At 52.0% G+C, this 94,005-nt stretch carries 78 protein-coding genes, 3 tRNA genes and 1 other RNA gene (1 of these 82 cut by a window edge); 27 read left to right on the top strand and 55 right to left on the bottom strand.

The genetic code is table 11. The annotated features are described in order from the left end of the window. Positions 1–149 precede the first annotated feature (149 nt). The 22 genes from GO013_RS08045 to GO013_RS07940 form a co-directional block, all read right to left on the bottom strand. Positions 150–1,547, bottom strand: a complete 1,398-nt coding sequence (locus tag GO013_RS08045; RefSeq protein ID WP_163809958.1) for an SH3 domain-containing protein — start codon at positions 1,545–1,547, stop codon at positions 150–152. A 13-nt stretch (positions 1,548–1,560) separates the two neighbouring features. Further along, entirely contained in the window at positions 1,561–2,070 is a 510-nt protein-coding gene (locus GO013_RS08040; RefSeq protein WP_163809956.1) for an OmpH family outer membrane protein, read from the bottom strand. Positions 2,071–2,138: 68 nt separating this feature from the next. Continuing rightward, complete coding sequence (gene priA, locus GO013_RS08035; RefSeq protein WP_163809953.1) at positions 2,139–4,505, bottom strand: primosomal protein N'; 2,367 nt, start codon at positions 4,503–4,505, stop codon at positions 2,139–2,141. Positions 4,506–4,514: 9 nt separating this feature from the next. Further along, positions 4,515–5,255, bottom strand: coding sequence for a hypothetical protein (locus GO013_RS08030; RefSeq protein ID WP_239057788.1), 741 nt, complete (start codon positions 5,253–5,255; stop codon positions 4,515–4,517). Then, on the bottom strand, positions 5,252–6,133 hold the full coding sequence (galU, locus tag GO013_RS08025) for a UTP--glucose-1-phosphate uridylyltransferase GalU (protein WP_163809952.1): 882 nt from the start codon (positions 6,131–6,133) through the stop codon (positions 5,252–5,254). Before galU ends, GO013_RS08030 begins: the two co-directional genes overlap by 4 nt. Positions 6,134–6,152: 19 nt before the next feature. After that, positions 6,153–7,505 carry a phosphoglucosamine mutase gene (gene glmM, locus GO013_RS08020; protein WP_163809950.1) on the bottom strand — a complete coding sequence of 451 codons (1,353 nt, stop codon included), beginning with the start codon at positions 7,503–7,505 and terminating at the stop codon, positions 6,153–6,155. A gap of 32 nt (positions 7,506–7,537) precedes the next feature. Continuing rightward, complete coding sequence (locus GO013_RS08015; protein ID WP_163809948.1) at positions 7,538–8,440, bottom strand: CdaR family protein; 903 nt, start codon at positions 8,438–8,440, stop codon at positions 7,538–7,540. A gap of 1 nt (position 8,441) precedes the next feature. Further along, positions 8,442–9,191, bottom strand: a complete 750-nt coding sequence (gene cdaA / locus GO013_RS08010; protein WP_163809946.1) for a diadenylate cyclase CdaA — start codon at positions 9,189–9,191, stop codon at positions 8,442–8,444. 8 nt (positions 9,192–9,199) lie between these two features. Continuing rightward, the gene (folP, locus tag GO013_RS08005) at positions 9,200–10,039 is read right to left on the bottom strand and encodes a dihydropteroate synthase (RefSeq protein WP_163809944.1); all 840 of its coding nucleotides are present in this window, start codon (positions 10,037–10,039) and stop codon (positions 9,200–9,202) included. A 16-nt stretch (positions 10,040–10,055) separates the two neighbouring features. Then, entirely contained in the window at positions 10,056–12,074 is a 2,019-nt protein-coding gene (ftsH, locus tag GO013_RS08000; protein WP_163809943.1) for an ATP-dependent zinc metalloprotease FtsH, read from the bottom strand. A gap of 141 nt (positions 12,075–12,215) precedes the next feature. Continuing rightward, on the bottom strand, positions 12,216–13,601 hold the full coding sequence (gene argH, locus GO013_RS07995; protein ID WP_163809941.1) for an argininosuccinate lyase: 1,386 nt from the start codon (positions 13,599–13,601) through the stop codon (positions 12,216–12,218). A gap of 5 nt (positions 13,602–13,606) precedes the next feature. Then, on the bottom strand, positions 13,607–14,839 hold the full coding sequence (locus GO013_RS07990; protein WP_163809939.1) for an argininosuccinate synthase: 1,233 nt from the start codon (positions 14,837–14,839) through the stop codon (positions 13,607–13,609). 23 nt (positions 14,840–14,862) lie between these two features. After that, positions 14,863–15,762 carry an ornithine carbamoyltransferase gene (gene argF, locus GO013_RS07985; RefSeq protein ID WP_163809937.1) on the bottom strand — a complete coding sequence of 300 codons (900 nt, stop codon included), beginning with the start codon at positions 15,760–15,762 and terminating at the stop codon, positions 14,863–14,865. 324 nt (positions 15,763–16,086) lie between these two features. Continuing rightward, a complete protein-coding gene (locus GO013_RS07980; protein ID WP_163809935.1) occupies positions 16,087–17,661 on the bottom strand; it encodes an ATP-binding protein in 1,575 nt (524 codons plus the stop codon). A 2-nt stretch (positions 17,662–17,663) separates the two neighbouring features. Further along, positions 17,664–18,134 carry an rRNA maturation RNase YbeY gene (ybeY, locus tag GO013_RS07975; RefSeq protein ID WP_163809933.1) on the bottom strand — a complete coding sequence of 157 codons (471 nt, stop codon included), beginning with the start codon at positions 18,132–18,134 and terminating at the stop codon, positions 17,664–17,666. Positions 18,135–18,136: 2 nt separating this feature from the next. Next, the gene (locus GO013_RS07970; protein WP_163809931.1) at positions 18,137–19,069 is read right to left on the bottom strand and encodes a PhoH family protein; all 933 of its coding nucleotides are present in this window, start codon (positions 19,067–19,069) and stop codon (positions 18,137–18,139) included. 51 nt (positions 19,070–19,120) lie between these two features. Next, a complete protein-coding gene (locus GO013_RS07965) occupies positions 19,121–19,885 on the bottom strand; it encodes an ABC transporter permease subunit (protein WP_163809929.1) in 765 nt (254 codons plus the stop codon). Beyond that, positions 19,879–20,613: an ABC transporter ATP-binding protein gene (locus GO013_RS07960; RefSeq protein WP_163809927.1), complete on the bottom strand. Its 735-nt coding sequence runs from the start codon at positions 20,611–20,613 to the stop codon at positions 19,879–19,881. Before GO013_RS07960 ends, GO013_RS07965 begins: the two co-directional genes overlap by 7 nt. Before the next feature lie 3 nt (positions 20,614–20,616). Continuing rightward, positions 20,617–21,543: an ABC transporter substrate-binding protein gene (locus GO013_RS07955; RefSeq protein WP_163809925.1), complete on the bottom strand. Its 927-nt coding sequence runs from the start codon at positions 21,541–21,543 to the stop codon at positions 20,617–20,619. A 200-nt stretch (positions 21,544–21,743) separates the two neighbouring features. After that, positions 21,744–22,841 carry an SO_0444 family Cu/Zn efflux transporter gene (locus GO013_RS07950; RefSeq protein WP_163809923.1) on the bottom strand — a complete coding sequence of 366 codons (1,098 nt, stop codon included), beginning with the start codon at positions 22,839–22,841 and terminating at the stop codon, positions 21,744–21,746. Positions 22,842–22,923: 82 nt separating this feature from the next. Continuing rightward, on the bottom strand, positions 22,924–23,280 hold the full coding sequence (locus GO013_RS07945; RefSeq protein WP_163809921.1) for a metalloregulator ArsR/SmtB family transcription factor: 357 nt from the start codon (positions 23,278–23,280) through the stop codon (positions 22,924–22,926). A gap of 145 nt (positions 23,281–23,425) precedes the next feature. Continuing rightward, positions 23,426–26,383 carry an NAD-glutamate dehydrogenase domain-containing protein gene (locus GO013_RS07940; RefSeq protein ID WP_163809919.1) on the bottom strand — a complete coding sequence of 986 codons (2,958 nt, stop codon included), beginning with the start codon at positions 26,381–26,383 and terminating at the stop codon, positions 23,426–23,428. 241 nt (positions 26,384–26,624) lie between these two features. On the opposite strand from GO013_RS07940, the gene GO013_RS07935 reads away from it, so the two are divergent. Together GO013_RS07935 and GO013_RS07930 are read left to right on the top strand one after the other, a co-directional pair. Further along, positions 26,625–27,569 carry a chemotaxis protein gene (locus tag GO013_RS07935; protein WP_163809916.1) on the top strand — a complete coding sequence of 315 codons (945 nt, stop codon included), beginning with the start codon at positions 26,625–26,627 and terminating at the stop codon, positions 27,567–27,569. Then, a complete protein-coding gene (locus GO013_RS07930; RefSeq protein WP_203529458.1) occupies positions 27,566–27,967 on the top strand; it encodes an Hpt domain-containing protein in 402 nt (133 codons plus the stop codon). The genes GO013_RS07935 and GO013_RS07930 overlap by 4 nt, the downstream gene beginning before the upstream one ends. A 601-nt stretch (positions 27,968–28,568) precedes the next feature. On the opposite strand, the gene GO013_RS07925 is transcribed toward GO013_RS07930, so the two are convergent. After that, a complete protein-coding gene (locus tag GO013_RS07925; RefSeq protein WP_163809915.1) occupies positions 28,569–29,078 on the bottom strand; it encodes a hypothetical protein in 510 nt (169 codons plus the stop codon). Positions 29,079–29,092: 14 nt separating this feature from the next. After that, on the bottom strand, positions 29,093–30,937 hold the full coding sequence (locus GO013_RS07920) for a UbiD family decarboxylase (protein WP_163809913.1): 1,845 nt from the start codon (positions 30,935–30,937) through the stop codon (positions 29,093–29,095). A gap of 792 nt (positions 30,938–31,729) precedes the next feature. Here GO013_RS07920 and GO013_RS07915 point away from each other — a divergent pair. Both GO013_RS07915 and GO013_RS07910 read left to right on the top strand, forming a co-directional pair. Further along, positions 31,730–32,596: an ABC transporter substrate-binding protein gene (locus GO013_RS07915; RefSeq protein ID WP_163809911.1), complete on the top strand. Its 867-nt coding sequence runs from the start codon at positions 31,730–31,732 to the stop codon at positions 32,594–32,596. Between the two features lie 2 nt (positions 32,597–32,598). After that, positions 32,599–33,939, top strand: coding sequence for a sensor histidine kinase (locus tag GO013_RS07910; protein ID WP_163809909.1), 1,341 nt, complete (start codon positions 32,599–32,601; stop codon positions 33,937–33,939). Between the two features lie 184 nt (positions 33,940–34,123). On the opposite strand, the gene GO013_RS07905 is transcribed toward GO013_RS07910, so the two are convergent. Continuing rightward, positions 34,124–34,200: transfer RNA gene (locus GO013_RS07905), tRNA-Arg, on the bottom strand. A 162-nt stretch (positions 34,201–34,362) separates the two neighbouring features. Here GO013_RS07905 and GO013_RS07900 point away from each other — a divergent pair. Next, on the top strand, positions 34,363–34,938 hold the full coding sequence (locus GO013_RS07900; protein ID WP_163809908.1) for a UbiX family flavin prenyltransferase: 576 nt from the start codon (positions 34,363–34,365) through the stop codon (positions 34,936–34,938). Position 34,939: 1 nt separating this feature from the next. Then, complete coding sequence (locus GO013_RS07895; RefSeq protein ID WP_163809906.1) at positions 34,940–35,617, top strand: metal-dependent hydrolase; 678 nt, start codon at positions 34,940–34,942, stop codon at positions 35,615–35,617. Here GO013_RS07895 and uvrC read toward each other — a convergent pair. Beyond that, positions 35,614–37,452: an excinuclease ABC subunit UvrC gene (gene uvrC, locus GO013_RS07890; protein WP_275406341.1), complete on the bottom strand. Its 1,839-nt coding sequence runs from the start codon at positions 37,450–37,452 to the stop codon at positions 35,614–35,616. The two genes, GO013_RS07895 and uvrC, sit on opposite strands and share 4 nt — an antisense overlap. Positions 37,453–37,708: 256 nt before the next feature. Between uvrC and GO013_RS07885 the strand changes: the two genes are divergently transcribed. From GO013_RS07885 to GO013_RS07840, 10 genes are all read left to right on the top strand, one after another. After that, positions 37,709–39,106, top strand: coding sequence for an outer membrane homotrimeric porin (locus GO013_RS07885; RefSeq protein ID WP_163809903.1), 1,398 nt, complete (start codon positions 37,709–37,711; stop codon positions 39,104–39,106). Positions 39,107–39,945: 839 nt separating this feature from the next. Then, positions 39,946–41,310, top strand: a complete 1,365-nt coding sequence (locus GO013_RS07880) for an outer membrane homotrimeric porin (protein WP_163809901.1) — start codon at positions 39,946–39,948, stop codon at positions 41,308–41,310. Between the two features lie 229 nt (positions 41,311–41,539). Then, entirely contained in the window at positions 41,540–42,844 is a 1,305-nt protein-coding gene (hisD, locus tag GO013_RS07875; RefSeq protein WP_163809899.1) for a histidinol dehydrogenase, read from the top strand. 37 nt (positions 42,845–42,881) lie between these two features. Beyond that, positions 42,882–43,778 (top strand): phosphoribosylaminoimidazolesuccinocarboxamide synthase, encoded by an 897-nt coding sequence (locus GO013_RS07870; RefSeq protein ID WP_163809897.1) that lies wholly within the window; start codon positions 42,882–42,884, stop codon positions 43,776–43,778. Positions 43,779–44,059: 281 nt separating this feature from the next. Continuing rightward, positions 44,060–44,350 (top strand): 30S ribosomal protein S6, encoded by a 291-nt coding sequence (rpsF, locus tag GO013_RS07865; RefSeq protein ID WP_163809895.1) that lies wholly within the window; start codon positions 44,060–44,062, stop codon positions 44,348–44,350. Positions 44,351–44,361: 11 nt separating this feature from the next. Next, a complete protein-coding gene (gene rpsR / locus GO013_RS07860; RefSeq protein ID WP_128327797.1) occupies positions 44,362–44,625 on the top strand; it encodes a 30S ribosomal protein S18 in 264 nt (87 codons plus the stop codon). Between the two features lie 12 nt (positions 44,626–44,637). Beyond that, the gene (rplI, locus tag GO013_RS07855) at positions 44,638–45,183 is read left to right on the top strand and encodes a 50S ribosomal protein L9 (protein ID WP_163809893.1); all 546 of its coding nucleotides are present in this window, start codon (positions 44,638–44,640) and stop codon (positions 45,181–45,183) included. Then, entirely contained in the window at positions 45,152–46,606 is a 1,455-nt protein-coding gene (gene dnaB, locus GO013_RS07850) for a replicative DNA helicase (protein ID WP_163809891.1), read from the top strand. Before rplI ends, dnaB begins: the two co-directional genes overlap by 32 nt. Positions 46,607–46,627: 21 nt before the next feature. Beyond that, positions 46,628–47,917 carry a phenylacetate--CoA ligase gene (locus tag GO013_RS07845; RefSeq protein WP_163809889.1) on the top strand — a complete coding sequence of 430 codons (1,290 nt, stop codon included), beginning with the start codon at positions 46,628–46,630 and terminating at the stop codon, positions 47,915–47,917. A gap of 8 nt (positions 47,918–47,925) precedes the next feature. Further along, positions 47,926–48,423 (top strand): DUF456 domain-containing protein, encoded by a 498-nt coding sequence (locus tag GO013_RS07840; RefSeq protein ID WP_163809887.1) that lies wholly within the window; start codon positions 47,926–47,928, stop codon positions 48,421–48,423. Positions 48,424–48,520: 97 nt separating this feature from the next. Here the strand turns inward: GO013_RS07840 and GO013_RS07835 are convergent, their stop codons facing one another. Continuing rightward, positions 48,521–49,393 (bottom strand): patatin-like phospholipase family protein, encoded by an 873-nt coding sequence (locus GO013_RS07835; protein ID WP_163809885.1) that lies wholly within the window; start codon positions 49,391–49,393, stop codon positions 48,521–48,523. A 186-nt stretch (positions 49,394–49,579) separates the two neighbouring features. On the opposite strand from GO013_RS07835, the gene thrC reads away from it, so the two are divergent. The 3 genes from thrC to GO013_RS07820 are packed head-to-tail and all read left to right on the top strand — an operon-like array spanning position 49,580 to position 52,709. Then, a complete protein-coding gene (gene thrC / locus GO013_RS07830; RefSeq protein ID WP_163809884.1) occupies positions 49,580–51,028 on the top strand; it encodes a threonine synthase in 1,449 nt (482 codons plus the stop codon). A 12-nt stretch (positions 51,029–51,040) separates the two neighbouring features. After that, positions 51,041–51,787 carry a TlyA family RNA methyltransferase gene (locus tag GO013_RS07825; RefSeq protein ID WP_163809882.1) on the top strand — a complete coding sequence of 249 codons (747 nt, stop codon included), beginning with the start codon at positions 51,041–51,043 and terminating at the stop codon, positions 51,785–51,787. A gap of 4 nt (positions 51,788–51,791) precedes the next feature. After that, the gene (locus tag GO013_RS07820) at positions 51,792–52,709 is read left to right on the top strand and encodes a DMT family transporter (protein WP_163809880.1); all 918 of its coding nucleotides are present in this window, start codon (positions 51,792–51,794) and stop codon (positions 52,707–52,709) included. An 8-nt stretch (positions 52,710–52,717) separates the two neighbouring features. Here GO013_RS07820 and GO013_RS07815 read toward each other — a convergent pair whose 3' ends face one another. The 5 genes from GO013_RS07815 to GO013_RS17400 all read right to left on the bottom strand — a co-directional run bounded on the left by GO013_RS07815 (position 52,718) and on the right by GO013_RS17400 (position 56,393). Further along, entirely contained in the window at positions 52,718–53,542 is an 825-nt protein-coding gene (locus tag GO013_RS07815; protein WP_163809878.1) for a rhodanese-like domain-containing protein, read from the bottom strand. An 82-nt stretch (positions 53,543–53,624) separates the two neighbouring features. Beyond that, entirely contained in the window at positions 53,625–54,335 is a 711-nt protein-coding gene (locus tag GO013_RS07810; RefSeq protein ID WP_163809876.1) for a cobalt transporter, read from the bottom strand. Next, positions 54,335–55,075, bottom strand: a complete 741-nt coding sequence (locus GO013_RS07805) for an ABC transporter ATP-binding protein (RefSeq protein WP_163809874.1) — start codon at positions 55,073–55,075, stop codon at positions 54,335–54,337. Before GO013_RS07805 ends, GO013_RS07810 begins: the two co-directional genes overlap by 1 nt. Before the next feature lie 102 nt (positions 55,076–55,177). Continuing rightward, positions 55,178–55,687 carry an outer membrane protein transport protein gene (locus GO013_RS17405; protein WP_163809872.1) on the bottom strand — a complete coding sequence of 170 codons (510 nt, stop codon included), beginning with the start codon at positions 55,685–55,687 and terminating at the stop codon, positions 55,178–55,180. Then, positions 55,653–56,393, bottom strand: a complete 741-nt coding sequence (locus tag GO013_RS17400; protein WP_163809870.1) for an outer membrane protein transport protein — start codon at positions 56,391–56,393, stop codon at positions 55,653–55,655. The genes GO013_RS17405 and GO013_RS17400 overlap by 35 nt, the downstream gene beginning before the upstream one ends. Positions 56,394–56,691: 298 nt before the next feature. Here GO013_RS17400 and GO013_RS07790 point away from each other — a divergent pair, with 298 nt between their 5' ends. Then, complete coding sequence (locus GO013_RS07790) at positions 56,692–57,138, top strand: hypothetical protein (RefSeq protein ID WP_239057787.1); 447 nt, start codon at positions 56,692–56,694, stop codon at positions 57,136–57,138. An 18-nt stretch (positions 57,139–57,156) separates the two neighbouring features. Here GO013_RS07790 and GO013_RS07785 read toward each other — a convergent pair whose 3' ends face one another. After that, positions 57,157–57,900, bottom strand: a complete 744-nt coding sequence (locus GO013_RS07785; protein WP_163809866.1) for a DUF4198 domain-containing protein — start codon at positions 57,898–57,900, stop codon at positions 57,157–57,159. Positions 57,901–58,022: 122 nt separating this feature from the next. Beyond that, the gene (locus tag GO013_RS07780) at positions 58,023–58,952 is read right to left on the bottom strand and encodes a bile acid:sodium symporter family protein (RefSeq protein ID WP_163809864.1); all 930 of its coding nucleotides are present in this window, start codon (positions 58,950–58,952) and stop codon (positions 58,023–58,025) included. Positions 58,953–59,090: 138 nt separating this feature from the next. On the opposite strand from GO013_RS07780, the gene ffs reads away from it, so the two are divergent. Continuing rightward, positions 59,091–59,186, top strand: an RNA gene (ffs, locus tag GO013_RS07775) — signal recognition particle sRNA small type. A 51-nt stretch (positions 59,187–59,237) separates the two neighbouring features. Here the strand turns inward: ffs and GO013_RS07770 are convergent. The 4 genes from GO013_RS07770 to GO013_RS07755 all read right to left on the bottom strand — a co-directional run bounded on the left by GO013_RS07770 (position 59,238) and on the right by GO013_RS07755 (position 64,730). After that, positions 59,238–62,636 carry a response regulator gene (locus GO013_RS07770; protein ID WP_163809862.1) on the bottom strand — a complete coding sequence of 1,133 codons (3,399 nt, stop codon included), beginning with the start codon at positions 62,634–62,636 and terminating at the stop codon, positions 59,238–59,240. Between the two features lie 224 nt (positions 62,637–62,860). Continuing rightward, a tRNA-Ser gene (locus tag GO013_RS07765) sits at positions 62,861–62,952 on the bottom strand. 62 nt (positions 62,953–63,014) lie between these two features. Continuing rightward, positions 63,015–63,932: a dihydroorotate dehydrogenase gene (locus GO013_RS07760; RefSeq protein ID WP_163809860.1), complete on the bottom strand. Its 918-nt coding sequence runs from the start codon at positions 63,930–63,932 to the stop codon at positions 63,015–63,017. 12 nt (positions 63,933–63,944) lie between these two features. After that, positions 63,945–64,730 (bottom strand): dihydroorotate dehydrogenase electron transfer subunit, encoded by a 786-nt coding sequence (locus tag GO013_RS07755; RefSeq protein WP_163809858.1) that lies wholly within the window; start codon positions 64,728–64,730, stop codon positions 63,945–63,947. Positions 64,731–64,741: 11 nt separating this feature from the next. Here GO013_RS07755 and GO013_RS07750 point away from each other — a divergent pair, with 11 nt between their 5' ends. Beyond that, a complete protein-coding gene (locus GO013_RS07750; RefSeq protein ID WP_163809856.1) occupies positions 64,742–66,730 on the top strand; it encodes a peptidase U32 family protein in 1,989 nt (662 codons plus the stop codon). A 73-nt stretch (positions 66,731–66,803) separates the two neighbouring features. Here GO013_RS07750 and GO013_RS07745 read toward each other — a convergent pair whose 3' ends face one another. Genes GO013_RS07745 through carB form a run of 6 tightly spaced genes read right to left on the bottom strand, consistent with a single transcriptional unit; the run spans position 66,804 to position 76,246 of the window. Beyond that, on the bottom strand, positions 66,804–67,586 hold the full coding sequence (locus tag GO013_RS07745) for a PhzF family phenazine biosynthesis protein (RefSeq protein WP_163809855.1): 783 nt from the start codon (positions 67,584–67,586) through the stop codon (positions 66,804–66,806). A gap of 13 nt (positions 67,587–67,599) precedes the next feature. After that, the gene (locus tag GO013_RS07740) at positions 67,600–69,951 is read right to left on the bottom strand and encodes a PBP1A family penicillin-binding protein (protein ID WP_163809853.1); all 2,352 of its coding nucleotides are present in this window, start codon (positions 69,949–69,951) and stop codon (positions 67,600–67,602) included. Between the two features lie 11 nt (positions 69,952–69,962). Next, positions 69,963–70,526 carry a zinc/iron-chelating domain-containing protein gene (locus tag GO013_RS07735; protein ID WP_163809851.1) on the bottom strand — a complete coding sequence of 188 codons (564 nt, stop codon included), beginning with the start codon at positions 70,524–70,526 and terminating at the stop codon, positions 69,963–69,965. Between the two features lie 17 nt (positions 70,527–70,543). Beyond that, positions 70,544–71,557 carry a KpsF/GutQ family sugar-phosphate isomerase gene (locus GO013_RS07730; RefSeq protein WP_163809850.1) on the bottom strand — a complete coding sequence of 338 codons (1,014 nt, stop codon included), beginning with the start codon at positions 71,555–71,557 and terminating at the stop codon, positions 70,544–70,546. 15 nt (positions 71,558–71,572) lie between these two features. After that, positions 71,573–72,985, bottom strand: coding sequence for an amidophosphoribosyltransferase (purF, locus tag GO013_RS07725; RefSeq protein ID WP_163809848.1), 1,413 nt, complete (start codon positions 72,983–72,985; stop codon positions 71,573–71,575). Positions 72,986–73,012: 27 nt separating this feature from the next. Further along, positions 73,013–76,246 (bottom strand): carbamoyl-phosphate synthase large subunit, encoded by a 3,234-nt coding sequence (gene carB / locus GO013_RS07720; RefSeq protein ID WP_163809846.1) that lies wholly within the window; start codon positions 76,244–76,246, stop codon positions 73,013–73,015. A 411-nt stretch (positions 76,247–76,657) separates the two neighbouring features. On the opposite strand from carB, the gene GO013_RS07715 reads away from it, so the two are divergent. Both GO013_RS07715 and GO013_RS07710 read left to right on the top strand, forming a co-directional pair. Next, positions 76,658–76,939, top strand: a complete 282-nt coding sequence (locus GO013_RS07715) for a FeoA family protein (RefSeq protein WP_163809844.1) — start codon at positions 76,658–76,660, stop codon at positions 76,937–76,939. A gap of 129 nt (positions 76,940–77,068) precedes the next feature. Continuing rightward, positions 77,069–78,019, top strand: a complete 951-nt coding sequence (locus tag GO013_RS07710; RefSeq protein ID WP_163809842.1) for a DUF523 and DUF1722 domain-containing protein — start codon at positions 77,069–77,071, stop codon at positions 78,017–78,019. Here GO013_RS07710 and GO013_RS07705 read toward each other — a convergent pair. The 7 genes from GO013_RS07705 to murA all read right to left on the bottom strand — a co-directional run bounded on the left by GO013_RS07705 (position 78,007) and on the right by murA (position 87,671). Then, positions 78,007–78,801, bottom strand: a complete 795-nt coding sequence (locus GO013_RS07705; protein ID WP_163809840.1) for a hypothetical protein — start codon at positions 78,799–78,801, stop codon at positions 78,007–78,009. The two genes, GO013_RS07710 and GO013_RS07705, sit on opposite strands and share 13 nt — an antisense overlap. A gap of 169 nt (positions 78,802–78,970) precedes the next feature. Next, complete coding sequence (gene metG / locus GO013_RS07700) at positions 78,971–80,914, bottom strand: methionine--tRNA ligase (protein ID WP_163809838.1); 1,944 nt, start codon at positions 80,912–80,914, stop codon at positions 78,971–78,973. A 45-nt stretch (positions 80,915–80,959) separates the two neighbouring features. Continuing rightward, positions 80,960–82,120 carry a regulatory iron-sulfur-containing complex subunit RicT gene (gene ricT / locus GO013_RS07695; RefSeq protein ID WP_163809836.1) on the bottom strand — a complete coding sequence of 387 codons (1,161 nt, stop codon included), beginning with the start codon at positions 82,118–82,120 and terminating at the stop codon, positions 80,960–80,962. 168 nt (positions 82,121–82,288) lie between these two features. Continuing rightward, positions 82,289–82,684 carry a response regulator gene (locus GO013_RS07690; protein WP_163809834.1) on the bottom strand — a complete coding sequence of 132 codons (396 nt, stop codon included), beginning with the start codon at positions 82,682–82,684 and terminating at the stop codon, positions 82,289–82,291. A gap of 150 nt (positions 82,685–82,834) precedes the next feature. Beyond that, a complete protein-coding gene (locus GO013_RS07685; RefSeq protein WP_163809832.1) occupies positions 82,835–83,692 on the bottom strand; it encodes an HDOD domain-containing protein in 858 nt (285 codons plus the stop codon). Between the two features lie 115 nt (positions 83,693–83,807). Beyond that, on the bottom strand, positions 83,808–86,213 hold the full coding sequence (locus tag GO013_RS07680) for a DNA internalization-related competence protein ComEC/Rec2 (protein ID WP_163809830.1): 2,406 nt from the start codon (positions 86,211–86,213) through the stop codon (positions 83,808–83,810). A 201-nt stretch (positions 86,214–86,414) separates the two neighbouring features. Beyond that, complete coding sequence (gene murA / locus GO013_RS07675; RefSeq protein WP_163809828.1) at positions 86,415–87,671, bottom strand: UDP-N-acetylglucosamine 1-carboxyvinyltransferase; 1,257 nt, start codon at positions 87,669–87,671, stop codon at positions 86,415–86,417. Positions 87,672–87,740: 69 nt separating this feature from the next. Here murA and GO013_RS07670 point away from each other — a divergent pair. Further along, a tRNA-His gene (locus tag GO013_RS07670) sits at positions 87,741–87,816 on the top strand. On the opposite strand, the gene GO013_RS07665 is transcribed toward GO013_RS07670, so the two are convergent. Together GO013_RS07665 and selB are read right to left on the bottom strand one after the other, a co-directional pair. Continuing rightward, positions 87,805–88,599, bottom strand: a complete 795-nt coding sequence (locus GO013_RS07665; protein WP_163809826.1) for a lipid-binding SYLF domain-containing protein — start codon at positions 88,597–88,599, stop codon at positions 87,805–87,807. The genes GO013_RS07670 and GO013_RS07665 overlap by 12 nt on opposite strands. A 31-nt stretch (positions 88,600–88,630) precedes the next feature. After that, complete coding sequence (gene selB / locus GO013_RS07660) at positions 88,631–90,538, bottom strand: selenocysteine-specific translation elongation factor (protein ID WP_163809824.1); 1,908 nt, start codon at positions 90,536–90,538, stop codon at positions 88,631–88,633. 213 nt (positions 90,539–90,751) lie between these two features. Here selB and GO013_RS07655 point away from each other — a divergent pair, with 213 nt between their 5' ends. Further along, positions 90,752–91,702 carry a FecR domain-containing protein gene (locus GO013_RS07655; protein ID WP_163809822.1) on the top strand — a complete coding sequence of 317 codons (951 nt, stop codon included), beginning with the start codon at positions 90,752–90,754 and terminating at the stop codon, positions 91,700–91,702. A gap of 48 nt (positions 91,703–91,750) precedes the next feature. Next, entirely contained in the window at positions 91,751–92,302 is a 552-nt protein-coding gene (locus tag GO013_RS07650) for a tetratricopeptide repeat protein (protein ID WP_163809820.1), read from the top strand. Between the two features lie 73 nt (positions 92,303–92,375). Here the strand turns inward: GO013_RS07650 and GO013_RS07645 are convergent, their stop codons facing one another. Then, on the bottom strand, positions 92,376–93,761 hold the full coding sequence (locus tag GO013_RS07645; RefSeq protein WP_163809818.1) for an aminopeptidase: 1,386 nt from the start codon (positions 93,759–93,761) through the stop codon (positions 92,376–92,378). A 9-nt stretch (positions 93,762–93,770) separates the two neighbouring features. Continuing rightward, a protein-coding gene (gene selA, locus GO013_RS07640) for an L-seryl-tRNA(Sec) selenium transferase (protein WP_163809816.1) crosses the window boundary here: on the bottom strand, positions 93,771–94,005 show its 3' end. 1,175 nt of this gene lie beyond the right edge of the window; only the last 235 of its 1,410 coding nucleotides appear in the window; its start codon lies beyond the right edge, outside the window; its stop codon occupies positions 93,771–93,773.

Genomic DNA, 94,005 nt, shown 5'->3' with positions numbered 1-94,005 from the left:
AATACATTACTAATACGCCATAAGGCGAGGGTGAAGCCTGGCCTAATTAAAGAGAAAACAACGAAGAAAGGGAGTTCTTGACATGGTGCCGCATAAGAAAAAGCCCTTGCTCGAAACATCGAACAAGGGCTGTACACACGTTTTTTTTCTTAAAGGAATTTGGTCCCGAAAAGCGTGGCTTCCCGAACCCAGACCTCAAGCAATTTCGAATCATCAAACTTGACCACTCCATAGGCCAAATCTTCGACATCCATACCGGGCAGATACATCAGCACAACGACATTCTTTGTCACGCGTCGATGCTCTTTCCACAAGGTTGTCGCAAAATCCTTGAGCGCATCACGCGTGGGTTTTTTGGTCGTGGACACAAAGACTTTCAGGGTGATCCAGGGTTCACCCGCTTGTCTGGTCTCATTTTTTTCCAAAAGACGATATTGATACCCATGCGCCGTCTTGTTCGGCGTGGGGTCCGGTTTTTTTGTCCGGGTGAACTTTGTCCGATCAATGGTGATGGTCTTTGCGGCACCGCCAGATGCGACCGGAGGCGTTGACGATGATGCTGTTGTCTTCCGAGGTGTTGCCACACTGCTCGAAGGAGTTTTTTTCGTCTGAGAGGGAAGAGAAACAGGGCCAACGGACAAGGCCAATTCCTTTGACTGATCTGATGCGACACGCGTCTTCGTCTCCACACGAGATTGCAAAGCAAATCCGATTTCACGTCCTTTGGCAAGAACGAGTTCATTACGCTTGAACACCGCATACCACCCATGTTGCAACAGCCCAACCTGGACGGTTTCGCCCGGCTGCACAGTTCGAGTCACGGACGCCCCGGTGGTCCGGCTGCTGTACACAGTGACAGCGGAAGTTGCGGTCACGAATTTCGATGTCCGACCAGCAACAGGAGCTGACGCGGTCGGACGTTCTTGTTTTCGTGGTGTTTTCAGCGAATCTCCTGCCGAAGAATTGTGCATGACCACCACCGCATCATCTTCAGCAATGGATGGCACGGCCGAAGCCAACGACTGCTTGGTGGCCGGCTTGAAATATTTGGCACTGCTGTAGCCGAGACCATTCAAATTGGAGCGAATCGTTGCATCAGCCGGAAAAACGCGTATCCACTCATCCTCCGGGAAATCGATACGAACATGTGTCCCGGGTTTGAGTGTCGTGACTTTCCTGCTGGATATTTTGGGTTCAACCCGAACATTCAAGGTCCGATCCGTATACACCAACTCGCCCAGGTCCTTGGGTTCATATCGCGTCCGCGTTTTCCGCAGATATTTAACATTGGAATACCCGATAGCGGCCCCTTCGCTTCCATCTGCCGCATTCGGTTCATACACGGCAACCCAACCATGCTGAAGATGCGCAATCCGCACCTTTTGTCCGGGATACAAATTGCCCACCCAAGTCGCCTTGGGCGAACGGGCATCCCGCAAATTCAACGGGCGGTCCGTGTACCGAATTTCACCAAAGGCGTACCCTTGATTCGCCGTCACACAGCACAGGCTCACAAGAGCCAACACCAATATCGTCAATTTTCGCATTGATTCTTCCCTGTTACATCGTCGCATTGAGTTCGCGAATAACCCGATCTGTCAAATCCATAGAGTCAGCCACATACCCGATAATTTCCGGGTCGGTGAGAATCATGGTAAACCCCATTTCCGCAGCAACGGTCCGTAAAAAGGAATCCGCTCGTCGCATGACGAATTGAATAAGGCGTCTTTCCTCACTCTGAATTTCCAAATTACTGTTTTTCACCAGTCGTTCATAGTCACGAACCGCCAAACGCATAGCTTCTTCCATGGACTGCTGTTGTGCCATGGACACCGCTTCTGCCTTCAACTTGTCCTGCAAAGATTCGACGACAGCCAAAGCGTCACGGACACGCCGATCCTTTTCACGCCCCAGTCGGGCCAGATCTTCCTGAGCGATACGGCCGATTTTGGATTCATTGATAATTCGTTGCGGATTGACAAACCCCACTTTGGACGTTTGCGCCAGAGCGGCCCCGCAGACAAGGAGACTCAACCCGAGCACCGCCACGAATACCTTCAAAATTTTCATATGGATCGCTCCCTTGTTAGCTCATATAATAGGATAATATATCCGACAACAGGTGACCTGTCGATCCTTTACAATGTCGTCAACGGATCAAGGTCCAGACTCGTTCGAACGAATCGCACATTCGGATTGGCCGATGTCATCTGTCCGTACAAAGTCCGCACCTTGGCCCAATCATCAGATTTCAACAAACAATTGAAACGCTTGCGACCTCGAAGCATGGACAAAGGAGCCGGAGCCGGTCCCAGGACATCAATGCCCAACTTTCGACTCTGTTCCCGCAAGATGTCACCGAACAACGTCACGGCAGCTGCCCCATCCGAATAGTCGGCAGGGAAATTGATGCGGACCAAGGCCATTCTGGAAAACGGTGGATATTTGAACATGGATCGCCGGGCAATCTCACGATCGAAGAAGCCGGCGTAATCCCCTGTCACCACCTCAGTCCACAAGGGATGTCCGGGATTGCGCGTCTGAATCAGCACCCTGCCGGGATTCTCGCCACGCCCGGCACGGCCTGCGACCTGAACCAACAACTGAAAAGTCCGTTCCGAAGAACGATAGTCCGGCAGATTCAGCCCAAGGTCGCCGTCAGCGACCACAACCAACGTCACTCCCGGGAAATGGTGGCCCTTGGAAATCATTTGTGTCCCCACAAGGACCTGTGCTTCCCGACGGCCAAACGCGCCCAGAATTTCTTCCAGCCGTTCCTGTCGCCTGGTTGCGTCCCGATCAAGCCGCAACACCGTGGTGCCCTCGGGCAATTTTTCCTGCAAGACCTCTTCAAGGCGTTCCGTACCTTCGCCCATGGGGATAAAACTGGTGCCGCCGCACTTTTTGCACGTCAGCGGATAGGAATAGGTCAAGCCACAATAGTGACACACAACCCGTTGCCGATTCTTGTGATAGGTCATCCCCACTTCACATTCGGGACAACGCACGGTTTCGGCACAGTCCACGCAATACATCAGGGGTGCGTAACCTCGACGATTGAGCATGACAATAACCTGATTGCCCGCCTCGACCGTCTCGCGAATAGCGTCTACCGTCTCCGGAGCCAGCAACTTGCCGCCCCCTTTCATATCCGTAATATCAACCAACTCGACACCGGGCAGCACACTGTTACCCACGCGTTCCTTGAGCGTGGACACAGGGATCACCCCCTGACGGGCGGCGTGAAATGTCTTGACGTCCGGCGTGGCTGAACCAAGCAGCAACAAGGCCTTGCTCAAACCGGCCCTGAACCAGGCAACTTCCTTGGCATGATAGGCCAATCGCTCTTCCTGCTTGTAAGACTCATCATGTTCTTCATCCAATACGATCAGACCAAGATTGGAAATCGGTAAAAACAGGGAAGACCGGGTTCCGACCACGAGGACCGGACCCTGTTCACGAGAGACGCTCTTGAATGTCCGCTCCCGTTTCTTGGGACTCTGATATCCGTGATAGAAAAAAACCTGCGCATCCGGGAACCGTTTTTTCACCGTCCGGTAGAGGTGACACGCCAGAGCGACCTCCGGGGCGAGCAACATGACAGAACGGCCATTGGCCAGACTTTGCCGAGCCATTTCAAGATACAAGACCGTCTTGCCACTGCCGGTCACACCGTGGACCAGATGCGGTCCGCCACCGTTTTGCATGGTCGCAGTCATGGAATCCATGGCGATCTGTTGTTCGTCAGTCAAAGTATATTCACAGACATCACCGCACGGATCACCCGCCCCGCCCTCATCCACTTCGGCCAAGGTATCAGCGGTCAATTCTCCAGTGCGGACAATGGACACGCTCTCCAATTTGGCGACCGTGGCCGCAGTCCAATCACCCAAAGCATAGCGCAAGGCGTACAAACTCTGCGGTCCATGTTCCAAAAGATATTCCAGCAACCGAATCTGTCGTTTGGCATTGGGACGCACCGCCCACGGCGGATCTGATTCCAGGGAAACGAACCGCTCTTCGGCTTCCCGTTTGGCATTGACGCGCACCCGCATCCGCCCGGCACACCACAATTCCATAAGCGCCTTTTTATCGGCTTCAGGCATCCGCCCGATTTCCGCAGGTCGCACAGAACCGGGCAACGTGCGCTCAGCCATATGTTTATCAACCCGAAAGGTCACGGCAGCCGTCCGCAGTCCACGAGGCAAGGCAATTTCCAAAATTCGTCCCACATTGACCATTTGCCGGGCCGCAAGATTCACGGCCATATCCACATACTCTTCATTGAAAAGCGGTGTGCGTTCCAACGGCCAGATCATCGATTTGATCGCAACCCCTTTGGGGGCCGCGTCAGCGGGACCAACAACAATGCCCACACGGTGCGATTTGCCAAAAGGAATAATCACCCGCTGCCCAGCAGATAACTCAGGGAAAAAGGAAGGTCGCTCGTAGGTCCACGCTTCATACGGTGGACTGACGAGCGTTACCTGCCATAAATCGGCCATGAATGCCGCCTATCGTCTTGAAGGAATGCGGAAGGAATCCCGCAGAAAATCAAAGGGTGCCGGAGGTTCCGCGCAGGGAATGGGACTCACGGACTCCTTGACATACAGGGCCTTGTCACCCGCGCCATTGACCGCTTTCCATGTGATATTCACTGTAAGAGTCGTCCCGTCCACGGTCACGACACACTGTTGTGGGACACTGTACCCCGCCAGAACCTTATACTTGGAAAAAACCACGGAGGTCAGCCCGACTTCGGTCATATACCGAATCAAAAGCGGCGCACGCGTTTCATTATGCAAATAGATCACTGAGCTGGAAGGATCAGCCGGTTCGGCGCCAAGGATGAAACACGGCGCACCATCATAAAAACCATACCCACGGTCATCAACAGCCACGCCCCACTCTTTCCATGTTTCCACGGGATTGGGGACCAGCCATACAAAAAGCGGAGACAAAGCAAATCCACCGGGAGTACATGCTCCAATGACCTTTTCCCCAAAGCCGACGGCTTCGACAGTGGTTTCAGCCTGCCACTTTTGCCGCCATTGACCACTGGCATACGCAATCTCCACGCGCACCCCAGGGTAGTCGGGAAAGGACATTTCCGCTTCCCAGGAACGCAACGGTCCGTATTTCGCGGTCAACGACGCGCTCAATTCCTCATCGTCCGGAGTAAACGCGGCTCCGGGCACAGCGATCAAAAGGACCAGCAAACAGACAACAACAGCAGCACTCAGTCGGTTCATCATAATTCGGTCCCGGCACAGGGCAACAACTCAAGCAATCGCTTGACCAAATCATCCCTGAGTTCTTCGTCATGCAGTGCAAAATAAATATTCGCGGTCAGGTACTCTACCCAGTCTCCGGCATCGAACCGCTGACCACCCAATTTCACGGCAATGAGCTTGTCCTGATCCGCCAGCCCCTGCAAAGCATCCGTCAACTGGATTTCTCCACCGACACCGGCCTTCTGACTTTCGAGAATATCAAAAATTTCAGGGAGTAAAACGTACCGACCAATGATCGCCAGATTAGACGGCGCATCTTCACGCGCAGGTTTTTCAACCAAATTCGTCACCCGATACGTGCCGTCGTCCAGTTCTTCACCTTTAATGACGCCATATCGACTGACCTTGTCCTCAGGCACTTCGATCACACCGACCACAGCCTTGCCCGTAGCGGACGCAGCACGCAACAATTCACCGATGCCCGTATCCACACCGAACATGAGATCATCGCCCAACATGACGGCGAATGGTTCATTTTGACAAATTTCCCGAGCAGACAAAACAGCGTGGCCGAGTCCAAGCTGTTCCTTCTGGCGCACACCAATGACATTGACAAGCGAAGCAACCCGTTTGACCTCATCAAGCATTTCCTGTTTACCAGCGCGTTCAAGCAACTGTTCCAACAGGAAATTTCGGTCAAAATGGTCTTCGATAATCGTCTTGTTCTGATTGGTAATGAAAACAACATCGGTCAAACCGGCCTCAATCCCTTCTTCAACAATATATTGAACGATGGGTTTACGAAAAATCGGCAACATTTCCTTGGGAACGTTCTTCGTGGCCGGAAGAGATCGCGTGCCCCATCCGGCGACCGGAATGACTGCTTTCTTGATTTTCATGAGACTTTCCTTGAAAAAATTATTTCAAATACTTTTCGCAGGCTTCAGCAATATCACCAGCATACAATTCCACGGTATCGCTATCCGGTCCTTCAACCATGACACGACAGACCGCTTCCGTCCCGGAGTAGCGAAGCAAGACCCGCCCTTTGCCTTTAAGCGCATCTTCGACTTTCCGAACCGCCTTTTGCACTTCGGGCGCGTCACAAAACGAAATTTTCCGGTTCACATGCACATTGCGCAAAATCTGCGGAAACGGTTCGAGCAACCCGGCCAACTCTGACAAGGGTTGCTCCTTTTCCCGCATGAGCCGCAACAATTGCAATGCGGCCAGCAATCCATCGCCAGTGGTGGAATGCTCCATAAAAATCAAATGACCGGATTGTTCACCACCGAGCATGGCCCCTTCGCGACGCATGGCTTCCACCACATACCGATCGCCAACGTCGGTGCGCAACAGCGTGCCGCCATGGTCTTTCATGAACAGCTCAAGCGCCATATTACTCATGACCGTGGACACCAGCATATTCTTGGGCAAGGTCCCTTTTTCCAAAAGCTCCAAGGCCGACAAAGCCATGATCTGGTCACCATCCAGAATACGCCCTTTTTCATCGCACACGATCAGCCGATCCGCATCGCCATCCAAAGCAATACCCATATCGGCCCTTTCCTCGATGACAGCACTGGAAATGACTTCCGGATAGAGCGAACCACATTTCTGATTGATATTCAACCCGTTCGGCTTCACGCCAATCCGAACAACGTCCGCACCCAGCTCTTCCAAAACCTTGGGTGCAACACCATAGGCCGCTCCATGCGCGCAATCCAAAACAATCTTCATGCCGTCCAGGGTCAATCGCTGTGAAAAACTATTTTTCAAATACACGATATATCGACCCGGTGCATCGGTAATCCGTTTCGCACGACCAACGTCTTCGGCAGCGGGATAATCCCATTGTGTGTCCTGATTGAGCACCAATTCGCTGATCTCGTCTTCAACCTCATCTGGAAGCTTGAAACCGTGCCGATCAAAAAATTTGATCCCATTATCCATGAACGGATTATGTGACGCGGAAATGACCACACCCAAATCGGCCCGCATATTCCGGGTCAAAAAAGAAATGGCGGGAGTCGGCATGGGGCCGACCAGAAAAACATCCATTCCATTGGCGCATAGTCCACTGGTCAAAGCCGTCTCAAAGACATAGCCGGACAGCCGGGTATCCTTACCGATAACCACACGATGACGCTTGGAACCATTTCGAAAATATTGTCCGGCGGCCAGACCAAGCCTCAACGCAATTTCCGGTGTCATGGGAAATATATTGCCCTGCCCTCGCAGGCCATCAGTCCCGAAAAGCCTCTGCTTCATGGAGAACTCCAAACCGTTGCCCAACCGGCAACTTATTGCTTTTTCATATGAGTTTTCACGGTTTCCGGATTCTTTTTGACAATCCGGCAACCGTCAGGAAGTAGAACATCGTACTCCAAATTCAAGGAGCCGGGTGCGACTTCGCTCCCGAACAACAAATTGACAACGATATCCTTGCGATATTCATCATCACGGAAAAGGAAAATCGGTCCTTCGATTAATAACCGAACAAATTTCTGTGAAACCGAGACCTTATACCCTTCAGGGGCCTGCACTTCAAGCGGAACCTTGACCCATATTTGACGGGTTTGCGGACCAAAAAACGCTTCGACACGAACTTGGCCCGGGGATGCTTCTATCTCTGGAGCAAGTTCGATTCCCACATCTTCGGCCCACGACGACGGGACATCATCGGGAAAATCCTCTTTCATGACCGCTCGGGCCTTGGTGAGCTTACGCAATATGGTTTCCGGCCCTCGAACAACCACACGATTGGGGACCGCGACCACTTCCTGCAAGCTGTAATCAGAATTGAGATCGCCCGACCAGACCGCTTCCACTTCAATATCCTTGGTAATCCGCCGATCAACCTTCAAATTCAATCGATTGGGTTTGACCTCAATGATCTCATAGGTACTCGGCAAAGGAATATTGGACGCATCGATATCCACGACCTGCGCCCCGATTTTCAAGGTGCTGACATCCACATGGTATTGAATATTCTGATTCGCCAGGTTGCCGACAAGCCCCTTGGGACCCCGCAGTCGCACCTGAATCTTGTCAACAAGCCCATCTTCAATAATAAGCCCTTCTGGAGGATTCGTCATCACAACTGGCATATCAACCCACGATTCAACGACTTCCCGGCCTGTCACCAGAAACCAGGTAAACAGAGCCAATGCAAGAGCAAGTATCGCGGTTTGCCAGTTCTTCATATTACCGTCCAAGTGCATTTCTCAGCACACGCATCAGTCGAACTTCGTCCAGACTGGTTGTCAAACGCCCATTCATGGCCACCGAGACTTCGCCCCGTTCTTCGGACACGACCACAGTGATGGCGTCTGACCCCTCACTGATGCCGAGCGCGGCCCGATGTCGCGTCCCGTACATGGGCTGCCCTCGCAGCTTGCTAGACAATGGCAAAATACATGCGGCAGCAACAATTCGATCCCGCCGCACGATAACTGCCCCATCATGCAACGGTGTATCCGGCACAAAAATGGTTTCTATCAATTCCGTATTCACCTTGGCATCCAGCTCGATTCCCCGTTCGATGATATCACCCAACGGCATATTCTTCTCGATGACAATAATCGCCCCGGTACTCCGATGGGACATACTCATCACCGCACGAACCAATTGCTCCAGCGTATCATCCCGAACCTGAGATTTGGTCCAGAACCGCCTGGTGCCAACACTGGCAAGGGCCTTGCGAATATCCGTCTTGAACAAAATAACAACGACAAGAAAGATGGAGGTAAGAAATTCCCCAAGCAGGGCATTCAAAGTGTACAGATTAAATAAATCAGACACATAATAGACCACCAAGACAACAACCAGACCGTACAGCACAGCAGCGGCTCTCGTCCCGCGAACAAGCACGATAAGATTGTAATAGATAAAAGCGACCAGCCCAATATCGAGCATGACGCGCCAGGTGATTTGAATGCCGAAAAGTTCAAACATATCTTTAACTACGCTAATTCTCGAACAATGGTCAATGTTTGATGTGTCTGCGCAACTTCATGCACACGGTGAATGGGAACACCCTTGGCCGCAAGCATGGCCGTGGCCGCCTGTGTGGCGTTCTGTCGCTCCCCGACCGGCAATCCGAGCAAACCTTGCCACAAAGATTTGTTGGATAACCCCATATACACGGGAAATCCCATGTCCATTATACGATCGATCTCACGCAAAATCGTCAGGTTATGCTCCAAATTCTTGCCAAAACCAATACCGGGATCAAGCGTCACCCGATCCATGGGTAGCCCGGCTTTATCGAGCAAGTTCAACCGTTCTTCAAAAAAAGCGATCAGTTCACCGACCACATCCGAATACCGTGGTTCATCCTGCATATCTTCGGGTTTGCCAAGAGAGTGCATCAGCACATACCCGGGCTTATATTCTCCGATGACATCAAGCAATTCCGGCTCAAACCGAAAGGCTGAAACGTCATTGAGAATATCTGCTCCGGCCTCCAAAGCCTTGGCAGCAACCGTGGCCTTGTAGGTATCCACGGAAATCACTGTCTCGGGAAGTGCTTCGGCCAACCCTCGAATCACCGGAATGACCCGGTTCAGTTCCTCGGCCTCCGAAACCTTATCAGCATACGGACGGGTGGATTCTCCCCCCACGTCCAGCATGTCCGCTCCTTGCCGAGCCAATTCAAGGCCGTGTGTCACACCGGCCAAGGTATCACTATGCGTCCTGCCATCATAAAAGGAATCAGGCGTTACGTTGACTATACCCGCAATAAAAAAGGGGGCAGGTCCCAAGACCTTGCCCCCCTTCAATGTCCATGTCGTATCACTCATCGTCACTTCAAATCGATTATTGGACGTTTTTGTCTCCGCCATTTTTACCGGGTTCATCGGCGGAATCATCATCTTCAAGAATGAAATCATCACCCTTGTCCTCAGGCTCTTCACTGACAGGACGGTACCCGGGACCGCCTGCATCTGTTCCACGGCCTTCAGCAGTATACCCATCGGCTGTACTGGATGATGCCGAATTCCGAGACGAACCATTGGACTCTTCCATGGGCGGCAACTCCTTGCCATCCATCAACAGATCAATGTCAGCCCCGGTAATAGTTTCACGTTCCAACAGGGCCATGGCAATAGCTTCCAAGGCTTCCCCGTTGTTCTTGAGCAGCTCGGTCGCATTTTCATAGGCTTCGTCCACAAACCGTCGAACTTCGGAATCAATCAACTTGGCGGTGTCTTCACCGTATTCCTTGTTATGAATCAATTCCTTGCCTAAAAAAACCTGTTCCTGATTGTCACCAAAACTCATGGGACCAAGCTTTTCGGACATACCCCACATGCAGACCATATTCCGAGCCGTTTTTGTCGCCCGTTCAATGTCGTTGCTCGCACCCGTGGTCAACTGATCGAGCACCAGCTCTTCAGCGACACGGCCACCCATGAGAACAGCCATCGTATTCCGCAGGAATCCTTTGGAATAGTTATGCCGATCTTCACCAGGCAACTGCATGGTCACACCAAGCGCGCGACCTCGTGGAATAATGGATACCTTGTGAACCGGATCGGTCCCGGGCAACAGTTTTGCCACCAGAGCATGACCCGCCTCATGATAGGCAGTAGTCCGTTTTTCCTCGTCAGAGAGGATCATGGACCGACGTTCACGTCCGCCCATCATGACCTTGTCCTTGGCTTCCTCGAAATCATCCATGTCCACCCGGTCTTTGCCGAGCTTGGCCGCACCAAGGGCCGCCTCGTTCACCAGGTTTTCAAGGTCGGCACCGGAAAAACCGGGCGTTCCTCGGGCAATGATTTCCAGATCAACCTCTGAAGACAACGGCGTCTTGCGGCTATGAACCTTGAGAATCCGTTCGCGTCCTCGAAGATCGGGATTGGGCACGACCACCTGACGGTCAAAACGTCCGGGCCGCAGCAAAGCGGGGTCCAGTACGTCGGGACGGTTGGTCGCCGCGACCAGAATAACGCCTTCGTTGGATTCAAAGCCGTCCATTTCAACGAGCAACTGGTTCAAGGTTTGCTCACGTTCATCGTGACCACCACCAAGACCCGCGCCACGTTGACGACCAACGGCATCGATTTCATCAATAAAAATCAAGCAGGGAGCGTTCTTCTTGCCTTGTGCAAACAAATCACGCACTCGGCTGGCACCAACACCCACGAACATTTCCACAAAATCCGAACCGGAAATGGAAAAGAATGGGACTCCGGCTTCACCGGCAACGGCACGCGCTAGCAGGGTTTTACCCGTACCAGGACCACCCACCAGCAACACCCCTTTGGGAATACGCCCACCAAGACGAGTGAATTTGCGAGGTTCACGCAAAAAATCCACAATCTCAGACAGCTCTTCCTTGGCCTCGTCCACGCCAGCCACGTCTTCAAAGGTGACCTTGGCGGTCTCCTCATTGATAAGACGGGCCTTGGAACGGCCAAAACTCATGGCTCCACGGCCACCGCCTCCGCCGCCCTGCATCTGGCGCATAAAGAAAATCCAGACGCCAATGAGCAAAAGCATGGGGAACCAGGACAAAAGCATCGTCAAATACCAGGGGGACTCCTCGGGCGGCTCCGCGTTGACCTCAACACCCTTTCCTATGAGTGTATCAATCATCTTGGGATCATCCGGGGCATAGGTCTGGAACTTTTCGCCGGATGTCTTGGTGCCAACGATCTTGGGTCCCTGGATTTTGACTGTTGCAACGCTTCCACTGTCAACCATTGCCAGGAATTCGCTATAGGACGGCACATCCTTAGGCACGGGCGGTTGATTGAAAAGGTTAAACAGGACAACCATCAACACAAAGATGATAGCCCAAATAACAAGATTTTTCATATGGTTGTTCAAAGGAGATTCCTCCGTATAGTCTCAGATACAATCCGCTAAGAGTGCGGACTCATTATCACTGTCACTACGATGCAGGATTAAGAATAATGTTCCTGCATGAAAAATCAAGAGATACAGGGAAAATTCCCTTCATTTCATCTGTTACACCGATTTGGTCCACGCTTTCAAGGCCTTAATCTGCACCGCCACGGACGCGGGACCAGTTCCGCCTGGAGACGTTCGCCGTTCGATGGCAGTCGCATAATCCAACACGCCAAAGACATCCTCTCCGATATCCTTGGAAAAATGATGCAAATCCGAAAGAGCCAAATCCTCGATACCACATCCTTCCTGCTCCGCATGAGCGACCACAGCACCGGTAATGTGATGCGCCTCGCGAAAAGGAATACCTTTGGCAGCCAAATAATCAGCCAACTCGGTAGCGTTCAAAAAGCCACGTTTGACGGTGGCCGCCATGTTTTCCGGCACGAATTCGATCTGCTTGAACATATCGGCCATAATCGCCAACGATGCCGAAACAGTCTTGTCCGCGTCAAAAAACGGCTCCTTGTCCTCCTGCATGTCCCGATTATACGTCATGGGCAAGCCCTTGATAAGCACGAGCAGCCCCATCAGGGAGCCGACAACACGCCCGGTCTTGCCACGCATGATTTCACAGGCGTCAGGATTCTTTTTCTGAGGCATGATGGACGAACCAGTGGAATACTGATCCGGTAACTTCACATACCCGAAATTCGGATTGGCCCAGATGATGATTTCTTCACACATCCTGGAAAGATGCGTCATGACAAGGCTCCCGGCAAACACGGCCTCAAGCACAAAGTCACGATCGGACACTGCATCCATGGAATTGGCAAAAATGGTGTCGATTCCCAAATCATCAGCCACGGCCTGCGGATTCACCGGATGCGTGGTCCCGGCCAAAGCTGCGGCCCCCAGCGGCATCACACGGACACGCTTGAGGCAGTCGGTCACCCGCTCATGATCACGCTTGAACATCTGGCAATAGGCCAACAGATGATGCGCCAGACTCACAGGTTGAGCGGGTTGGAAATGGGTACACCCGGGAAGCATGGTCTCCCGATGCTCCTCGGCGCGTGCGACAAAGACCTCGACCAGCGCGGCCAATGCCTGCTGCCATTCAGCCAGACGCGTCGCCACATGAAGCCTGAAATCAAGGGCCACCTGATCGTTCCGGCTCCGTGCGGTGTGCAATTTACCGCCCAATGGACCGATGATTTCGGTCAGCCGGGATTCGATGTTCATGTGGACATCTTCCATCTCGGTCTTCCAGACAAAATCACCGGATTCGATCTCGGCCTTGACCTGATCCAGACCATCACACAAGATTTTGGCCTCGTCTTCGGTCAAGAAACCCTGTTTGGCCAACACGCGAGCATGGGCCTGCGATCCTCGGATATCCTCGGCATAGAGGCGACGGTCATAGGACACGGATTCGGAATATGCTTCCATGGAAGCGGCGGTTCCTTCTGCGAACCGCCCGCCCCACATTTTTTTATCTGCCATATAATTTACTCGCAGGATTCTTCGGACTCTTTGCCGCCCCATTTGAACTGCTGCATCCGACCCTTGAGCCTGAGGCCAACCAGCTTGATAAAGCCTTCGGCATCGGCCTGATCGTACACATAATCCTCCTCGAACGTCGCCAGTTCCGGACTGTACAGGGAGAACGGAGACTTACGACCCAACGGAACGCAATTGCCTTTGTACAATTTAACCCGAACGGTTCCGGTGACTTTCTCTTGAGACTTGTCGATCATGGCCTGCAAGGCTTCGCGCTCAGGCGAGAACCAATATCCATAATACACCATTTCGGCATATTTTGGAATCAGGCTGTCACGCAGATGCATCATTTCACGATCCATGCACAACCCTTCAAGGTCGCGATGAGCAGCGGCCAGAATGGTGCCACCCGGGGTTTCATACACGCCACGGGACTTCATGCCCACGAAACGGTTTTCCACCATATCGACACGGCCAATACCATGCTTGCCACCCAACTGATTGAGTTTGGCCAGCAAGGCTGCCGGAGAATATTTCACGTTATTGATGGCAATGGGATCACCGGCTTCGAAATCAATGGAGATCTCTTCCGGTTCATCCGGGCACATCTCAGGCGGCGTGATATTCCGATAACAGTCCGGGCCGGGAGCGTTCCACGGATCTTCCAACTCGCCACCTTCAAACGAGGTATGCAGCAGGTTGGCATCGATGGACCAGGGTTTCTTCCGGCTAACCGGAATGGAAATCCCGTTTTCCCGCGCAAAATTCATGAGATCGGTCCGCGACTTCAGGTCCCATTCACGCCATGGGGCAATGGTCTGCAACCGGGGATTCAAGGCCATGGTGGCCAGTTCGAAACGGACCTGGTCGTTGCCCTTGCCAGTCGCACCATGCGACACGGCCTGCGCACCTTCCATTTCCGCAATTTCGACCATGCGTTTGGAAATCAACGGACGGGCAATGGCGGTACCAAGCAGATACCGGCCTTCATACAAAGCATTGGCACGGAACATGGGGAAGACGTAATCCCGCACGAACTCTTCGCGCATATCTTCCACGTATGCCTTGACCGCACCCGTAGAAAGCGCCTTTTCTTCAATGCCGTCCATTTCTTCGCCCTGACCAAGGTCGGCGGTCATGGTAACGACTTCGCAATCATAGTTGGTTTTGATCCATTTCAGAATAATGGAGGTATCCAACCCTCCGGAGTAGGCCAGAACGACCTTTTCTATCTTGTTCATTCTCTTAATCTCTCTTCTCTCAATTATGAATAAATCCATTCAAGAATGGCTTTTTGCATGTGCAATCTGTTTTCGGCCTGGTCCCAGACAATGGATGCCGGGCTTTCAAAAACAGTTTCCGAAACTTCCTCACCCCGATGGGCTGGCAGGCAATGCATGAACTTGGCGTCATCAGCGGCTTTGGCCATCAAATCTGTGGTCACTTCAAATCCGGCAAATGCGGCTTCCCGCTTTTTCTGTTCGTCTTCCTGCCCCATGGAGGCCCAGACGTCCGTATTCACATAGTGCGCACCACGCACGGCTTCGGCCGGGTCACGCACCAGCGTCACCTTGGCCCCTGCATTCACACCCACGTCCAGCAACGCCGGATCAGGCTCGTATCCTTCAGGACAGGCAACAACCAATTCATAGCCAAATGTCGCAGACCCATTAATAAAGGAATGCACCATGTTATTGCCATCTCCGACCCAGGCGACCTTGAGGTCTTCCAACTTCGGAGTCCGCTCATACATCGTCAACATATCCGCCATGATCTGACACGGATGGTACTCGTCTGTCAGGGCGTTAACTACCGGGATATCACCATATTCGACCAGGGTTTCCAACTTCTCCTGGCCGAATGTTCGCACGATGAGACCGTCCGCAAATCGGGAAAGAACCCGTGCGGTATCTTTCAATGGTTCGCTGCGTCCCAGCTGTGAGTCCCTGGCTGTAATAAACACGGGGTCACCACCGAGTTGACGCACGCCCACCTCAAAGGACACGCGGGTCCTGGTGGATGCTTTTTCGAAAACCAAAAGCACGGTCTTGCCGGCCAAGAGATCGGTACGAACGTTGTTGTCCTTCATCTCTTTTGCCCGAAGCAACACCTGCTTGGCCTCATCCCTGGGGATGTCCAGAATAGTCAAAAAATGTTTGGGCATCGTACATTTTCTCCATCTCGATTGCCATTTATAGTGAAAGAGTCGGAGTGTGTCCCATATCATTATGAATGTAAAGGAATTTGGGGGAACGATATTAGACAGAAAATGGCGTGACACCACGGTCTGCGGCCCATGATGTCATCACAATACATTTCTTTTCGTCACCGGATCAAACCACCCTCATCCACCCTGACGACACGACTGGCGACACGAACCACAGTTCAGCCATTCTCCAGGCCAAGGAAAGAGGCCTCAGAACGGTCATCCTCTGAATGAAAAAAACGCGCTCAATACATAATTTCTGCCAGCGAAAGAAGAAAAAACTCAATGTTCCTTGAGCCATTCATAGAATTGGCTGAGGCTCAGACTCCGGCTTGCAGGACCGCTTCGGACGTAGAATTCTTCACCCTTTTTCATATCCAACAACGCTGGCGTCGGGGCTGGGACACAGTGAATCCGCAAGATATCCACTCCGTGCACCTGAATAATCGCCGTATCAATGTACCGAGTGAATTCAGGACCGACATGCTGATTGACCAAATTGTTAAAATGGAGCAAGGCGTGATCCGACGTCCCGAACTTGTCTTCCTCGAATCCGGCGATAGTCCCGTCATCGGCCACCCCGACCAAGAGAGTTCCGCCATCGGAGTTCATGAAAGCAGACACGGTTTTCAGACTGGCATGTTCTATTTCACGTCCATTTTTCCCGGACTTCAAATTGAATCGCAATGTCTGTTTGAATTCCAACCGTCCACTCTCCCCGGACGCGACCAAATCAAGCACATCCGCCTCGGTTACCGCTGCTTCCCGCCGCAATCCGAGCGCCTCGATCCGGCTGCGATTTCGATGCAAAATAAACAGCATCAAAGCCGCGATAAGAATCAAGGCAGTCGCTCCGCCCTGCAAGAATGAATCACTGGTCAAGGTTGAAACCACGTTGGCCCGAGGGACAACCACCCCGAGGGACATGGTATCTCCAAAGATGGACAGCGGCAGTGCGTAGGTCCACCAGACCTCACGCTCATAAACAAACGAAAGCGGGGTTTCCGGCACCGTTCCCAAAGCCGCCAAATCAGAAACGGCTCTGGCAATAACCGGATCAGCAATTTCCGAAGCAGACAGGGAGCGAGTTGTGGGGTCGACAGCTCGTCCTTCGACACCCAATCCAGCCACAGGGAGGGCAGTCCCATCATTCCAATACAAAAAGACCCGTTCGGCTCCGCCTCGTTCTGCGCCCCCGAGCTGAGAGACCACCCCGGACACGGGAAAGGCAAAGGACACCATAACTTTGCTGCCCTGCTCGGTCTCCATCAACGAAGAGGCGGACACCAATGATTCCCGAGCGTTAAACGCTTGGCTGGCACTACGCCAATTCACTTCACCGGGTTTGAGATAAGCGAATTCATCGGCCAAGACCTGATCGACGGCGGCCCTGTCGATATTCCATCCGCTAAAGGCTGTATCTGTTGACCCGTCACTCTTGAAAAGCGTCCATGTCATGGGGGTCGAATGGTCTTCGCCCGAAAGGACTTCAACAATCCCCTGACCATGTCGGGCAAGCATGTATCGCATCCCCTGACCATCACTGACCAACACCGCTTTCACCGATGAATGTTTCTCGAAAAGATCTCGAAATTCCTTGCGTAACGCCTTTGGCTTCAGACTGGACAGGGTGCCGTCGCTCATTTCATCGTTGGAATTTCTCACGGCATTGAGCAGCACGGTCACCGCACCGGACAAACCACGGGCCGAACTCTCCACGGCAACCACAGCTGCATCCTGCCGGATTTCACGCACGCCCCAATACGCCAGGGCACCCACCGCAGCCACAACGAAGATAACACCTGAAAAAACGAGTCGATACAATTCCTTACCACGTATGTGTCTTCGTCGTGCCATGCTCATTCTCCGATATCGTTTGTCCCGTATTGCAAAAGTATCATGTCAACCGCGCCATCCGTCAGGTCAAACATCGCTTCACCGTGGTCGAATCCCGCCAAATGCAACAATCCATGCGCCAACAATCGCGCCAGATGTTCCAAAGGCTGTTGACCATACAAAAAAGTCTCCCGCGCCAGGGTATCCACAGACAACATCAGTTCTCCCAGAGAATCCTCGTCGTCCATACCGCTCATCATGGCTTCCCCATCCGAATCAGGAAAGCTCAAAATATTGGTCGGCCCCGTGCAGCCAAGGAACGTCGCATTCACCCCAGCAATTTCACGATCATCGACCAATGTCAGGGAAAAGGTTCGCCCTTCAAGCCCCAAGACATCCAGAAGCATCGCACACACCTCACGCAACTCCCTTTTAGACAAAGGGAATTGCGGATCGAGTTGCACCCTGCTGACAAGCCTGACCGCATCGTTCATGGCTATTGTCCGCTTCCTTCGTGTGCGTCATAGGCATGGACAATCCGTCCAACCAACGGATGCCGAATGACATCGTGCTCATTGAACGTGATAAACCGCACCCCGGACACACCGTCCAGAACCTTTCGCGCTTGAAGCAGGCCGGACTTGGCATGAATCGGCAAATCGATCTGCGTCACGTCGCCCGTGATAACGGCCTTGGACCCAAATCCCAGACGGGTCAAAAACATTTTCATCTGTTCAGGAGTCGTGTTCTGCGCTTCATCGAGAATAATAAATGCATCATTGAGTGTGCGCCCGCGCATGAAGGCCAGCGGTGCGATTTCGATCACCCCGGATTCCTGATAATCCTGCACCTTAGCGAAATCGAGCATGTCGTGCAGAGCGTCATACAGAGGACGCAGATACGGATTGATTTTTTCGGTCAAATCCCCGGGCAAAAATCCGAGTTTTTCACCGGCCTCAACGGCTGGTCGAGTCAAGATAATCCGTTTGACTTCCCGACGAACCAACGCACCCACGGCCATGGCAACAGCCAAATAGGTCTTGCCGGTCCCGGCCGGACCAATTCCAAAAGTCATATCCGAATCCCGAATGGCATCCAGATATTCTTGCTGCGTCAAGGACTTTGGAGAAACAGTCCGTTTACCGGACGTCGCATACACATTGCCCTTGAAAATTTCACCGATGTCCGCAGACGGCTGCCGTTCAAGGATACGACAGGCAAAATCCACATCCTGGGGATACACGGATTTTCCTTTCTGAATCATGGCATACAGTTGGGACAAAACCTGGGCAGCCAGACTGGCCTTGGCTTCATCTCCATCTGACGCACCAATAATCACCGTGTTCCCACGGCTTCCCAAAGTCACACCAATTCGTTCACCAAGCAGTTTGAGATGTTGATTGTGCGGCCCAAACAACTGACTTGCCATATGGCCGTTATCAAATTCGAGTTTCGTGGAAGACAGAATCTTTTCCTCCGATTAATCTTTGTTTCGCAGAAACATCCATTGGCAGGCTCTGCGTTCAAGAAAATTTGCTATTTCGTACAGGGCTGCGCCCATCAGGCTCATACCCAGAATGCCGGAAAACATGGTCAAATAATCCATGGCCCCCCACGCATCCATTATCATATATCCTAGCCCTCGTGTGGTGGCAAAAGATTCCACAAAGAAGAGCACGGCCACGGCCACCCCGGTTCCCAGTCGCAATGCGGTAAATCCATGAGGCAGAGCCGCCGGAAGCAGCACCTCCCGCAAGACATCCAGATGCGACCCACCCAAGGAACGAACGGAATCGTAATATTTCGGGTGAATGGAGCGAACGCCATCCCGGGTCGTCACCAATATCTGATACCCGAGAATCAATCCGATCATGGCAATCTTCGCAGTATCACCCAATCCCAACAAGAGAAGAAATACCGGCAGCAGCACGATTTTCGGAATGGGGTAGGTCAAGAAGACAAACGGAGCAAGCACGGCGTCAACACGTTTCATGCTGCCCATTATCAACCCCAGCGGAAAGGCTGTTATCCATGCCAACAGCATGGCCATGACCGCCCGATATCCGCTGACGAAAAAATGTTCCCAGAAAATCCCCGTGGTCATGGCCTCTAAAAAGGCCCGAAGCGCATCTTCCGGGTGCGGAAGAATAATCCCACCCATACCAATCGCAGCAAATTTCCACAAAATGCCGACCACAAGGACCACAAGGCCATATCGAAGACAGGCTTTGAACAGGCTTACCATAGATCCTCCACGGTATGCCGCAACTTCTTGAGCAGGGAAAAACATGCTTCGGTATCCCGAATGGATTCATCCCCGAAGCCGGGATTGTCAAAAACCGCCACGGGACTGGCCGGACGGCCGGACATGACCATGATCCGCTTGCCGAGCACCACGGCTTCTTCAAGCGAATGGGTCACCAGCACAAAGGGAACCTTGCGCACCTTCCAGACTTCAAGCAATGCCCGTTGCAATCGTTCCCGGGTCAAGGCATCCAACGAAGAAAACGGCTCATCCAGCAACATCAGCCGAGGCTTGGTGACAAAGGCGCGGGCAATGGCCACCCGCTGCTGCTCCCCACCACTCAACCCGGCAGGATAATCCTCTTCACGGCCAAGAATCCCCACCTCGGTCAACTGTTTCCGAGCCAGGGAAAGTCGTTCGCTCCGGCCCATCCCCTGAATTTTCAGGCCAAGGGCCACGTTATCAATCACATTTTGCCACGGTAACAAACCGTAATCCTGTAAAATAATCGAAATATCCGACGAAGGGCCATCGACCTGACGTCCCTCAAGCAAAATCCGTCCGGTATCCGGTGTGGTCAACCCACTCAACAGGTACAACAACGTGGTCTTACCGCACCCTGACGGTCCCACCACAGCCAAGGTCTCCTCCTGCCCAAGGGTGAAGGAGACATGTTCGAGAACGGCCTGGCCGTTGTATGATTTTCCGAGATTCTCAGCCTGTAACATATGCTAAGGGAGAATCGGGGACAACGCGGTTTCATCTGGAACCTTGGAGGTCAGCAGCCCCTTGGCCACCATCCAGGTTTGCACCTCATCCAATTCTACAGCCGACGGCAGAGAAGGCATGGGATATGGATACATCGGGAATTCGGCCATGAGCGGCTTGGGAATACGGCAGGTCTGTGCCATGAGTGACCGATACTTTTCCGGAGTGTCATGCAATCGCTGCACGGCTTCCTTGTACGCGGCGATGAACTTGCCATAGCTCTCGGCATTATCCGCAAAATACGAATCATGAAGACACAGCACTGTCAACGGCACATTGAGCTGTTCCGCCGTCGCAAGCTGTCCGCCCCCCTTGAGTCGGGCCAAGGACAACAGTGGTTCGGGCAACAATGCGCTATCAAGCTGATTGGTCATGAGCATCTGGAGACGAATGGGAATTTTCTTGATTTCAAGCAGAGAAAAATGCCGTGAATCCGCGCCAAGCTGCTGTTCCATTTTATCGGCAAGAAATTCCATGACCGACGATTTTGACAGGCCCAAGGTCCGCCCTTTCATGGCCGCAAAATCCAAGTCCTTGTTGGCTGGAGACAAGGCAATGCCAAACATGGGAAATCCGGGAGTCGTGCGCCACGATGTCAGGGCAATACGCATAGGCACCCCCTGATTGATGAGCAGATAAGTCGCAACAAGATCACCAAAATATCCATCCAACTGTCCGGCCTGCATGGCGGTATCCCGCTCAAGCGCAGACGCGAACTGAATCAATTCCATATCAATGCCATGTTTTTCAAACAGCCTGTCCTGCACCCCCACCTGCAACGGTAAGGTATCGATCACAGGGAGAATCCCGAATCGGATATGGACAGGCTCCGCTTGGGCAATCCCGCTAAACGCGAATATGAAAACCATGATGGCCAGAATCTTTCTCATTCCATTTCCCCTTCATTTTATTGGCTATGCAATGAACATGCACTGCATAAGAAAGAAAAGCGGAACGGTCAACAACCGCTCCGCTTTTTCATGGAATCAGAAACGCCGACAGCGCCCTCTTCCCTTTTTACCAACAACGGTTATATCCTTCCACTGAAATCAGCCCAAGGCTATACCCTTCGCAATCTAAAAGCACACACTTAATGCGTTTGCGCATGGTCGTGGTCATGATTATGGTTATGTCGTCGAATACAACTCCACCCGACCAGGACCAGCGTGATCACAGCGGACGAAACTCCCACCCAATGAGGCAAAATCTCTGAGACTTCACCAACCACAGCGGTGATATCCAACCCAAGCGCACTATACAGCATATCCGTTGCCCAGGCCAACGCCAGAGAACACACGACAATGGACACGACATACATCCCTGCCGCCCGTTTTCCCAATGTCTTGAGCATAACCGTGATCGTCGCTCCGTTGGTCGCAGGACCGGCCAGCAAAAAAACCAATGCCGCCCCCGGAGACAATCCTTTTAACAACAGGGAGGCCGCAATTGGAGTGGATGCCGTAGCGCAAACATACAAGGGCAAAGCCACGACCAACATGACAAGATAGGATAAAAAACCTGTTCCAACATATTGATCCAACGCATCAGCCGGAACGATCGCCGAAATGATACCAGCAATCACCACGCCAATCAGCAACCAACGACCGATGTCGGCAATCATTTCACCAAAGGCATACTGCATTCCCACCCGAAACCGGGCGACAACGCCGGAAGCCGCTGGCACATCACATTGGTCTCCACTGCACCCGCACCCGCCAGATCCGCACCCCGTAACCGGCGCCGCGATGTGGGCCATGGGCAAAGGCTCTTCCTTGTCCGGAAACGCATTGACCAGCACTCCGGCAAAAACTGCGGTGATGGACGCTGCAACTGGACGAATCACAGTCATAATGGGATCGATGAGCGCATAGGTAACGGCCATGGAGTCCACGCCGGTTTCAGGTGTGGAAATCATGAAAGCCGTAGTCGCCCCTTTACTCGCGCCCTGTTTACGAAGACCCAACGCCGTGGGCAACACGCCGCAGGAACACAAGGGCAACGGAACGCCGACAATCGCAGCCTTGAAAATCGACCCAACAGACTTTTTCCCGAGATGCCGCGCCATATATTTGTCAGGCACAAATCCCTTGAGCAATCCTGCCACAAAAAAACCAAACAAAAGATAGGGGCCAGCCTCAACCAGAACGCCCCAGGACGCGTCAAGAATGTGCAGTGTTGTCTCTATCATAGTTATCTCTTCTCAATCGTTAAAACATTCATACATGAGTAAATATTCATAGGATTTAATAAAAAAAAGAGGACAGGGCATCTCAACCCTGTTCTCTGACATGTTCAAGCCCTTGCTTGACCAGATTACGCACATGGTCATCGTCCAAAGAATAAAAAACGTTCTTTCCTTCCTTACGATACCGCACGAGCTTGGCGGCCCGAAGCAAACGTAATTGGTGCGAGATGGCAGACTGGGACATATCCAGAACCTCGGCCAACGCACACACGCACAACTCCCCCACGGACAAGGCGTACAAAATACGAACACGCGTATAATCGCCAAGCGCCTTGAAAAGTTCCGCGAGAAAAAGGAATTCTCTTTCCGACAGCATCTTTTCTTTGGCCATGGCCACATTTTTTTCGTGTTGTTCCGTGTTGCTACATGCCATATTGGACATAATTTGCCTCACATGAGTAGTTGTTCATCTGTAGTTAGAATACGGTCTGCCCTCCACTTTGTCAAGGCTCTTGAGGTGCGACAAAAAAACGGTTCCCGATGAACGTGTTTCACCGGGAACCGCTGTCTTTCAAGAACAGATTTTGTTAACCAAGGCCAAGTTTGCTCAAGGTCAATTGTTTCCGTGCCGAAGCTTCCAATATTTCAACAATCAATTCACTGTTGTCCAAGCCAGCACTCCTGACTTCCGCAAGGAGTGTCGCCACGATCTTTTCCTGTGCGAGATAGCTGAAAAGCACATCACGAACATCCCGTAACTCGACCAGATGGTCAGCCCACCCCATGCCTTCCTGATACAACATTTTTGCGGAAACAAAGGACGCCAGCAAAGCGAGTTGATGGCCTCGGGGAAGATCATTCACAATTCGATCCCTGTATTTTTCCGCAAACACGGCCGGGCAATAGGATAACAGGACCTCTGCCAACTCGGGATCAGCCGCCACGGTCTCCACGGATTCATCCAGAACCCGGGCCACTCTATCGGCCAATGAATTGATTGATTCGGACAATTCAAACGACAATTCCGTGATAGTTCGGTTCCCACCGGCCAGCTTGAATTCACGCATCAGAACTTGCGCCTCGTCCCGAGCGCGTTCCCGCAGAATTTCAATCAACTGGGCAACATACTCGTCTTTGATTTCAAGGAATTCTTCCTCGTTGAGCACCAACCCAGCCAGGATTTCATAGGAAGAACAGATGACGCCAGTCTTATTCGCAGACGGTCCGGGCACGGCCAAGACTCCGGCCTTTTCCATTTCTGCACGAGCCTCTGTTGAAATGAAGATATTCGCTCCTTCCACCAGTCCTCGGGCGGACGGCGTGCCATCCTTTTGCAAGAACTCCTTCCAGTTCGACATATTGATCGTATCTGGCCGTCCACCTGACGGAATAAAGATATCGGCCACCGCCGTATTGTGGAGCGTATTGCGGATACGGGTACCATCAGGCTCGTCCGTTGAGACCACAAAGGCGCCCTCGCCCGTCAATTTCGACGGATCAAAATCAGCGGTCTTGTACTCTCCATCCATCAACCGAAGCAATTCCGCATGGTCCATTCCATCCGGGTCATACACCGCACCATGTCCATCGGTCATGGCCACAATCTGTGCATTCGCACCATAGTCGCGCATCAGGAACCGCATGACGTTGGACGCCACGTCACCAGCCGGACCGCCGGTGATCTTGACCGTAAAAGATTCGTTTTTTGGATCAATGCCCAACGTGCGCAACAGTTCATCGGCAAAGACAATGACCCCTTCGGAAGTCACGCCATATTCCTTGTGCGCAATACCCGCACCCGGCTTTGAACTCATGAAGGCACTCGGCCATTTGTACCCGCGCTGCTGTGCTCGCGCTGCGATCCACCGAATATGATCGGGGGTAATATTCTCATCCGGGCCAAGGAAGATGATCTCTTCACGATTCAGATAATCCACGATACGCGGCTGGACAAATCCGTCTGTTCCCTCGGGGATAATCAACAAATCCAGCAACGAATCAACCATGGATTTCACGGCCAGATCAATATCACCATCCGGGCCGAGCAGAATGACGGCCTTGGACCCGCCCTCCGGGATATCCTTATTCTTGAACTGTTGTGCCGACGCGAGTTTGGTCACTTCGTCAAAAAGCCTGTTGGATTCCACCTCGAATCCTTCCTGGCTCCACGTCCGGACCACACGAACCCCGCCACGCGCCGTATCGCGATATCGCACCTGAAAACCGAAGCTGTACGGACCGTGAAAACAATAAATACCAAATGGCCGTTCGCTCCGAGGCATCGGAGCCAAAATCAGCGGATCAAGACGGAAACTCAATCCGAGTTTGTGTTCCAGATAATAATTTGTCCGCACCGTATAACGGAAGAATTTATAGATATATGTCAAGATATCCCGGTGAATGGAATTCCCGACATCCCGAATCGCGGCCCGGGCAATGGTCCGTTTCTCAGCCATGTATGGCTGCCGATCACCAATAAAATCAGGATCGAAACGGGCCTCGAAATAATCAAACAATTTTTGGGCAACGTCCCGGTGTTTCAAAAGGACATAAACAATCCGGTCGGACGTGTACGCATGGAGATTTTTCTTAATCAAGAACTGATGCGCAAATTCACCCGCGGCCTGCATCAGCATGACCTGTTCCAATTCCCATCCTTCTTCATATGCCAGAGCTTCCAATCCATGCGGGGCAAACCATTTGGTCATCTCAAGCTGCCGTTTCAGACGCAACCATTGTTCACCAGATTCATCCAAATCAATCCGCTGTGTATCCAGATAAAAACTCATGATCGCCACAGGCGGTTTGTCTCCGCGATCGAATTGATCGGAGTACGCCCGGTCAACAGGGATCTTTTCGCGGGCAAACACATTGACGACACGTAACAACAATGCGGTTCTCGGCGGGTTGGCCATGGCGATACTGATCCGGTCAAACCCGGAATGGACCCCTTTTTCCAACAGGACCTGAACCCGTTCCTGGCTTTCCACACACCCACAGGTGCTGAAATGTCGCAATGCCCGACCTGGTTCAAATTTCTCGATATAATCTTCACTCACGGAACCAATGAAGTTGCTGAATTCACCACCATCGCCTCCACCAAGGTCTACCACGCCCTCGCGAACCAGTCCCATCACGTCCTTGACGGATTGCGCGTCCGCATCACACGCAGGTTGCGGCCCGAAAACAAACGTATCAAGGCGCAATGAATCATCATGGCTCGCATAAATACGAGCGATCTGAATATCCTTATCACGGTATCCCTTGAGAACCCCGGCCAGGGCGTCCATATCTCCGCCCGGAGTGAGATGTGTCACCTTTGTTCCACACGGACTGCGCAAGGCCAAAGACTGTTTTTCCTTACGGACCATCCCTGAAAGCAGTGCTCTGACATGTGCCAATTGTTCTTCTTCGCCATGGGTAAGGAAGTAGTATTCGGGCATATTCTCGTAGAACCACGGGATAACATCCGAAGCCGACTCTTCAAGTCTGTCCATGACCTTTTTCTGAACAATTGTCGGATCAACGGTGATTTTTTCGCTCATTCTGCATCTCCATTAGATTTTTATGAACAGTTTTAATCAATATTCTTGTGCATTGGCTCAAGCAATACGTCAAGGGGTTGTAAGAAAAAAACTCACATCTTTTTTTTCACGCCCAACTAACCATGAAGACATTATAAATTCACACAAGACCCGCCAACAGCGTGGACATAAAATTCTTGACAGCGTATATAACTGGAACTTAGCTGAAAGCGACGATATGAACCGGATTGGGAGACCTTTCATGAGCAAAAGCGCAATAGATACCGGAATCTTGTTGGAAACAGGAACCAATGAACTCGAAATCCTCGAGTTCTATATTAATGAAATCCGTAAAGAAGGCGAAGAACCTGTTCCCAACTTCTTTGGAATAAACGTGGCCAAGGTCATGCAAGTCATCGAGACACCAAACCTCGATCCGCCGGAATCAGCCCCCCATCCTTCTTTCATGGGGACCATTCCCTTGCGTGATCTGATCCTTCCGGTGCTTGACTTGTCTGTCTGGCTGGAACTCGACATGCCAAAAACCGAACGGGATATCGTCATCGTGACGGAATTCAGCAAATCGGTTACCGGCTTCCTGGTTTCTGGTGTCACGGAAATTCACCGTGTGGGCTGGGGTGAAGTCATTCCTCCCTCAAACATCATTTCCAGTAATACCGACGCCATTATCGGCCTGATCGACAAGGGCGACTATTTCGTCCAACTTCTCGATCTGGAAACCATTCTCACACAATTCGAACCCGCAAGTGGCGAAGAAGCCGCTGTCTCGGACACCCGCTACAACGTGCTCATAGCCGACGACTCCGCCACGATCCGCGCCATGATCAAACAAAACCTCTCGGAAGCAAACTTCAATCCGATTATGACGACCAACGGAGACGAGGCCCTGCGCACCATCTGGGAACTCCGCGACAAGGCCAAAACCGAAGGCAAAGCGATCAACGAATACGTCGATATCGTTATCTCGGACATCGAAATGCCACTTATGGATGGATTCAGTCTGACCAAGAACATCAAGGACGACCCACTTTTGCAAGACCTTCCCGTAATACTGTACTCTTCTATTATTACGAAAGAACTCAAGCACAAAGGCGATTCGGTCGGTGCAGACAGGCAGATATCCAAACCAGATCTGCACACCATTCCCCAAATCGCAATCAACCTCATCGAAGGTGGCATAGATTGATTCAACGCGGTGACGAAGTCCTCGAAATCTTCTTAGAAGAAACAGCCGAACGGCTCGACTCCATCGAGTCGGGCCTTTTGCATTTGGAAGAATGTGGCCTGGATTGCGATCCTGAAACTATCAATTCAATCTTTCGTGACGCCCACTCTGTCAAAGCCGGCGCCAATCTGCTCGAACTCTCCACCATCGAAGAATTGGCGCACAAACTGGAAAACGTGTTGGAAATGATTCGAAAAAGCCAACTCACACCAAGCGAACTTATCATCACTGCATCGCTTGAATCCATCGATAAACTCCGTGAACTCATCGAGAATATCGAAAATAGCGACACCATCTCCATCCGACTTCACAAGCACATGCTGGACGTCGCAACACAAAAGACACTCGCCGAGCAATAAAAAGGTGGGGTCACCTATTTTTTAAGAATGTCTCCGACGGCCAAAGGGGGAACCTCTTGGAAGAGGTTCCCCCTTTGGATTCCCCCTCCAGAACTTCTTATCGCGCCTTCGGCGAGGCTCTACGACATCGTTTGAGTAGGATTGAAGAAATGGGAAAATCAAAAAAATTACAATGACAAGAAACAATGAGTTTCAAAATCTTTGCGCAACATTCTTGCAAAATATTAATGACTTAAAGAATGTCTCCGACGGCCAAAGGGGGAACCTCTTGGAAGAGGTTCCCCCTTTGGATGCCCCCTCCAGAACTTTTTATCGCGCCTTCGGCGAAGCTCTACGACATCGTTTGAGTGAGATTGAAGAAATGGAATAAAAAGAAATCAAAAAAAAGCCATCACAGCCACAAAGTCTGTAAAAAATTTAATTTTTTACAACGTTCTCCCAAAACCGCATGAACTTTCGCTGCCGACAGCTTCGAGCGAAGCGAGCGACAAAAAGTTTCGGGGAGTCCAGAGACCCCTTTTCAAAGGGGTCTTTGGCAGGTCCAGGACAGCGTCCTGGTCCCGCTGAAGGCGCCCGCCGGGAGGCCCCCCCCAAGTAAAACTTAATTCTTGGTCATGTTGAGTAAATCCTGTGCTTCGCTCATCTGTGAAAAGGAGGTATTCTTAAAGACTTCGCTTTCGATGGCACGGACAAATTCTTCGTAATTCATGAGTCGGAAATCGATCATGATTCCCTTGATTTTAAAATACATTTCCAGAAAGGCCAAGAGTGGGTCATCTGACAAGATCTTGGCCAATTCGGGACCACCAGTCAAAGAAGTAAAGGGTTTGTTCATCCCGCCAAGATAGAACATGTCCAATCCACTTTTACCGTCAGTAATGATGCCGAGCAGATTGAAAGTGTGCAACTTTGCGATGAATTCTTCTGTCAGATTAGGGAATTGCAGGAGGTCCTGCTTGGGGAACATTCCAGCAAAAACCAACTGACCACTTTCTTCAGCCATGGTGTGACGAAAAACATGTTCATCGTGATTCTTCCGGGCAGCCTTCACCGTTTCGTACACATCACAGGCGAAAGCGAGTTTCAGCTCCTGTAAGACCTTCTCATCCATTGTTATCTCCACAGCTATATGATTCCGTACAAAGGCCCGCCCTTTGCGCCAAGGGCATCAATCCGTTTTTCCACATCCGGGTCTGGGTCGAGCGGCGGTGCATGATACGTCTTGAGCCGAGCGTCCACTAAAATGGCCGTGTCAGCTCCCCAATGCTTGGCATGGGTAAATCCACCCACCCCGTATATGTCAGTCGCCGGGTCAGAGCGAGTAAACGTCACCCATAAGAAATTTTCCCAATTCTTTGCCGTGAATCCAGCGTTGTCAGCAACAACAATCATGGGGAACTTCTCAAGACCTCGAACAGCCTTCAACCGTTCACCAATACGGTCCAACGCCGGGTCTTGCTGATCGCGCTTACGCCGATGTTTTGGGCCTTTGAGAATCAAAATTCCGGGCGCAAAGACCCGCGGATCACGGAAACCGCGTGGCAATTCAATACCGGAAGGCAATTCCGTGCCAAGCTCTCGCTTGACTGCTCCGGCTGCGGCAAAGATCAACTTGGACCCCTGATTCAAACTGATACCGGAATAATCCAGGGTATCAATGGTCGTCCGGGTAATGAAATGCAAATCACGCTTCAAATCAACGCGCTCCAACATATGCCGGAAAAATCCGGGAATGTCATGACACGTCGCGCCGCTGTCCATGTCCTCTCGAGCGGCGATCAGAACGTATTTGGATAACGATGTCTGGGTGTTGCCTAATAAGGACAAGGCATTCGTCAACAATTCCTGGGGCTGCCGCTCCTTGGCATACGGGACATATCGTTCACTGCCGACGGCCAAAAGCAAGGGATGGACACCGGCCGCGTCCACCGCATGAACTTCGTGAACTCCGGCAAAAACAGACGGCACAAGGTCAGCGGTCAATTCATGAATGAACTGACCAAACATGGTATCTTCCTGCGGCGGACGGCCAACCGTGGTGAATGGCCAAATCGCATCGTTACGGTGGTACACCTTGTCCACTTTGAGGACAGGAAAATCATGGGCAAGACTGTAATAGCCCAAATGATCGCCAAACGGGCCTTCGGGTTTTTCCACCCCATCCAGCATTGTTCCACAAATACAAAAATCGGCCTGAGAAGAAATCGGCAACTCGCCCTTGCGTTGAATCATGGGAATACGGTGCCCGGCCATGGCTCCGGCAAAAAACAATTCAGGCAAACCCTCGGGAAGTGGCATGACAGCGGCCAAAGTCATGGCCGGAGCGCCGCCCACAAAGATATTCACCTTGAGCGGTTTTCCCGAGCGTAAAGCCTGGGCGTGATGATGCCCGATGCCTCGATGGATTTGATAATGCAGCCCGATTTCCTCATCCGGGACATATTCATTGCCCGTGAGCTGAACGCGATACATACCCATGTTTGACCGGGTACACCCAGGCGCATCAGGCTCTTCGGTGTAGACTTGCGGCAAGGTGACATACCCACCACCATCCATGGGCCAGGAAACAAGGTGCGGCAAAGAAGAAATAACGGTTTCATTATCCATGACCGGACCGGAAGAAACCCGTCGGGGGATGGTATGAAATCCTGTCAGAGGCGCGCCGAGATACTTCAGGGGATGTTTAAGGGCTTCCAAAGGATGCAATTTGAGCTTCATCAACCGTTCTACCATATCAATGGTGTCACTGAAAATGAACCGCATCCGTTCCATGGTCCCAAAGATATTGGCAGCCATCGGGAAACGACACCCTTTCACATGGTTGAAAAGCAGAGCCGGACCTCCGGCCTGAAAAACCCGTCGTTGAATCGCACCTATTTCGATAGTGGCGTCCATGCACGCATCAATGCGAACCAATTCCCCTTTGGCTTCGAGTGCGTCAAGGCACTCGCGAGTATTCTTGTATCCCATGAGATTCCCGTTTTGTTACATGTGGCGCATTAATCTAGACGGAAAAAAAAGAAAAGTTAAGCGGAGATTCACAATGGCCGAGAACCGGCCTCCAGATATGATATCATGAGTTACTAAAGATTTGGCATCTGCCAAACGCACTCGAATTGGAGCGTGTCATGCTGCCTGAAAAAGGATTTGGTTCCCCCTTCAAGCGGCTTCATTTTTCGAGATGCACGATTACGGCAGGTGTTACAAAATTCTTTCGGATACGGACAAATAAGACAATACGGCCTAAAATCATCACACGTCAAAGAATTCCAAGGCCGCCTGTGTCCAAGAACACATCGTTTATGGAAGAAAACGCATTCGTGACATTTGTTTGAAATAGGTTTCACTGTCCGCATCAAAGCCCCTCCATAATCAAAACTCACAGCGTGTACTGCACCATACCATTCTTTTTTTTTGAATTATAATTTCAAAAAACACACCGGTTACACTTCTTTCTCGAATTGCCCCATCGTCAGCCCCTTTCATCCTTTCCCAACACACCAGAGAATCTCTTAACCAACCGTAAGGCTCCAAAAATCAATACCTTGGTATAACACGTCTTCTCACAAAAAGAAGATCGTGCGTACCGGTCATTTTGCACTTGTGCAAATAGTTCACACAAAGTATATGCATCCCAAATAATCAAAAAGGATATCCGCCGTGAAAAAAGCCCTTATTACACTGTTCATTATAGTTCTTACCGCTGCAAGCTCCCCTGCAATGGCAACCTCTCCTCTCTCTTTTTCATCTGGAGCAGGGGCCATGTCCATCACGGTTGACATCGCCATTGCCAAGGGTTTCATTCAGGATACCGACACTCAAATGGTTGTCTACAAAAACGGCATTGACGCCTTGAACGCCTTCCTCGATGGGACCGTGGATATCGGAACAACCTCACCCAACACCATCATCTTTTCCGACCAATTCGACCCGAAAAAACATGCCATTGTCGGCACGATTTCTTACACGGACAATCAGTTGAAACTGCTCACGAGAAACGCTTCCGGTATCACTCAATTTTCCGATATCAAAGGGAAAAAGGTCGCGGTCATAGGGGCATTCGACCACTTTGCTCTTTACAAGCAACTGAGCTTCAATGGTATCCCGCAAGATGCGGTCACGGTTGTCACCATGAGCAAAAAACAGATGCCCATCGCCATTGCAGCCGGACAGGTTGACGCGGTCTTCCAACATGGCAAACCTATCGAAAGTTCGAAAAAAGCCCTTGGCAAAGGGAAATGGAAAGTTTTCCAAAGTCAAAACATGGCTCGGAAACTTCTCGTATTGATGATGAATCGAAAAATGATCAAACAGCATCCCAATATGGTCAACAAAGTTTTCAAAGGGATATTGAAAGCCCAGGAATTCTTGAAGACACACCCTGAAGAATGCATTGAAATCGTCTCGAAATCAAAGAACTATCCCCTGCCAAAAGCCCAGGAAGCCATCGAAGAAATCACCTATGACCTCAAGTTGCGTCAATCCCTGCTTCTGGCCATGGAAACCATGGAAACATGGGCCATTGACAAGCATTTCGTCGAGCGAGAAACTTCACGCAATTACTTCGATTATGTCGATCCAAAACCACTCAAAAAAGCGGCTCCTGATGCAGTCACTTTCATTCATTAGACATGAAAATCAAAGCACAACTTTCAATACTCTTTGCGATTGTCATTCTCGCGTTGACGGCGTTTGCCGTGACCTTTGTCACGACAAGCAGCTCGATTGGCGAAGCCATTGCAGATAGCCATCAGGCGTATGATTTAACACGCGACGCATCCACGCTGTATAGGATCTCTGCCGAATTGACGAAGGACAATCATATCCGCATCAAAAGGCAATGGGATATCGTGATGGAAAAGATTCATCATGATCTCGACATGCAACCCAAAAGAGTTGCGTCCTATGTCTCGTCGATGAAAACAGAACTCAAAAAGGTTAATGATGCCTTTCAAACGACAATCCGCACATACCGCACAGGTGGCACCGACATTTCCGAAAAGGAATACAATACAGTTCAATATTACAACCGCACACAACTTGCGCTGATACTCAATGCACTCGTGACAAAGGCCAATATCATGGCCCAAAGCACGTACCTGTATATCGAACACATCCGGACACAAAGGATGGTGTATCTTTTTGCCATAGGAATAGTGAGTATCTTTTTCATTGTGATATGGCTGACTGTTTTCTGGAAAGCCATCATGATCCCACTTCGTAAAATATACCTCGCGACCAAGATCGTTTCGACAGGTGACATCAAAAAACGCATTGAAACAACCGAGGCTCACGATGAACTCAATATGTTGTTGATCTCATTCAATGCGATGCTTGATCGGCTTCAACAATTGACAGTTTCCCGTAAACGGTTGCTCAATGCAACGGAAAAGGAACAGGCACGCATCGGACGAGAACTGCACGACGGGATCACTCAGACATTGATCGGGGTCCGGCTCAAACTGGAACTGTTGTCAAAGGACATGACGAATAAGGCGGAGGTGTTGCCTAACGTCATCCAGCATCTCAGCCAGGCTCACGAAGAGATCCAATCCATTGTCAAGGACCTGCATCCTGCGATTCTGGATGAACGAGGCTTGAAAGATGCCTTGCGATGGTTTTTTAACCATTCCCTGCATCCGAAAAGTACCGTTTCCCTGAAATGCACAAACGAAACGATTCCGAACACGCTCTACATTCCCATCTTCCGCATTGTTCAGGAAGCAAGTAATAACGCCCAACGGCATGGAAACGCGACGAGCATCGACGTTGCAATACAATGCCTTGACGACGGCGTTCACATCTCAATCTCGGATGATGGACAGGGTTTTATCCTTGAAAAGGCACGACTGGGAAACGGAATTATCAACATTCGTGAACGGGTCGAGGCCGAAGGCGGGACTGTTTCCATAGAAAGCGACATAGGCAAAGGGTGTACGATCAATGCCCGATTCCCCTTTCCAACAGCATAAAATCATGTTTTCAAAGGCCCTGCCAATTCCGGTGGGGTCTTTTCTTTTATCTCACGCCTTCAAAAAAGTGTAAAAACTCGTGAAGACTCAAACACTTACAACAACGAAACGGCGAGAAAAAGAGAAAGAGGGGAAAAAAAGAAAAAGACTCACGCGCAATATGCACGTAAGTCCATGATTTCTATGGCGGGCTATACAAGATTCGAACTTGTGACTTCTTGCTCCGGAGGCAAGCACTCTATCCAGCTGAGCTAATAGCCCGTGAGAAGGTGTAGCTATACTCCACACACTTCTTTGTCAAGGCTCGACCCGTCTCTCGGAAAAAAGAATTGAAAAAAAGATGAAATACCCATCTGTTCTTTTCACTTGCAAAAAAGTCTAAAAAAAGTCTATATGGCAAAAAGACATTTCAGTAGGAAAACAATGACAAAAAAACGCATCATACTCGCAGTCAGCGGGGCAAGCGGCACATTGTACGCAGCCTCACTGGTCAACGCCCTTGGTCACCGAAACGACATTGAATTGCATGTCATCATTTCTGATGCAGCCAAAAAAGTCCTGACTCTCGAAACAGACTTTTCCATGGACGCGCTGACTCACGGAGCCTCTGCCGTCCATGCCGCAGATGATATTGCGGCCCCACCCGCCAGCGGTTCATGGCGGCACAGCGGCATGATTATCTGCCCTTGCTCCATGGCGACCCTGTCCGCTGTGGCGACTGGCTTCGGTCACACACTCATTCATCGGGCTGCCGATGTGACGCTCAAGGAACGGAAAAAACTCATTCTGGTGCCGCGAGAAGCGCCCTACTCCATTATCCATTTGGAAAACATGCTCACGGTCGCCAAGGCCGGAGCTGTGATAGTACCGGCAAGTCCGGGCTTTTACCATCGTCCGGCAACCATCGAGGACATGGCCAATCATCTGGCCGGCCGAATTCTCGATCAATTGGACATCCCCCACGAGCTGTTCACACGGTGGGGAGAAAAGGAGTCATAGAATGGAGATCACATGGTTCGGTCACGCAAATTTCAGACTCAAAACCGCTGACACAACGGTGTTCATTGATCCGTTTTTCGTCGGCAACCCCAGTGCGACCACATCATACAAGGACATTCAGGACTGTTCACTCATTCTGGTCACACACGACCACACGGACCACATCGGACAGGCACTGGAATTGGCCATCAAACACGATGCCGAAGTCGTAGCCATTTTTGACGTCATTCAGGAACTCATCGGCCTCGGTCTCCCTGAACACCTCGGGGTCGGCATGAACATTGGTGGGACTGTCACCCGACACGGGCTGGACATCAAAATGGTCCAAGCCATGCATTCCGCTGCAACGGGCTCTCCGGCCGGGTTCATCATCACCGACTCAGACGGACTCTGTATCTACAACTCAGGGGACACCGGATTGTTTGGTGACATGGAACTATTCGGCAAATTTCATGATATCGATATCGCCATGCTGCCAATCGGCGGACGATTCACCATGGACGCCAAACAGGCCGCCTATGCCTGCAAATTGCTCGGCTGCAAAAAAATCATCCCGCAACATTGGGGAACATGGCCCATTCTGGATCAAAACACCCAAGCCATGGCCGAACAACTGGCCCTGACTGCTCCAGACACTGAGCTTTTGACGTTGGCGATAGATACGCCCTTCGAAATCTAGCCTTTTCTCGATGCCTTAAGCGACTGCAAGGCCGTGTGAATACTCTCTGCGCGTTTCCGGCCAATACCGGGCAACGCACGAATCGTTGCGCTCTCGGCTTCGAGCATATCATCAAGAGAAGCGAAGCGATCCCACAGAATCCGAGCTGTTTTCGGGCCAATTCCGGGCAATGACGTCAACTCACTGCTCAGGACCGCCTTTTTCCGCGATTTGCGCTGACGTCCGATCACAAAGCGGTGCGCGGCATCCCGCATTTTCTGCAAGAAAAGCAACTCGGCACTGCCAGGCTTGAGCGGCATGGGATTCTTGCGGCCCGGTCGAAAAATGAAATCGCCCAATTCCCCGGCCCGACGGGATTCCCCCTTGGCAATGGAAGCCAGTTCCCAACAGCCATCATCGACACATTTGGCCAAGGCCGCTTCAACGGCGGAAAGTTGTCCCCGTCCCCCATCAAGGAGCACCAAATCCGGCCATGGCGGACCGGATTCGATCCGACGTTTGGCCCAAGCCGCAAGAGCGGCATAATCATCGCCCGTCCCATCCAACTCGGGAAAGGCATATATCCGTGAAGCTTCCGGATTTCGTCGCCCATCCTCGAAAACCACCTGCCCGACCCGCATATTCGAACCCGACAAATGAGACGCGTCAATGCACTCGATTCTCACCGGCTCCTCGGACAAGCGCAAAACCTTCTGCAACCGGGTTGAGATGGTCTCTTTCCTTTCACGGGCCTGCGCCGCCACACTCCGCGCCAATCCGATCAACTGTTTTTCCTTGGTCGTCTGCGGCAAGACAATACGCACACTCCCGACACCCCGTTCGGCCAAGACTTCGGAAAGCGGTGAATCTTCGCAGTCATAGGGCGCAAGAATCATGGAAGGAATAAATCGCCCCGGCCCATAAAACTGGGCAATGAAACTTTCCACAACCTCGGGACCTTCATCCAATGTCAGGCCGGGCCAAAAAAACTGCTTTTCATCAAGAAGCCGCCCCTGACGCACAAACAGCACCCCCAGCCCAAGTCCCTGATCGCTTTGGGCCAAGCCGATCACGTCTCGATCACGATTGTCATGAATGACCGCCACCTGTCCTTCCACGGTCTTTTTCACCGCCCGAATCTGATCGCGAAAAACAGCAGCCTTTTCAAACGCCATGATCTTTGACGCAGCTTTCATCTGCCGGGTCAACGAATCCACCAGTTCCGAACTGCGACCGGACAATAACATTTCCACTCGCTGAACCATATCATTATATAAAGAGCGATCCACGTCTTTCACACAGGGCGCCCAGCATTGATGGATGTCGTAGTACAAACAAGGCCGAACCCGATTCTTGAACGTCGTATCCGTACACTTTCGGAGGGGAAAGACCTTCCCCAACAATTTCCACACGGTTCGGGCTGCGGATGCGGAGGTGAACGGGCCGAAATAGACCGATCCATCGCGCACGACTTTACGGGTAATTGAAAGACGCGGGAATTCCGCCTGTTTATCCAGCTTGAACAAGGCGTATTGTTTATCGTCCTTGAGCACGATGTTATATCGGGGACGATGCTTTTTGATCAGCCCTGACTCAAGAAGCAACGCCTCCTTTTCGGTACTGGTCAACAAGATATCAATGGATCGAATATGACTGACCAACGCAGCGGTCTTGGGCGTATGCTTGTCAAGAGCCCGGAAATAGGACGCCAGCCGCTTCCGCAACCGCTTGGCCTTGCCAACATACAGAATACGCCCTGCGTCATTCTTCATCAGATAGACCCCGGGCGTATCCGGAAAATCAGCGGCCAAAAATTTGAACTTCGGCTCTATGTGGGGGATATTTTTTTTCAACAAGCTTTCTCCTGAAATCAAGTATACGGCATTTTGATCAACAAATCATCTTCCGATAAAATATTCACAACACCTTGAAATATGGAATTATCCGAATAGAATTCGCCTTTACGAAGCGTCATTGTCGATAGAGTAAAAAAAATTATACTTTTTCCTCTTTTTTTCATTGTGATACTTGTCAAAACAGCTGAAATACGATATTCGGAAACAAGTTAAGGCGTTCCTTTGGTTTCAAATTGCAAAAAAAGGAAGATTTATTATGAAACGTTTGACTCTGCTCGCAGTCGCCCTGACCATGGTCTTGGGCATGGCTGCAACGTCATTCGCAGCTCCCGAAGTTACCATTTCCGGTAACGTTCTGGTGAACGCTGTATGGCGCGACAACTGGGACTTCGCTAGCGGCAACGATGGCGTCGAGAAATCCAGTAAAGAAATGAACATTCGTGAACGTGCTGACCTGTATTTCACCGTCACCGCAAACGAAAATTTGAAAGCCGTTCTTGGCTTCCGGTCCGTCCGTGGCGACTGGGGTCAGGCAGGCATGCTCGCCGACTCCTCCGGTGGAACTCCTTCCGAGAACACCATTGGTCTGCGTGATGCATACATCGACTTCAACTGGCCTGGTACATCCGTGAACGTGAAAGCCGGTCTCATGCCCATCGGCCTGCCCGCCGCTGTTGGTGGCGCCAGCATGGTTCACAATGCCCGCACCACTGGTGTGTTGGTCAGCTCCCCGATCACTGACAACGTCAGCATCCTCGCTGGCTTTGCCCGTGCAGGTGATGCAAATGACGACGCTTCTGTAAGCAAAACCGACGATTCCGTTATTGATAACTGGATCGTTGCTCTGCCTTTGAATTTCGAAGGCTTCGCAATGTCTCCGTACTTCATGTATGCCCCCATGGGTGTCAATGCTGGCTTGGCTGCTGATGCAGCTGTTGTCGGCCTGACCAACCGCGCATACAGTGGACAAACTCCCTCCATTTATGACGCTGATGCTATTAAGAGTGCATGGTGGCTCGGTACTGATTTCACCATGTCCATGTTCGATCCTTTCGTCCTGAAAGCTGACCTGAACTATGGTACAGTTGATGGCGAAAAAGAAATCTATGACCGTTCCGGTTGGTTGTTCGACATCGCTTTGGACTACACTGGTTTCGATTTCATGAACCTGTCCCTGACCTACGCCTACACCACTGGTGAAGACGACGACGCGACCAATGGTTCCGAACGTCTGCCCGTGCTGATTAATGACTGGGCAATCGGTTCCTTCTGGTTCGGCGGTGGCTTGATCACCGGTGATGATCTGGATAGCGATTCCGACAACATTGGTTTCCACGCTGTTGCTCTGTCCGCGACCGGCATCCAGTCCTTCGCTGAAGGCCTGACTCATGATGCACACATCGTGTACGCTAAGGGTACCAACGACAAGAAGATGACCGGAAAGGTCTATGGTGCGACTCTGACCGAAGAAGACGCCATGTGGGAAGTTGACTTCAACACCATGTACAAGATTTATGACGAATTGACTCTGTATAATGGTATTGGCTACATCAATCTGGACTACGACAAAGACACTTGGGCTACTGGTGCTGATAGCAATGGCGACGGTGGCGACGCTTGGAAGTTCCAGCTTGGTATGGTCTACCAGTTCTAATCTCATTAGAACACGCTTAAGCATAACTGCTTAAATCACCAAGGAACGTCAGAGGGCCGGGGAATGCAAACCCCGGCCCTCTTTTTATGCCCACTTCAAGAATCAAATACCGAGAAGTGGAAACACCTACTCTCTGACATGAGCCATACCCTATGGACACTTTTTGAACGTCCTGCTCACCTCTCCTCTAAGCCCCCCCCTTCATTCCATATCCCTCCTTCCAGAGTCAGCAACGAGGTGGCGGACAAAAACAAATTTCAACAATCAAACGACACCCTCTCCAAACCAACAGCCATAAAGACTTCAACCAAGCCTTTCTTGGTCATTCTCCTAATGGATTCAATAACCACCCTCCACGACACACCACACAGCCTAGCCTCTCCTCACAACGAATTTAAATGGCCCCACTTCTCGACACGCTCACCAAGACAGCACTCCTTGACAAAAGGCCTGTAGCGGTCGCCATTTCCTTCACTCTTTCCCACTTCTAACAGGGTCGCATTGCACAACAAAAGCTCTCAAAAAAACAACAGACAAAAATTTTGAACTTTACCACTCCAGAAGTGTCGTTTTTTTGCAACAGTTTTACAATATTTTACATAAAAGCCCGTACCAATTAATAGATACTAATCTGATATGAAATTGCGTAAATAGCAATTTTGTTTCATTATTATAATATTTTTTGCATAAAACAATTCATTTTTTATACGGTAAAAAAATTTATACTTTTTTCGACTTTCACGGCCTATTTTCTTGCCAAAAGGAAACTCATGCGATAGGAAAAGGCTCGATTGAGGCGTTCCCTTGGTTTTTGAATTGCAAAAAAAGGAAGATTTATAATGAAACGTTTGACTCTGCTTGCAGTTGCCCTGACCATGGTCCTGGGCATGGCTGCAACGTCTTTCGCAGCTCCCGAAGTTACCATTTCCGGTAACGTTCTGGTCAACGCTGTATGGCGTGACAACTGGGACTTCGCTGCTGGTAACGACAATGTTGCCAAATCCGAAAAAGAAATGAACATCCGTCAGCGTGCTGACCTGTACTTCACCGTCACCGCTAACGAGAACCTGAAAGCTGTCATCGGCTTCCGCTCCGTCCGTGGCGACTGGGGTCAGGGTGGCATGATGGCTGATGAGTCCGGTTCCGGCGCAGCCAACACCATTGACCTGCGTGATGCTTACCTGGACTTCAACTGGCCCGGCACTTCCGTCAACGTGAAAGCCGGTCTCATGCCCATCGGCCTGCCCGCCGCTGTTGGTGGCGCCAGCATGATCCTGAATGCCCGCACCACTGGTGTGTTGGTGAGCTCCCCGATCACTGAGAACATCAGTGTTCTTGGTGGCTTCGCTCGTGCTGCCGATGGCAACACCGATGCTGCTGTTTCCGCTTCCGACGATTCCGCTATTGATAACTGGATCGTTGCTCTGCCCATGAACTTCGAAGGCTTTTCCGTGTCTCCGTTCTTCATGTATGCCCCCATGGGCGTCAATGCTGGTGGCACTGCTAACGCAATCGCCGGCATGACCAACCAGACCGCTGGTGCAACTCCTGTTGACGGCATCGAAAACGCATGGTGGGCTGGTTCCAGCTTCGCTATGACCATGTTCGATCCCTTCGTTGTCTCCGCTGACCTGAACTACGGTTCCGTGTCCGGCGACAAAGAACAGTACGACCGTTCCGGTTGGTTGTTCGACGTTGCAGTTGATTACACTGGCTTCGATTTCATGAACCTGTCCCTGACCTACGCCTACACCACTGGTGAAGACGACGACGCAACCAACGGTTCCGAGCGTCTGCCTTCCCAGATCAACGACTGGGCTATCGGCTCCTTCTGGTTCGGCGGTGGCTTGATCACCGGTGATGACCTTGACAGCGACAAAGACAACATCGGTTTCCACACCGTTGCCTTGTCCGCTACTGGCATCCAGTCCTTCGCTGAAGGCCTGACTCACGATGCTCACATCGTGTACGCCAAGGGTACCAACGACAAGAAAATGGCCAACAAAGTCTACGGTGCTACTCTGACCGAAGACGACGCTATGTGGGAAGTTGACTTCAACACCATGTACAAAATCTACGACGAATTGACCATGTACAACGGCATCGGTTACGTCAATCTCGACCTCGACGAAGACGCTTGGGGTGCTGAGAAAGACGGCGGCGACGCTTGGAAATTCCAGATCGGCATGGTCTACCAGTTCTAAGTTCGCTTAGAACATTAAGCGCTAACGCTTAATCGCCAAGGAACGCCAGAGGGCCGGGGAGTGCAAACCCCGGTCCTCTTTTTATTTTCTACATTCACTCGTTACATCGAAAAAGTATGAAAAGACTCATTTCCCGTTCGGGAATCTCCGCTGTCAGACTCGACTTTTGACACACCCTCCGCTACTATCCAGCACTTGGACATCAACTCTCACTCGAATAGAGGTCACCATGCCGTGTAGAGCATTGAACTATACAACTCGCAACGATTGGCAGGCCATCCGCGAATGGCTCGATCAACGCAAAGACCCGGACACCAAAGTGGACACCCTGGTCCGGGATATCCTGAACACCGTCAAAGAACGTGGCGATGACGCCCTGGTGGAATATACCCGCAAATTTGATTGCGATTCGCAGGAAAAAGCGGACATTCGTGTTCCGAAAGAGGCTCTGAAAGCGGCTTTGGCCGCCATCCCGGACACCGATGTGGCCATTCTTGAAGAATCCATCCAGCGCGTTCGGACCTTTCATACCAACCAAAAAGAAAAATCCTGGTGGACCACGGACGCTGACGGCACCATTCTCGGCCAAATGGTTCGCCCTATCGAACGCGTTGGTCTGTATGTCCCCGGCGGACAAGGCGGTGAAACACCACTCATTTCCAGCCTCATCATGAATGCGGTCCCGGCACAGGTGGCCGGTGTCGGTTCCATTGCCGTCACCTCTCCCCCACGAAAAGACGGGACGCTGAACCCACATATTCTCGCCACCGCCGCCCTCCTCGGATTGGACGAAATCTATCTGGCCGGATCGGCATGGGCCATTGCCGCGCTGGCATACGGCACGGAGACGATTGCTCCATGCGACATGCTGGCTGGTCCCGGCAATATCTTTGTTGCCACCGCCAAATCGCAATTGATTGGACACGTCGGCATCGACATGGTTGCCGGTCCCAGTGAAATAGCCATTTTAGCCGACGATTCCGCCACGCCGGAATGGGTTGCGGCAGACATGCTCTCCCAGGCTGAACACGATCCATTGGCCGCAGCCATCCTTGTCACACCGAGCACCGAACTGGCTGCCAACGTCAAAAAGGAATTGGTCGAACAATGCGCCCGGTTACCTCGCAAGGATATCGCCTCGAAATCCCTCACAAATTGGGGGGCTATCATAACGGTTCCAGACCTGAAAACCGGCGCGAACCTGATCAACCTGCTCGCTCCCGAACATCTGGAGCTTTCGATTGCTGACCCGTGGTCCATGCTCGGCTCGATCCACCATGCCGGAGCCATTTTCATGGGACACACTGCGCCTGAACCAGTAGGAGACTACTTTGCCGGACCGAACCATGTGTTGCCGACCCTGCGCACAGTCCGATTTTCATCCGCATTGTCCGTGCAGAATTTCTGCAAAAAATCCAGTGTGATCGCAACCAGTGCGAACTATGTTTCCGAACACGGTGACAAAATCGCCCGGCTGGCTCGGCTGGAAGGCCTTGAAGCCCACGCCCGAAGCGTGGAACAACGCATCAAATAACCGTCCATTACTATAAATATAGAGAGAGGGAAGACTCATGGCAGGCGTTCTGGAAACCAATATCACCGAATATCCACTCATTTCCAAAGGAAAAGTCCGCGACATCTACGAGATTGACGCTGACACGTTGCTCCTCGTGACAACGGATCGGCTCTCCGCATTCGACGTAGTCATGCCCGACCCCATCAAAGACAAGGGAAAAGTTCTGAATCAGATCACCCTCTTCTGGATGAAAATGATGGAAGACCTGGTTCCCAACCACATTCTCGCCACAAATGTGGATGACTATCCCGAACCGTTGCACAAATACAAAGCGATGCTTCAAGACCGGAGCGTCTTGGCCAAAAAGGCCAAACCGCTTCCCATCGAGTGTATCGTCCGCGGCTTTATCACCGGTTCTGGCTGGAAAGACTATCAGAAAACCGGCACGGTCTGCGGCCACGACCTGCCCGCCAATCTGAAAGAATCCGAAATGCTGGAGACAGCCCTCTTCACGCCCTCCACCAAAGCGGAAATCGGCGACCACGATGAAAACATCACGCTCGCTCAGGCAGCGGACCTGCTTGGGGAGGAAATGCTGCGCAAGGTTGAAAAACTGACGCTGGATATCTACACCCGCGCCCGTGATTACGCCAAAGAACGCGGCATCCTCATTGCCGATACCAAATTTGAATTCGGCTTGCTGGATGATGAACTCATCTTCATCGATGAAGCTCTGACCCCGGATTCTTCCCGATTCTGGCCTGAAGCAGGATATGAACCAGGCCAGCCACAACCCAGTTTTGACAAGCAGTATTTCCGTGACTGGTTGGAGGAAATCGGATTCAACAAGCAACCGCCAGCACCCCGGATTCCCGAGGATATCGCCGCTCAAACCAGAGCCAACTACCTGAAAGCCTACAAAATGCTGACAGGAGAAGACCTCAACGTATAGGAGACGCATATGCCGGAATGGGTACAACTCATCGGATTGGTCGCCCTTGGCTTGGTGATCGGACGAATGGTCCGAGGCAAACTCGGTGGAGGCGGTTGAGGCCCTTCGAATGATCGCTGCGGCTGGACGCCGCCCAAAGAAGACGAAACAGAGACTTCAAAGAAGAAATAGGCTTCCCGTTCCGACTTGACAGGTACGGTAAATACACCTATTTATCTTCTCTTGCCTTGCCCTCCTCCAAACTGTGGAGCAGGGCCAATGACCAAAAGGAGAATTAAAGAATGGCTAACAACTACGAGACGCTCGTGCTTCTCTCCCCGGAGTTGGCTGAGGAAAACAGGAAAGAACTCCTGGAAACCCTCACCACCATCGTGGATCGTGAAGGCGGCAAAATGGTTGAGACCGATGATTGGGGCATGCGCCAACTGGCCTACCCCGTCCAAAAGCAGACCCGTGGATACTATGTACGCCTCGTGTACACCGCTCCCGGTGCACTGGTTGCCGAACTGGAACGCAACATCCGCATCACCGACGGCATCTTCAAATTCATGACCGTCAAACTGGCTGCCTAGGAGGTTTCACTATGGCATTTCGCAAAAAATTCACCCCGAGGAAAAAGTTCTGCCGCTTTTGCGCGGACAAAGAGCTGCCTTTGGATTACAAGCGCCCTGATATCCTTCGCGATTTCGTCACTGAACGCGGCAAGATCATTGCCCGTCGCATCACTGGCACCTGTGCCAAGCATCAGCGTCGATTGACCAACGAAATCAAGCGCGCCCGTCAGATGGCTCTCCTGTTCTACACCACCGTTCACAGCACTGATGTGAAAAAGCGTAGCTCCATGTAGGGGGGAGGACATATGAAACTTATTTTACGCGCCGATGTCGATTCTCTGGGTCGCCTCGGAGACATCGTTACCGTTAAGGACGGCTACGGCCGCAACTACCTGATTCCTCAGGGACTTGCCAAGCCTGCCACCAAAGCCAACCTGAAAGCTTTTGAGCTGGAACGCCGCAAGCTGCAGGAACAGGCTGATTCACTTCGCACCCGGGCTCAGGGCCTGGCAGACAAAATCGCCGCCACTCCGGTTTCCATCGAAGTGCGCGTTGGTGATGGCGACAAGCTGTACGGCTCTGTCACCACATCCAACATTGGCGACGCCATGGAAGCTGCTGGCATCGATATTGATCGCCGCAAAATCCTGCTGCCCGATCCCATTCGTGCCTTGGGCGAATATGATATCGAAATCCGGCTGCACCCCGATGTGCGCGGCGAGCTGAAGCTCTCCGTCCTCCGTCACGGTGGTCCGGTTGTCGAAGACATTGAAGAACCCGCCGAAGAAAAGGTTGAGGCCGTTGAGGAATCCGTAGAGAATGCCGAAAACGCCGAAACAACAGAGGCCTAAATCAGGCCGATATGACGCTCATCAGGAGGAGACCCTCGATAGGGTCTCCTCCGATCTCGTCCGTAAAGTTCCCCCACATTCTCTGGATGCGGAGCAAGCCGTTCTCGGTGGTGTTTTCCAATCCGAAAGCATGTTTCATCAACTGGTGGACCTTGTAAATTCAGACGATTTCTATTCACCTGCCCATCGAGATATATTCAAAGCTTTCACCGAACTGTACGACTCGCACAAACCGATTGACGTCGTCACGGTTGCCAACCAGCTCGAACAGGATGGCACGCTCGATTCTGTCGGAGGTCCAGTGTACCTCGCGGAACTGTCCGATTCAGTCATCAGTGCCAGTAATGCGCTGTATCATGGTCAAATTGTTCGTGATAAATGTATCCTACGTCGGCTCATAGATATTTCCGGCGGCATCATTTCCAACTGTTTTTCATCCCGTGACGTCAACGAAGTCCTGGACGAATCAGAAAAAGAAATTTTCAAGATCGCGCAAAGCAAAGAAATGCGCGGCATGATGCCCAGCAACCAGCTCATCAACAAAGTCTTTGAAGAGCTGCAAGCAAAATTCAATAACAAATCAGCCGTCACAGGCATTCAGACCCATTATACGGAATTCGACAACATGACCGCCGGGTTGCAGAACTCGGACCTCATTATCATCGCTGGTCGTCCCTCCATGGGTAAAACGGCATTTGCCCTGAACGTCGCCCTCCGAGCCGCGGCTCGTTCCGAATGTCCCACCGCTGTTTTTTCATTGGAAATGAGCATGGAACAGTTGATGACCCGCCTGCTTGCTGTGCAAAGCAAAGTCCACCTCAGCAACTTGAGAACCGGTTTTCTTGAAGATCAGGACTGGTTGGACTTGCAGGATGCGGCCGACGTCATCACCAATGCACCAATTTTCATCGACGATACCCCCGCCCTGTCTACCTTGGAATTGCAGGCCCGTTGCCGTCGGCTCAAGGCCGAACACAATTTGGGATTGGTGGTCGTTGATTACCTCCAGCTCATGCGCTCCAGTGCCCGACCGGACTCTCGCGAGCAGGAAATTTCTGATATTTCCCGACACCTCAAAGCACTGGCCAAAGAATTGAACATCCCGGTCATCGCCTTGTCACAGCTCAACCGTAAAGTTGAAGAACGCACAGACAAACATCCCATGATGTCCGACCTCCGTGAATCAGGCGCTATCGAACAGGATGCTGACATCATTATTTTTCTTTACCGGGATGCCGCATACAACAAGAGCGAGGATAACCCGCTCAAGAACCAGGCTGAAATTATCATCGGCAAGCAGCGTAACGGCCCCACAGGCCGATGCGAATTATTCTTTCAAAAAGAATTCACTGCATTCGAGAACATGGACGCCACGGTGTATCCATCAGAACTTCCCGAAGGATTTCACGAAGAAAACAACTAACCTCAAGCACAAGCGAATATCATGTACTTCGATTCAGTAGAGGCCATGGACCGCGCCGAACTGGAACAACTCCAGGTCGAACGCCTCAAAAAGACCATTGAAAACGCCAAAAAATCGCCTTTTTATGCGAAACGTCTGGCCGAATTCAATTGCGACGACATCCGAACTGTCAACGATATCACCACCCTTCCATTCACCACCAAGGACGATCTTCGAAGCCAGTATCCACACGGTCTGCTGACATTGCCTTTGGAAGAGTATGTCAGAATGCACGCCTCTTCGGGCACCACCGGCACACCAACCGCCATTTTTTATACCCAAAAGGACCTGGACACCTGGGCCGAACTCATGGCCCGATCCATGTACGCTTGCGGATGCAGAAAATCCGATACCTTGCAAAACATGTCTGGATATGGACTCTTCACTGGAGGACTGGGCATTCACTATGGGTCTGAACGACTGGGCATGATTACTATTCCGTCCGGCGCAGGGAATACCAAACGCCAAATCAAGCTCATTCGTGACCACAATGTCTCTGTCCTGCACATCATCCCCTCTTTCGCGCTGTACTTCGCGCAACAGGTGCAAGCCGCTGGTTTCAACACCGAGGACATGCCGTGGCGCATTGCCCTTATCGGTGCCGAACCGCACACCGAAGAAGCCCGGGCCAAAATTGAAGAAATGATGCATATCAAGGCCTATAACTCATATGGTCTGTCCGAAATGAACGGACCGGGTGTGGCTTTCGAATGTGTCCATCAAACCGGAATGCACCTTTGGGAAGACGCATACATCGCTGAAATCATTGACCCGAAAACCGGCAAACATGTCGAGGAAGGCGAGATTGGCGAGTTGGTCATGACCACGATTCGACGCGAAGGAATGCCGATCATCCGCTATCGAACCCGGGATTTGACCCGGTTCATCCCCGGTCAATGCCCTTGCGGCCGTACCCATCGTCGTATCGACCGCATCACTGGCCGCGCCGACGACATGATGATCCTGAAAGGGGTGAACATTTATCCCATGCAAATCGAGCAATGCCTCATGTCCATGCCGGAAGTCGGCCAGAACTATCTCATCGAATTGGTCCGCGAAGGTGTGTCCGACCAAATGAAGGTTAAGGTCGAAATCAAGGATGAATACTTTGTCGAAGACATGCGTGTCTTGCAGGGATTGCAGAAGAAAATCGCCAAACGACTGTGCAGTGAAATCCTGCTCACCCCGCGCGTGGAATTGTGTCAGCATGACTCCATTCCAAAAACCGCCGGGAAAGCCGTTCGGGTTATCGACAACCGGGACACGGAGTAGCCTCATTCATGGACTATGTCTGGGCCGTCTTTCTCATCCTCAGCCTGATCGTGACGCAGGCATTGCAGCTTTTCAGCCTGCCTGCGAACTGGATCGCCATCGCGCTGATTTCGCTGTGGAAATATATTTACCCAGACTCCATGACATGGACTTTTGTCGCTGTTATTGCGATCATTGCGGCCGTGGCTGAAGCCCTGGAATTCATTCTTCAGGCCCGATATGCCGGAAAATATGGTGCATCCACCCGAGGAACGGTCGGTGGTATCATCGGGGCCATTGCCGGAGCCATTTTCGGTGCTCCCTTCTTTCTTGGTCTTGGCGCGCTCATCGGTGCGCTTGGCGGTGCGTATCTCGGCTGCCTGATTGCTGAAATGCCTGGTCGATCCCGACCCGAAGCCCTGCTTGCCGCCAAGGGAGCCTTTGTTGGCAAGGCCCTGGGATTCACGGTCAAAACAGCCATTGGCGCAACCATCGTGGTGATCTCCATCCCCAAAATCTGGCCCTGACCACACAAAAAAAAAACAAAAAGGCTGCCCTGAACACAGGGCAGCCTTTTTTTACATGGGTATATCGTCCCCAAAAACTGTGAACCGACATGCCTCTTTACTCAAGCACCCCGGCCAGCTTTTCCGCAGCCAAATCATGGCCGAATTGAATCAATGGTACGGCCTTGTCAAAATCGAGAATCATGCACAGGTTCCTCGGAATATCAAGGACATGATCCGGCGGATACGCCGCGATCTTCTGTCGGGCAATGGTTCCCTGCATGGCATCAAACGACTGCAACACGATATTCCGGGCCTTCACGCCATTGCGGACATGCGGCAATGAGGATTTGATTTTCCCGGTAAATTCGGCAATGGCCTGACTCACCATGGACGTTTCTTCCTCCTCTTCGCCCGGCAAGGCAAGTCCTTCCCGAGGCCGACCACACAAATTCACCGCAATCGTCAAATCCGTGTGATCACTAAAAGTCGGCGCAATAGGCACCGGATTGAGAATTCCGCCATCAATCAGGTCAACGCCGTGATAATTGTACGGCGTGAAAAAAAGCGGCAATGAAATTGACGCCCGAATCGCCTCGAACAATGGTCCCTCGTCGATCCACACTTCCTTGGCCGACTCGATATCCGTTGCCACGGCAGTAAAGGAAATATCCATTTCCTCAATCAGCTTTTCACCGACCAAATTCTTGAGGGTGTCAATAATACGATTTCCCTTGAATAACCCATTACTTTCCATGGCAAAATCAAGCAGAGCAAGCATGTTTGTCTTGGTAATGCCCCGGACCCATTTCTCAAACTCATCGAGCTGACCGATGGCATGCATGCCACCGACCAACGCGCCCATGGACGAGCCGGTGATAGACTTGATCTCATACCCGTTTTCCTCAAGCCAATGGATGATACCGATGTGCGCAAGCCCTCTGGCTCCACCACTTCCGAGCACGAGTGAGACTGTTTTTCGCTGTTTCATAGAGAATCTGTTCCTCATTTCATTGTGACCATTCTGCTCTTTTTATAGGTCCCCCGACAAAAAGGTCAATGCCGGACAGCAATTCATGGACAATTTGACTTGCACAGCATGGACTTTTAGGTAAACGTGTGGTCCGTTGAAATGGCACGGATCAATGAACCTTAAAAATGTATACCGGATGGACCAATGACTGCCGATTCTTTTCCCTCATATCGTGGACATATGGAATACTTCTGCCTCGGTTGTGGCAAACGATTCCCCACTGATGAACTGCATTACACCTGCCCGAACTGCGGTGGTGTTTTCCTGCTCGACAACCTCCGCTTCGACGAGCTGAAAAAGACATCCGGTGCTCAATGGCGAACTCTTTTCGACACCCGTGCCGCATCCAAGAAAACCGCACTACGCGGCATTTTCCGCTTTTACGAACTCATGGCCCCAGTGTTGGAAGAAGAAGACATCGTCTATCTTGGTGAAGGGAATACCCCTGTTATCGAATCCAGCCCGACTCTAAATAGCGAATCCGGGCTGACCACCGCCTACAAAAACGACGGTCAAAACCCATCCGCTTCATTCAAGGATCGTGGCATGGCCTGCGGGTTTTCCTACCTTCGTTCACTGATCCGTCAAAATGACTGGGATCAAATCCTGACGGTCTGCGCCTCCACCGGTGATACCTCCGCAGCAGCGGCCCTGTATGCGTCCTACGTGGGCGGTGCCATCAAATCCGTTGTCATCCTGCCGCACGGCAAAGTCACTCCGGCACAGCTCGCCCAACCGCTTGGGTCCGGCGCAGTCGTGCTCGAAGTCCCCGGGGTCTTCGACGATTGCATGAAGGTCGTCGAACATCTGGCCGACAATTATCGAGTGGCCCTGCTCAACTCCAAGAACGCCTGGCGCATCCTCGGACAGGAATCCTATGCGTTTGAATGCGCCCAGTGGTTTGACTGGGACATGAAAGGCAAATGCATTTTCGTGCCCATCGGCAATGCCGGCAACATCACCGCCATCATGGCCGGTTTCCTCAAACTCCATGCATTGGATATCATCTCCGACCTGCCACGAATTTTCGGGGTCCAATCCCATCACGCCGATCCGGTTTATCGCTACTATGCTGTAGACGATCCCAAGGAACGCCAGTACGAACCAGTAACCGTGTCCGCCTCTGTGGCGCAGGCAGCCATGATCGGCAACCCGGTTTCGTTCCCTCGCGTCCAATATTTTGCCGAAAAATTCGAAGCGATTGGTGGTTCCGACGCTTTCCAGGTGCTCCAAGTCACGGAACAACAAATCATGGATTCCATGATCCAGGCCAACCGAAACGGCCATATCGCTTGCACTCAGGGCGGCGAATCCTTTGCTGGCGCCAAACGCGCGTTGGAACTCGGCCTGGTCTCCCCCGAAGAACTCTGCATTCTCGATTCCACTGCCCATCAGCTCAAATTCGTGGATTTCCAGAACATGTACTTTGACAACAGCTTCCCTGCCGAATTCGAAATTACTCCGGACATGACCTTGGCCAACACCCCGGAACTGGTCATTTCGCCCGAAGAAAAAAAGGCGTTGTCCCCGGAAGAATACACCCGGAACACCGCTGAAAAAGTCGTGGCAAAACTCGGTCTCGAAAAGAAATAATCGGAGACAGACATGGCGAAGAAACAACGGGCGGACCAACTGCTTGCCTCCTCTGGCGTGGTGGAAAGCAGGGAAAAAGCCAAACGACTCATCATGGCCGGCAAGGTGCACTACATGGACCGGGGTCAAAAAACTCCGGTCAACAAACCGGGGCAACAATTCTTTCCTGAAACGGAATTCGTTGTCCCGGAGGACTCACGTTTTGTTTCGCGTGGAGCCCACAAGATCCTCACGGCCATCGAAGAATTCTCCCTTGATTTCACAGATGTAATTGCTCTGGATGCCGGAGCGTCAACCGGCGGTTTCACCGATTGTCTCCTCCAACACGGTGCTACGCGCGTCTACGCCATCGACGTGGGCTACGGGCAGTTGCATGAAAAATTGCGACAGGATGAACGGGTTATCAACATGGAACGGACCAATGTCCGCCATGCCGAGCCGGATCTTATCCCGGAACCCGTGGATGTCATTGTCGCGGATGTCTCATTTATCTCATTGACCAAAATCCTTCCGGCCTGCTGCCAATTCCTCAAACAAGGCGGAGAACTGGTCGTACTTATCAAGCCGCAATTCGAAGTCGGACCGGGCCAGACCGATAAAGGCGTGGTTCGAGATGAAACCTTGCGACAGGAAGCCGTGACCATGGTCACTGAATTTTGTCAAACCGAACTGGAACTGACGCTCAAAGGCGTCGTCCCATCCAAAATCCTCGGCCCAAAAGGCAACCAGGAATACATGGCATATATGGCCAAAGCGTAATGCAATGATGTACGGTCTCTTGCTCTCGCTGATCTCTGCGACAGCGTTCGCGGCTTTGCCGCTTCTCGTCAAACTTGGCTATGCTGCGGGCATGGATGGTGCGGTCATGATGCAATACCGCTTCTCCTATGCCGCGTTCTTCGTCCTTTTGGTCATCCTGCTGAAAGATCGATCACTTTTCCGAATTTCCCGACAGGGTTTCGTCAAATGTGCACTTTTGGGAGTCATCGTCTACTGGGTACAGACGACTTTTTTCGTCAAATCTCTGGCCACGATTCCGGCATCAACAGCCTCGTTGATCCTCTATGGCTATCCAGTCATCGTGACCATTGCTTCCGTGATTTTCCTGGGAATGCGACTCAACAAACTCGTTGTCTGTTCGCTCCTTCTCGTGGTCTCGGGATGCTGTCTCGTCTTTTATGACGCCTTTCTCCGCGAAGTGGATCATATGGGACTGCTGTATGCCTTTGGCTCGACCGCGACCTTCTCCGCCTATCTCGTCTTGACGCAGGTCCTCCTGAAAGATCTCAAAGCTTTGACAGCGACCCTCTATGTCCTGTTCTTTGCCGCCATCTCCTTCACTGTATCCGGGGATATTACAGCCTGGATGCACTCAACGACGGAACAACACCTGATTGGACTGGCTCTAGGACTCATCCCGGGCCTCGTGGCAATATCGCTGCTGTATGCCGCTATTGACAAGATCGGCTGCGCCTATGCCAGTATTTTTTCATCCGTCGAACCGGTCATGACTCTGGCCGGAGCGGCCCTGCTGCTCGACGAACAAATCGTCCTTCTGCAAATTATCGGAATGAGCCTGATTCTTTTCGGAATTGTTGTACCGAATCTTCGATTCAAACACACCGTCGAAATGCCTTCACTCACGTCAGCCACCTCTGACGAATCCGAAAACACTGAATAGACGCGAGTTCACCCCGTCATCCGCTTTTCCATAAATCGGCCCAACACCTTCAGGTGCGCGTTTTCTTCCCGGGCTAAAGTATGCAGCACATCCCGAACCGTCGAAGATTCGGCCTGTCGAGCACACCGGAGATAATAGTCCAACGCCTGTGCCTCGATCATCATAGCCAGTTCCAAAACGCCATCGATATCGTCAAACGCTGCAGGGAATTGTCGTATAAACTCCGTAACGGGCACACCGCCTTCCACAATCGCTTCACCCGATTCCGGGGTATTGTCCAGATTCATAGCCATGGTTCGCCCCACAATCCGATCATGCAGTCTCACTATCACGGCCTTGTGGCGGTCTTCAAATCCGGCCAATTCGCGAAAAAGTTCCATCTCTTCACTCGTTTCAGCCAACTCCGCCCGTTCCTGATAAAAATCAGACACGGCATCTTCCATGGCGTATGCCTTGCGAAGAACGTGTTCAGCGGTGTCCACTCCAGAAAACGCAATCAATCCCAAATCAATGGGACCAAAAGCGGTTCTCCCGGTCCACTCAGCGATGCCGCCGACCACATTATGAAGATTATGAAATCCGAATCCATCAAGCAGGTCCAAAGCGGCCTTGCTCCGACCTCCAAATCGACAGTAGGCCAAAATTGGTTTGCCTTTTTCGATGAGATTCAACCGATCAACCAACTCGGGCAAAGGGACATGCGTGGCTCCCGGCAGGTGTTCTTCCTCGTATTCCCAGCGTTGGCGAACATCCAGTAATGTATAGGAATCAGGCTGATGAGTAGCCATGTATGACCGGGCCTGCTCCGTGGACAGCATGAGTATCCCTGCCATGATTTTCCTCCGTCAGATCGCAGCTTTTTTTTCAATATACACTGCTCCGGCATAAAACGCACAGCATTCCGGCCCCAATCAATCAAAGAAAAAACAATCCACTGATCAGACACACCGATACCAGTAAGGTAATGGTCTCACGAAGTGTCCACGTAAAATCCGCTTCCCACGCTTCCGCAGTATCCAACCCACGGCAGGCAATGGCCATGGTCTGATTCCATGTTTTCTGACTCAAATTCCGCATTAGAGCCGCCGGGACAACCAAGAAGCGCACCCTGAATCCACTGCCGAGGCATCGCCGAGAAGCCACTTCCCTGATTCTGGCGAGAGCTTCCAAACACAGCGGAAGAAAATGGACCATCAAGGCAAGTGACAATGCGGCCCGCCAGGCCCGTTCCCGACCAATGAAGGGACGGAGTACCCAAGAAATTGCCAACCCAATGGCCCGGGACGATGAGGACAACGCGAGACACAATCCCAACAGGACCAATGCAACCAGCCTGGCCCCCAGTTGGGCTCCATCCATCACGATAAATTCCACAGGTACGCCCGAAACAGCATCCAGCACCATCTTGATCGCCACCCAAAACACGACAAAAACCATCAGACTCCGAACCATTTTTGCGCCCACAGGCTGTTCCACCGCCAGTGGCCAGACAAGAAAAAGCAAACCGACAAGGCTCACGATCACGGCAGAAAAATCCACTTTCCAAAGGACCGGACCAAGTATCAGGGCAACACCCAATTTCAAACGCGGATCAAGATCTCGAATATATGTGGCAACAGAGGACATTAGTCAGCCACCACATCCCAGGAGCCAATGCATCGATCAACGCTCCATGAACGAGGCGGTCTGACCCCATGGTCCCGAACTCGATCAAGCACCGATTCCGGGGGACCGAAATCAACCAGCCGCCCGGCATCAAGGACTGCCAGCGAATCGACCAGATCAATGAAACTTTCCAGATCATGTGACGACACAATCTGTGTCAATCCGGCCTGATGATTTTCTTGAATTATGGCGCGCATCTCCCGCACACCCGAATAGTCCAATCCACTCAACGGCTCGTCCAGCAACAAAATTGTCGGGTTGTCCAAAAGCGCCGTTGCCAGACACAACTTCCGTTTCATTCCCCACGACAACGTCTGAACAGGGCGTTCCCATGCCGACAAAAGGTTGAATCGACCTGCCATGGCCTTGGCCCTGGCCACCGAGCCCTCGTCGCGCTTTCTCCCCATAAGCATATCTTCTTCGACAGTCCCGCCAAGAATCTGCAAATCTGCATCCTGCATGACCAAACGGCACACGGCTCGGATGGATTTTTCGCTTCCCGGACACACTCTATCGGCAACAGTCATCGCCCCGCCGGTGGGAACATAGAGACCGGCTATCAACGACAACAATGTGGACTTGCCACTTCCGTTGGCCCCGACCAATCCCACCAGCTCCCCACGGGGGATATGCAAAGAGATATCAGTCAGGACATCGCCGCCAGAAGGATATGTAAAAGAAAGGGTATTCAGTATAATCATGGTATTCCTCTTCCAGCAGATTCAACCAGAGACGTTGGGGTGTCAATATAATAAAAGGCCCCTGCCGAAGCAGGGGCCTTGAAAACGTCATAGCATGAAGATCTAGAAGGAGCAGCCGACGGAAAGGCCTGCGCCCCACGTGGTTCCACCCTTGAAATCAACATCATACGTGGCGACACCGTCAGTCATGCTCATGCCGTGACGCTCTTTGGTCACGATGTACATGCCGGACAGATCAAAGGTCCAGTTATCGTATTTGTATCCAGCACCCAACGTGAACAGATTCCGGTCATTGGCCGGAAGCAGGGGTGAGGTATACTCATGCCGAATCGGCGACTGGTCATACACATACCCGGCACGCAGAGCAAAGGCATCGGTAACCAGGTATTCCGCACCAAGCTGGAACCGCCAGGTGTTCTTGTAGTTGAAATCCTCAACCGTATCGGGAAGCGGTGAGCCGCTAAAATCGAATTCAATACGATCGAACTGTTCCCACTGCGTGAAAATCACGTCAAATTCGATGGACAAATTTTCCATGGGAGTGAATCCGAGACCAGCCGTATAACTCGCCGGAAAATCAGCGGTCAGGGTCGCGTTTCCAGAGGTATTCACCGGACCTTCTGTGCACATCGCCATGCCCAACGAAATGCACCGAGGACCGGTACGTCAAGGCCAAGGAAACCGCGTCAGTGACATCATACAACATACCGAGATTGAAACCAGTGGACGTACCGGCAACATCAATCTTGGTGTGACTCCCGCCAAGGACGGGAACAAGGGCGTTAACATCCTTCTTGAGCAAGAATGAGCCTTTGATGACCTCGACACCACCGCCCACAGACAGGGAATCATTCACACGGTAGCCCACGCTCGGGTTGAACGAATAGGATTCCAGCAAGGCCTCGTTGAGCAGTGTCTTGCCATCCCAATTCTTATCATATTTGGTGCCCAGGCCAAAACGAGTGAATTCACCGATACCGATGACCCATTTATCATTGAGCTGGTGCGTGGCGTACACATGCGGAATGGCATGGGACACACTCTTGGTCGTATTTTTGTTCCCATCGATGTACACATCAGACATGGGAGTAATGACAGCGACACCGCCGTACAAATTCGTCCCTTCCAATTTGGTCATCTGAGCCGGGTTATACGCGATGACAGAAGCGTCATTGCCTGTGGCGTAGTTGGCAGTTCCCATGCCAAGCGCCCTGTTACCCCACTCATACAAAGCAAATCCGCCAGCATGAACCGTCGCGGCGGAGGCCAAAAGGCAGAGTACTAAACTACAGTAAAAAACGGCGGATGTTCGTTTCATCCTTCCCCCTTCAGTGCTGCCACATCCCTGCGACAGCGGTCTTATTCAATGAGTTCGACATCTTCCCAGATCAGGAGTGAAATCCTGTTTCAAACACATTAAAAATGATATTTTGCACAAACTCACACCTCGTACCCGACACAAAAAAAAATGTAAAACATTTATGCTATTTCAAACACTTGTTTGACATTCTTCTCGTCTTTTGACGGCAAAAAGAGGACGGCATGATTCTGGCAACATGACATGAAGAGGAACTATCCGGGAAAAAAATGCCCACGGAGACACCATGCGCCATTTCATGCCTACATTAGATATCAAGGAAAAGAGCTTCCACGGAACCCTGGCCGCCGGGGGATTGGCGGGCATTGTCGAAGGATCCATTCGAGCGGGAGAACTCACCCTGCACACGGTTTTCCCGGGGGTTGTCTTAACGCTTATTGGTGCTTTTCTTGGTGGATTTACGGGATTTTTTCTCAAAGATCTTTTCAGGACATGGCGTGGCGCCAAACCATACCGAGGCGTCCATCACGACGGGTGGACCATGGGGGCTTTTCTCGGTGCTGTGGTGGGAACGATCCTTCAGGTGGCATCCAGTTCAGACGGAGCCAACCTGGTCATAGGCTCCATTGTCGGAGCCTATTGCGGAGCCGTGTGTGGTGCCTTTCCCGATGAATTCATCACACCCATCCTCCTCAGGATACGCGCTGAAAAGCACCGACACACGCCCGCAGAAGAGCGGCATTAATATTCACCGCCCATATTTTTATTGCATTTCGACCCAGATAACCGCGCCAAGTTCCAATTCACGGCCTTTGTACGGTTCCTCTGCCGTGGTCAAACCGGCAAATCCCCACCACCCTTTCCACGGGCAGACAAAAGTGAAAACACCATTGGCATCGGCAAGAACTTCCTGCGTGACCATCCGCTCATTGGGCGCGGTCCGCTTGCCATCCTTGTTGTAATACTCGACTTCAACCCGGGTAAACGGAGCGGGTTCTCCCTGATACAGAACAATGCCCTGAAAGACATTCCCGGCATAATTGCCAAAGGGCCGTGTGAGCGGCACGATTTCCGTCTCAAGACCCAATGGAGTATTCCACCCTTCTCCTTCGCCAAAGCCGTCTACAACAACCTTGGTGATGTGACGAATGTAGTTATTTTCCGCGTCTTCCTTATATGGGACCGGATCAAAAACAAAAGTATACATTCCAGGTGTTTTTGGTGTGTACGAAGTTTTCCAGCCGGTCTGGCCCATGATCTGGGTTTGCGTCAGGGTCGCCAGCAAATCCTGTGATTTCTCGGCATCGACAACCACGAAAAATTTGGCAGGCTTTTCCAATTCCATGCCCTGCAATTCAAATGGATGAGAAAAGGACAATGTCAATTCGACAGTCCGTTTCTGCTGCGTGGTTTCATCCGTATCAGGAATCAACATACCAAAATGAGCAGACGCTGTTGTCGCCCACAATACACAGACCATTGCCAGTACGATTCTCAATCCATTCATCGTCACTCTTCTCCTGTTTGATGAGTACAAGTTCCATTTTCGTGATCGATCGATGTTACTAATACAGTATTTGTAACACCTGTCAAGAATCATACGACAAAATTTATAATCACGGCACCGAATTATCGTTCGTCTGCCTCCTGTTTCCACCGCCGAGCCAAAGCGACCCCCGACAGATTGTGCCACAAACTGAATAACGCCCCGGGCAACGCACTGAGCGCACCAAAATATTTCACGGCCAACGCCACGCCAAGGCCGGAATTCTGCATCCCCACTTCGATAGCAATGGTCCGCGCATCCCGCTTGGAGCACCGGGCCAACCGAGCCAACCCGTACCCTGCGACAAGCCCGCACCCATTATGAATAATGACGGCCAGACAGACCAAAACCGGCATGGCGAGCAAAGTTTTCTGATTCAATCCAATAATACAGGCAATGAGTCCAGCGATGACCAAAATGGAGAGGGAAGGGAAAAAACGCAGAATTGGCTCCAGCCTTTTACGAAAAAGTCGGCGCAGAACCAGTCCGTCAAGCATGGGAAAAACAACAATCCAGAAAACCGACTGGACCATTCCCCAAAAATCGAGCTGAATCTGTTTTTGCACCAACAGATACACGATGATCGGCGTCAAAAGCGGTGCCAGACAGGTTGATGCCAACGTCAAGGTCACAGACAGCGGTACATTGCCCTTGGCCAAATAGACAATCACATTAGACGCGGTTCCCCCCGGACACGCTCCGACGATAATCAGGCCAATGGCCGCTTCCGGGGGGATATTCAAGACAAAAGCTATCCCCACCGCAAGCAAGGGCATAAGCGTATATTGTAAGATCACCCCAAGGCCAACAAGAGGCCACTTGCGCATTATATCTCGAAAATCCTCGAATTCAAGCGTCAACCCCATCCCAAACATGATAATGCCCAATCCAAGGGGAATATGAGGTTTGATCCACGTAAACGATGGAGGATAGGTCAAAGCGACCCCGGACAACACAACAGTAATGACAATAAAATACCGTTCAATATACTCCGCAATAAACCCACACTTCATCTGACACCATACCCGTAAAAATCGTAGGAAAAGGAAATCCACACGTTCAATCTGTCAACAAAAGTGAATATATGAAGCAAAGGGGGCTGTGAAGAGTTGACGAAGCTCCAAAAACGCTGTAGTTAACCTCTTCCCGAATGAGGGAAGCCGGGTGGCGGTTGCGCTGAGAACTCCGTCAGGTCCGAAAGGAAGCAGCGGTATTGGTTGTTACCGGGTATCCGGTTTCCACTCAAAGGCGCGTTCAAATTTGAACGCGCCTTTTTTCATGGGCTATGATGCGGCACTTTATATAAGACGGTGTTCCAGGTCCTCCACAAGACCAAGGGCTTTCTTGAAGTCATACTCTGCCACGAGTTTCAAGATTCGAGCGATATCATCGTGAAATTCACCGGGCCAGACAAGCGCCTGCACCGCCTTTGCCTGTTTACGGCATTCCACTGGTGCTCCTTCGGACAAAGGCCCTTTCAACGCATCAAGCGATGCCAGCAAGGTTTCAGAGTCGGCTTCGTCACCAGCCTGTTTCAAGACGGTCTTGGTGCACTCCACTCGCTTGATAACGGCAATACTCTGTATGACCGTGGATAAATATTCGGTAAATTGACGCACCTTTTCTGGCACATTCTCCGCGTGATCGGTCAGTGCCTGTTCCAACTCCCCGGCAGATTCAAATAATTCCATGGCCCCGAGCATCCCGGATGTGCCCTTGACCGAATGGGCAAGAGCGACCGCCTTCTCGAACTCTTCCACCGACCACGCCTTTTCAATTTTTTCCCCGGCATCTGCGTACTTTTCATCAAGCAACAACAGAAGATTCTTATACAATTCCTGATTGCCACGAGCGCGTCTCAATCCAAGCTGAAGATCAATACCGGCCAGGGATGCGGGCAGCGTTGAACAGGCAACGGCATCCTCCGCGCCAAACGAAGACAGTGCTTCCGTATCCCTTCCTTGTCCGATCCACTGTGACAGGACCTGAAACAAATCTTCTGGATCAAACGGCTTGGCAACATGCCCATTCATACCGGCAGACCGACTCTTTTCAATATCTTCGACCAAAGCGTGCGCCGTCATGGCAATAATGGGCAACTCCCGGAACCGCTCCTGCTTCCGAAGACGGCGGGTCGCTTCATACCCATCCATGACAGGCATCTGAACATCCATCAAAACCAGATCAACCTCGGTCTTTTCAAGAAAGTCCAGTGCATCTTGCCCATTAGTGGCTTCAAAGACCTGAATATTCGCGGAGGACAATATCTCCATGGCCACCTGACGATTGATCTCATTATCTTCCACCAGCAAAATTCGGGTTCCACCCAAAGAATCTGTCACGACTTCGCACACCGTGGTATCGCCGCTTGTGACCATATCCTTGCCCAATGTTTCCACCACAAGATTGAACAGGAACGATTGGTTGATAGGCTTGAACAACAATCCCTTGAACCCCATTTCATTGGTTTTTTTCACCAAGGAGGCATTCCCGTAAGCCGAAACCATGAACATGGGTGGTTTGGACACGATGGCCGCATCGGCTGCAATGGCCCGCGCAGTTTCTACCCCGTCCATCCCCGGCATTCGCCAATCAATCACCAAAAGATCATACTTTCCGTCTTCAGCGGACAGTCGAAGCAGATCAATGGCTTCCTCACCCGAATCAGCGAGGGAGACCTGAAGTCCCATATGCTCCAACATGCCTTTCAAAATAACCTGAGACGTCGCGTTGTCGTCCACCACCAGAACCCGTTTTCCCTGCAACTCACTCGGGAGCAAAACCTGCTCCTCTTGCGAGGTGGCAATGGGGACTGTTATTTCAAACCAGAAAAGACTTCCCTTGCCCGGTTCACTTTCCACACCGATCTTCCCACCCATCAGACTGACCAACTGATTGCACAGGTTGAGTCCCAATCCAGTCCCGCCATATTTCCGGGTGGTGGAGGCATCCGCCTGGGTAAATGGCTGAAAAAGTTCTTCGATCTGATCTTCCTGAATTCCTATTCCATCATCTTTGACCATGAACCGTAACGAGGCCTGCGTTGCATCCAGTTCAAGGGGGAGAATGGAAAGGACAACCGCACCGTTCTCAGTGAATTTGACCGCATTGTTGCAAAGATTAATCAGGATCTGCGCCAACCGCATGGAGTCACCCACAACCATATTTGGCACATCCGTGTCCACATTAATAAGGAATTCGAGCTTCTTTTCACTCGCACGTGGTGAAATAATGGTGGTCAATTGCTCCAGGACCTGATTGATGGAAAACCCGACAGATTCAACTCGAAGCATCCCCGCTTCGATCTTGGACATATCCAACACGTCGTTGATGATACCAAGCAATGATTTGGCGGAAATATCGATCTTGTTGAGATAATCCTTCTGCGTGGCGGACAAGTCGGTCATCTTCGTCAGATGTGTCATGCCGATAATCGCATTCATGGGCGTGCGAATCTCATGACTCATATTGGCGAGGAATTCGCTCTTGGCTTTGGTCGCCTCTTCTGCCGCTTCCTTGGCATCAATAATGGCTTTTTCGGTCTGCTTGCGAATATGGATTTCCGACGTCAACAACCGGTTTGTCTTGTTCAATTCCTCTGTCCGATGAATGACGCGCTGTTCCATCTCATCATAGGCGATCTTCAATTCAGCCTGCGCCTTCCGCAAATCGGAAATATTGGTAATCATCCCGAACGATCCTTCAAAGGCCCCATCCATACCGAGCATGGGACTTGATGAAACGATCGTCCAGACAATATGCCCGTCCTTGTGAACAAAACGCCGCTCATACTGCGCCGAATAGCCCTGAACCCGTTTTTCCATTTCAAGATCATGATGGTCCAGGTCATCAGGATGCAACAATTCCCTGATGGGCTTGCCGTACAATTCCATCTCAGTACATCCAAGCATGGTTGCCAGCACACTGTTGACCATGGTCAACCGCCTGTTCTTGTCGATGACAATGATCCCTTCGGTCGTGGTTTCAAACAATCGCCGATATTTTTCTTCGCTCAATCGCAACTGGTCTTCGCGAAAGCGGACCTTTCCGGCCATTTCATTGAACTTCGAAAGAATCGTACTCATCTCCAACAGGTTGTCCACTTCCTCGTGCTGGTCATATTCTCCCGCAGAAATACTGTCGATCCGCTTAATCAATTGGCCCAACGGCAATCGCAAATTCTTGTCGAGCACCAATTTGGTAAACACCCCGAGCACAATGGCCACGAACAATAAAGACAAGAGGCTGATCCAAGTCGTCGCAAAGACCTTTTCCTCAAAAACACTCGGAGTCAGACCGAGCCGGATGTATCCGACTTCGACATTCTCATATTGGATGCTCTTTTCCTTGACGATCGTCTCTCCCTCTTCGATCGTCCCAAAGGAATAGACCTCGTTGCCACGGTGATCGACAACATTGATGAAAACGACAATATCAATTTTGGAAAAGGCCTCGCACAGGCTAACGACAGATTCTTCTTCCATGTGCCACAGATAGGACTCGAGGCTGTTGGACAAATGCGTCAACGCTTCGTTTGATCGTTGTTCAAACTGCGTTTGCGATTTTTCATATAAGACAAGAAAAATGACGGAAGAAATGGCCAAAGCAGTCGCGGCGAGCACACACACCAGACTGACCGTCAAATGTTGTACAAGCGATCTGTTTCCTCGCTGTCGTGGCCGGGATAAAAACTTCACCAGTCCCTCTCTTGCCGTATCACTCACACTATTCCAGCTCGCCGGAATCCACTCCCGTCAGTATAGATCAAACAGCACTCTATGACAGCCCCACATTTCAGACGATTATATTCTGTCCCTCGGCACAAATACTTTTGTGAACTGTATACTGAAGTTACGTCATCAGGCCATACGCGTCAAAACAAAAAGCCCCATCGATATATCGATGGGGCTTGCTGCTTGCGTGGCGGAGAGGAGAGGATTCGAACCTCCGAACGAGTTACCCCGTTACACGCTTTCCAGGCGTGCTCCTTAAGCCGGACTCGGACACCTCTCCGCGCTGAGAGGAAGTAACTATCCAATATGATGGACCTTGGCAAGTAAAAAAATGCTTTTTCTTTAAAAAATACATTGAAGGCTTCCTCTAAAGGATTCCAGACTTTCCGCCCCCAGCTCTTTGAGCATCATTGCCATCTCGTCTGCCAGCGAAAAAGCCAAATCAGGACGCAGAAAATTCGCAGTGCCAACCTGCACGGCATGGGCTCCAACCAGAATGAATTCAAGCGCATCCTCGGCGGAAGCAATGCCCCCGATTCCTACCACAGGGATATCCACGGCCTGCACCACTTGATGGACGCACCGCAAAGCCACCGGCTTGATTGCCGGACCGGACAGCCCTGCAATGACATTGGCAATTCGAGGCCGCCGATTTCTGATATCCACAGCCATGCCGGACAAGGTGTTGATGAGAGACACAGAATCCGCGCCACCTTCAGCCGCAGCCCGGGCGCAGACCGTAATATCAGTCACATTAGGCGACAGCTTGACCATCACATGCTTGCCACCCGCCTTTTTCTTCACCGCCTCGGTCACTTTGCCGATCTGAGCCGGATCCTGACCAAAAGCGATACCGCCCTCCTTGACGTTGGGGCAGGAAACATTGACTTCCAACGCCGCCACACCATCTTCTCCGGCCAGGACGCCCGCCAATTCGCCGAACTCTTCGGCATCACAGGCATAAAGGTTGGCCACAACAGCCACGTCTTTTCCGGCCAAAGCTGGCAGGGCCTTGGTGACAAACGCCTCGACCCCGGGATTCTGGATGCCGATTGCATTGAGCATCCCGCACGGTGTCTCCGCGATACGCGGCATGGGATTGCCCTCACGCGGCTTGAGAGACACGCCCTTGGCCACGAACCCACCAAGCTGCTCCAGATTGCCGTAGGGAGCGAATTCCAGCCCAAAACCGAAGGTTCCGGAGGCGGTCATGACCGGATTTTTCAAGTCAAGTCCGCCGAAAGAAACATGCATATCCATAAAACAAACTCCCTAGAGTTCCACTTTATCAGTCCAAAAGACAGGCCCTTTGCTACAGACCTGCACATGATGGCCGTCACCGTCTTTTGTCACACATCCAAGACAGGCCCCCACACCGCACGCCATGCGATTTTCCAACGAAACCTGAGCGCGTGCACCGAATTCGTTGGCAAAACGTTGTACGGTTTTCATGAAAGGAGTCGGGCCACACGATAAAATCAGCCCGTCTTTTTCAGCGTACTCGCGGATCAAATCCTTCATGGCAGCGATAATTCGTTGAAGGTCTTCCGGTTTTTCTTCAATAATACATTGCCCTTCCACCTTTTTTGACAAGGTTTCAAAGGGGTAACACTCCAAGGGAAGCCGGTGTGCCAAAAAAAGTTGCAAATTTTCCGGATGCGGATGAGACTCGACATAACCGCGAAAAGGTGCGATGCCGATTCCCCCGGCGAGCAGCAGGGTCGGCGTTTCCGGCTCCATTGCAAACGAATTGCCGAGCGGTCCCCACATGGCGACCGTATCGCCGGGCTGAAGTTGGGCGATGCGACTGGTGCCGCGCCCCACATTTTGAATAAACAAAGTGAGTGACTTCCCGTCTGCGGAACAGATGGAAAACGGTCTGCCCCACATCAGGTCCAGCTCCCAATCAACCGGACGGATCATGACAAACTGGCCGGGCTTCCACCCGTCCCAATCCGGATATTCAAGCTTCAACTCGAAGAATTCACCCGCAGCTTTTGATTGACCGACCGGGGAAACTTCCAATACCTTTACATTGCGGCAATTCCTCAAGGACATAGAGACACCTTATGAGTAAAAAACATATACCTGAAATTATGGCCCCCGCAGGGGACAAACACTCCTACCTCGCCGGCGTGGCCGCCGGAGCGGACGCCATTTACGTCGGCCTGAAACATTTTTCGGCCCGGATGCAGGCCAAGAACTTCTCTATCAGTGAGCTTGCGCAACTGGCAAGCCTTGGCAGGGACAGAGGGACCAAAACCTACGTGGCCATGAATACGCTGGTCAAACCCGGCGATCAGGAATCCGCAGGGCGGCTTATCGACCGTTTACAGCGAACCGTCAAGCCCTATGCACTCATCGTGCAGGATCTGGCCATGCTCGAACTGGCAAAACAAGTCGGGTTCAGCGGCGAGTTGCATCTCTCCACCCTGGCCAATATCAGCCATCCATCCGGACTTGCCACAGCCAAGAAGCTCGGCGCATCACGCGTGGTGCTTCCTCGTGAACTGAATCTGGATGAAGTCAAGCTCATGGCCGAATCGTGCCCCAAGAATCTGGACCTGGAAATTTTCGTCCATGGCGCGCTCTGTCATTGTGTCTCGGGACGATGTTACTGGTCAAGTTATCTTGGAGGAAAATCAGGATTGCGCGGTCGGTGTGTCCAGCCGTGTCGTCGCCTGTACACTCAAAATAAAAAAGATCCTGAACGCCTCTTCTCCTGCTCCGACCTTTCACTGGACCTCTTGACCAAACCACTGCTGTCCATGCCGCAAGTGGCTGCCTGGAAAATTGAAGGCCGCAAAAAAGGACCGCATTACGTCTTCTACACGGTCAAGGCGTATCAGATGCTTCGGGACAACCCCAATGATGCCAAGCTCAAAAAAGCAGCACAGGAATTGCTGGATCAAGCCCTTGGCCGTCCCACAAGCCACTCCATCTTTCTGCCGCAACGCCCATTCCAGCCGGTTCAACCCAATCAGGAAACCAGCTCGGGACGGTTTATCGGAGAAATCAAACGAGACCAAAAAAAACCATTTTTCCAACCTCGGGAACCGCTGCATCCCGGCGATCTCATCCGAATCGGTTATGAAGATCAGCCCGGACACCGAACCATTCCCATCCGCCGTCGCGTCCCCAAACGCGGTCGGATGGACATTCCGTTTTCAAAACAACAACGCGGTCCGGCTCTGCCGACCGGAACCAAGGTTTTTCTGGTTGATCGACGAGAACCGGAATTAACCAAACTCGTCAATGCCCTAGACAAGGAATTGGAATTCTTCCCGGCTCCTGAAGCCAAGGAGTCCCATTTCACACCGACATGGCCCAAGGCAGCGTCCCGAAACAAAAAACGGACACAATCCGAATTAATCAATGTTTTTCGTCAGCCGCCCCGTGGTCGCATATACAACAAGACCGCTTTCTGGCTGGAAAAATTCACAGTCAGCAAGGTGCCACAGGCATCGGTTGTTCGTTCTCAATGGTGGCTTCCGCCCGTCATCTGGCCGGATGAGGATAAAAAATATCGCTCTCTCATCAAAGAAGCCGTCAAAAAAGGCGCACGGGAATTTGTCCTGAACGCTCCCTGGCAGGCTGCGTACTTTGAAGATCGCAAGAACGCCACGCTGATCGCGGGACCATTTTGCAATATCGCCAACCGGCTCGCCCTCGGCGTCCTCAAGGACTTGGGATTCTCTTCGGCCATCATCAGTCCTGAACTGCCGTTCGAAGATATTGAAGCCTTGTCGCAGCATCCGCCCATGTCACTGGGCTATGTCATCAAGGGACTCTGGCCCTTCGGCATTGCCCGATTCCAATCGGAATCGGTCATCTTCAATGAGACCATCAAAAGCCCCATGCATGAAGTCTCCTTTGTTCGCCAACACGGCCAAAACAACTGGATTTATCCAGGCTGGGAACTCGATCTGAGCAAAGAAGTCCGTAAATTGGAACGACTCGGATTCAAAACATTCATCACGCTCAAGGAAGAATGGCCCAAAGCCGTGCCCCGCCCGCAACGGACCAGTGATTTCAACTGGAAACTTCAATTGCTGTAATCAGCAAAAAATGACAAAAAAAAGCCTCCGAATCACACGATTCGGAGGCTTTTCATTTCAGACATTCATTCCGTTATAAAGCAATGACACCTTTCATGAACGTCACGGCCTGACCGGAGAGCTTAACGCGATCGCTCAAAGCCTCGCAAGACAGGACACCACCACGGGCAGAGGCCTGATAGGCAGTCAGGACCGACCGTCCAAGCCGGTCCGCCCAATATGGGACCAACATGCAATGAGCCGACCCGGTTACCGGATCTTCAGGAAGTCCCACATCCGGCGTAAAAAATCGAGACACGAAATCATGGTTGATTCCGGGTGCCGTACACACGATGCACAGCCCGTCAACCTTGGCGAGCAAATGGAAATTCGGGGCCAAATTTCGAACCTGCATTTCCGTCTCGAACACGGCCATCATATCGCGATGCCCCATGTACAATCGCTCAGGCCGTGCTCCAAGAGCAGCGGCCACGCGTTCCGTCACCTGTATTTCCTGCACGGGCCAGGCCGGAAAATCCATGGAATAGAACGTGTTCTCGCGTTCAACAAGCAACCGTCCGCTTTGAGTTTCAAAAATCACCACGGAATCGGTATATTCAAGGTGTTCATACAGGACGTGCGCACTCGCCATGGTAGCATGACCGCACAGGTCCACTTCACCCTCTGTCGTAAACCATCGCAGATCAAAATACGCACCATTACGCACAAAAAACGCGGTTTCAGACAGGTTGTTTTCCCGAGCAATGTTCTGCATCAGTTCATCAGGCAACCACTCGGGCAGCGGAATAACCGCAGCAGGATTGCCACTGAAGATCGTGTCCGCAAATGCGTCAACGTGATACAGATCGAGTTCCATGGGTCACCCCCTGCTAGAAGGTCTGCTTGAACAAATCATCATCAGAAACAGGTCCGTCTCCACTCCCGCCGCCTGATCTGGAAGGGGCCATTTCCGTCGGCTCCGATCCAACCTTGAAGGGCAAGAAAAATTCCTTAGCCGATGAAGGTGATGCGAGCTTGCCGGTCTTGGCATCCACCCGGACCATAACAATTCCCGGCGGTTCGGTGAAATCTTCATACGGATAGTCTTTTTCCACGGCCTGACGATACTTGACCCACAAGGGACTGGCAGCACGAGAACCGGTTTCCCACTTGCCCATGGGCGTCAATTCGTCAAATCCAACATAGACGCCGGTCAACAGATAAGGAGAAAAACCCATATACCAGGCATCATGCTCATTATTCGACGTGCCGGTCTTGCCTGCCACAGGGCGTTTCAAGACTCGGGCGCGCCACCCGGTCCCGTTCGAAACCACCTGTTTCATGAGGGTGGACAAAATAAACGCGGTCTGGGGACTGATGGCGTCGGATACTTCGGGAGCCGAGGTATACAAATCCTCGCCCCAAGCGGACTTCACGGACAAAACCGTGCGCGGCTTCACATAAGAGCCGCCTCGGGGAAAAGCGGTATATGCCTCGCACAAGTTCATCAACGACACACTGGCGGACCCGAGGGACACGGACAAGTCGTGCGGGAATTCCGTATCAAGTCCCATGGCCTTGGCCCGTTCGATAATCTTACGGATACCAATCTTTTGCGCCACACGGATGGTGCAGAGGTTCTTTGACTTGACCAATGCCGTCCGTAACAAAATAGGCCCATCAAACGTTCCTTCAAAATTCTGCGGTCGCCACAATTTTCCTTCCGCATCGTTCGCATACACGATCGGTGCATCCAAAACCAGCGTGGACGGCGTGAAGCCATTGTCGAGCGCGGTCGAATACACGATGGGCTTGAAGGCCGACCCGGGCTGACGCTTGGCCTGTGAGGCTCGGTTGAACTGACTTTTCTCAAAGTCATACCCACCAACCAACGCAACCACCTCGCCAGTATCCGGCGTAATGGAAACCATGGCCCCCTGAACCTTGGGTTCCCGTTCGAGATCAAGTGTCCAGATGCCATTTTCCTCCTTGGGAGCCTTGGCAACGGTCACCCACACCACATCCCCTTTCTCAAGGATTTTGCGAGCGTCTTTGGGGTTGGGAACGTCTTCATGCGATTTTCTGATATCCGGCTCACGGACCCACCACATGGATTTGATCGGAATAATTCCCTTGAATACCCCGAAGTTGACCGACACCGTATCCCTCTGAACCTTGGTAACATAGGCCTTCATCAGCCGAGTCGTGTCCATGATGGATTCGGTATCCTGCGGTCCCTGTTCAAGCACAGCCTCCATATCGGCAGACGAAACATTCTCAAGCGGTCCGGTCCATCCACGCCGCTTGGCAGAATCAAGCAAACCACGCTTGACCGCTTTTTCCGCAGCACGCTGATGTTTCAAATCACACGGAGTAGTCACGGTCAGACCACCATTATAGGTCGCATCTTCACCGTATTCAGCCACCAGCCAACGCCGTACTTCTTCAAGATAGTAGGCACCGACCTTCCATGAAGGATCAGGCATGGATTCGAGTTCGATTTCCTCATCCATGGCTTCCTGATACTGCGCCTCGGTAATCCACCCAAGTGACCGCATCTGTCCAAGCACGTATTCCTGACGTTGTCGGGCAAAATGCATGTTCCGATAGGGATTGTATCTGGTAGGAGCCTGTGGCAATCCGGCCAGCATGGCGGCTTGGGCAATGGTCAACTCATTGGCGTGTTTTGCAAAATATGTCCGAGATGCAGCCTCCACACCATAGGAATGAGCGCCAAGAAAAATATGATTGAGATAGATGGTCAGAATCTCTTCCTTGGTCAGATAATTCTCCAACCGGAAAGCGAGAATCGCTTCCTTGAGCTTCCGCTGATAGCTCCGCTCCGAGGTCAACAACAGTCGTTTGATGATCTGCTGTGTGATGGTGGATCCGCCCTGACGGGTCCGGCCAGCCTTGAGATTCGCAATGAATGCACGGGCAATGGCAGTCATATCCACGCCGTCATGTTCGTAAAAACTGGCATCTTCTGATGCGAGAAACGCCTTGGGCAACCACGGACTCATTTGGTCCAATGTCACCAAGAAACGCTTTTCCTTATAAAAATATCCAAGAACTTCGTTATCCTTGGCGTAAACTGTCGTTACCAGCGGCGGATTATAATCCGTGATATTTTTGAACCCGGGCAAATCCTTGGCAGCCCAATTGTAAATCCAGACAGCACCACCCACTCCGGCCAACGTACATACAAGGCATATAACAAGCAGTATCTTCAGTACTTTCATAAACCTATCCGTCAAAATTTTTGAGTGACCCGACATGCGCCTTTCTGTGGCGGAAGTCCCCATACGAGCCGCAATCGCCCATACAGATCTTTGACCGAAGCCCTGCTCATTTCAAGCCGATCGAGCATTCGGACAAGTGTTCTGCCTTCCTGTCGGGCCAGACAGGTTGGAGAATCAAAAAATATCACGTCACGCCCCACCATCCAAATGGGAAACAAACGACAATAGTATGGCCGCGCTTCCCGAGGGATCGTACACCCTTTCGGGCCAAGAAACCGACAGACTCCCGACGCATCAACCGCCAGGCGAACATGTTCTTTTCCATGAGGAAAAACCACGCGCACAGCGTCTTCCTCACCAGGAAACAACCGGCAGGCAAATTCGATAAATGCCGTTGAATTGGTCGAAAGCGCAAAGCCGCCAGTCCATGGAACATGCTCTTGAATGCGTTCCTTTTCAACCGGGGAAAGAGGGAAACAGAATTCTTCCTGACCCGCCGTTATCTGACAACAGGTCGCTCCTTGAAGCGAGCACCGTCGACAAACATCAGCATCGTCATTCCGATTTTGAGACACGGTCACCTACCTACCGGCTATCCGGCTTCCCTGTCTCGTCCATTGGAAAACCGCAATTCGCCCTTGCCAAGCAAGTCATGCAAATGAATCATTCCGGCCAAAGTTCCGTCATCACCGACTACCGGCAACACCGTGATTTCATTCCGCTCCATAACATCCAACACATGCGCGGAGCTATCTCCGGCAACCGCACGCCGTGGCGAAGTTGTCATGACTTCGCTGATGGTCTGATCACCATCCAGCGCATTGTCACAGACTAAACGACGGACATCACCATCGGAAAACACCCCTTTGAGAATCCGGGCTGCATCCACGATAGTCACCAAGCCAAGCCCCCCTTCATTGAGCACTTCAAGGGCTGTGGTCAACGAAACGTGTTCTCGAACCGAAGGCAGATTGTCCGTATGCATGAGCTGATCCACACAAATGGCCAGCCTTTGTCCCAACGTGCCGCCGGGATGAAATTTCTTGAAATCATCCTTGCCAAAGGATTTCCACTCCATAAGGCAGACGGCCAACGCATCACCCACCGCCAGTTGCGCGGTGGTAGACGCAGTCGGAGCCAGACCAAGAGCACACGCTTCACGCGGTACCCTGACCTGAATTGTAATATCTGAGAGCTGAGCCATGGCGGACGCTGTATTGGATGTCATGGCAATGACCGTGGCTCCAAGCGATTGCAACACCGGGATAATGGTATTCACCTCATCCGTTCCGCCCGAATTGGACATGGCGATCACCACATCCTCCTTGCGGATCATCCCCATATCGCCATGCGCACCTTCAACCGGGTGCAAGAAAAAAGCGGGGGTGCCGGTGCTGGACAACGTGGCCGCAATCTTGCGCCCCACCAGACCGGACTTGCCGACTCCGGTGATAACCACTCGCCCCGAGCACTCTGCCATAGCCGTCAGGGCCTGAACAAAAGATTCACCCAACTGTCCCTTGACCGCTGACAAGCCCTGGATTTCGATATCCAGGACTTCACAGGCCAAATTCAACCAATCCGTTCTTCCGGTCGTGCATGTCATAATTCACACGCTCCGTTAGTACAATTCTTGATCGTCGTCGGACTCAGCTTCAAGGCAATCTTTCCCCATTTTGTTCCCCAACGGGATAGGATACTTGCCGTTGAAACAAGCCAGGCACCAATCATTCTTGGAGACGGAATTCAACAGGCCGGGAATTGTCAGATAATGCAACGAATCAATATCCATGAAACGGGCAATATCCTCAGGCGAATGGTTGGCCGCGATCAGTTCTCCCTTGCTGGAAAAATCGATCCCGTAGAAACAGGGGTTCTTAATGGGGGGACAACTGACACGCAAATGAATTTCGCGCGCGCCCAATTCACGCAACTTCTTGACACGAGCACGAATGGTCGTTCCGCGAACAATGGAGTCTTCAACAATGACAATACGCTTTCCCTTAATCATTGATTTCACGGGATTGAGCTTCACCCGCACGGAAAAATCACGCATGTCCTGTGATGGCTGAATGAATGTCCGCCCCACATAATGGTTCCGGATCATGGCCAATTCCAACGGCAAACCGGATTCCTGAGAATATCCGACAGCCGCGTAGTTCCCGGAATCGGGGAACGGCATCACCATGTCAGCATCCACCGGGGCCTCTTTGGCGAGCATGACACCCATGGCCTTGCGGCGTTCATACACCACATCCCCGAACACATAGGAGTCGGGACGGGCAAAATAAATCAATTCAAAGATACATTTGCTTGTCTTCCGCTTCTCGGCAAACCGATACGAGGTGAGCTTTCCCTTGTGAACAGTCACCATCTCCCCCGCTTCCAACGGACGCAGGTATTCGGCCTCGATCAAATCAAATGCGCAGGTCTCGGATGCGAACACATACGACTCCCCGACACGGCCCAAGGCCAAGGGGCGGAAACTGTTGGGGTCCTTGATCGCGATCAATTTGTCATTGGCGAGGATCAGCATGGAATACGCACCGCGCACCCTGCCACAGGCCTTGCCGATCGCTTCCTCAATGGACTTGGATTCGTGCAGATATTTGATGATCAGATGTGCAAAGACTTCGGTGTCCATGGTGGTCTGAAAAATCGACCCGTTGGCTTCAAGTTCAGCACGCAATTCAAAGGTATTCACCAAGTTCCCATTGTGGGCCACGGCCAATTGCAGATCACCATGACGGACCCGAAACGGCTGCGCATTCCGAATGAGTGATGCGCCTGTGGTGGAATACCGGATATGCCCCATGCCGATGGAACCCTTCAATTCTTTGCTGAGGTGCCGTTCGTTAAAAACGTCGGCGACAAGGCCCATTCCCTTCTGTTCGCGGATCTTTTCACCATCCCAAGTGACAATACCTGCGGACTCCTGCCCTCTGTGTTGGAGGGCATACAGACCGAAGTAGGTCATTCTGGCGGCTTCTTTGTTGCCGTATATTCCGAAAAGACCGCAATACTCTTTTTTCATGGAAAAACTCTCTGTCCTATCCGGTGATTAACCGTAATATTTTTGCAGGCTTTGAACTTTCAGCCCGGTTTCTTTTACTTCAAGAATGGCCTGAGCAATGGCTTTGGCACCGGAAACAGTGGTGGTATACGGAATATCGTACAACAGCGTGTTCTGACGAATCATCTTGGCGTCACCCACCGTCTTCTTGCCAGACGGGGTATTGATAACCAGATCGATTTCACCATTTTTGATATGATCGACAACGTGTGGTCGCTGACCTTCATGGACCTTGTGGACCTTTTCAACATTGACGCCCTTACTCGCCAGGAAATCGGCGGTCCCGCCCGTGGCGCAGACCTTGAATCCCATGGCTTCAAAATCACGAGCGACCAGAACGATTTTGGACTTGTCCCAATCATTCACGGACATGAACACTTTGCCTTCCAATGGAAGCTTCTGTCCCGCTGCCAACTGCGCTTTCATGTACGCCAGTCCGAAACTCGGATCAATACCCATGACTTCGCCGGTAGAACGCATCTCTGGTCCAAGCAGCACGTCAACATTGGGGAAACGACTGAACGGGAACACGGATTCCTTGACAGACACATGCCCCCGTTTGCGCATCTCCTTGGGCTTCAAATCCTTCAACTTCTCACCAAGCATGACGCGTGTAGCGAGTTTGGCCAAAGGAACGCCGGTGGACTTGGACACAAAAGGCACGGTCCGGGAAGCACGAGGATTGACCTCGATGATATAGACTTCGTTATCCTTAATGGCGAACTGAACATTCATCAGACCGACAACGCCAAGCTCTTTGGCCATGGCAATGGTCTGCCGTTCGATCTCGCGAATAAGTTCTCCGCTCAATGAATACGGCGGCAACACCGAAGCCGAGTCACCGGAATGAATCCCCGCTTCCTCGATGTGCTCCATGACGCCGCCGATGTAGACGTCCTCACCGTCGGCCAGTGCGTCAACATCCACTTCAATGGCGTATTCAAGGAATTTATCGATGAGCGTCGGATGTTCGGGAGAAATACGGGCCGAATGCCGAAAATAATGATCAAATTCGTCCATGGTGTAGACAATATCCATACCTCGGCCACCCAAAACATAGGACGGCCGCAGCACCAAGGGGAACTCTAGACTTTCCGCAATCTCATGAGCTTCAACCATGGACATGGCCGTTCCGTTCGATGGTTGCTTCAGATGCAGCATATTCAGAAACTGCTTGAACCGTTCACGATCTTCGGCGCGGTCAATGGCGTCCGGACTGGTTCCGATCAAGGGAACACCAGCATCCATGAGCCGCAAAGCCAAATTCAACGGCGTCTGCCCACCAAACTGGACAATCACTCCGTCAGGCTTTTCGAATTCAATGATGTTCATGACATCCTCGAAAGTCAACGGCTCGAAATAAAGTTTGTCCGAGGTATCGTAGTCGGTTGACACGGTTTCCGGATTGGAGTTGACCATGATGGACTGCACGCCCAATTCCTTCAACGTGAAGGAAGAATGACAGCAGCAATAGTCAAATTCGATTCCCTGTCCGATCCGGTTGGGACCGCCACCCAGAATGACGACCTTCTTTCGATCATCACGGACATTTTCCTGGCCGGTTTCATAGGTGGAATAATAATACGGGGTATACGCCTCAAACTCGGCGGCACAAGTATCGACCAGATAATAGGTCGGAATCACACCCAAATCCTTACGCAACACACGAATGGCGTCTTCACTGGTGCGCCACATGGCAGCCAGTTGCGGGTCAGAATATCCACATTCCTTGGCCCTGCGGAGTATGGCCTCCATGCCCTCGGCATCCTTGGACACGCCCTCACGCTTGCCATATTCGATCAAGCTGTTCTCCATTTCGAACAAGTCCACGAACTGGCGCAGGAACCACGGATCAATCTGTGTGGCTTCAAATATTTCGTCCTCGGTCATTCCACACCGCAAGGCATTACGCACGGCGAACAACCGCTGGGAATTCGGCCGTCTCAACAACCGTAAAATTTCATTTCTGTCGATATCACAGGTCTCGAATTGTTTTCCCAACCCGATGTGCCCGGTCTCCAGCGACCGCAACCCTTTTTGCAGGGCTTCCTTGAACGTCCGGCCAATGGCCATGGTCTCACCAACGGACTTCATGGCCGTGGTCAGATAATCCTCGGTGCCCGGGAATTTTTCAAAGGTGAATCTGGGAATCTTGATAACGCAGTAGTCAATGGCCGGCTCAAAAGACGCCATTGTTTCGCGAGTGATATCATTGGGAATTTCGTCAAGTGTATAGCCAACGGCCAACTTGGCCGCGATCTTGGCAATGGGGAATCCGGTCGCCTTGGATGCGAGCGCAGATGACCGCGAGACTCGAGGGTTCATCTCGATGATGATGATTTCTCCGTCCTCGGGATTAATGGCAAACTGGACGTTCGACCCACCAGTCTCGACACCGATCTCCCGCATGACTGCCAAAGAGGCGTTCCGCAATTTTTGATATTCGTCGTCTGTCAATGTCTGGGCCGGGGCCACGGTCACCGAGTCGCCCGTATGAACGCCCATGGGATCCAAATTTTCGATGGAACAAATAATCACGCAATTATCTTTCGAATCCCGCATGACCTCAAGTTCATACTCTTTCCAGCCAAGGATGGATCGTTCAAGCATGATCTCGCTTTTCATGGACAGGGCAAGTCCATTAGAACAAATTTCCTCAAGCTCTTCCATGTTGTATGCGACGCCACCACCGGCACCCCCCAAGGTGTAGGCAGGGCGGACAATGATGGGAAATGGAATCTTTTCACCCCATTCCCGCACATCGGCCATCGTCCGGCAAATGCCACTTTCGGGCATACCGAGACCAATCTTTTCCATGGCCGCACGAAATTCTTCACGGGACTCAGCCTTGTTGATAACCGGAATATCGGCACCGATCAGCTCGACATTATATTTGTCCAGCACACCCATTTCAGCCACGGCCAAAGCGGTGTTCAGCCCTGTTTGTCCCCCCAAAGTCGGCAAAAGAGCGTCGGGACGCTCTTTTTCGATGATTCGGGCAACAGTCTCAGGCTCAATCGGCTCGATATACGTGGCATCGGCCAACTCGGGGTCCGTCATGATCGAAGCGGGATTGGAGTTGACCAAAACGACTTCGTATCCTTCTTCCTTGAGCGCCTTGAGCGCCTGGGTTCCGGAATAATCGAATTCACACGCCTGGCCGATCACAATCGGGCCGGACCCGATCAACATAATCTTCTTGATATCTGTACGTCTGGGCATTCTCGTCCAAAGAGTTGAAGTTACGACATTTTTTATAAGCCGGGAACGCAGAGAGCCTCCCCGTCCGATCAGGCAACGTCGCCACCCGCCGGACAAGCACACTTTATTACAGGCTTACCCCCCGAATAGCAATGGTTTTGTGCCCCCTCACCCGTAGGGAATACACCCCATGGAAGCCCTTGTTCCACCACCTCAAAAGGGCCGACGGTACAGACGGCTCCATCTTTTTTCACCATGACACCACGATAGGGAAAAGGATATCGAAAAACGACAAACCCCTTAAAAACATCCTAAATTTGTATGATTAATTTCTTCTTTAATCCCGGGAGCAAAAAACGGAATTCTCCCATTGACAGGAGGCTAGTTGAGACTTAATTTCACTCTCAAGCTTTATTAAGAGGACATATTGAAATGCAAAAGCCTTTGACACAATATCCGACTGGAGCCGTTGTCCGAATCACGGGGATCGACGGTGGACGACAAGCCCGCGCCCGTATGCTCGCGATGGGCATGACACCCGGGTGTCCTGTTGAAATTCTCACAGGCGGCCCGACCGGATGCCGAGTTCGTGTGCGCGGTTCGGAAATAGTTCTCTGCTGTGGTTTAGCCGCAAAGATACTCGCCGTTGATAATGAATCGGATGAAGGCCCACGGTGCAGTTGTTGCCCGGGGACACGGATGCGGGTCTCATAATCCACCACAAAAAATTTCACTTCAAAGTCGCCTCAAGGCGACTTTTTTCATGTGATGCCTTTTTTTCGATTCTCCTTGTTTCGGACAAGTTACTGGTGATACCCTCCAGATAACCCTCTGGAGGCCACCATGTCCGAAACAGCCAATATCGGCGTCAGCGCCTGCCTTCTCGGCGAAAAAGTTTTTTGGGACGGATCACACAAACGAGAATGTTATCCATCTGATATTCTTGCAAACCACATCGAATTATTCCCGGTTTGTCCGGAGGTTGGTTCTGGGATGGATGTTCCAAGAGAACAACTTCGCCAGGTCAATTCGGCAGGAGGCACTCATCTCATTGGCCGACAATCCGGCACAGACTGGACAACGGCAATGAACGCTTGGGCTGACCGAATCATGCCTCATCTCGTCAATGCCCCGCTTGATGGATTCATCCTCCGGGCACAGTCGCCTTCATGCGGACTCCGAGGCATCCCAACGTATTCTCCAGACCACACATCATCACGCGCCGGACAAGGATTCTTTGTCCGTCTCCTCAAGAAGCACATCCCGCTACTTCCCATGGAAACAGCAGACCGACTTCGGCTTCCCGCCATTCGCAGAAATTTCATTCGACGAGTTTTCGTTTCGCACCGATGGCACACCATGCTCGCCAAAGGCGAAAATATCGGGAATCTCGTTGATTTTCACACACGACACAAGATGTTAATCAGAGCACACGATCTGCGTGGATATCGAGAATTGGGACATCTGCTCGGACAGGCGACGCAGTCAAACACCGAGGGGATTTTCACAGAATACGCCACACGACTTTTCAAATCCATGAGACTCCAAGCAACTCCCAAGAAAAACAGCGATGTCCTGTTTCATGCCATGGGATTCTTCAAAAACCAGTTGGATACCGGAGACAAACAGGAGCTGATCCGGTTGATAACCGAATACAAAAACGGCACGATTTCACTTTTGACACCTGTAACCATCCTGAACCATTACGCACGGAAATATCAAAAGCCGTATCTCACACAGCAGTATTATCTCAACCCGTCTCCAACCGAACTGCAACTGCTCTACCTTGTGTAAAAAACAGATGCGCTTTCAGCCAATTCCAATTCAAGGCACACCCCCTGAAGGTCTCCGCCACTCTCAAGCCAGGATTTCAACAAGGCCCGATTCCTGAAAATCACTGGATGCGGACACCCGTTGCCAGCTTGAGCCAACAGCCCCGCGACCTGGTCCGGATACTGCTTGGCCGCCGACAGGCACGCCAAGAGATTCAGACATAAGGAATTCAGAGGAAAACCAAGGGTCATGGCCTTGCCAAGCGGCAGCATGACATCCGCATAGCGTCGCGCCCCCAAATAAGCCACGGCCAAATCGAACTGCGCGGCGTGCAACCCGGCAAGCCGATCGGCAATGGCCTCGCGCTCCGCCACAGTATATGAAATCTTTTCCGTCAGATACGACGCCCCGTCCACATTGCGAATCTGGATATCAAAACCATAATGACGCGCCCAGAACAGTCCTTCCACAGCTTCATCGGGATCAAGTGTCATCTCCACCCGTTGGCACCCTGCCAATCGCATGGCCTTGAGCAATCCGCCGGTTGGCACTGTATCAAGAGTGGCACTCCACAGCACTCGCAACCCCCTGACTCGAAAATCGTGACACATTGCGGTCACCTTTGCGTGATCCCGAAACATGGCGGGGTCGATAAATGCCACAGTTGCAAGACCTGAATCCCGCACACGCTGTTCCAGGACATCGACATTCCAGCATCCGTCAAAACGCACCACATACCGTGAAAAAGTCTCCACATTTTCGCGACGACTGTTCCGTCTGCTCTTCCGTTGCTCGATCCGCATGGCCCCCCCCTTCCCGCCGTTTTTTTGACAGTTCAGCCACTCGCCCCAACACGATGCAAAGAATTTGCCAAACCTCAAAACAGCATGGGGAACTCAGGGGGAAAAGCACGAAAAAGGCCTTGAAAGCTGTTGCTTCCAAGGCCTGTCAAAACACTGGGAGTCTCTCGGGCTAGCTGACTTTGCTGCCTTCCGGAACCTCGCCCGAAGGCGTCAACAACTGCATACCATCCTCGGTCTTCACAGCCAGGATCATGCCCTGAGACATCTGTTTCCGCAGCTTGCGAGGTTTGAGGTTGGCAACCACGACAACCTGTTTGCCCACCAGATCATCCGGAGCAAAGAAGTCAGCGAGACCCGCCACAACCTGACGGAGTTCCGTATCGCCGGTATCCACGCGGACCAGCAACAGTCGGTCGGCATCCGGATGTTTTTCCACTTCCTTGACCGTGCCAACGCGCAAATCAAGCTTCTGGAAATCTTCGAATTCGATCGTTGAAACGCCTTCATCCACCGAGTCCTGTTTCTTGGATTTCTTGCCTTTTTTCGCCTTCTTGGCAGGCTTCTCGTCCGTAGGATCAGTCAATTCGACACGAGGGAACAGGTTGGATGTCTTGGCAACCGTCTTACCGGATTCCAAGAGTCCCCACACATCGAGTTCCTTAGGCAAATTGACCTTTTCTGGGTCAAACGTCATTCCCAATTGATCCAACATTTTTTCAGACGATTCCGGCATGACCGGCCACAGATGCACCGCGATCTTCCGCATATTTTCCAACAGGACATAAATGACCGTGGAAAGGCGCTCCATGTTCTTTTCCTTGTACAAAGTCCAAGGAGCGGTCGCGTCAATATATTTGTTCAACCCACGGACCAATTCCCACAACCCTTCAAGGGCACGGGAAAACTTGAAGTCGGAGTAGAAACTCTGGAAGGATTCCATGGCTTGCTGGCCGACCTTCTTGATCTCCGCATCGACGATGTCTTCCACATCGGGTCGAGGAATGGCTCCACCAAAATACTTGTGCGTCATGGAAAGCGTTCGACTAAACAGGTTGCCCAAATCATTGGCGAGGTCCGCATTCAAACGGCCAACCAATGCTTTTTCGGAAAAACTGGAATCCTGACCAAACGACATTTCCCGGAGCAAAAAATACCGGAAGGCGTCCAATCCATACGCATCTTTCATGGCCAACGGTTCCACCACGTTGCCAATGGATTTGGACATCTTGGTGTCTTCCACCAGCCAGTATCCATGAACATTGAGGTGCTGAAACGGCTCGATACCGGCGGCTTTGAGCATAGTCGGCCAAAACACGGCATGGGGCTTGAGAATATCTTTAGCCACCAAGTGATTGGCCGCAGGCCAGAACTTGGCAAATTTATCTCCATCAGGATACCCAAGGGCAGCCAAATAGTTGATAAGTGCATCAAACCAAACATAGGTGACGTACTGATCGTCGAAAGGCAGCTCGATTCCCCAAGTCAGACGGGATTTCGGACGGGAGATACACAAGTCCTCCAGTTCGCCCGACTCCAGCAGGCTCAAAACCTCGTTCCGATACCGTTCAGGACGGATGAAATCGGGATGCGAGTTGATGTGCTCGATCAACCAGTCTTTATACTTGGACATTTTGAAGAAATAGTTCTTCTCAGAAATATATTCTGGCACAGTCAAATGGTCAGGGCATTTGCCGTCAACCAATTCTTTTTCCGTATAGAAACGCTCGCAGCCAAAGCAGTAATGCCCGCCGTATTCACCGAAATAGATATCGCCTGCATCGTACACTTTTTGCAGGATTTCCTGCACGACCTTGATGTGACGAGGCTGCGTGGTCCGAATGAAATCGTTGTTGGAGATATTCATATCCGGCCAGAGGTCTTCAAAAAGCTTGCTGATGGTATCAACATACTCCTTGGGTGTCTGGTCGTTCGCTTCCGCGGCTTGAACAATCTTGTCCCCGTGCTCATCAGTTCCGGTCAGGAAATAGGTCTCCTCGCCCATAAGTCTGTGAAAACGATTCAGGGAATCGGCCACAGTGGTGGTATACGCATGTCCCAAATGGGGTTTGGCGTTTACATAGTAAATGGGCGTGGTGATATAAAAACGTCGCAATGCAATTCTCCTTGTCGTGACGGACACAGTCCGTCTGCCGCGCAACTATTTTTTGGAAGGCCTGCGCCTGCGCCTTCTGGGCCTGCGCCCTTTTTTCGATTTTTCATCGCCGGAATGAGATTCGTTCTGCCCCTCGGGCACAGAACGCTCCGGCGTGCCTTCACGCGCTTTCTTTTCGGAAGGTTCCTGACGAGGGCCGCGTTTCCGTTCCCCTTTGTCTCTTCCGTTCTTGGTGTTTCGACGAGGCTTGTTCCGAGCAGCCTGGTCACCATCGTTTTCCGCAGATGTCTCCTTGCTCCGCCGTGAATCGCGACGGGAGGCAGCCTGCTTTGACGGACGGCCACCACGTCTCGCTCGCTGGTTCCGAGGCTTGGCTTCTGCCAGGGCCTCTTCACTGGGCGGCTTGTTAACTATTTCATTCCATTCGTCAATGGAAACTTCCCGCTCCTCGAACTTCTCGGTGAGCAGCGAAAGGGTTTTCTTGAAGAAATTGGACCGCAACACCTTCACCTGTCCCAACGATGTCGAATACTTTTTCCCGACACGCGGACACAGGCGATGGAACTCCTCGTACCCCTCCTGTTCAAAGCTGAGGCAGCACAATAAACGGCCACAAATACCTGATATTTTGGTTGGATTGAGAAACAGATTTTGTTCCTTGGCCATCTTGATGGTCACGGGAACAAATTTGCGCATGAAACGACGGCAACAACAAATCTGTCCACAATTGCCGATCGCGCCGAGCATTTGCGTTTCATGACGGACACCGATCTGCCGTAATTCGATCCGAGTCCGATATTCCCGAACCAAATCCTTGATAAGTTCCCGAAAATCGATTCGACCGGGGGCCGTAAAATAGAACACCATCTTCGATCGATCGAAAAAGACTTCGACATCCACCAGCTTCATGCCCAATTTGTGCGAAGTAATACACTTGCGACAAAAGGCGAATGCGTTCTTGGAAACCGCGTCATTTTCCGCCACGGAATCCATATCCTTGTCATTGGCAAGACGATAAATGGGCTTATGCCCTTCATTGTCATCCTCTTCCTGCGGGGCCTGACGAATGAGAATAACTTTCCCCAGTCCCATGCCCTGATCGGTTTTGACAATGACATGCTGCCCTTCCCGGACAACGAACGGACCGGATGTAAAATAATACACCTGCCCGTAATCATTAAATTTAACACCAAGTATTTGGCTCATTATTTTTATCCTGTATATATGCACCCCGCGTCATCGGGGACGAAAAGATCAAGCAAAGAGCGTCAATATATTAGAAAACGGCTCCGACTTCAAATCATGCCGTCAAAAGGGAAACGGGTGTCGTTTCATACACACGACACCCGATGTTTTTCTTGGGAAAAAGAGGTCTTAGAGCAGCCCCAGACTTTTTATCTCATTGAGGAGTTTTGCTTCATCAATGGGTTTGACCAAATAGGATGTCGCTCCACCGAGGAAAAAGGCGTCATGTGTTTCCTTTTCATCCTCAAGCATGGTGGTGACAATGACCTTGCACTCATCCTGCGGTGCAACGCCATGTTCCTTTTCCAATGCCCGAATCTCCCGAAGAGCCTGCTGCCCATCCATTTCCGGCATGAGCAAATCAAGACAAATCAAAGTATACGGATCTTTGCCGACCAGACCTCGGCCAAAGGCCTCGATGGCTTCCTCGCCGTTCACGGCGATGTCGCATTGGGCAACCTGCCGTAAAATTTCATGAATCATGTTACGGCTGTAAAAATCGTCATCCACGATAAGCGCTTTCATGCACACCCTCCTGAGCAAGCTCTTGGCTTACAGCAACCTGAAAATTAATGTCACTTTAACCAGAAAAATGCAACTCCCCGTCTCTCTGCGATCTCCCCTGTTGGCAAGGGGATTTCGCGCACCCGAAACCTGACCGAATTCACCACCGAATCAGGCCTCGCCAAGTTTGATAAAAATCCGAGCATGCTCCACCTTTTCGTCCAAATCAGGCAACTCCCGAATCAATTCATCCATGCTCATGGAAAACCGTTCCTTCACCGACGTCGGTAAACGCTCGACCTCAAAGTCCCCAGCCGCCCCAAACGACAGCCTCTTTGCGATCTGATTGGCGGCAAAGACGCACTCCAGCAACTGCGAGAAGTTGCCAGAACCGACTATATGGTGTCGAGCAATAGCATCCCGCAAATCCACCGGAAGCGACCATTTTCGGGCCAACATGGCACCGACATCGACGTGCGTCATCCCAAAAACGTCCTTCTCGCATTGATAAAGGGTCGTTCCGGGCCTGGCCGCCTGCATCAAAACTTTTTCGAAGTCTTCAGGCATATACAATGAAAAAACAACCTTGCCAATATCATGAAGCAATCCGGCCGCAAAATACTCTGCGCCATCTTCACGAGAAATGCCGAGTTTCAATCCAAGCATCCTCGCGGCGGTCCCCACAGCCAACGAATGGAGCCAAAAACCACCCATATCCAAACAATTTTCAGCGGTTTTCGGAATGGCACCGACAACGGCCAGTCCCAGCGAGACGTTTTTCAACGTATTCAATCCAAGATACACGCTGGCCTGATCGATGGAAGAAATATCCCGCGACAACCCGAAAAAGACAGAATTGACCAACCGCAAAATTTTCAACGTCAGCACAGGGTCACGTTTTATCTCTTCAACAAGATCCCGCTGCGAACAATTGATATCCGCAGTCACCGTCAAGACCCGGGTCACGCTCTCGGGAAACACGGGCATCTTTTCAACGGCAACGGCCACGGCTCTTTCAAATTCAGGCATAGCTCCATCTTCTTCATTCATTCTTCGCGTTCACAGACGGGCAGGACGACGCCCCAAAGGACTCAACTTGCACACACGGACGATACCGCAGGAGAAAAATAGTGGCAAGGATCATCTATGGATAAAAGGATCCCACGCGCAATCCTCTCTCGCCCCACCGACAAACAACCTGTCCATGCCGTGATGTGGACAAAACCTCGCCCCCCACAGCGTGCACTACCTCCGAAGCCGGGAATCCATACCGATTGAGATACCCATTCGAACACAGAACCACTCGCGCCCCCACCACATCATACAACCGAGGGACCAGACTATTCCGACTGCCATGATGCGGCAACACGACCACCTCGGCCTGAAGCGCGTGACCGGCATCCAGAAAAGTTTCAATCCCACCCTTCTCCACATCCCCTGGCAGCAGGGCCAGATTTTTTCCCCTCCAGACCAATCGCATGACCAAGGAATGTTCATTGGATTTGGCTGAAATAAAACCGGCCCCGGGGTGGACCACTTCGAACACGGCACCATCAGTCAGCCGCACTTTTTCTCCGGCTTCCAGACGCATCGGCGACATTGTCTGTCGGGTCATGACAGCGCGCAGTCGATCTCCAGTCAGTCCTCCAGGCATCATCCCGTTGAAATAAAAATGCTTCACCTGAAACCGATCAAGAATGAACGGCAAGCCGTGGCTATGGTCCACATCCGGGTGTGTCAAGAACACCCCGTCCAATCGAGGAGGCCGACCATAGGCCAACCAGGGAGCAACGACCGCCTCGCCCATATCAAATGTACTGGACCCGCCCCCGCCATCCACCAACCAACGGTGCCCGCCGGGCAGCGACACGACCAGGGCTTGTCCAAGACCAACATCCACCATGGTCAATCGCGCTTCGTCCCGCGTATCCAAGGCCATCACCCAAACATGTGGAGCGACCAATAAAAAGAATCCGAGCGCGGCCAATTCAAAGGGTATTCTCCGCGAACTGCGCACAACCGAGACCACCACGACCAACAGGATGGCGCACCCGAGCATTTCCGGCCAAAGCGGTCGCAACACGGAAAAAACCGGGGTCCACCCCGCGTCTCCGGCAGATGTCAGCACGGCCAACAGACCATCCGTCACCCAGGCCGCCCACCCAAGCAACACGCCACCCGCCCCACTCGTCCACGGCACACATGTCAACAGCAAACCAACCAGCCCCAACGGCATGACCACACCTCCCAGCACCGGGAGCCAAATCACATTGAGCAGGATATTCGGGCACCATGTTCCAAAATACCACGACACGAGCGGCAAAAGCGCAAGGTTGGCACTCAGGCTCAAGCACAAGACCCCAGCAACCCACCGCACGGTTCGACGAAACCAGGAACCGCCAGACAGGAAAAAAACACGAAAATGTGGATACATGAGACCGATGCCGGCCACGGCAACCACGGACATTTGCAGGCTAAGATCAAAAGCGGACATGGGAGCAATGAAAACGAGTGTCAGCAATGCGAAAAAAAGCCCATCAAGCAGGATACGCCCTCGCCCCTGCAGCAACAGAAGCCCCCAAAAGCCAAACATGGTGGCCGCCCGAATCAAGGATGCGGAGGGCTGCCCCAGCCACGCATATCCAAGCACCAGCGGAGCGGCCAGCAGCACAGCCAACTTGGGTCGGGGGATCAACAAGAGCACCGGGGGATAGAGACGACCAAGGCAGAACGCCAACCACAGCCCCATGGCCGCGACAAATCCCACATGCAATCCGGACAACGCCAATGTGTGCGCCAAACCGGCTCTCCGCGTGGCCTCCATGGTCTCGCTTGACAGCCGGGAACGATCACCCGTGGTCAGGGCGAGGACCATGGCTCCGCCCTGCGTTTCCGGAACACGCGCAGCAACCTGACTCCGTACAGTTTTTTTCACCTGCCACAGGCTGTCAGACGGGATATCACCCCAGGAAAGCAATTTTCTGCTGACCGGCCACGCCCGCCAAAACACGCCCTGACGCTGCCAGTACCAACCATAATCCCATCCACCTGGGTTGCCAAACGCCCGCACCGGGACAACACGCACCACAGCCTTCAGAGATTGTCCGGGAACTGGAATAAAATGGGGATGCCTAATGGACAGGGCCATTTTTCCGGGCAAAGTTGTTTCATGACCATCAACCGTGCAGCGAATATTTCCGAGCACCACCCGCAGCCGATTGCCGAAACGAGGTTCAACCCGTTCTGCCACAGCCTGCACCCCCACCGGCTTCCGACTTTCTGTCCATTCGGGGAGGGAGGAAGGCAATTTCGGTGTACGCTGCGAGGCATACCCAAAACCAAAGGCCGCACAACACAAAAACGCCAACAACGGCAACCGGCACGCTCTTTCGCGAAGCAGGGAATCGACCAGATACACGACAACCAACGCGGCCGCACATGAAACAGGATATTTAAACGCCATCACGCCAAGGACAAAGGCCAGTCCATAGGTCTGCCACGGCAGCACCCCATGAACCAGTAATTTCGATGTCCAACACGTTTTTTCCATGATCGTTCATCCCACCCAGAATTCCCATGATTTCGTCAACATCCGTCAAATTAGCAGGAACACGGCAGGGAATCCAGCATCCTTTACGCATTATTCTACTTATCAAAAAAAAGAGATGCCATGCGCCCGCTCTTTCCCATAAAAAAACGACCGGCACCCAAAGGCACCGGTCGAAAAGAAACGTATTCTTTGTCTGGTTCGCTAGCCACTGACGCGCTTGATCCGCGCACCAACCCCGGACAGCTTGGCTTCAATATTTTCATAGCCCCGGTCCAAGTGATAGATACGCTCGATCGTGGTCGTGCCTTCAGCCGCCAATCCGGCCAAAACCAATGACGCACTGGCCCGAAGGTCGGACGCCATGACCGGCGCGCCCCGAAGTTCTCCCACGCCATGGACCATGGCTGTGCGGCCCTTCAGGCGAATATCCGCCCCGAGTCGGACCAACTCCAGCACATGCATGAATCTATTTTCAAAGATTTTTTCCTCGATGGTCCCTGTCCCCTGCCCCAGGCACATTAAGGCCATGAGCTGCGCCTGCATGTCGGTCGGGAAACCGGGATGGGGTAATGTGGTCACATCCACATTCTTCAATAATCCATTGGCTCGGCGGACCAGCACATAGCCGTCCTCCTCCTGCAACCAGACACCCATTTCCCGCAATTTGTATCCGACCGCGTCCAGTGCAGTATATGGACAATCAAGCACTTCCAGTTCTCCGCCCGTGATCGCGGCTGCCACCATGTAGGTTCCGGCCTCGATGCGATCCGGCATGACCCGATATTCGCACCCGGACAAGGACGAAACACCCTGAACCGTAATGACACTCGTTCCCTGCCCGCTGATCTGTGCGCCACAGGCATTGAGGAAATTGGCAAGGTCCTCGACTTCCGGCTCACGAGCGGCATTCTCGATGATGCTTTCGCCCTCGGCCAGACACGCCGCCATCAAAAGATTCTCGGTCCCGCCGACCGTGGGAAAATCCAAGGCAATCTTGGCACCCTTGAGACCACCCTTGCACCGACCCTTGATGTAGCCTTCAGTGATCTCGAATTCCGCGCCCATGCGCTCGAATCCTCGCAGATGCAGATCCACGGGCCGCGCACCAATGGCACACCCGCCGGGAAGCGCGACCTTGGCTTCTCCAAGTCGGGCCAAAAGCGGTCCCAGACACAAAACAGATGCCCGCATGGTCTTGACCAGATCATACGGCGCTTCCGGTTTCAATCCGACACAATGGCTGGTGGCCACGTTCTTTTCAAAAGATGTTTCGCATCCGAGAATATTCAGCAGCTTCAAAGAAGTTCTAATGTCCGCCAACTTGGGAACGTTGCTCAACGTGACCGGTCCATCAGCCAAAAGACACGCCATAAGTATTGGGAGCGCTGCGTTTTTAGCTCCGCTGACCTGAATACTTCCCTGAAGTGGAACGCCGCCTTCAATAATTAATTTATCCATCTGGTACCTTTTTTTATTCTTTTTGCTTGACCGCGAGAGAATCGTTAGCTAGAAACCTCTCCTCACACGGTGGGTGTAGCTCAGTTGGTAGAGCACCTGGTTGTGGCCCAGGTGGCCGTGGGTTCAAGTCCCATCACTCACCCCAAAGAGACAGTTCAGGACGGAATTTCGATTCCGTCCTTTTCTTTTGCCAAAACAGTTGCTGTTCAGCACTGTCCTTCATTCCATTGCCTGTTTGAGACAACAGATCACGCAAACGCTGTGCGCCTTCGGGTTGGAGTTTCCGCTCCAGTAAAATCGCACGCGGACCACCGCCCGGTACGCCAGTGTACACTTCATTCAAAACCGTTCGATCCGTGAATCCGCCACTGTTGACGGCCAGACCGGCGTACACACCTTTTCGATCGCCCACGAAATACACATCACCAGATTCGTAAAAGGCATCTGTTTCGTGAATTTCATACGCCACATTCAGAACGATCAGTCTGGCGTGGGCCTGCACAATGGCCCCGGTCCGCAACATATAGCGGACATCGTCCTGATGCATGAAAAGCAGTATGCCGGATTGTCTGGACACCCCGGCCTGAAAACCAACGCCAACCGTGCCCTTGGTCATGAAGACCGGCCCGGTCCAGCCTTGATCGGTCAAGGCCATAAGCACGGCGTTGCCACCGCCCACGGAGACCAACAGGCTCGCTTCGTCCACAGCCGGAATGATCAACACGCCTTTGGCCTTGCCGAGCAAGGCCCGAACCGTGCCGTCCGTATCATTGGCAATGGTTGTTTCAAGTACATCCGCAGCAGCGTCTACCATGGCATTGGCCACGGCCAAATCATTGACCGCGCCCCGGGTGGTTTTCCCGGCGCAGCCAGCCATCAGTCCAAGTACCGCGATCAATGTCACAACACACCAATGCCGTTTATCCATGAGAATGCCCTAAAGGGAGTGTTCCCCTGTGTCAAGAACGTTTCCGGAGATGACGGACGTCTCCCACCCGAACGGTCAATTTCTCTTTATCAAAATATTCCAATATGGGAATGAGATACTTCCGGGACAGCCCGGTGATCTCCTTGCAGTCTGGCGCAGACATTTCCTGATTGTCGGCAAAAAAATCACATATCCGCCGTTGAAGGTCATCCAGGGCGGTCCTGTGATAATACATATCGCCTTTGAGACGAATCAATTCGCCCTGCTCCTGCAACACCTTCAAGACAGACGCGGCCTGCTTGAAATCCATGCCAAGCGGTTCAAGAACATCCTTGAGATTCGGCGGCGTGCTTCCACCCTTGGTATACGCGTCCAAAATCACTTCTCGAACCTTTTTCTGATCCGACGCAAGCGAGACCGTATGGCCTTTGAGTTTCAACAATTCCTGCTCGGCAACGATGGTCCCGGCCTTGATGGCTCGTTCCACCACGAAATGAAAGAGCTTAGGTGGTAAATCCGTGCCCCACGACGACGCCAATTCACCCCGCTGAACCCCGGGTTTCATGGACTCCCTGGCATGAAAATCTGTCAGGAAATCATGCAGGCTCTCGCCAAGATTTTTCGCCAATTCGCCTCCGGCATACCGACGGGTCTCCTTGTCGAACAAAATGGCTTTCTGCTGTCCGCCGAGCACGCCCAGCGTTTTTTCAAGCCCCTTGGTTTCAAGGTTGGTCATGGTCAGCAGTTCAGCAAATGTCAGACCAGCGGGACCAACCAGTTCCAACTGAGCGGTCACCACGGCTTCGGGCGTGTCCGCAGCAAGCTGCTGCATACGGCCCACTTTGCCTGAGAACCGTTTGACCTTGTGTCCGACGGGTCCTATCACCCGCCCGCCCGCAAACGCGCGGAGCGGAGAAAATGCGCGCAAAACAATACGGTCGCCATACACTGCGGCCAGCGGTTCGGAAAACCGGACCTGGCACACACAGGTCTCGCCCGGTTTCAGATCCTCTCGATCCAATAAATAAACTCGGGCCAACACTTCCCGTGCCCCATGATGAAAATGGATTTCACGCCGATGTTTGAGCGGCAGATGGGATGACTCAAGCACCGTCAATTCGATATCCCACACCGTGGACGGAAACAGGGAACCGGGACGAGCCAGAACATCCCCTCGCTTGATATCTTCCACTTCCAACCCAGACAGGTTGATCGCGGTCCGCCGTCCGGCCTGCGCCGTGTCCACGGTCTCACCATGGGATTGCAAGCTCCGCACCTTGGTGGCCTTCCCCTTGGGATACAAGACCACATCCTCTCCCACGGAAACAGCCCCGGACACCATGGTGCCAGTGACGACGGTACCGTGCCCCTTCATGGTGAACACCCGATCCACCGGCAACCGGAACAGGTCTGACCGCCGACGCGGCTTGAATTCGGTTATCAGGGCGCGCAATTGATCTTTCAATGCGTCCAGCCCTTCTCCCGTATGAGCGGAGACAGGCAGTATCGGCGCACCGGCCAAAAAGGTCGGTTCAAGGTAACTTGCGACTTCCTCTTCCACCATGTCCAACCATTCCTGATCCACCATATCGGTCTTGGTCAACACGACCAGCCCGGTGCTCACGCCGAGCAATTGACAAATTTCAAGATGCTCCCGCGTCTGTGGCATGATGCCTTCATCTGCGGCAATAACTAGCACGACGAAGTCGATGCCCGCAGCTCCGGCCACCATATTCTTGACAAATTTTTCATGACCGGGGACATCGACGATACCGAGCCTGTTCCCCGTTCCCAAATCCAGAAAGGCAAAACCAAGTTCAATGGTAATGCCCCGTTTTTTCTCTTCGGAAAGTCGATCGCAATCAATGCCGGTAAGTGCTTTGATGAGTGTGGTCTTTCCATGGTCGATGTGACCGGCTGTTCCCATGATGACGGGCATATAAAATTATCCTTGAATAGAGTTCTCGCTGACAATCGAATGGTCAAGGATAGAGAAAAACGGCCTGCGCCACAAGCATCCAAAAAAGCCCGACGCCTTTCATTTTCTCCCCGCAAAAAAACAGGCTGTCTATAGCAGAAAAAAGTTGACCGAATTCATCCAGAGGCTATATGGAACGATAAGTATTAAATTTTGTTTTTGAGAGAGGAACTCATGCGAATTTTCAGTCCATTTTCCCGAAATACCGCCACGATGACCGCGTTCATCTGGCTGGTATTCACACTCTCGGCCTTTGCCGCCGGAGAGCCTATCGGCGAAGTCGCGTCCATGGAGGGCACAGTCATCGCCGAACAATCCAACGGCACCATACGGAATCTCGACCTCAACCTCCCGGTCATGGCCCATGAAACCATCGTTACCGGAATGCACAGTCATGTCGAAATACACTTCAATGACGACTCCATCTATTCGCAAGGCCCGGAATCACGCATTGCACTGGATGAATTTGTGTACTCCGAAGACACATCGGCATCCAAACTGCTCTTCAAAATGGGCAAAGGCACATTCCGCTATGTGACGGGACAAATCGTCAAGACCAACCCGGATGCATTCGCCTTGCAGACACCCACCACGACCATCGGCATTCGAGGCACGGAAATCTTTGCCGTCATCACGCCTGAAAAAGAAGAAATCGGCAACACCAAACTCTCCAAGGGCCACACCATGACCGTTGGAGCCAGAACCCTTGGCTCCCCTCGAACATCCGTCTCAGTGAATCCAAAAACCGGCGAAATCTCCAAACCGACCCCGGTTTCCCAGAAAACCATCAACAAGGTCATCAAACATGCTCCCATGACATCACTGGGAGAACTCGGTGTCGGCACACGATCTCGCAAGGACCTCAATCGCAAGATTCAGGCATTCAAACAGCAGATGGACCGAACAAAAGGCAGCCTTTCCGGCGTGAATCAGCCGCCTGATTATGCTAAAATTCATCGAATCAAACAGCAAAAAGACTGTCGTCGAGCCATGGAAAATTCCCGGAACAAGGGTGGCCCATACGGCGATTTCGGCGGCAGTGAAGGCAAAGAACAACAAGGCGGCGAACAAGGTCCAACAGATGGACCTGATGGACCTGACGGTCCCAGTCCGAGCGGCCCCTAACCCCTGATCGATTGTTTTTTCCCATTAACGCAAGAATAAGGAAATTCAATGAGACGACGATACATACACCACACACTGCTTGTGACCGTCCTCGCCTTCTTTGTCGGGGGCTGTGCGGTCATGGCTCAAGTGGCCGAACGAAAAGGCGACAAGGCATACCAACAACAGGATTATACCGCTGCCTATGATGCATATACCGAAGCAGTGGCCGATGGCAGTGACATCGCCAAATACCACCTCGCGGTCATGCACGCGGAAGGCCAAGGAGTCCCGCAGGACCTGCCCAAGGCCGCCGAGTTGCTGCAACAAGCCGCAGACGCTGGACAGCAGGATGCACAGCTCATGCTCGGTCTCTTCTACATCTATGGAGACGGTGTGCCACAAAACCCGACAACCGGGGCCGCATGGATCAAGACCGCCGCCGAAAACGGCCATGATGTCTCCATGTACTATCTCGGCAATCTCTACGCCGACGGACTTGGCGTTCCCAAAGACATGACCACCGCGCTTCACTGGATGCAGGAAGCGAAAAACGCCGGTTTTCCGGTCAAGGATGAACTGTTGACCAAAGAAGGCCTCGCCGCCGTCTACCAGCAATAAGCCACACATTTGCTCAAAAAAAAGGGGGAAGGCCGTAAAGACCTTCCCCCTTCAATGTGAACAATTAAACGCGTTACCGTTTCAGGAACTCTCTGAAAGCCAACGTGCAGGCGTAAATATCCGCCTTGGACGCCAGCTCGAACGGAGAGTGCATGGACAGAACCGGCACCCCCACGTCAATGACATCCATGCCGTACACCGCCAGGAATTTTGCCACGGTGCCACCACCGCCGACATCCACCTTTCCCAGCTCGGACATATGCCACGGGATACCCGCGTCATCAAAAATCCGGCGCAACCACGCGATATAATCGGGATGCGCATCATTGGCTCCGACCTTGCCACGATGGCCGGTAAACTTGTTGAAACAAGGGCCATATCCCATACGGGCAGAATTCAAGGATTCGTAGACATCCTTGAAATCCGGGTCCATGGCTGCGGACACGTCAGCCGACAAAACCGAACCATTCATGAAGATGGACGACAACCGCGCACCGGGTTCCCATGCCTCGGCCAGCTCTTCCATGCAATATTCAAAGAAGTAGGACTTGGCACCAGTGGAACCTTCGGACCCGATTTCTTCCTTGTCCCAAAACAGGACAATCTGGGCATATTCAGGTTCTTCCTCGGCCAACAGGGCTTCCAACGCACAAAACACGCTGGACCGATCGTCCTGACCGTAACCGCCGATGGTTCCCTTATCCAAGCCGACAAAACGGGCCGGGCCAGCCGGGACGGCCTGCATCTCGGCACTGAAAAAATCGGACTCGTCGATGCCATACCGCTGTTCAAGCAGTTCAAGCACCATCCGTTTGACCGGCTCCTTGACGGCTTCGCCGTCATCGCCTTCCTTGGCCACAGGTGCATGACCAAAGACCAAATTCAATTTTTCCGCCTCGAACGCGTCCGACACCTTCTTGCCCATCTCATTGGCGGCCAGATGCGGCAACAGGTCCGTGATGGTAAAAACCGGATCATCAGGATGTTCACCGATGCAGACAGTGATTTCCTCACCGGATTTCTTGACCACGGTTCCGTGCAAAGCCAGCGGAATGGTCAACCACTGATACTTGCGGATACCCCCATAATAATGGGTCTTGGCAAGGCAGATATCCGTATCTTCATACAAAGGACGCTGCTTCAAATCCAAACGGGGACAATCCGCATGAGCACCGATCAGACGGAACCCTTCAGACAGACGACGTTTGCCCTTTCGAGCGAGGAAACAGGTCTTGTTCCGATTGAATCGAAATGCGAGGGGAGCCTTGAGATCGTCCTTGAACCCGGCGTGTTCCACGCGAGAACGCACGTAATCCATGACCAGCCGTTCCGTCTTGCATTCACTGAGAAATTTCACATAGTCCTGAGCCATGGCATCCATGGCTTTCCGATCTTCCGGAGACGAATACACGTCCCACGCGGTTTTCGGTTCATATTCAAGTGTGGTGTTCTTGCTCATATCGCATCCTTATTTTTCGGTCAGGGAAACCACGGCCTGCTCCAACACGGAGGCGGCCAATTTGAGTTCGGTCGAAGCCAGCGTTCGCGGATCAAGTAGAAAGGCATCATCCTCGATACGCGCCACCAGCGGCGGGTCGGTCTGAAGCAACGCATCTTTCAGATCACCCACGGAAATATTCGCAACCGTCACCGAAACCATGGTCCCGGGCAGGTCATATTCAGGAAACGCACCACCACCCACG

The sequence above is a fragment of the Pseudodesulfovibrio sp. JC047 genome (genome assembly GCF_010468615.1).
GTDB lineage: Bacteria > Desulfobacterota > Desulfovibrionia > Desulfovibrionales > Desulfovibrionaceae > Pseudodesulfovibrio.
This window is presented reverse-complemented; position numbering and strand designations above follow the sequence as displayed.

Excerpts from the sequence above, each read along its gene's own strand:
- selB (WP_163809824.1), bottom strand. The coding sequence starts at position 90,538 with ATGCCCGTCATCATGGGAACAGCCGGTCACATCGACCATGGAAAGACC.
- GO013_RS07840 (WP_163809887.1), top strand. The coding sequence starts at position 47,926 with ATGGACTATGTCTGGGCCGTCTTTCTCATCCTCAGCCTGATCGTGACG.
- purF (WP_163809848.1), bottom strand. The coding sequence starts at position 72,985 with ATGAAAAAAGAGTATTGCGGTCTTTTCGGAATATACGGCAACAAAGAA.
- GO013_RS07910 (WP_163809909.1), top strand. The coding sequence starts at position 32,599 with ATGAAAATCAAAGCACAACTTTCAATACTCTTTGCGATTGTCATTCTC.
- GO013_RS07935 (WP_163809916.1), top strand. The coding sequence starts at position 26,625 with ATGAGCAAAAGCGCAATAGATACCGGAATCTTGTTGGAAACAGGAACC.
- GO013_RS07665 (WP_163809826.1), bottom strand. The coding sequence starts at position 88,599 with ATGGATAAACGGCATTGGTGTGTTGTGACATTGATCGCGGTACTTGGA.
- GO013_RS08030 (WP_239057788.1), bottom strand. The coding sequence starts at position 5,255 with ATGATGAACCGACTGAGTGCTGCTGTTGTTGTCTGTTTGCTGGTCCTT.
- argH (WP_163809941.1), bottom strand. The coding sequence starts at position 13,601 with ATGGCAGATAAAAAAATGTGGGGCGGGCGGTTCGCAGAAGGAACCGCC.
- cdaA (WP_163809946.1), bottom strand. The coding sequence starts at position 9,191 with ATGTTTGAACTTTTCGGCATTCAAATCACCTGGCGCGTCATGCTCGAT.
- GO013_RS07715 (WP_163809844.1), top strand. The coding sequence starts at position 76,658 with ATGCAAAAGCCTTTGACACAATATCCGACTGGAGCCGTTGTCCGAATC.
- rplI (WP_163809893.1), top strand. The coding sequence starts at position 44,638 with ATGAAACTTATTTTACGCGCCGATGTCGATTCTCTGGGTCGCCTCGGA.
- GO013_RS07790 (WP_239057787.1), top strand. The coding sequence starts at position 56,692 with ATGCCTACATTAGATATCAAGGAAAAGAGCTTCCACGGAACCCTGGCC.
- hisD (WP_163809899.1), top strand. The coding sequence starts at position 41,540 with ATGCCGTGTAGAGCATTGAACTATACAACTCGCAACGATTGGCAGGCC.
- thrC (WP_163809884.1), top strand. The coding sequence starts at position 49,580 with ATGACTGCCGATTCTTTTCCCTCATATCGTGGACATATGGAATACTTC.
- GO013_RS07980 (WP_163809935.1), bottom strand. The coding sequence starts at position 17,661 with ATGGCACGACGAAGACACATACGTGGTAAGGAATTGTATCGACTCGTT.
- GO013_RS07785 (WP_163809866.1), bottom strand. The coding sequence starts at position 57,900 with ATGAATGGATTGAGAATCGTACTGGCAATGGTCTGTGTATTGTGGGCG.
- GO013_RS07960 (WP_163809927.1), bottom strand. The coding sequence starts at position 20,613 with ATGTTACAGGCTGAGAATCTCGGAAAATCATACAACGGCCAGGCCGTT.
- GO013_RS07900 (WP_163809908.1), top strand. The coding sequence starts at position 34,363 with ATGACAAAAAAACGCATCATACTCGCAGTCAGCGGGGCAAGCGGCACA.
- GO013_RS07810 (WP_163809876.1), bottom strand. The coding sequence starts at position 54,335 with ATGTCCTCTGTTGCCACATATATTCGAGATCTTGATCCGCGTTTGAAA.
- GO013_RS07680 (WP_163809830.1), bottom strand. The coding sequence starts at position 86,213 with ATGGAAAAAACGTGTTGGACATCGAAATTACTGGTTCATGGGGTGCTG.
- GO013_RS07780 (WP_163809864.1), bottom strand. The coding sequence starts at position 58,952 with ATGAAGTGTGGGTTTATTGCGGAGTATATTGAACGGTATTTTATTGTC.
- rpsR (WP_128327797.1), top strand. The coding sequence starts at position 44,362 with ATGGCATTTCGCAAAAAATTCACCCCGAGGAAAAAGTTCTGCCGCTTT.
- carB (WP_163809846.1), bottom strand. The coding sequence starts at position 76,246 with ATGCCCAGACGTACAGATATCAAGAAGATTATGTTGATCGGGTCCGGC.
- GO013_RS07965 (WP_163809929.1), bottom strand. The coding sequence starts at position 19,885 with ATGGTAAGCCTGTTCAAAGCCTGTCTTCGATATGGCCTTGTGGTCCTT.
- GO013_RS07760 (WP_163809860.1), bottom strand. The coding sequence starts at position 63,932 with ATGGATATGCATGTTTCTTTCGGCGGACTTGACTTGAAAAATCCGGTC.
- GO013_RS07740 (WP_163809853.1), bottom strand. The coding sequence starts at position 69,951 with ATGAAAGTACTGAAGATACTGCTTGTTATATGCCTTGTATGTACGTTG.
- folP (WP_163809944.1), bottom strand. The coding sequence starts at position 10,039 with ATGAGTGATACGACATGGACATTGAAGGGGGGCAAGGTCTTGGGACCT.
- GO013_RS07940 (WP_163809919.1), bottom strand. The coding sequence starts at position 26,383 with ATGAGCGAAAAAATCACCGTTGATCCGACAATTGTTCAGAAAAAGGTC.
- GO013_RS07820 (WP_163809880.1), top strand. The coding sequence starts at position 51,792 with ATGATGTACGGTCTCTTGCTCTCGCTGATCTCTGCGACAGCGTTCGCG.
- GO013_RS07870 (WP_163809897.1), top strand. The coding sequence starts at position 42,882 with ATGGCAGGCGTTCTGGAAACCAATATCACCGAATATCCACTCATTTCC.
- GO013_RS07825 (WP_163809882.1), top strand. The coding sequence starts at position 51,041 with ATGGCGAAGAAACAACGGGCGGACCAACTGCTTGCCTCCTCTGGCGTG.
- GO013_RS07750 (WP_163809856.1), top strand. The coding sequence starts at position 64,742 with ATGAGTAAAAAACATATACCTGAAATTATGGCCCCCGCAGGGGACAAA.
- priA (WP_163809953.1), bottom strand. The coding sequence starts at position 4,505 with ATGGCCGATTTATGGCAGGTAACGCTCGTCAGTCCACCGTATGAAGCG.
- GO013_RS07805 (WP_163809874.1), bottom strand. The coding sequence starts at position 55,075 with ATGATTATACTGAATACCCTTTCTTTTACATATCCTTCTGGCGGCGAT.
- argF (WP_163809937.1), bottom strand. The coding sequence starts at position 15,762 with ATGCCCAAACATTTTTTGACTATTCTGGACATCCCCAGGGATGAGGCC.
- GO013_RS07945 (WP_163809921.1), bottom strand. The coding sequence starts at position 23,280 with ATGTCCAATATGGCATGTAGCAACACGGAACAACACGAAAAAAATGTG.
- murA (WP_163809828.1), bottom strand. The coding sequence starts at position 87,671 with ATGGATAAATTAATTATTGAAGGCGGCGTTCCACTTCAGGGAAGTATT.
- GO013_RS07705 (WP_163809840.1), bottom strand. The coding sequence starts at position 78,801 with ATGCGGATCGAGCAACGGAAGAGCAGACGGAACAGTCGTCGCGAAAAT.
- GO013_RS07835 (WP_163809885.1), bottom strand. The coding sequence starts at position 49,393 with ATGAAACAGCGAAAAACAGTCTCACTCGTGCTCGGAAGTGGTGGAGCC.
- dnaB (WP_163809891.1), top strand. The coding sequence starts at position 45,152 with ATGCCGAAAACGCCGAAACAACAGAGGCCTAAATCAGGCCGATATGAC.
- GO013_RS07880 (WP_163809901.1), top strand. The coding sequence starts at position 39,946 with ATGAAACGTTTGACTCTGCTTGCAGTTGCCCTGACCATGGTCCTGGGC.
- GO013_RS07645 (WP_163809818.1), bottom strand. The coding sequence starts at position 93,761 with ATGAGCAAGAACACCACACTTGAATATGAACCGAAAACCGCGTGGGAC.
- GO013_RS07685 (WP_163809832.1), bottom strand. The coding sequence starts at position 83,692 with ATGCCTGAATTTGAAAGAGCCGTGGCCGTTGCCGTTGAAAAGATGCCC.
- GO013_RS07920 (WP_163809913.1), bottom strand. The coding sequence starts at position 30,937 with ATGGGATACAAGAATACTCGCGAGTGCCTTGACGCACTCGAAGCCAAA.
- ybeY (WP_163809933.1), bottom strand. The coding sequence starts at position 18,134 with ATGAACGATGCGGTCAGGCTTGTCAGCAGGGTGCAACTCGATCCGCAA.
- GO013_RS08045 (WP_163809958.1), bottom strand. The coding sequence starts at position 1,547 with ATGCGAAAATTGACGATATTGGTGTTGGCTCTTGTGAGCCTGTGCTGT.
- GO013_RS07950 (WP_163809923.1), bottom strand. The coding sequence starts at position 22,841 with ATGATAGAGACAACACTGCACATTCTTGACGCGTCCTGGGGCGTTCTG.
- GO013_RS07690 (WP_163809834.1), bottom strand. The coding sequence starts at position 82,684 with ATGAAAGCGCTTATCGTGGATGACGATTTTTACAGCCGTAACATGATT.
- GO013_RS07655 (WP_163809822.1), top strand. The coding sequence starts at position 90,752 with ATGCGAATTTTCAGTCCATTTTCCCGAAATACCGCCACGATGACCGCG.
- GO013_RS17400 (WP_163809870.1), bottom strand. The coding sequence starts at position 56,393 with ATGAAACGAACATCCGCCGTTTTTTACTGTAGTTTAGTACTCTGCCTT.
- GO013_RS07710 (WP_163809842.1), top strand. The coding sequence starts at position 77,069 with ATGTCCGAAACAGCCAATATCGGCGTCAGCGCCTGCCTTCTCGGCGAA.
- glmM (WP_163809950.1), bottom strand. The coding sequence starts at position 7,505 with ATGAAGCAGAGGCTTTTCGGGACTGATGGCCTGCGAGGGCAGGGCAAT.
- rpsF (WP_163809895.1), top strand. The coding sequence starts at position 44,060 with ATGGCTAACAACTACGAGACGCTCGTGCTTCTCTCCCCGGAGTTGGCT.
- GO013_RS08040 (WP_163809956.1), bottom strand. The coding sequence starts at position 2,070 with ATGAAAATTTTGAAGGTATTCGTGGCGGTGCTCGGGTTGAGTCTCCTT.
- galU (WP_163809952.1), bottom strand. The coding sequence starts at position 6,133 with ATGAAAATCAAGAAAGCAGTCATTCCGGTCGCCGGATGGGGCACGCGA.
- GO013_RS08015 (WP_163809948.1), bottom strand. The coding sequence starts at position 8,440 with ATGAAGAACTGGCAAACCGCGATACTTGCTCTTGCATTGGCTCTGTTT.
- GO013_RS07745 (WP_163809855.1), bottom strand. The coding sequence starts at position 67,586 with ATGGAACTCGATCTGTATCACGTTGACGCATTTGCGGACACGATCTTC.
- GO013_RS07990 (WP_163809939.1), bottom strand. The coding sequence starts at position 14,839 with ATGAACAAGATAGAAAAGGTCGTTCTGGCCTACTCCGGAGGGTTGGAT.
- GO013_RS07885 (WP_163809903.1), top strand. The coding sequence starts at position 37,709 with ATGAAACGTTTGACTCTGCTCGCAGTCGCCCTGACCATGGTCTTGGGC.
- GO013_RS07755 (WP_163809858.1), bottom strand. The coding sequence starts at position 64,730 with ATGTCCTTGAGGAATTGCCGCAATGTAAAGGTATTGGAAGTTTCCCCG.
- GO013_RS07650 (WP_163809820.1), top strand. The coding sequence starts at position 91,751 with ATGAGACGACGATACATACACCACACACTGCTTGTGACCGTCCTCGCC.
- GO013_RS07915 (WP_163809911.1), top strand. The coding sequence starts at position 31,730 with ATGTCCATCACGGTTGACATCGCCATTGCCAAGGGTTTCATTCAGGAT.
- ricT (WP_163809836.1), bottom strand. The coding sequence starts at position 82,120 with ATGAGCCAAATACTTGGTGTTAAATTTAATGATTACGGGCAGGTGTAT.
- GO013_RS07730 (WP_163809850.1), bottom strand. The coding sequence starts at position 71,557 with ATGACATGCACGACCGGAAGAACGGATTGGTTGAATTTGGCCTGTGAA.
- GO013_RS07970 (WP_163809931.1), bottom strand. The coding sequence starts at position 19,069 with ATGGCAAGTCAGTTGTTTGGGCCGCACAATCAACATCTCAAACTGCTT.
- GO013_RS07845 (WP_163809889.1), top strand. The coding sequence starts at position 46,628 with ATGTACTTCGATTCAGTAGAGGCCATGGACCGCGCCGAACTGGAACAA.
- GO013_RS07895 (WP_163809906.1), top strand. The coding sequence starts at position 34,940 with ATGGAGATCACATGGTTCGGTCACGCAAATTTCAGACTCAAAACCGCT.
- GO013_RS07955 (WP_163809925.1), bottom strand. The coding sequence starts at position 21,543 with ATGAGAAAGATTCTGGCCATCATGGTTTTCATATTCGCGTTTAGCGGG.
- GO013_RS07925 (WP_163809915.1), bottom strand. The coding sequence starts at position 29,078 with ATGGATGAGAAGGTCTTACAGGAGCTGAAACTCGCTTTCGCCTGTGAT.
- GO013_RS07815 (WP_163809878.1), bottom strand. The coding sequence starts at position 53,542 with ATGGCAGGGATACTCATGCTGTCCACGGAGCAGGCCCGGTCATACATG.